At 55.4% G+C, this 82,336-nt stretch carries 65 protein-coding genes, 2 tRNA genes, 1 pseudogene and 1 riboswitch; of the genes and pseudogenes, 26 read left to right on the forward strand and 42 right to left on the reverse strand.

Translation table 11 applies throughout. The features are described 5' to 3' along the window. Nucleotides 1-187 precede the first annotated feature (187 nt). Nucleotides 188-1,063, forward strand: coding sequence for a lysophospholipid acyltransferase family protein (locus tag LKE08_RS17695; RefSeq protein WP_324705572.1), 876 nt, complete (start codon nucleotides 188-190; stop codon nucleotides 1,061-1,063). 419 nt (nucleotides 1,064-1,482) lie between these two features. Next, complete coding sequence (locus LKE08_RS17700) at nucleotides 1,483-1,668, forward strand: hypothetical protein (protein WP_324705573.1); 186 nt, start codon at nucleotides 1,483-1,485, stop codon at nucleotides 1,666-1,668. A 101-nt stretch (nucleotides 1,669-1,769) separates the two neighbouring features. Here LKE08_RS17700 and recF read toward each other — a convergent pair whose 3' ends face one another. Next, nucleotides 1,770-2,918, reverse strand: coding sequence for a DNA replication/repair protein RecF (recF, locus tag LKE08_RS17705; protein ID WP_324705574.1), 1,149 nt, complete (start codon nucleotides 2,916-2,918; stop codon nucleotides 1,770-1,772). Nucleotides 2,919-3,260: 342 nt separating this feature from the next. On the opposite strand from recF, the gene LKE08_RS17710 reads away from it, so the two are divergent. The 4 genes from LKE08_RS17710 to LKE08_RS17725 all read left to right on the forward strand — a co-directional run bounded on the left by LKE08_RS17710 (nucleotide 3,261) and on the right by LKE08_RS17725 (nucleotide 8,775). Then, entirely contained in the window at nucleotides 3,261-4,889 is a 1,629-nt protein-coding gene (locus LKE08_RS17710) for an adenylate/guanylate cyclase domain-containing protein (protein ID WP_324705575.1), read from the forward strand. A gap of 198 nt (nucleotides 4,890-5,087) precedes the next feature. Beyond that, on the forward strand, nucleotides 5,088-8,078 hold the full coding sequence (locus tag LKE08_RS17715) for a plasmid replication protein, CyRepA1 family (protein ID WP_324705576.1): 2,991 nt from the start codon (nucleotides 5,088-5,090) through the stop codon (nucleotides 8,076-8,078). Nucleotides 8,079-8,221: 143 nt separating this feature from the next. Then, nucleotides 8,222-8,416 (forward strand): hypothetical protein, encoded by a 195-nt coding sequence (locus LKE08_RS17720; RefSeq protein WP_324705577.1) that lies wholly within the window; start codon nucleotides 8,222-8,224, stop codon nucleotides 8,414-8,416. A gap of 122 nt (nucleotides 8,417-8,538) precedes the next feature. Next, entirely contained in the window at nucleotides 8,539-8,775 is a 237-nt protein-coding gene (locus LKE08_RS17725) for a hypothetical protein (RefSeq protein WP_324705578.1), read from the forward strand. Here the strand turns inward: LKE08_RS17725 and LKE08_RS17730 are convergent. From LKE08_RS17730 to LKE08_RS17750, 5 genes are all read right to left on the reverse strand, one after another. Beyond that, nucleotides 8,772-9,152: a DUF1636 domain-containing protein gene (locus LKE08_RS17730; RefSeq protein ID WP_324705579.1), complete on the reverse strand. Its 381-nt coding sequence runs from the start codon at nucleotides 9,150-9,152 to the stop codon at nucleotides 8,772-8,774. The genes LKE08_RS17725 and LKE08_RS17730 overlap by 4 nt on opposite strands. Before the next feature lie 14 nt (nucleotides 9,153-9,166). Then, nucleotides 9,167-9,640: a hypothetical protein gene (locus tag LKE08_RS17735; RefSeq protein ID WP_324705580.1), complete on the reverse strand. Its 474-nt coding sequence runs from the start codon at nucleotides 9,638-9,640 to the stop codon at nucleotides 9,167-9,169. 84 nt (nucleotides 9,641-9,724) lie between these two features. Further along, nucleotides 9,725-11,992: a 5-methyltetrahydropteroyltriglutamate--homocysteine S-methyltransferase gene (metE, locus tag LKE08_RS17740; protein WP_324705581.1), complete on the reverse strand. Its 2,268-nt coding sequence runs from the start codon at nucleotides 11,990-11,992 to the stop codon at nucleotides 9,725-9,727. 26 nt (nucleotides 11,993-12,018) lie between these two features. Next, nucleotides 12,019-13,017 (reverse strand): hypothetical protein, encoded by a 999-nt coding sequence (locus tag LKE08_RS17745; RefSeq protein WP_324705582.1) that lies wholly within the window; start codon nucleotides 13,015-13,017, stop codon nucleotides 12,019-12,021. A 455-nt stretch (nucleotides 13,018-13,472) separates the two neighbouring features. After that, nucleotides 13,473-13,618, reverse strand: a riboswitch (cobalamin riboswitch). Between the two features lie 91 nt (nucleotides 13,619-13,709). Continuing rightward, nucleotides 13,710-14,663, reverse strand: a complete 954-nt coding sequence (locus LKE08_RS17750) for an NAD(P)H-dependent oxidoreductase subunit E (protein WP_324705583.1) — start codon at nucleotides 14,661-14,663, stop codon at nucleotides 13,710-13,712. 44 nt (nucleotides 14,664-14,707) lie between these two features. Here LKE08_RS17750 and LKE08_RS17755 point away from each other — a divergent pair, with 44 nt between their 5' ends. From LKE08_RS17755 to LKE08_RS17765, 3 genes are read left to right on the forward strand one after another with little or no spacing between them, the layout of a single operon-like run. Further along, complete coding sequence (locus LKE08_RS17755; protein WP_324705584.1) at nucleotides 14,708-14,932, forward strand: hypothetical protein; 225 nt, start codon at nucleotides 14,708-14,710, stop codon at nucleotides 14,930-14,932. A 40-nt stretch (nucleotides 14,933-14,972) separates the two neighbouring features. After that, the gene (gene ribD / locus LKE08_RS17760) at nucleotides 14,973-16,112 is read left to right on the forward strand and encodes a bifunctional diaminohydroxyphosphoribosylaminopyrimidine deaminase/5-amino-6-(5-phosphoribosylamino)uracil reductase RibD (protein WP_324705585.1); all 1,140 of its coding nucleotides are present in this window, start codon (nucleotides 14,973-14,975) and stop codon (nucleotides 16,110-16,112) included. Then, nucleotides 16,109-16,675 carry a hypothetical protein gene (locus LKE08_RS17765; RefSeq protein WP_324705586.1) on the forward strand — a complete coding sequence of 189 codons (567 nt, stop codon included), beginning with the start codon at nucleotides 16,109-16,111 and terminating at the stop codon, nucleotides 16,673-16,675. The genes ribD and LKE08_RS17765 overlap by 4 nt, the downstream gene beginning before the upstream one ends. 439 nt (nucleotides 16,676-17,114) lie before the next feature. Here the strand turns inward: LKE08_RS17765 and LKE08_RS17770 are convergent, their stop codons facing one another. Both LKE08_RS17770 and LKE08_RS17775 read right to left on the reverse strand, forming a co-directional pair. Then, the gene (locus tag LKE08_RS17770) at nucleotides 17,115-17,927 is read right to left on the reverse strand and encodes a sulfite exporter TauE/SafE family protein (protein WP_324705587.1); all 813 of its coding nucleotides are present in this window, start codon (nucleotides 17,925-17,927) and stop codon (nucleotides 17,115-17,117) included. After that, nucleotides 17,924-18,901, reverse strand: coding sequence for an acetamidase/formamidase family protein (locus LKE08_RS17775; protein ID WP_324705588.1), 978 nt, complete (start codon nucleotides 18,899-18,901; stop codon nucleotides 17,924-17,926). Before LKE08_RS17775 ends, LKE08_RS17770 begins: the two co-directional genes overlap by 4 nt. Before the next feature lie 41 nt (nucleotides 18,902-18,942). On the opposite strand from LKE08_RS17775, the gene LKE08_RS17780 reads away from it, so the two are divergent. Next, nucleotides 18,943-20,382, forward strand: coding sequence for a mechanosensitive ion channel domain-containing protein (locus LKE08_RS17780; protein ID WP_324705589.1), 1,440 nt, complete (start codon nucleotides 18,943-18,945; stop codon nucleotides 20,380-20,382). 150 nt (nucleotides 20,383-20,532) lie between these two features. Here LKE08_RS17780 and LKE08_RS17785 read toward each other — a convergent pair whose 3' ends face one another. Continuing rightward, the gene (locus tag LKE08_RS17785) at nucleotides 20,533-22,314 is read right to left on the reverse strand and encodes a metallophosphoesterase family protein (RefSeq protein WP_324705590.1); all 1,782 of its coding nucleotides are present in this window, start codon (nucleotides 22,312-22,314) and stop codon (nucleotides 20,533-20,535) included. A 319-nt stretch (nucleotides 22,315-22,633) separates the two neighbouring features. On the opposite strand from LKE08_RS17785, the gene LKE08_RS17790 reads away from it, so the two are divergent. After that, nucleotides 22,634-24,457, forward strand: coding sequence for an aspartate kinase (locus tag LKE08_RS17790; RefSeq protein ID WP_324705591.1), 1,824 nt, complete (start codon nucleotides 22,634-22,636; stop codon nucleotides 24,455-24,457). A 194-nt stretch (nucleotides 24,458-24,651) separates the two neighbouring features. Here the strand turns inward: LKE08_RS17790 and LKE08_RS17795 are convergent, their stop codons facing one another. Both LKE08_RS17795 and LKE08_RS17800 read right to left on the reverse strand, forming a co-directional pair. After that, entirely contained in the window at nucleotides 24,652-25,986 is a 1,335-nt protein-coding gene (locus LKE08_RS17795) for a TIGR03279 family radical SAM protein (RefSeq protein WP_324705592.1), read from the reverse strand. 65 nt (nucleotides 25,987-26,051) lie between these two features. Continuing rightward, a complete protein-coding gene (locus LKE08_RS17800; RefSeq protein ID WP_324705593.1) occupies nucleotides 26,052-26,672 on the reverse strand; it encodes a Uma2 family endonuclease in 621 nt (206 codons plus the stop codon). A gap of 270 nt (nucleotides 26,673-26,942) precedes the next feature. On the opposite strand from LKE08_RS17800, the gene LKE08_RS17805 reads away from it, so the two are divergent. Further along, nucleotides 26,943-27,566 (forward strand): ParA family protein, encoded by a 624-nt coding sequence (locus tag LKE08_RS17805; RefSeq protein WP_324705594.1) that lies wholly within the window; start codon nucleotides 26,943-26,945, stop codon nucleotides 27,564-27,566. A 61-nt stretch (nucleotides 27,567-27,627) separates the two neighbouring features. Here LKE08_RS17805 and LKE08_RS17810 read toward each other — a convergent pair whose 3' ends face one another. Beyond that, nucleotides 27,628-28,551: a DMT family transporter gene (locus LKE08_RS17810; RefSeq protein WP_324705595.1), complete on the reverse strand. Its 924-nt coding sequence runs from the start codon at nucleotides 28,549-28,551 to the stop codon at nucleotides 27,628-27,630. A gap of 81 nt (nucleotides 28,552-28,632) precedes the next feature. On the opposite strand from LKE08_RS17810, the gene LKE08_RS17815 reads away from it, so the two are divergent. Further along, on the forward strand, nucleotides 28,633-28,911 hold the full coding sequence (locus LKE08_RS17815) for an SDR family NAD(P)-dependent oxidoreductase (RefSeq protein WP_324705596.1): 279 nt from the start codon (nucleotides 28,633-28,635) through the stop codon (nucleotides 28,909-28,911). Nucleotides 28,912-29,044: 133 nt separating this feature from the next. On the opposite strand, the gene LKE08_RS17820 is transcribed toward LKE08_RS17815, so the two are convergent. Next, the gene (locus LKE08_RS17820; RefSeq protein ID WP_324705597.1) at nucleotides 29,045-29,449 is read right to left on the reverse strand and encodes a DUF2809 domain-containing protein; all 405 of its coding nucleotides are present in this window, start codon (nucleotides 29,447-29,449) and stop codon (nucleotides 29,045-29,047) included. 54 nt (nucleotides 29,450-29,503) lie between these two features. Then, nucleotides 29,504-31,933, reverse strand: a complete 2,430-nt coding sequence (locus LKE08_RS17825; RefSeq protein ID WP_324705633.1) for a glycosyltransferase family 39 protein — start codon at nucleotides 31,931-31,933, stop codon at nucleotides 29,504-29,506. A 179-nt stretch (nucleotides 31,934-32,112) separates the two neighbouring features. On the opposite strand from LKE08_RS17825, the gene LKE08_RS17830 reads away from it, so the two are divergent. Then, nucleotides 32,113-32,185: transfer RNA gene (locus LKE08_RS17830), tRNA-Phe, on the forward strand. Nucleotides 32,186-32,522: 337 nt separating this feature from the next. Here the strand turns inward: LKE08_RS17830 and LKE08_RS17835 are convergent. The 7 genes from LKE08_RS17835 to LKE08_RS17865 form a co-directional block, all read right to left on the reverse strand. Then, nucleotides 32,523-32,595: transfer RNA gene (locus tag LKE08_RS17835), tRNA-Met, on the reverse strand. Nucleotides 32,596-32,725: 130 nt separating this feature from the next. After that, complete coding sequence (locus LKE08_RS17840) at nucleotides 32,726-34,648, reverse strand: peptidoglycan DD-metalloendopeptidase family protein (protein ID WP_375341440.1); 1,923 nt, start codon at nucleotides 34,646-34,648, stop codon at nucleotides 32,726-32,728. Between the two features lie 645 nt (nucleotides 34,649-35,293). Further along, nucleotides 35,294-35,761 carry a tRNA (cytidine(34)-2'-O)-methyltransferase gene (locus LKE08_RS17845; protein ID WP_324705634.1) on the reverse strand — a complete coding sequence of 156 codons (468 nt, stop codon included), beginning with the start codon at nucleotides 35,759-35,761 and terminating at the stop codon, nucleotides 35,294-35,296. Nucleotides 35,762-35,932: 171 nt separating this feature from the next. Next, on the reverse strand, nucleotides 35,933-37,069 hold the full coding sequence (gene gshA, locus LKE08_RS17850; RefSeq protein WP_324705599.1) for a glutamate--cysteine ligase: 1,137 nt from the start codon (nucleotides 37,067-37,069) through the stop codon (nucleotides 35,933-35,935). Between the two features lie 153 nt (nucleotides 37,070-37,222). After that, complete coding sequence (locus LKE08_RS17855) at nucleotides 37,223-38,041, reverse strand: cobyrinic acid a,c-diamide synthase (RefSeq protein WP_324705600.1); 819 nt, start codon at nucleotides 38,039-38,041, stop codon at nucleotides 37,223-37,225. Between the two features lie 148 nt (nucleotides 38,042-38,189). Next, a complete protein-coding gene (locus LKE08_RS17860) occupies nucleotides 38,190-38,750 on the reverse strand; it encodes a DUF4126 domain-containing protein (RefSeq protein WP_324705601.1) in 561 nt (186 codons plus the stop codon). Nucleotides 38,751-38,963: 213 nt separating this feature from the next. Next, complete coding sequence (locus LKE08_RS17865; RefSeq protein WP_324705602.1) at nucleotides 38,964-39,881, reverse strand: histone deacetylase; 918 nt, start codon at nucleotides 39,879-39,881, stop codon at nucleotides 38,964-38,966. Between the two features lie 54 nt (nucleotides 39,882-39,935). Between LKE08_RS17865 and LKE08_RS17870 the strand changes: the two genes are divergently transcribed. Continuing rightward, entirely contained in the window at nucleotides 39,936-40,445 is a 510-nt protein-coding gene (locus tag LKE08_RS17870; RefSeq protein ID WP_324705603.1) for a hypothetical protein, read from the forward strand. Between the two features lie 389 nt (nucleotides 40,446-40,834). Here the strand turns inward: LKE08_RS17870 and LKE08_RS17875 are convergent, their stop codons facing one another. Both LKE08_RS17875 and LKE08_RS17880 read right to left on the reverse strand, forming a co-directional pair. Continuing rightward, a complete protein-coding gene (locus LKE08_RS17875; RefSeq protein ID WP_324705604.1) occupies nucleotides 40,835-41,308 on the reverse strand; it encodes an MEKHLA domain-containing protein in 474 nt (157 codons plus the stop codon). Between the two features lie 111 nt (nucleotides 41,309-41,419). After that, the gene (locus LKE08_RS17880; protein ID WP_324705605.1) at nucleotides 41,420-42,595 is read right to left on the reverse strand and encodes a CapA family protein; all 1,176 of its coding nucleotides are present in this window, start codon (nucleotides 42,593-42,595) and stop codon (nucleotides 41,420-41,422) included. 305 nt (nucleotides 42,596-42,900) lie between these two features. Here LKE08_RS17880 and LKE08_RS17885 point away from each other — a divergent pair, with 305 nt between their 5' ends. Continuing rightward, on the forward strand, nucleotides 42,901-43,806 hold the full coding sequence (locus LKE08_RS17885; protein ID WP_324705606.1) for an alpha/beta fold hydrolase: 906 nt from the start codon (nucleotides 42,901-42,903) through the stop codon (nucleotides 43,804-43,806). Nucleotides 43,807-44,344: 538 nt separating this feature from the next. Then, the gene (locus tag LKE08_RS17890; RefSeq protein ID WP_324705607.1) at nucleotides 44,345-45,469 is read left to right on the forward strand and encodes a THUMP domain-containing protein; all 1,125 of its coding nucleotides are present in this window, start codon (nucleotides 44,345-44,347) and stop codon (nucleotides 45,467-45,469) included. Nucleotides 45,470-45,688: 219 nt separating this feature from the next. Here the strand turns inward: LKE08_RS17890 and hisA are convergent, their stop codons facing one another. The 9 genes from hisA to LKE08_RS17935 all read right to left on the reverse strand — a co-directional run bounded on the left by hisA (nucleotide 45,689) and on the right by LKE08_RS17935 (nucleotide 56,752). Beyond that, nucleotides 45,689-46,462 carry a 1-(5-phosphoribosyl)-5-[(5-phosphoribosylamino)methylideneamino]imidazole-4-carboxamide isomerase gene (gene hisA / locus LKE08_RS17895; protein WP_324705608.1) on the reverse strand — a complete coding sequence of 258 codons (774 nt, stop codon included), beginning with the start codon at nucleotides 46,460-46,462 and terminating at the stop codon, nucleotides 45,689-45,691. A gap of 171 nt (nucleotides 46,463-46,633) precedes the next feature. After that, nucleotides 46,634-49,201 carry a PAS domain S-box protein gene (locus LKE08_RS17900; protein WP_324705609.1) on the reverse strand — a complete coding sequence of 856 codons (2,568 nt, stop codon included), beginning with the start codon at nucleotides 49,199-49,201 and terminating at the stop codon, nucleotides 46,634-46,636. Between the two features lie 94 nt (nucleotides 49,202-49,295). Next, complete coding sequence (locus tag LKE08_RS17905; RefSeq protein ID WP_324705610.1) at nucleotides 49,296-49,988, reverse strand: TIGR02117 family protein; 693 nt, start codon at nucleotides 49,986-49,988, stop codon at nucleotides 49,296-49,298. Between the two features lie 107 nt (nucleotides 49,989-50,095). Next, entirely contained in the window at nucleotides 50,096-50,476 is a 381-nt protein-coding gene (locus LKE08_RS17910) for a hypothetical protein (RefSeq protein ID WP_324705611.1), read from the reverse strand. 263 nt (nucleotides 50,477-50,739) lie between these two features. Beyond that, on the reverse strand, nucleotides 50,740-51,042 hold the full coding sequence (locus LKE08_RS17915; protein ID WP_324705612.1) for a hypothetical protein: 303 nt from the start codon (nucleotides 51,040-51,042) through the stop codon (nucleotides 50,740-50,742). A gap of 375 nt (nucleotides 51,043-51,417) precedes the next feature. Beyond that, on the reverse strand, nucleotides 51,418-52,965 hold the full coding sequence (locus LKE08_RS17920; protein ID WP_324705613.1) for a hypothetical protein: 1,548 nt from the start codon (nucleotides 52,963-52,965) through the stop codon (nucleotides 51,418-51,420). Nucleotides 52,966-53,107: 142 nt separating this feature from the next. Continuing rightward, entirely contained in the window at nucleotides 53,108-54,325 is a 1,218-nt protein-coding gene (locus LKE08_RS17925) for an ABC transporter permease (RefSeq protein WP_324705614.1), read from the reverse strand. Nucleotides 54,326-54,347: 22 nt separating this feature from the next. Continuing rightward, complete coding sequence (locus LKE08_RS17930; protein ID WP_324705615.1) at nucleotides 54,348-55,064, reverse strand: uridine kinase; 717 nt, start codon at nucleotides 55,062-55,064, stop codon at nucleotides 54,348-54,350. A 26-nt stretch (nucleotides 55,065-55,090) separates the two neighbouring features. After that, on the reverse strand, nucleotides 55,091-56,752 hold the full coding sequence (locus LKE08_RS17935; RefSeq protein WP_324705616.1) for an efflux RND transporter periplasmic adaptor subunit: 1,662 nt from the start codon (nucleotides 56,750-56,752) through the stop codon (nucleotides 55,091-55,093). Nucleotides 56,753-57,065: 313 nt separating this feature from the next. Between LKE08_RS17935 and LKE08_RS17940 the strand changes: the two genes are divergently transcribed. The 3 genes from LKE08_RS17940 to LKE08_RS17950 all read left to right on the forward strand — a co-directional run bounded on the left by LKE08_RS17940 (nucleotide 57,066) and on the right by LKE08_RS17950 (nucleotide 58,576). After that, the gene (locus tag LKE08_RS17940; protein WP_324705617.1) at nucleotides 57,066-57,635 is read left to right on the forward strand and encodes a tetratricopeptide repeat protein; all 570 of its coding nucleotides are present in this window, start codon (nucleotides 57,066-57,068) and stop codon (nucleotides 57,633-57,635) included. Nucleotides 57,636-57,891: 256 nt separating this feature from the next. Beyond that, nucleotides 57,892-58,143, forward strand: coding sequence for a UPF0175 family protein (locus LKE08_RS17945; protein WP_324705618.1), 252 nt, complete (start codon nucleotides 57,892-57,894; stop codon nucleotides 58,141-58,143). A 181-nt stretch (nucleotides 58,144-58,324) separates the two neighbouring features. Next, nucleotides 58,325-58,576: a hypothetical protein gene (locus LKE08_RS17950; protein WP_324705619.1), complete on the forward strand. Its 252-nt coding sequence runs from the start codon at nucleotides 58,325-58,327 to the stop codon at nucleotides 58,574-58,576. Here LKE08_RS17950 and LKE08_RS17955 read toward each other — a convergent pair. After that, a complete protein-coding gene (locus LKE08_RS17955; protein ID WP_324705620.1) occupies nucleotides 58,573-58,815 on the reverse strand; it encodes a type II toxin-antitoxin system ParD family antitoxin in 243 nt (80 codons plus the stop codon). The genes LKE08_RS17950 and LKE08_RS17955 overlap by 4 nt on opposite strands. A 327-nt stretch (nucleotides 58,816-59,142) precedes the next feature. On the opposite strand from LKE08_RS17955, the gene LKE08_RS17960 reads away from it, so the two are divergent. Further along, entirely contained in the window at nucleotides 59,143-59,379 is a 237-nt protein-coding gene (locus LKE08_RS17960) for a hypothetical protein (protein WP_324705621.1), read from the forward strand. A gap of 536 nt (nucleotides 59,380-59,915) precedes the next feature. After that, a complete protein-coding gene (era, locus tag LKE08_RS17965) occupies nucleotides 59,916-60,848 on the forward strand; it encodes a GTPase Era (RefSeq protein WP_324705622.1) in 933 nt (310 codons plus the stop codon). A 93-nt stretch (nucleotides 60,849-60,941) separates the two neighbouring features. On the opposite strand, the gene recJ is transcribed toward era, so the two are convergent. The 5 genes from recJ to LKE08_RS17990 all read right to left on the reverse strand — a co-directional run bounded on the left by recJ (nucleotide 60,942) and on the right by LKE08_RS17990 (nucleotide 67,546). After that, on the reverse strand, nucleotides 60,942-63,314 hold the full coding sequence (gene recJ / locus LKE08_RS17970) for a single-stranded-DNA-specific exonuclease RecJ (protein ID WP_324705623.1): 2,373 nt from the start codon (nucleotides 63,312-63,314) through the stop codon (nucleotides 60,942-60,944). A 222-nt stretch (nucleotides 63,315-63,536) separates the two neighbouring features. Beyond that, the gene (gene pstB, locus LKE08_RS17975; protein ID WP_324705635.1) at nucleotides 63,537-64,316 is read right to left on the reverse strand and encodes a phosphate ABC transporter ATP-binding protein PstB; all 780 of its coding nucleotides are present in this window, start codon (nucleotides 64,314-64,316) and stop codon (nucleotides 63,537-63,539) included. 210 nt (nucleotides 64,317-64,526) lie between these two features. Further along, nucleotides 64,527-65,447 carry a phosphate ABC transporter permease PstA gene (pstA, locus tag LKE08_RS17980; RefSeq protein ID WP_324705624.1) on the reverse strand — a complete coding sequence of 307 codons (921 nt, stop codon included), beginning with the start codon at nucleotides 65,445-65,447 and terminating at the stop codon, nucleotides 64,527-64,529. 3 nt (nucleotides 65,448-65,450) lie between these two features. Next, nucleotides 65,451-66,383 (reverse strand): phosphate ABC transporter permease subunit PstC, encoded by a 933-nt coding sequence (gene pstC, locus LKE08_RS17985; protein ID WP_324705625.1) that lies wholly within the window; start codon nucleotides 66,381-66,383, stop codon nucleotides 65,451-65,453. A gap of 191 nt (nucleotides 66,384-66,574) precedes the next feature. Next, complete coding sequence (locus LKE08_RS17990) at nucleotides 66,575-67,546, reverse strand: PstS family phosphate ABC transporter substrate-binding protein (RefSeq protein ID WP_324705626.1); 972 nt, start codon at nucleotides 67,544-67,546, stop codon at nucleotides 66,575-66,577. Between the two features lie 495 nt (nucleotides 67,547-68,041). Here LKE08_RS17990 and LKE08_RS17995 point away from each other — a divergent pair, with 495 nt between their 5' ends. After that, entirely contained in the window at nucleotides 68,042-68,284 is a 243-nt protein-coding gene (locus LKE08_RS17995) for a hypothetical protein (RefSeq protein WP_324705627.1), read from the forward strand. A gap of 241 nt (nucleotides 68,285-68,525) precedes the next feature. On the opposite strand, the gene glyS is transcribed toward LKE08_RS17995, so the two are convergent. After that, nucleotides 68,526-70,673 carry a glycine--tRNA ligase subunit beta gene (glyS, locus tag LKE08_RS18000; protein ID WP_324705628.1) on the reverse strand — a complete coding sequence of 716 codons (2,148 nt, stop codon included), beginning with the start codon at nucleotides 70,671-70,673 and terminating at the stop codon, nucleotides 68,526-68,528. A gap of 262 nt (nucleotides 70,674-70,935) precedes the next feature. After that, entirely contained in the window at nucleotides 70,936-72,015 is a 1,080-nt protein-coding gene (locus tag LKE08_RS18005) for a HEAT repeat domain-containing protein (protein ID WP_324705629.1), read from the reverse strand. A 98-nt stretch (nucleotides 72,016-72,113) separates the two neighbouring features. Between LKE08_RS18005 and LKE08_RS18010 the strand changes: the two genes are divergently transcribed. From LKE08_RS18010 to LKE08_RS18020, 3 genes are all read left to right on the forward strand, one after another. Then, nucleotides 72,114-74,030 (forward strand): DNA/RNA helicase, encoded by a 1,917-nt coding sequence (locus tag LKE08_RS18010; RefSeq protein WP_324705630.1) that lies wholly within the window; start codon nucleotides 72,114-72,116, stop codon nucleotides 74,028-74,030. Beyond that, on the forward strand, nucleotides 73,928-74,860 hold the full coding sequence (locus LKE08_RS18015; protein WP_324705631.1) for a pentapeptide repeat-containing protein: 933 nt from the start codon (nucleotides 73,928-73,930) through the stop codon (nucleotides 74,858-74,860). Before LKE08_RS18010 ends, LKE08_RS18015 begins: the two co-directional genes overlap by 103 nt. Before the next feature lie 259 nt (nucleotides 74,861-75,119). Beyond that, nucleotides 75,120-81,008 (forward strand): PAS domain S-box protein, encoded by a 5,889-nt coding sequence (locus LKE08_RS18020; protein ID WP_324705632.1) that lies wholly within the window; start codon nucleotides 75,120-75,122, stop codon nucleotides 81,006-81,008. An 80-nt stretch (nucleotides 81,009-81,088) separates the two neighbouring features. Here the strand turns inward: LKE08_RS18020 and LKE08_RS18025 are convergent, their stop codons facing one another. Both LKE08_RS18025 and LKE08_RS18030 read right to left on the reverse strand, forming a co-directional pair. Further along, the gene (locus LKE08_RS18025; RefSeq protein ID WP_324705636.1) at nucleotides 81,089-81,379 is read right to left on the reverse strand and encodes a polysaccharide biosynthesis C-terminal domain-containing protein; all 291 of its coding nucleotides are present in this window, start codon (nucleotides 81,377-81,379) and stop codon (nucleotides 81,089-81,091) included. Between the two features lie 75 nt (nucleotides 81,380-81,454). Then, nucleotides 81,455-82,246: pseudogene (locus LKE08_RS18030) on the reverse strand (oligosaccharide flippase family protein); the annotation flags it as partial. Between the last annotated feature and the right edge of the window lie 90 nt (nucleotides 82,247-82,336).

Consider the following 82,336-nt stretch of genomic DNA (forward strand, 5'->3'; position numbering starts at 1 on the left):
CCATAATTCACAAAAGCCCCATCACCTGCGACCCACATAAAAAATCAGAAATCTGCGTCATCTGCGAAATCTGCGGACTTAATTCATATACCTTAACTCTGTTATCGACCCCTTCTCAACAGTTGTCAGAATGAGAAAATCGGAGTATCTTGGCAAAGGTCCGATTTGAGTCCGGGAGCCGACAGCGTTGAATTCGTTAATTGACCCCGATCGCACCTCACCCGACACCACAGATTTAGATGGCTGGTCTTTGGACGGGCGAGATCCAGAATTTATCCGTTCCCTCCAGCCCGTCCTGGGGTGGTTTTACGACAATTACTTTCACGTCCAAACGGACGGGTGGGAGAACGTCCCCGACTCCGGGCGGATGTTGATCGTCGGCTCCCACAATGGCGGGTTAGCCGCGCCGGATACCCATATGTGTATGTACGACTGGGTGCGCCGCTACGGCAGCGATCGCCCCATCTACGGCCTGATGCACCCCACCATTTGGAAAATCTCGTCTTCCGTTGCCCACCCGGCGGTCAAGTGCGGAGCCATTCAAGCCCACCCCCGGATCGCGATCGCGGCCTTGGAGCGGGATTTCCCGGTTCTGGTGTACCCCGGCGGCGGCGAGGACGTTTTCCGCCCCCACGTGATGAGGAATCAGATTTGCTTTGCGGGGCGGCGGGGATTCATCAAACTCGCCCTGCGGACCGGCTCCCCCATCGTCCCGGTGATTTCCTGCGGTGCCCACGACACCCTCATCGTCCTCACCGACTGTTACGAACAGGCGAAATGGTTGCACGAGCGGGGGATGCCCTGGTTGCTCGACCTCGATCCCGAAGTGTTCCCCATTTATTTGGGGCTGCCTTGGGGACTGAGCCTCGGCCCCCTGCCCAATTTTCCCCTGCCGGCGCCCATCCGCACCCGCGTCTGTCCCCCCATCCGGTTCGACCGCTACGGCCGCGACGCCGCCCGCGATCGCGATTACGTCGAGTCCTGTTACCGACAGGTCAAAACCCAGATGCAGCAAGCCCTCGATCGCCTCGTCTCCGCCGTTAGCGCCACTCACTCCGTGTAGGATGTGGGGGCAACCGTCCCCGGTTGCCCGTTAGAGAATGGGAAATCTCTATCTCCGAGAAGATTCAAATCGTTAAATCTTTATTAAAATTCGGAGCCAGTCCGGGCAAGAAAGATGCCAATAAAACTTTACAATTGGGGCTGAAATTCCCTTACAAAAGGCTTTTTACCGATCTGAAATCACCGGATCGCTGCGCTTTCACCCCGGGGATCAACGCCTTACCCCCCGGGAGAGATTGCAACTCCCATCAAATCCTGACATAATTGTTGGGGTGGGAACGCTCAAAATAGAGATCCTATTCTTGACAACCACTATCGGTGACATTTCCCCCGATCATGTTGCCAAACATTAAGTTGTTGCGACAGCCCGGGTGGGGGTAAATTGCCCCGAATTAACATCGTTAAAAAAAAGAATTTAAAATGTCTACCAAACAAATCATTCGCTGCCCCAACTGCGGTTCTCATGCCGAACGGTGTTACGACAATCGACTCATTCACACCCAATGTCACACCTGCGATTATCTCATGGTGACTTGCTCCAACACCGGCAAAGTCGTCGAAGCCTACGCCCCCGGCATTTATGCCCGGGAATTAATTAATCATTAATCATTAATAATTTGCGATGGGCAATTGGGAATTGGCAACCGACAATTGATCGTTATTAATGGTCAGTTCTTCCCGACCCCTTAAAAAGCGAATCGGGACCTTCAATTGTTAATTGTTAATTGTTTTATTTTTCCAGCTTTGACGCTGAGGATTTGACTGTGTTGCAACCACTGGGGATCGAAAGAGCCCAGGTGGGTGGTGGTGATCAGGGTTTGAAATCGTTCTTGGATGGCTTCGAGGAGTTGGTTTTGGCGGTTGGGGTCCAGTTCGGCCAAAACGTCATCCAACAGCAACAGCGGGGGTTCGCCGACGACGGCTTCGATGAGTTCCAGTTCCGCCAACTTGAGGGCCAAAACCAACGTCCGCTGCTGGCCCGCCGAGCCGTATTGGCGGGCCGGGGTTTTGTTGATGGTAAACGCCACATCGTCCCGGTGGGGGCCGACAAGGGTGATCCCCTGGTGCCGTTCGGCGATCGCGCGATCGGCGATTTTTTTCAGAAACTCCTGCCGCACCCGTTCGGGTTGCCAGCGGGAAAATTCAGGGTCCGGAATATCCCGGGAGCAAATATTGGGACAATAAGTAATATCCAGGGTTTCCGTGCTGCCGCTGATGGCGTGGTGCCACTTCCGAGCCAGGGGGACGAGCCGTTCCAAGACGCGATCGCGCCGCCGCACCACCCGGGAGCCCGTCACCGCCAGTTGAGCGTCCCAAACCGCCAACTCTTCCGGGGGCCTTTCCCCGCCCCGTCCCCGCTTCAACAGGGCGTTCCGCTGCTTCAACACCTGATGGTACTGCTGGAGGATGTAAGCGTAGACGGGTTCGAGCTGGATCAGGAGGCGATCGAGCCAATTTCGGCGCTCCTGGGGTCCGCCGCGCACCAATTCCAGATCGAGGCTCGAAAACTGCACCACGTTGAGGATGCTGAGGAAGTCCAGTTGCCGTCTCAGGGTTTGGCCGTTGAGGGCCACCGTCCGGCGACCCCGGCTCCGCAGGGTGAGGGAGAGGTCAAACTGTCCGCTGTCTCGGGCCAGGATCGCCGTCACCTGGGCGATCGCGCCATCGTCCGAAATCAGGTCGCGATCGCGGCTCACCCGGTGAGAGCGGAGGGTGGAGAGCAATTCCACCGCTTCGAGCAGATTCGATTTTCCTTGGGCGTTGTCGCCGACTAAAATGGTCTTGGGAGCATCGAACGCCACGTCTTGAGCTTCGTAGTTGCGAAACTGCCGGAGATGTAGCGTTTTCAGGTACATAGGGAAAGACGAAAAAAAGACCCGACCCCCCATTGTGTCATAAATCAGGGTGTGGGGATAATTGACAATTGACCATTGGCTCCCCCGCTCCTGCCCCCGAGTCCAGAAAAACTGTGCCGTGCTATCTTAGGGGTGACGTTCTGTCGGCACTGAAGGTATGGGAATTCTTGACATCACTTTTGAGGTTTCCGCCCGCCCAAACCCACCTTAAAAACCCGCTCTGGCGATCGATGCCCGAGTCCTTTCATTCTTCGGCAACAGTCCCCAAAACCGTCTCGCCGAGTTGACTCCAAAAAGCGGAAGACTTGAGATTCACTGATTTTCGGCAAACTGCATGAGAACGTGCCATATTTAATCCACGATCCCGATCAATCCCATCCCATCACCTATGAATTGAAGCGCGGTGTAAATACCATCGGGCGCAGTCGGGATAATAGTATCTGTATCACCGACGTGAGTTTGTCGCGCAAACACGCCACGATCGAAGTGACAGGAAACGGGGCAATTCTGACCGATCGCAACAGCAGCAACCACACCTTTGTCAACGACGTGCAAATCCACCGTTCTGAGTTGCAGGATGGGGACATGATCCGTTGCGGGAGGGTGGTGTTTAAATTTACGGTTTCTTCCAACACCTCCAGCAATATCTCGGCGGCAAAGCATTCTCCCGCGGCCGTCGTCACCCAGTTTTCTCCCCAGTCCGAAATCGTCGAAATGCAGGAGTTGCTCGAACCGGATCGGGGGAACCACTCCGTCCTCAACCTCCGCCAGGAAGACATCCACCTGCGGGCGGTGGACAAGCTGAAAATTCTGCTGGATGTCAGCAAACAATTGTCCTCCCCGGAAACGACCGACAAACTCCTCGATAAAATTCTGGATTTGCTGTTTAAAATTATGCGCGTCGATCGCGCCGCAATTTTATTGGTCAATCCCCAGGATGACACCCTCGAACAAAAGGCCGTTCGCTATCGCTCGGACGTTTTAGCCGACGAACATTTTTACAGCAAGCGAATTACCAACACCGTGTTCAAATCGGGCGACGCCATCCTCACTTCCGATGCCCACGTCGATGAGCGGTTCCAGGATTCCGAGTCCATCCTCTGCCAAGCCATCCACGCCTCGATTTGCGTTCCCCTCAAACCCCGGGAAAAAGTGATCGGGGTTTTGTACGTAGATAACTTGTCAATGTCCGACGTTTATTCTAATGAAGATGTCGAGTTTTTGAGTACGTTGGCAGCCCAGGCCGCCATCGCGATCGACAATGCGGAACTGCGCCACAAAATGCAAGAAGAAGCGGTGATGCGGGACAAGCTGGAGCGATTTTTCGCCCCCGCCGTCAGCCGGAAACTGCGGGAAGTCGGGCGGCTGGAAATTATCGAGGCGGAAGTGACGGCCCTATTTTCCGACATCACCCGCTTCACCCAGATGTCTTCCCGCATGGAACCCCGCCAGGTGATTTCCATGCTCAACGAATATTTTAGAGTCATGGTGGAAGACATTGTTTTTCCCTACGAAGGAACCTTGGAAAAATATATCGGAGATGCGTTGGTGGCCGTTTGGGGGGCCCCCTACGCCCGCAATGATGACGTCGATCGCGCCGTCCGCGCCGCCATCGATATGCAGTGGGCTGTCCGCCGCATGAACCAACGCTGGATGATGGAGTATTCGGAACCGCTGCAAATTCACATCGGCTTGAATACCGGACAGGTGGCGGCGGGAAATATCGGTTCCGACACCCTGATTCAATACGCCCACATCGGCGACACCATGAATGTCGCCAGCCGCATTTGCAGCGCCGCCAAAGCCGAAGAAATTATGATTTCTCAAAGTACCTACGACCGATTGAGCGATCGCAGTTTGCCCCTGGAAAAACTGCCCCCCGTCCGGGTGAAGGGAAAAGATGAACCTTTGCAACTCTACCGCCTGCACTGGGAAGAGGTGCACACGACGAAATTAACAATTAACAATTAATAATTGACAAGCGAGAGTGTTTCAGATTTGATCGGAAAAATCGCTTTCTTTCCTCCCCCTCTCCCTCCGCCTCCTCCGCCTCCCCAGCGCAATTTTTCGGGGGAGGCGACCCCACATCTGGGGGGCGGGTGCAAAATTGGTTCGCACAAACGGCACATCTGGCGTTATCTTGGTAAACCCCGTGTTGATGGAGACGCCGTGAATCACTTGATCGAATGGAACGCGAGCTGCGTTGACGAACAGCTCACCCGACTCAACGTCATTCCCCTGGAGGGCGATCGCCCCCTGGATTATCTGCTGTACGCCGATAGCCTCCCCCGCCGCAATGACGGCCGGGTGTGCGATCGCATCCTCAACCGCTACAGCCACGTCAATCAGGGGGGTTGGTGGTGTTCCGGGGTGAATGTTTTGACCGGACACGAGGATCTCTGGGGCTGTTTTAAACCCGCTGACCCCCGCATCAGCCGCGATCGCAACAAACCGATCAAATACGAACATCCCCCCCAAACCCCCACGGGAATCTTCGCCCTGCGGGTATCTGAGGACATCTGGAGGGCGATCGCGGGCCGCCACGGGTTGAGTCTTTCCCCGGAAGACATTCAAAGCGATCGCCCGGATTTGGGGTTCTGGGAGTGGGTTGTCAACCATCCCGAAGTCCCCCTGTGCGTCACGGAAGGGGCGAAAAAGGCCGGAGCCCTGCTGAGTGCCGGATACGCCGCCATCGCCCTGGCCGGCATCCACGGCGGTTATCGCACCCCCCGGGATGGCTGGGGCAACCGGACGGGCAAATCCCGTTTAATTCCCGAATTGCAGAAATTGGCGGTTCCCGGACGGGAAATGTGCATTATCTTCGATCGCGATACCAAACCCGCCACCGTCAAAGCCGTCGATGGGGCGATCGCTCAGATGGGCTCCCTCCTGAACCGGGCCGGATGTGCGGTCAAGGTAGCCACCTGGAATCCCAGTTTGGGCAAAGGGGTGGACGACCTGATCGCCAACTGCGGGGTATCGGCTTTAGAACAAGCCTACCAAAGCGCCCTCCCCTGGTCAAACTGGCGGGCGATGTCCTATTCCCGCCTGACCCACCCCGCCGATATCCACATCGAAAGCCGCTATCTCCCCGATGACCTGACGATTCCCGAAACCGCCCAGTTGGTGGGCATCAAATCCCCCAAGGGGACGGGAAAAACCCGTTTCTTGGAGGCGATCGTCAGACGGGCCCGCGATCGCTCTCAACGGGTGCTGGTGGTGGGCCACCGCGTCCGGTTGGTGGAGTCCCTGTGTCGGCGGTTCGGTTTAACTTACATGAAATCAGATGTCGGAACGGTGATTTCTCCCGGCGAGGGATATGGGTTGTGCATCGACTCCCTGCACCCCGGATCGGCGGTCCGCTTCGACCCCGATCGCTGGTCCGACGGTTTGGTTATTTTCGACGAAGTGGAACAGGTGTTTTGGCACGGGTTGAACTCCGAAACCTGCCAGAAATCGCGGGTGGCGATCCTGCGATCGCTCAAAACCCTGATCCAAAATGTACTGGGAGGAACCGGCCGGGTGGTGGTCGCCGACGCCGATCTCAGCGATACCGCGATCGACTATATCAAAGCATTATCGGGGGTTCCCCTGACACCGTTTATTGTCGAAAACCACTGGAAGCCCGAAGCAGAGGACGCCTGGACGGTCCGTCACTACGAAGGTCACACCCCTAAACAACTGGTCAAGGATTTGGAACGCCACATCGCCGCCGGGGGGCGTCCGTTCGTCTGCCTGTCCGCCCAAAAGTTGGCGAGTCAGTGGGGGACTCGCACCCTGGAAACCTATCTGAACGCCCAATTTCCCGATCGCAAAATTCTCCGTATCGACTCGGAATCTTTGGCCGACTCCACCCATCCCGCCCGGGGTTGCATGGATCGCCCAGAGGAGGTTTTGGGAGATTACGATATCGTTTTGGCTTCCCCTTGCATCGAAACGGGGGTCAGTATCGATTTGCGGGGACATTTTACCTCAGTTTGGGGCATCGCCCAGGGCATCCAGGCGGAAAACTCCGTCCGTCAGGCCTTGGGGCGGGTGCGGGAGAATCTGCCCCGTTATCTGTGGGTGGCTTCCCACGGGTTTAATCAGGTGGGGAATGGGGCGCTGTCCGTCGCCTCCCTGTTGACTTGTGGAAATCGCCTGACGCGGTTGAATGTGCGTTTGTTGCAGCAGTCGGATTTCGAGGGTTTGGACGATTTGGAAGTGGGGTTTCAGGCCGAGTCCCTGCTGTGTTGGGGGAAAATGGCGGTGCGGTTCAATGCGGGGATGATCCGCTACCGGGAGTCGGTGTTGGCGGGATTGGCTGCGGAGGGCCACCGATTGGCGGCGGTGTCTCCCACCGGGGAGGAAGGGGACTTGCAGGGGGCGGCGAAACCGAGTTTGGGGGAACTGATTGCGGCGGTGCGCGATCGCAACTATCGGAAGGACTGTTGGGCGATCGCATTGGCCCGGGAGATCGGCGATCGCGAATACCAGCTTTTGCAAAAACAGATGCTGAAAACCCCGGGTGAACGGCGGGAATTGCGAAAATTTGAGCTACAGTTGCGTTACGGCGTTTCGGTGACGGCGGATCTGGTGATGAAAGACGATCGCGGCTGGTACGACCAGTTGCGACTGCACTATTTTCTCACGGTCGGGCGCCCGTTTTTGGCGGGTCGGGATGCCGCGATCGCCCGCCAGTTGTTGGATCGGGGCGGGGGGGGTCTGTTTAGCCCGGATTTTAACCGATCGCAGTTGGGGGCGATCGTGGGAACGATGGAGTTATTGGGGATTCCGGTTTTGTTGCGGGATGAACGTCGGGAGTTGAAAAATATTGATCCCGATCTACAGAAGATGGCGACGATGGCATTGAGCGATCGCGCCGGGATCAAGTCGATTACGGGGATCGGGTTGGCGGCGCGATCGACGCCGATTATGGTTTTGCGGCGATTTCTGGATCAAATTGGCTATGGGTTGAAGTGCGATCGCTTGGAAAGTTACCGGAAAAAGCGATATCGCGTTTACCATCTCGTTACCCCCGATGACGGCCGGGAGGGGGTATTCCAACAGTGGTTGCAGTGGGAAGGGCAGTGTCCGGGGCGACGAACGGCGGACGGGGAAGCGGCGGCGAGTTCTGCGGCGGCGGAGTCCGAATACACCCAGCTCCGGTTGTCAGTGTAGGGGAGATCCGGAAGTCGCGGCGAGGATGAACGAAAAACACGCTTGGCTGGCCCTCCCCGCCGCCCCCCCCCTCGCGCCCCCCCGAACGCCACGGGGACTGGTACATTTGGAAAATCGAAAATATCTGGCTCGTCGCCCGCCCCTTGGGCGATCGCGTCGAATTGCAAACCCCCGTTTCCGACAAATACGAAGATTACCAAGCCCTGGTCGCCCACGGCGTCAAAACCGCCTGGATTACCGATGTTGCCCAACTCGAAGACTATCCCACCCTGGCGAAGTTGAAAAAGGGACTGGACCGGACGAAAATTGATGATCGGGGCTGGAATACCGATTTGTAAGGGGGGAGTAAGGGGGGAGCCATTGTGGCAACGCGAGAAATTTGTACGGGGACTTTGAATTAGAAAGTGTACCTCATTGACTTGAAAATTACTGTATTAATTGTTAATTGTTAATTATTGGGATGAACGTACCGAACCCCTCCGAACCCCCAGACCGCGATCGCCGGATGATGCGACACTCTCTGGACCTAGCCCGCCGCGGCCTGGGCAAAACCGCCCCCAATCCCCTGGTGGCCGGACGGGGCGAGGAGGTGATTGCCCCGGCTACCGCCCTTCGTGCGATCGGCTTTGCCGATGCCCTTCGCGCCATCGCGCACCGATCGCACCATACTGTTCTCGTCGAACTCACGTTCATTTAATTCCTCGGCAATGGAGGGAGAATAAACGCCGTGGCTTGACGAATGCTGGAAGCGCGTTCGACCTGGGGGACTTTTCCATCCGGACGGGCAACATATTGCTGACAAAACTCCGACAATTCCGCCGCCGAGTCGGTGGGGGAAAGGTTGCTGAATATGAATGTCAGCTTACCCGGTGCCGCCAGGGTTGTATTGCAGGAACGGCCGCAAGCCGCCATGCACCGCACGGGTTGCAGGTGAATGGCATCGGACAAGTTTTTTGCCTCCAATTCCCCTTCCAGGCGATCGATTAAATGCTGTCCGCCGGACAAACCGTCCCGGCTGTTTTCAGTCTCAGAAAATCGGCAGAGGGAACAGACAAATAAAGTGGCTTTTTCCATGATTGTATCACTCCTTAGCAGATCAGGTCAATTTGAAAAATTTTCATCTGGGAGAGGTCGGCATCTGAGATATAAAATTCCTCCCAGCACTTGCAGACCATCTCGTAGCCTTTTGGGGGCGCGATCGGCAGATTTCGCAGGTAGAGAAACGTCACCATCTGCCCGGATTCTAACAGCAAAATCGCGTCGGTTTCGGGATTGTAAACATCGATCGCCTGCAAAATGTGAGAATTGATGTGGTGGTGCTGGAGGATCGCCGTGTCGGGGACGACCAGCCAAGCATTCAAAAAAGGTGCCATGCGCGATCGCGGCACATAATTCGCCCGAAACGTTTCCCCCGTCATTCCCAAACGGGGATGGTTGAGGCTGCACACTACGGCTCCCTGCTCTCCAGCTAGATAGCCGACCCAGGCGTTATAACCGATGATCAAAAGATTGGTTTCCACGAAGGCTTGTCGCCAGTTTTCTCGGAATTCAGATATTGTCATTTTAATTTCTTTTCGATCTGCTTTCGAGTCTCGACGGGTGGGGCAGTTCCCACGGGAATCCTGCCCCAGTTGCGGACGATGAAATTAGGAATCTTGAGACGGTGAATCCGTCTCAGATGACAATTCTTGGCGGAGAATTCGGGTCGCTTCCACCATATTTTTCAAAGCCGGAATCACTTCTTCCCAGTGGCGAGTTTTCAACCCGCAATCGGGATTCACCCAAATTTGCTCCGTGGGGAGGTTGGCGATGCCAGATTTCAACTGTTGCACCACCTGCTCAGTCGGGGGAACTATGGGAGAATGAACGTCGTAAACTCCGTTGCCAATTTGATGGGAATAGCCCGCTTCCGTCACCTCTTTTAACGTGCGGTTATTGCTGCGACTATTTTCGATGGAAATCACGTCCGCATCCAGATTCTCGATGTCGCGGATAATGTCGCCAAATTCGCTATAGCACATATGGGTGTGAACCTGGGTTTGGGGTCGGGCGATCGCCGTTGACAGGCGAAAAGCATCCACCGCCCAGGTCAGATACTCGCTCCAGCGTTCCGTCTTCAGGGGCAATCCTTCCCGCAGGGCGGGTTCGTCCACCTGGACGATCTGGGCCCCCGCAGCTTCCAAATCGGCCACTTCTTCCCGCAACGCCAGGGCGATCTGAAACGCCTGATCCCGCCGGGAAATATCGGCGCGGGGGAAGGACCAGTTGATGATTGTCACCGGCCCGGTGAGCATCCCCTTCATCGGCTTTTCAGTCAGGGATTGGGCGACTTTGTATTCCCGCACGGTCATCGGGTGGGGGCGCGAGACATCCCCGTAAATGATGGGGGGACGCACGCAGCGGCTGCCGTAACTTTGCACCCAGCCATGCACGGTGAAGGCGAACCCTTCGAGTTGCTGCCCGAAATATTCCACCATGTCGGTGCGCTCGAATTCCCCGTGTACCAGGACATCCAGCCCGATCGCCTCCTGGATTTTGATGCACTCGGCGATCTGGGCGTCGATCGCGGCCCGGTACTCGGTTTCGCTCAACTCGCCCCGCTTGTACTTCACCCGCAGTTGTCGCACCTCCTGGGTTTGGGGAAATGAGCCGATGGTGGTGGTGGGCAGGGGGGGCAGTTGCACCTGTTTGGACAGTCGCAGGGAATAGGAGGGCGATCGCTGAAAATCAGATTCTGTCAGGCTATTCAATTGTTCCCACACACCAGAATTGATGGGGTTGAATTCCTCGAAAATCGCCCACAGTTTTTGAGAATCGTTCAAGTGACGGTGGCGGGCGTCGTCCTCGGCAAGAGAACGGGCCAAAAGTGCCACTTCATCCAGCTTTTGTTCGGCAAAGCTGAGGACATTTCGCAGGGGTTCGGGCAGTTCCTTTTCCAGAGCTGCATCGTAGGGGACAAATTGCAGGGATGCCGAGGGGTGCAAGCTGAAATTCGACGTGACACTTTGAATGGTTTCCAAGGTGGAAAGGGTCGTTTCCAACCGCAATTTCCAAATGTTGCGGGCATCGACAATTCCCACCCCCAGGCGTTTGTCTGCCGGGAAACCGTGCTGTTTGAGCCAATCCAAATTCCGCCCCCTGGTGAAGTCGAGGCTGATGGCAGAAACCGGCAGTTGCGTCACCCAGGAATAGGTGGTTCCCAAGTCGTCGAAATAAGTGACCAAGTGAATGGGCAATCCCACGGCAGCGAAGGCGGCGTAGGTGGAGGCGGTGGCGGTTTTGAAGGTTTCCGCATCTCCGAACACCAGGGCGGGTTCGTGGATTTGAACTTCGGAAACCCCCGCGTTTTTCAGTTCTTCGAGTAAGGTGACATAGCGATCGCGCAGTTGGCCGACGGCATCATCGAAGCCGAGATCCACGCGACTCAAACGCAGCAGGGTCAGCGGCCCCAACACGATCGGCACGGCGCGATCGCCGAGTACGGTTTGGGCGCGTTCCACGGTCGCTAAAAAGTCGCTGAAGTCTTGGGTGTGCAGGGTTCCGTCCAGTTCCGGGACGAGGTAGTGATAGTTGGTGTCGAACCACTTGGTCATCTCCAGGGCCGGAATCCCGTCTTTGCCCCGGGCCATCGCAAAGTAGCGATCGATGCCGGATAAGTGGCGGAAGCGATCGGGAATGATGCCCAGCCGCACGCTCCAATCTAACACCAGGTCGTAGAGGCTGCCGTCGCCGATGCCGATGCGATCGATTCCGGCTTCCAACTGGGTTTTCCAGTTCGAGGTTTCCACTTCCCGCAGGATTTGCAGCAGGGTTTCCTCGTCGGATTTTCCGCCCCAAAAGGCTTCCAGGGCTTTTTTAACTTCCCGTTTTTTTCCGATCCGGGGATAGCCCAAGGTTTCTGTTTGAATCGTCACGGTCAATTTCTCCTAATTTAATAACGTCAAAGTTGGCAATAAAAAACTGGGTGGAATTTCCACCTTCTGGAACCGGGTTCAAAGTCACTCTCAAATCGGGCAAAGTTTACCCCGTCGCTGGAAACGTCCACATAGGCGAGTTCGCCGAAGATGCCGCCCCGGTTATTGAAGCCATTTTCAAACACGGCAAAATCGGCTCCGGCACCATTGCGAATTCCCGAATCGAAGGAAAAGGTAATTTCACCCGGAGGTATTCCGGCATCGATTCGATCGCTGTCAAGATCGCCGAGGGAGACGATGTTGACCGACTCGCCTGTAACCGGCCCCAGGGCGTTTTCTGGGGTTTGCCATCGGGCTTCGACACCGGGGGCGGGCTGATAATTTTCCACTCCGGTTGCCCAGCCGACAAAAATCGGGTTGAGGGTATTGTTGGGGGTGACTTTTCCCGCCCCGTCGGAGCCCGTAAATCCGGGGATAGCCGAATCAATTTTTCCGGGATCTTCGGTCGATCCGGAATAGATTTCCAGCGGTTCGATCGCGGTGGTGAAATTGCTGAAGGATAAATCGTCGGCGTCGATACCGGGCAAAATTGCCAGAAAATGGCCGGTGAGCAAATCACTGATAATGGTGCTGTCGGCCAATTCTTCCCGGCCTTGACTGACGAATAGTTCTCCGAAGTTCAGACCGGGTTCCAGGGTGATGACATCTTCACCGGGGGTAAAGTCGGCGATGGTGTCGGCATCGGATTCCGAACGCCCTCCCGTCGTCACGGTGGCACTCCGGCGTCCGATGACAAATCGGTCTTGCCCCGCACCGCCCGTTAAGGTATCACTGCCCAAGTCTCCATAGAGAACGTCATTGCCGAAGTCGCCGGAAATGATGTCATTTCCACTGCCTCCGTGCAGAATATCATTGCCTCCAAGGCCTGCGATCGAGTCGTTACCCTGATTTCCTTTGATAGTGTCCGATTCCTGGGAACCGACAAGCGTATCGTTTGCCGCCGTCCCGATGATGAGATTGCTCATGTTTGGTCTTTGTTGATCTGAATTTTTTTTCAGCACGAAATCACCCCACGAGCCGATCAATATGACTCGTCAGGAAGTCACCCGTATTGTGACCGCAGCAAATGTCAGACTGGCATCACACCAACCCGCATTTTTGGCGATTAATTAAAAGTGCGATACTCGCCCCATCAACCTATCTACAGCCCTGTGAAAGCATTGGAAAAATATCTAGCCCCCAAACCCCCAATTCTGGGGGCTCTGAGCCGACAAATTTCACGAATCATTTCACACTGCTATAGGCTATCGCTACACTGTCACGGATCGCACCCGAGTTTTGTCTTTCAATTCTCAGGCTCAAAGTCTCCCCCGTCGGGTTCGTAGAAAATTGGCGCGGGAGTTTCGTCGAGGACTCGCCCCTTAGATTTGGATTTTGAACAGACTGAATGGACCATCATCCGTACCTCGCAGATGTTGCAGAACATGGACTTTCCATCGGCGGGCATCCTGACTTGGAGGTGCGAAACCTCCTTCACAGTTGCGGGACAGCGGCAGATTCTCACTGCACTTTCCCCGTTTCCTCTGGCGGCTGATCCCCGCCAGAACCGATAGTTCTGCCTAGCATACCACAAAAATGCGCGATCGGTCAGTTTGAAAAATAGGGAGTAGAATCTTCGATCGCCCCTCCGTCCCTGTACCCTACTCGCGGCGCCATATCAACCTTGGGCATCGACAGGCGGATAGAGATGGCGGGTGACTTTTTTACCGCCGATCAGGTGTTCTCGGACAATTTCCCCGGCCACTTCTGGGGTGACGCGGGTGTACCAAGTGCGATCGCCGGAGTAGAATACTACCGGGCCGAGTTTGCACACTTCCAAACAACCGGCACTCATTACTGTCACATCGGCTTCGGTTTCTTCCACTGCTTTTTGAAGGGCATCATAAATCGGTTGCCATCGGCGAGAAGGATAGCAGCGACTCGACCGACACACGGAAATATAAGGACGTTTAAGAGGGTTGCGATCGTAGGGGATGGGGCGATCGCCCAACACATAAATCTGGCGTAATTCTTCGTACAAACTCAGCTTTTTAGACAGGGTGGCGGTGTAGGTGCGCCAGAGACAGAAATTGTACCCGATCGCGATCGCTCCACCCCAAATAATTGGCTTCACGAACAGCCGCAAAACGAGCGTCGGCTCCATAAAATGCCCATCGCTGATGAAAAAATAGGCGAATAAAATCAGTCCTTGATAGAGGAGAAACCCCCCCACCAGGGCGATCGCGCTCCACAGCCCATGTCCGACCCAGGTGGACTGGCTGAAGGGGGGTCGCCAACTCGCCAACAGTACCACCAATAGCGTTCCGACACCCATCAGCGCCCCCCAGGTGAAGGCAACACCCGTGAGGGGATACCCGCGCCATCCGAAGCCGATCGCCTGGTTGATCAACCAAATTGCCCCGGCAACTGCGATCGCCCTCTGGCGGGTCAACATCACCCCGCTCATGGCCGCAAACGCCACCAGGGGGACGTGGGGATAGATGGCGTTACTGGCCGCACCGACGGCTAACAGGGAAAAGGGGATCGGGCGACCGTCGGCGAGCGATCGCCAGGCTCGGACAAAGCTCTGGGTCTGGATGTGCACCTTTTGATAGATCCTCACTCGTTGCATCTCGATCTTACAGCAGTGTCGCGATCGGCCCGAATCGCCCTATATTGGCGGATGAAACCCATCCCGTCCCAGCCCGCACCGCCCCCCAGAATTCAAGTAACGGGGAACGGCGCAGCCTCGCCGACTGGCCGGTTCTGGAGAGTCCCTATATCAATTTGGCGGTCTACGATGGCATCCTGAAGGTGAACAATCCCCTCGTCGGCGCTTGGCAGTTGCAAACCACCCTGCGGGGGCCCCACTGGACCGTCTCGAACCCCGTCGCCCGATAATTAATAATTAATAATTAACAATTAATAATTAATTATTAAGATGACCCAAACGAATCTTCCCGATTTCCCAGACCGCGATCGCCGGATGATGCGGCACTCTCTGGACCTGGCCCGCCGCGGCCTGGGCAAAACCGCCCCCAATCCCCTGGTGGGCTGTGTCATTGTCGATGAAGATGAAATCGTCGGCGAGGGATTTCACCCCGGCGCCGGACAACCCCACGCCGAAGTCTTCGCCCTCCGGGAGGCCGGAGAACGGGCCCGGGGCGCGACGGTTTACGTCAACCTGGAACCCTGCAACCATTACGGGCGCACCCCCCCCTGTACGGAGGCTCTGATCGAGGCGGGAGTCGCCAAGGTGGTGGCGGGGATGGTCGATCCCAATCCCCTGGTGGCCGGACGCGGCATCGAACGGCTGCGGGGGGCGGGTATCGAGGTGGTGGCGGGGGTGGAAGAGGAGGACTGCCGACAACTCAACGAGGCTTTCATCCACCGGATTCTGCACCGCGAGCCCTTCGGCATCCTCAAATACGCCATGACCTTGGATGGTAAAATCGCGACCGATACGGGACACAGCGCTTGGGTGACGGGGCCGGACGCCCGCCGGGAAGTGCACCGCCTGCGGGTCGCCTGCGATGCGGTGGTGGTGGGGGGAAATACGGTGCGGCGGGATAATCCTCATTTAACTACCCACGGCCAGGGGGAACCGAATCCCCTGCGGGCGGTGATGAGTCGGACTTTGGATTTGCCGTGGGAGGCGCGGCTGTGGGACACTTCGGAAGCCCCCACGGTGGTGTTTGCCGAGGCGGGACGCCGTCCGGATTTTCGGGCGCACCTGGAGAAACAGGGGGTAGAGGTGGTGGAGTTTTCGCCGCTCACCCCCGCCCAAGTTATGGCATATTTCTATGAGCGTCAATTTTTGTCGGTCTTGTGGGAATGCGGGGGGCGGTTGGCCGCCGAAGCGATCGCCCGGGGCGCGGTTCACAAAATTTGGGCGTTTATTGCCCCTAAAATTATTGGTGGACGGACGGCACCTTCCCCCGTCGGGGATTTGGGCCTGACCCGGATGACTGAGGCCCTAGCCTTGGAACGGGTGACGCTGCGATCGCTCGGCCCGGATTACCTGATCGAGGGCTATTTGGGCGATCGCGGCGGCTCGAACATCGACCTTGAGATGCCATGAACGAGGTTATTATTTACAGCTTGATGGTCAGCAGCCTGGGCTTGGAAGCCGTTCTGGCGGGAAGCTGGATCTGCGCCACACAAGCCGAAGCGGAACGAGAACAGGAAGAGGAGGAGGACATTTTGACCCGCTACGATTCGGAAAATCCCCAGACGAAGACCGCGCGATCGTCTCAACCCAACGGCCATTCCCCCAGTAACCCGGAGTGGGAATATAAAATTGTCCGCGCCCAGCGGGACTTATTTCGCAACCCGAAGATTTTCGAGCAACTGTGCAAAGAAGAGGCGATCGCGGGTTGGGTGATGGTGGAAAAACTCGACGATCGCCGGGTGCGGTTCCGCCGCCCGACGGACTCTCAATTGCCCTCGGAAACCCCTCCCCCCATCGACCCCTACCGCTGTTCTTACGGCTCCGGTTTCGACCCCACCGCTTGGCTGGCGGGGTTCGCGTTTTTGGTGGCGATCGTCCTCCCGGCCTATTTGGGATACGCTTTGGTTTCGAGTACCCTCAACCGCATCCCCCAGGATGTGCCGCGGCTTCCCCCAATGGAAGAGAGGGAGTAGGGAATAGGGAGTAGGGAGTCGGGAAATTTTTTGATTCCCTATTTTCTTTTCTTACTCTGAAATAGGGGGTTGATAATAGCTGAGATTTGAGTGATTTTAAGTCCACAGATTACGCAGATTACGCAGATTTTAGTTGATTTTATTCACCGATTATACAGATAACACAGATTTGGGTTCGTTGTGGGGTGCGTTCCCCGTGATCTATTATTGCTTAAATTAATGGGTAATATAGCAACGATCGCTGGCGTGGTAACACGCCGGGAATGATCAATCTCTCGACTCCCTACTCCCTTTTATAGTAACCCACCATTTCCTTTTTACAGTTAATCTCTCTGTGTCCTCTGTGCCTCTGTGGTTAATTTAAAAGAACAAGAATAAAATCGGCTACAACATCAGGCATTTTCAACGATCGCTCCTCCTCACCGGCAAGATGCCCGTGCTACATGGTTCCCCACGCCCTCCAGAACACATAAACTGATAGCAACGCCAGCAAGGTTCGGAATGCCAAACTGACGACGCGATCGGGTAGTTTGGGTAAAAATCGGGTGCTGATTTGGGCGCCCACCAAACCTCCCAAACCCAGGAGAATTCCGGGAATCCAGAGGACGTTTCCCCGCAAAGCGTGCCCGAAACAGGCGGAAATGGCGGTAATGACAATCACGCCGAGGCTGGTTTGGATCGCGACTTTTATCGTTTCTCCCAATAGTAAAATTTGCAGGGGCACCATGATCACGCCGCCGCCGACGCCGAACAATCCGGCGAGGAGTCCGGCGAGACTGCCGGTTACAATGCGGGCGAAAGTTGGGTTCATCGAATTGGTTTCGGGGGCGATATCCTCGTTTTGTTCTTCCCGGAGTCGCCGTTTGGCGGTGACTTGTTTGCGGACTTGTACCAAATAGATATTTAGCAGCAGCAAACATCCGAAAGCGACCAATAGCCAAAAGGCGGGTAATAAGTCGGCGAAATAGGCGCCGATTTGGGCGGTGATGAGGGCGGGAAATCCGATGCCGAGAACCCGATCCGGGCTGAGGACGCCCATCCGCCAGTTTTGGACGCTGCCGGAAATGGCGGTGATGACGATCGATAAAGTGCTGGTGGCGACGGATTGGATGGGGGTGTTGCCGAGGGTTAAAAGCAGGGGCACGAGGACGGTTCCCCCGCCAATTCCCAAAAATCCGGCGAGGATTCCCGCGAAGAGTCCGGCGCCGGCGAGGATGAGGAGTTGGAGGGGGGAAAATAAGTCGAAATTCATCGGTTGGGGAGGAGTTGAAATGTGTCGGGAAGCATGGATTTGGCGATCGCACCGTGGACGCCTTTTTGGGGGCTATTGACGACCTGGGTGATGCGGAAATCGACCGCTAAAGAACAGAGGACGTAGGCATCTTCTGGGGTGATATTGAGCGATCGCTCCAAAAGGGCGATCGTCCCGTTCAAAGCGGACTCGAAGGCTTCGTCCAGCGTCTCGCCGAAACCCATCGTGATGATATCAGTTGACGTTTCTGCTAGGGGTGCGTCCAGGGTCCAATTTTTGTGCAAAATCAGTTGGATTGTCCCGTTCATGGAGGTTTCGATCGCCGTCGTGTTCACCTCCCCGGCCCCCTGGGCGGCGTGTCCGTCCCCGATGGAAAATAGGGCACCGGGGACGAAAACGGGGAGGAAAATGCGGGAACCGGGTTGCAATTCCGGGTTGTCAATATTGCCGCCGTAGATGCCGGGGGGGATGGAGGAGCGATCGCGTTCTGCGGTGGCCACGCCCAAAATGCCGAAAAAGGGGCGGAGGGGGATTTCGACGCCGCTTCCGGGGGGAAATTCGGTGACGTTGCGGTTAAGATCGAGGTCGATAAACCGCAGTTTGGGGTCGGAAAATCGCTCCGGCAGGGCGCCCCAGCCGGTCCGGATGGCGTTGAAGCCGACGGCGAGGCGGGGGGAAATGGACTCCAGGCGGACTTCCAAAACGTCTCCGGGTTGGGCGGTTTCGACGACAATCGGCCCGGTGAGGAGGTGGGGCCCGGGTCCGACGATGCGATCGCGGGACAGGGTTTGGCACAGTTGCACGAATTCTGGCGTCAGGAACCCTTCCGGGGCACCATCATAGAGATAATATCCGGTGTAGGTTTCGACCTCGATGCGATCGCCGGATTTGACGGACAGGGCGGGTGGGAGGCGATCGGAAAAGCCCCCCAAATGGGTGGTGGCGGCGGTGGCCTTCAGGCGGTGGTTGACCATATCTCTGGCGATCGAAAAAACGTAATTATTTTATTGCTAACATGGACGCGATTCAAAATATTATACAGCTTTTGTGGGATGCGTTCACCCAGCCGATCCGGATCGGCGAAATGTCCATTTCCGTGCAACTGATTGTCACGCTCTTTTTCGCCTTTATCGCGTTCGTTTTCATTTCCAATTTTTTGAGCAATTTGCTCCGGGATAAAATTTTGGTCAAGTTGAAATTTGACGAGGGGTCCCGGGAGGCGATCGCGACCATTTTCCGCTATTTTACCATCACCGTCGGCTGTCTGCTCATCCCCCAGGCGGTGGGACTCGATATGAGGTCTTTCAGCTTCCTCGCCGGCGGTTTGGGCATCGGGTTGGGGTTCGGATTTCAAGGGCTCGCCCAAAACTTTGTCAGCGGCCTAATTTTACTCCTCGAACGCCCCGTCAAAGTCGGAGATTATATCGAACTGGACAACTTGGAAGGAACCATCCGCAAAATTTCCATTCGTTCCACAATTATCGTCACCAATGATGGTATCTCAATTATTGTCCCCAATCAAATTTTGGTCAACAATAAAATTATCAACTGGAGTCACGGAAATATCGTCAGCCGTATCCACATCCCCGTCCGCGTCGCCTACGGCAGCGACCCCGTTTTGGTGACGGAAGTTTTGCTGTCTGCCGCCCGCCAAGAGTCGCGGGTTCTCTCTCATCCCAAACCCCAAGTTTGGCTGACAGATTTCGGCGAAAACTCCGTCAATTTCGACCTGTTGGTTTGGATCGATTTGCCCAAAGCCAGACTGCCGATTCAGAGTTCATTAAATTATATCGTCCAAAATAAATTATATCAGAATAACATCAACATTCCCGTCGCCCAGCGGGATTTGTGGATCAGAAATATCGACCAACTCAGACAGACCTTTTATCCCCATTCATCTCCCCAGCCGCCCCCAATTGAATCGGGCGAAATTGACAATCAAAATCTGACCTTGCAATCCCTATTGCGAAAAGTCCTATATTTTCAAGGATTCACCGATTTGGAATTGTTGGGATTGATCGAGATGGGATACCGGGAAGCCGTCCCCCCCCATCAATTTATTTTCCACGAGGGCGATCGCGGAGATGCCTTTCATATTATCTTATCAGGTACGGTGGAAATTTTGGCGGAGACGGCGAACAAACACATCCGCGACCTGACGGCGGGCGATTTTTTCGGGGAGTTGGCATTAATCATGGGAATCCCCCGGACGGCGGCAGTCCGAACCAAAGAAACCACCATTTTATTTGTGGTGAGTCGCGATGTCTTCCAGCGGTTTTTGAGTAGTTATCCGTCGCTGTCGGATCAAATTGCCGAGAAGTTGGCGGAACGGAAAGAGGAGTTGGTGCAGCGGCAGAAAATGTTGAGAGAAATGGGTATTTTGGGAGATGAAGATTTGGAACAAAATCCTTTGATTTGGATCAAAAAGCGGATGAAAGCCTTGTTTGGTATTTGACGGGGTAAGATCCCCCATTATCCCCCTTAAAAAGGGGGACTTTGAATGGCAATGGCTCCCCCTTATCTCCCCCCTTACAAAGGGGGGTAGGGGGGGATGGGGGCGGGGGGGGATCTCCACTTGGATTGAGGATCGAAAAATGCCATCTGATTATTTGAGGGCGAATTCGTCGAATTTTATGACTTGACTTTTGGGTTTGCGCGTGTCAAAATAGTAGCTGCTGACGGTTCCATTTTCGGTATCTAAAATACTGAAAACGGTGATATCGTTGCTGGCGATATAGGGCTGGGGTTTCCCATCTTCTCCGAGGAACGGATACAGGGTTGGCGTGACGGGTTCGAGTCCGTTTGGATCGCCCGATGCGGTGTAGGTTTCGGTGAAGGCGGGGGGGACAAAACGGCGTTTTTCGCCCAGAAATGCACCGTAACTATTTCCCACATTGGAAGATTCTAAAAAATTGATGCCGTTGCCGCCGACGAAGCGATTCCAGAGGTGGGAATGTCCGTAATAAACCAGTTGGACGCCCGCATTTTCTAAAAGAGGAATGATATCCCGGATCAGATAATCTTGGTTTTTGGGATATTCGTAGCGAATCATGGTGAGATTGCCGGAATTATCGCTTTCTTTGATTTGTACCGGATTGGTGTAGGCGGGAACGATATTATCCCCGAGGCTGTGAGGGGGATGGTGGAACATCACCACTTTATATTTTGCTTGTTGAAATTCCGGGCTTTGCAATTCTTGTTGCAGCCAGCGATACTGTTCGCTTCCCTCCGAAATCGGTTCAAAAATATGCTGTCCGTAACCCCAATTTTCCGGGCGGTTAAAATCGGCTTCCCGTTCCCGATACCGTCCCCTCGCGTCTGCATCCAAGCGGGGAACCCGCCAAATGTTCGTGGCATATAAAACGACTAAGCGAACATCCCCGAATGTGACGGCATAGTAATTTTTATCGCGGTTGGGGAGGCTGAATATTTCGTCGTAAGTGTCGGAGTTGAAGGAGTTATTTTTTATCCATTCGGCTTTGATTTTCGGGTTGTTTTGAGGGTTGATGGTTTCCGCATTTTGTTGATAAAGCTGTTCGGCTGCGAAGCGGGGATAGGCATCGTTGAACTGGGCGTTCAAATCTTTTTCGGTCGAAAATCTTCCCATAATTTCGTGATTTCCGATCGCGGGAAATAACGGCGCATTTTGAATCAACTGCCCGCCCCGATAGGTCGTCTTCGTGCCATTTTTTTTCAATACATAACTCGCCTTCCCTTGCAAGCCGGGAAAGAACGCGCCGCCCCGGTTATCGTCGAACCACTCCGAGGCGCGATCGGGAAAATCGACCAAATCTCCGGCGATAAAAACCGCGTCGATATCCGCAGTTTCCGCCACCTTTTGCAGGTTTGCGGCGGTCATCGGTTTGAGTTGGTGGTCGGAGGTGAGGAGTATTTTTAAGGGCGTTGTCGGCGGCGGTGTCGGCGCCAGGGTAAAGACTTCGCTGCCAACAGTGATATCATTATTTTTGATACTATTCACCCGGTAAGGAACGCGCACCCCCGGAGTCAGTCCGGTAATTTCCGCCTCGTGGCGCCAGACCGATCGCGGCGTGGGTTTGCTGTAAACTGAATTGCCATCGGTTTGATTTCCCACCCGAGATTTTTGGTCTTCCCGAGTCCGACTCAACTGGGTGGTAGAAGCGATCGCCACCCGTTCCAAATCCGATCCATAATGAACCGTATGTCTGACACCCGGAAACTCGGTAAACCAAACCACCCGCACCGAATTTTCGGTGGGAAACTGCAAAAACGGGTCGCTGAGAAGTCGGGGTCGATACACCTGAGAAATCATAATCAAAATCGCGATAACAACAAACAGCAACACCCCAAAAATCCACAGGTTGCGGGGGGAACCGGGAGAGGTGCGATCGCCAGTCGGAACCAACATCGGTGTCACAGGATAAGGGAGTAGGGAATAGGGAATAGGGAGTAGGGGGAGTGGATGATCGATCTCCTCCATTATTCTAAATCCGCGGCGGAACGAAAAGATAATTTTCCCGTCAGGAGGGGAGAGGGCGAATGCCATTCGCCCCTACAATCCCCAAATCCAATTAAATTTTAAAATTCTCATAATCTGTGAAATCTGTGAAATCTGCGGATCATTCCCCACTCCATCCGATAAAATACGGGGGATGTCGCCCCGCCGGTTCCCCGATATGGGGCAGGGCTTCCGGTTTGTTGTCCATTCTCCCCAGTTTCAAATTGCTATGCTGATTGTCCAAAAATACGGTGGTACATCTGTCGGGTCCGTCGATCGCATTCAGACGGTGGCCCGCCGCGTCGCCAAAACAGCCCGAGATCATTCCGTGGTGGTCGTCGTCTCGGCGATGGGAAAAACGACGGACGGGTTGGTGAAAATGGCCGAGGAAATTTCCGGCAACCCCTCCCGCCGCGAAATGGATATGCTACTCTCGACCGGGGAACAGGTGACGATCGCCCTGATGAGTATGGCCCTGCAGGAATTGGGACAGCCGGCCCTTTCCATGACCGGCGCCCAGGTGGGCATCGTCACCGAAGCCGAACACACCCGGGCCCGCATTTTGCACATCCAAACCGAACGGATGGAACGCCACCTGAACGAGGGCAAAGTCATTGTGGTGGCGGGGTTCCAGGGGATCAGCGATCGCGAACAGTTAGAAATCACCACCCTGGGACGCGGGGGCTCCGACACCTCGGCGGTGGCCCTGGCGGCGGCCCTGGGGGCTGACCAGTGCGAAATTTACACCGACGTCCCCGGCATTTTGACCACGGACCCCCGCATCGTCCCCAAAGCCAAATTGATGGATGAGATCACCTGCGACGAAATGCTGGAGTTGGCGAGTTTGGGGGCGAAAGTCCTGCACCCCCGGGCGGTGGAAATTGCCCGCAACTACGGCATTCCCCTGGTGGTGCGATCGAGTTGGACCGACGACCCGGGCACCCGCGTCACCTCCCCCAAACCGGAACCGCGACCCCTGGAGGGGTTGGAATTGGTGCGTCCGGTGGACGGGGTGGAATTCGACGCGGACCAGGCGGCGGTGTCCATGCTGCGAATTCCCGATCGCCCCGGCATCGCGGCCCGGTTGTTCGGCGGCATCGCCCTCCAGAAATTGAATGTGGATTTAATTATCCAGTCCATCCACGAAGCCAATATTAACGACATCACGTTTACCGTGACGCAAAATTGCTACAACCGGGCGATCGCCGTCGCCGACGCGATTTTGCCCACCCTCGGCCGCAACGACGACCCCGAGTTGGGAGAACCGGAAGTCCGCGGCTACGAGGCCCCCATCGCCAAAGTCAGTATCGTGGGGGCGGGGATGATCGGGCGTCCGAAGGTGGCGTCGCAGATGTTCCGCACCCTGGCGGAGGCGGGGATCAACATCCAAATGATTTCGACATCTGAAGTCAAAGTCAGTTGTGTTATCGACGCGGCGGATTGCGATCGCGCTGTGGAGGCCCTGTGTGGGGCGTTCGATGTCAGACAGCGATCGCCCGAAACCGCCGAAGCCGCGGACCGGTCGGACTCTCCCCCCGTCCGCGGCGTCGCCCTCGACCGCAACCAGGCCCGCTTGGCCATCCGCTACGTCCCCGATCGCCCGGGGATGGCGGCCACGCTGTTCGCCCTTCTGGCCGACAGCAATATCAGCGTTGACATGATCATCCAGTCCCAGCGATGCCAGCAAATCGACGGCATCCTCACCCGCGACATCGCCTTCACCGTCTCCCAGGCGGACGCGGCGGAGGCCCAAAAGGTGCTCGAAGCTGCGATCGCCACTTGGGAATGTGGGGAATTGTTCGTCAATCCGGCGATCGCCAAAGTCAGTGCTGTCGGCGCCGGGATGGTGGACAGTCCGGGCGTCGCGGCGCGGATGTTCGAGGCTTTGGCGGCGGAAAATATCAACATCTCCATGATCGCCACTTCGGAAATTAAAATCAGTTGTGTGGTCGATGAAAAAGATGCCGTGAAAGCCCTCCAGGTGGTCCACGAAGCCTTCGGTTTGTCGGGCGATGAGGCCGTGATTATCCCCTCTCCGGCGACCGTTTCTTAGGCTTTTTGCCCTCACCCCCGACCCCTCTCCCAAAACTGGGAGATTGGCCCTCACCCCCGACCCCTCTCCCAATTCTGGGAGAGGGGAGAAATTTGGTTTTAACAAGGGGATGGAACCCCTATTCCCTATTCCCTATTCCCTATTCCCTATTCCCTATTCCCTATTCCCTATTCCCTATTACCTGCGCGAAGCGCTCAATTTCCGCAGGCGATCGCGATCAATTCTTCGGCCCCCGTCACCGGGATTATTTTGGTTTGCAATATCTCCGCCACCTCCGCCACGGTGCGATCGTCCAAAAAGCGGGTATCCCCGGCTTTCAACATCAGGGAGGGCAACAACACTCCGTCCCCCAAATCTCGCCCTTTCAATCCCGCGATCAAATCCTCTCCCGTCAGCAGTCCCGTCACCGTGATTTCCTGCCCCCAATAATCGCTCGCCAACGCCACCATTTCCACCGTCAACCCTTCCACTTCATTCAATTTGTCGATAATCGGTTGGAACGCCACTTCCACCGCATTTCCGACAATCCAAGTCCAACGGCGGGGAGTCGATAACCGTTCAATTTTCATCGCCTCGAAAGTCGTTTCAAACTCCCGCAAAAACTTGCGAATCGAGCCCACGCCGTTGCCAATTTGGGGATAATCTTCGTAGTGGGATTCCGGTGGCAATTCCCGGCGGGCGATCAAAAACCACTCGTCCGCCAGCCAGACGCAGGTTGAACCCAACTGGTGCAGAAATTTATCTTGTAAATCCTGGACTTGACGGATAACTTCTCGGGCTTTTTCCGGCGTCACCGGCACCAACTCGTCATCCGGGGGACGGAACCGCGTTAACCCCACCGGAACCACCGCCACCGACGCGACGGCGGGGATTTCTCCCTTGTGAAATTCCGCCAAATCCAGTATCGTCCGTTCCAGGTGGGCGCCATCATTAATTCCCGGACAAACCACAACCTGGGCGTGAATTTGCAGGCGGTTTTCCCGGAACCATTTCAACTGGTCTAAAATCTGTCCGGCGCGATTATTTTTGAGTAAATGATTTCTGACTTCCGGTTCCGTCGCGTGTACGGAGACATACAGGGGAGACAGCCGCATCTGGGCGATGCGATCCCACTCTTTTTGAGATAAATTGGTTAAGGTTAAATAAGAACCGTATAAAAAGCTGAGGCGGTAGTCGTCATCTTTTAAGTAGAGTGTCTCCCGTTTTCCCGGCGGTTGCTGATCGATGAAGCAAAACGGACAGCGGTTGTTGCACTGTATCAACCCGTCAAAGAGTGCCGTTTCAAACTCCAAACCCAAGTCGTCGTCGTAGTCTTTTTCCAGTTCGACGTGGTGGGTTTTTCCCTTGCCATCGATCACTTCCAGTTCCAGGATTTCATCGGCACAGAGAAATTGGTAGTCGATCAGATCCCGGGGGCGGGTTCCGTTGATCGACACGATCGCATCCCCCGGTTCAAACCCCACCTCGGCGGCGATGGAGTCCGGGAGGACGTTGGTGATTCGGGCGGGACGGATGGAAGAAACGCTCATAGAAGATAGTTTAATTGAATCCCTTCAAAAAGTCAAGGTTTTTGGGAATCATCGAGGGTTGAATTTTATTCGTTGACTCCGACTTGAAAGATTTTTTCGGCTGTCAAAGCGGACGGTTGATTGAATTGCGATAGGAGGGGAGATGCGATCGCGCTATCTCCTTTAAAAATTGCCTCTTCGTAGAGTCCGGTTGAGAGGGTAAAGACGGTAACTTGTTGTTGCATCGGATCGATAATCCAATATTCATCGATGCCTCGGGCTTGGTATTGCGATCGCTTGTAACGGTAATCGCGATCCTCATTTTCCCGCCCCGGACTCACCACTTCTACAACGAACTGCGGCGGCGGCATTTCGAGGGTTACGAGAGAACGGCTGGCGCCCTGCATCGCCTGGGCGAGTTCTTCCGATAAGACGGTTAAATCGGGAAGGCGCACCGTTGCCCGACTTCCCATCATGGCGATTTCTATCCCGATTCTCAACCGATAAAATGGGATTCCAAGTTGGATAAAATAGGCAAACAGAAAAGAAGCAATGCGTTGGTTGAGATCGCTTTCACTCGGCATAAACAGAAGTCTCCCATCTTCTAATTCATAACGGGCATCGGTTCCATCATCAAAATTGAGAAACTCCTCCAAGGACATGATGTCCGAGGGGGTTTCAGTGGGGGCACTGAGTACAGTTGTCATGGCTGTCGGTTCTCCGATTCGTCCTCAGATTGTCGGACTCGGAAACGGGGGGCGATCGCCCGCCTTCGGTTCTAGTCCGATCGATGGATATATTATAGACGATAAAAAATCAATTGTCGCAGATTTTGTATTGTATAAAGTGAGAGTCGGGTTTTTGTTGGGGCGCGATCGCATCCCGCCCTCGTCGAAGGATTTTCGGCTCCGATCCTATGATCCGATCGCGCGATGAACTATACTGTTATTTCACTGTGAGTTATCCCAGCAGATCAAATGCCCAAAATTCTCGCGATCGCCAATGGAAAGGGTGGAGTCGGCAAAACGACAACCGCCGTCAATCTGGCTGCCATTCTTTCCACTCATTTCTCAACCCTGTTGGTGGATACCGATCCCCAAGGTTCTGCCAGTTGGTGGGTTGAGCGGGGAGAGATGCCCTTCGATCTGTCTTCGGAAACCGATCCGGCGGTTTTGAAACAGTTGAAAAAGGTTCGAGAGGTGGAATTAATTGTGGTGGACACGCCCCCCGCTTTGCAATCGAGTGCTCTCGAAGCGGTGGTGCAGGTTGCCGATTATTTGATCGTCCCGAGTCAACCCGCCCCGATGGATTTGGTGGCGTTGATGGCGACGGTGAGGGAGGCGATCGCACCGTTAAATATCGAGTATCAAGTGTTGCTCACCAAAGTCGATCCCCGCAGCGTGGGGGACGCTTACGAAGCCCAGCGATCGCTCCGGGAGGCGGGAATTCCGGTTTTTGAAAACTTCATTCGCGGCTACAAAGCCCACGAACGCTGTCCCTTGGAAGGGGTTCCAATTGTCAACGCCAGAAGCAAAAATGCCCGGGAAGCCGCTTCGGATTATCGGCGGGTTGTGGGGGAATTATTGAGGTATTTGCGTTGATTTTTTTTAAATTAGAATAGTTGCAGGGCGAATGCCGGGGCAGGGCGAATGCCATTCGCCCCTACAAGTCACCTGTATTATTCTTGCCGACGGTTGCGATCGCCACCCCGACGATCATAACAATCGCACCCAATAAAACGGGAATCGCCGGGATTTCTCCGAATAGAAAATAGGCGAAAATACTCGCGCCGACGGGTTCGAGTAAAATGGCGAGTGTCACCAATGTCGGTGAGGTGCGGTTGACAGCCCAGTTGAAGCTGGTATGTCCGATCAGTTGGGGCAGAATTGCCATCAAGATCAAGTAAACATAAACAATATTTGGATAACCCGTATAACCCACCCCAAATAGAAACGGAAGGGGTAGTAAAACGAGTGCCGCCACGGTATAGGCGATCGCCGCATAGCCGCCAATTTTTAAGCCCCGCTGCTGGGCTTCCCGTCCCAACATCAGATAAAATGCGACCGCCCAGGCGCCGATCAACGCCAAACTATTTCCCAAAATCGGATGGCTGGAAATATCCGCCGACGCGCCCTCCCCCAAGCCGATGATGAGGCCCCCGGAAAGGGCGATCGCGATGCCGAAAAGCGTCAATTTTGAGGGTTTTTCCCGCAGCCAAAACCACGCCAAAATCGCCACCCAAATGGGGCTGGTGGTGACGATGGTTGTCGAGGCGGCGATGGAGGTGTAAGATAGGGAAGTGATCCAGGTGGCGAAGTGAAAAGCCAGACAGATTCCCGCCCCCACCCCATGGAGAACCGCGCCCGGTTGGAGCGATCGCCAAGCAATATTCCGCCAGGTAGATGCCAACAATAGGGCGGCGATAGATAATCGAGAAGCGGAGATCACCAAACTGAATCCCACCCCCCGCATACCCGCCGCGTCGATCGCCAAGCGGACAAAAATCGAACCCGTCGAGATGGCGAAAACTCCGACACAAACCACAATTGCCACCGCCCAAGGGGGAGATTGAGTTGAAATTTTCATGGGGATTCTTTATACTGTAAGTTGATGATTATTGACTTCAGTTTCGCAATTTTTAACGTTGTGGTTTAAATCAAACTTATTATGACGAAAACCGTTTTAATTACCGGCGCATCCCAAGGAACCGGTCGGGCGACGGCGCTGTTATTTGCCCGCAAAGGCTATGATATCGTACTGACGGCGCGAAATGTCGATCGCTTGGCAAAAGTGGCGAATGAAGTGCGATCGCTCGGCGTTTCCGCCCTGGCAATGGGGACGGACGTGGGCAATCCCAGCCGGGTGGAATATCTGGTGCAAAAAGCCCTGGAATTTTACGGCAATATTGACGTTTTGGTGAACAACGCCGGCATCTGTCTGAGGTAGTTGTCGGGCCGACGAGTTTGGCGACGGAAGCCTATCGTTTATTTCCCCAGTTGGTCGAATTTGCGATGATCAATTTTCAAGGTTCTCGATAAGAATTAACCACAGAGACACGGAGGACACAGAGAGGGTTTGATTAGGTCTCGGATTTGTGAGTCCAGACTTTCTTTTTGGCGAGGATTAATAGCCACGCCGCCAAGACACAGCCGATGATATAATAGACAAAATCCCACCAGGAGAATGTGGTGCCCAGCAGCAATCTGCCGACGATGTGCGATCGCATCATTGCCAAAATGGGGGGATTCCACAGTTGCAGGATTTCTAAAATAGAGGTGATGATAAACACCCAAACTGCCGTCCAGATGGGGGATAGGTGGGGCCAGATTAATACTGCCAGCCACACCCAAAACATTTCGTAAAGTACCCCGCCGAGGGAGTTGTTGAACCAGTCATCCAGGGGCCCGCGATAAAATTTACTCGCGAATCCGAGGGGGACGATAATGATGATGGCGATAAAAATTACCAGTTGATAGCGTTTCATTGTCGCGTAAAATAAGCTTCTAGCTGGTTACAGGCAGGATGCCTGTGCTACCGATTATAAGGATAGCCGATTTAATGCTTGTAAATCTTGGCGGGCTCGGAAGATGCGACCTCGGAGGAGGTTGGCGGTGCCCCGCAATACCAAAAATTCCGGTTGATTCGGACTCAATTCTAAGGCGGGTTTGAGGGCGGTTTCCGCTGCCTCGGGATCGAAATTATACAGGTGGACGAAGGCGAGATAGGCGTGGGCGAAGGGATTCTCGGGATCGAGAGTTTTCACCCGTTCCAAAGCCGCGATCGCACTTTCTACATCCTGCCGCAAAACGGCGGACAATGCCAACCCGTAAGCCCAGTTTAAATTGTCCGGTTCTCGGGTCAAACGATATTCTAAGGTTTTTTGGGCTTGAATTGTATAATCTTGGATGGGGTCGTATTGGTTGATACGGCCGATTTCATCGAAGATTAATTCCAACCCTTCGATGCCTTCGGGAAGGTAGAGGGCGAGTTGCCGCAGTTGGGTGACTAAATCCAGTTCCGGGGCGGGCGAGGGAGCCGCGGCGGGGTCGATTTCCAGCGTCACGGGGGGGGAGGCGATCGCGTAATTTTCCCCCGTTTCCTGGTTCAAATAGGTGGCTTCCAGGCGATAAATTCCGGGAGCCGCATCGGGCGGGGGAAGCATCGCCATCCGTTCGACAACTTGAAATCCCCCTTCTGTCTCGCCAAAATGCAGGCGTCCGGAGGCGATCGCGCGATCGTGTATCCATCGCGAACCCTGGCCGTCCGTCCACGTCAACACGACCAAACCGGACTCCAATTCCTCTTTTGAACCCGACCAATAATAGCTGACGGGAACGGGAACCCCCGGGGGCGTTTTTTCGGGAAGGATAACTGCATCTAATTTGACTTTCGGCGATATTTCCGATGCGGGAAGGGGGGAAACTTCCACCGGGGCGGGGGTGCAGCGATACAGGTCGAACCTGCTGCCGTCGGGCAACGGCCAGGATTTTTGCAGTTGAAAAGGGGGGCCGTTGACGATCGCGCTCACCATCATGGCTTGGGCTTCGCCGATGCGATCGACCGAACCCTGAGCGCCCGTTTTTGTAATAAACCAACACAGCGATCGCGCGTCCTGGGGAACCCGTTCGACCGCCGTCCCCACCTGCCGCCCGTAGATTTGAAAATCTTGCAGTGCGCCGTAATAATTGATATTATGTTGGTTGAGATTCGGAGTGGAAGGAAGCACGCCGATATTGTTTTCTAAATGGGGTTCGGCCGCCAAAACTTCCGCGATCGCTTCTTGGTGGGGCCAGTGGATGTTAATTTGGGCGTGGCGGGTATTTCCCGGACTCAGCCAACTTCGCAACGTCTGCCCCGGAACGCCCCCGAACGGCCACAGCGTCAGCAGCATCAACCCCACCGCCACGGCGACGGTCCCCCAGCGAACCGTCGCCCCCCACCGTCTCGGCCACAACGTCAGTCCCCAAGCTAAAAATATCGACAAGATCGGCAGCAGGGGGAAGCCGTAGCGGAAGTCTTTATTGGGGTTGAGGGAACAGATAAAATAGCCGCCAATTAAATAGACAAATAACCAGGTGAGGGCGGATTTTTTCGGGTGGAGGGGAAGGGATTGTTTCCGAATGAAATAGAGTGAAAATCCGACGATGGGAACCAATAATAGCGGCCAGGAAACGTGCAGGGGCAGGAGTTTGAAATAATAGGTCCAGGCGTCGGGGCTGGTGAGGGACGGGTCGCCCTCCGCGATCGCGGAATCTACCGTCGCCCGCTTTCCGGAGGTCAGCATTAACAGCCAGTTGGCTTTCGCCCAGGGGCCGAAAATTAAGACGGATACAAATAGGCCAATCGCCAGTTGAAATAGCCGCCGCCAATCCCGCCGTTTGAGAAGGCCAATTGTCAGCCACAGGAGGGGGACGAACAGGAAAAATAGGGCCGTCTGTTTGACCAATATTGCCAGTCCGAAAAACAGCCCGAACGCGATCGCCCAAAGCCATTGCGATCGCGGTTTTTCCGCCTCCTTCCACATCGTCAAACCGCCAAAACTGAGGGCGACCATTGCCGTGAGGGGATAGTCGAGGAGATACCCGAGGCGATATTGGTACAGGGCCGGCATCAACAGGCACAGTCCCGCTGCCCACAACCCGACCCGGCGATCGAACAATCGGGCCGCGATCGCGTAGACTGACCCCAGCAGTATCGCACTGAACAGTAAATGTACCAAATTGGCACTCTCGGGGCCGGTTCCGAACAGGTTTTGAAACGGGACGCTGAGGAGGTAAGTCAGGGGGGGGACTTTGGGGGAAAGGGTCCAGAGATGGGTCCACCAGTCCCCGGACAGCCATCGGGGGTCCTGCAGGGCTCGCCAATAGGTGAGGCTTCCGGTGAGGTAGTCGGCGGGGTCCCAGGCGGGGACGGAGCGATCGCGGGCGAACCAAATGCGATCGCCGATCGCCCCCAGCAGCCAAATGATGCCGAGGGCGATCGTCGGGTTCCATCTGTTCTCGGGTCGGGCGATGGGACTGGCCTCCTGATGCGATCGGACTTCTCAAATGCTACGATAGTCGGGGTTTGAGCGTCCAGCAAAAAATATTTTTCTGGGGGGTTGACAAATCGAAGCTTCGTTGATACGATAGATAATCGTGGAAATAAGCCGGGATAGCTCAGTCGGTAGAGCAGAGGACTGAAAATCCTCGTGTCGGCGGTTCAAGTCCGCCTCCTGGCATCTTTTTTAATTCCTTATCCTGGAATGATTACAGCGCTTGACTCAAAGCTCTATAGCCACTTACGAAATACGGGTAACGGGTACAGGGTGATACACTTTTGCCCCTACCCCGGGCTTGAGCTCATATTTCTTTTCTCGATGCATGGAAAAACCATGCATGGTGGTTCAGAATACGCGATCGCCTTGTCTCCTATCCCAGGTCAGATCAGGTGATTCGATCGAACAGTAGGGAAGGGCGGCGATCGCCCCTTATTTTTTGGCTACATCCCCCCTCCACCGGGACAAAAGACTTCGGTTGTACGCTGAAAGTCTTGTAGAACAAGGGTTTAATGTTAAATGGCTCTGGCGGGATTTGAACCTGCGACCTTGGGCTTATGAGTCCCCTGCTCTAACCACTGAGCTACAGAGCCACGTTTGTCAACAGTTTTTAAATATAGCACGATCGCAAAAAATCATGCAAGCGATCGCGGCAAAAAAATTTCGGGAGGGGAACGGAAGCGGGAGAAAGTCCCCCGTCCGTCCCCGACAAGCCCTGCGGGCTTATTCTCGGGGCAAGAGCGCCATCGGGTTGACGGCCCCTTGTCCGGAGGGGTGAATCTCGAAGTGCAGGTGGGGTCCGGTGCTGCGCCCGGTGCTCCCCATCTCCGCAATTTGCTGTCCCTGGGTCACTTTTTGACCTTTGTTGACCAGAATGCGGTGGTTGTGGGCGTAGAGGGTCAGGCTGCCGTCGGGGTGCTCCAACTCCACCAGGTTCCCGTAACCGCCGCTGTTCCAACCGGCGTAGGTGACGACTCCGGGGGCTGCCGCCACGATGGGAGTCCCGATGGGACCGGCGATGTCAATTCCCCGGTGCATCCGCCCCCAGCGCCAGCCGTAGCCCGAGGTCAAAATGCCTTCGGACGGCCAGATGTAGCCGTTGAAGCGCATCGATCCCCCCGGCAGGTAAGTATCCGGACCGGGAAGGGGGGGCAAATGGGGGGAGACGATACGACCGAGGGCCGGATTTTGCAGGGGGTCGTAGGCATCGGCGCCGAGGGGAGCCGTGGCGAGCACCGCATCCCGATCCTCATCGCCCTCCGGGCGGCGGGCGACTTCCCGGGGTTCCGGCGCACTCGCCTGCCCGTTCTCCGCGTCTTTTCGGGGGTCGTAGGCGTTCGGGTTGAATTCGGGATTGATGCGGTGGGGAGGGAGTTCGGGGGATGGGGCGGCGACGATTTGAGCGGGTTCTTCGATCGCGCCTTCCGGGTCTTGAGAGAGACTGACGGCCTGGTACGAATAGGTGCGATCAAATTGTTCGGCGCGGTACTCCGCCCGCAGTCGCTCGATTTCGGATCTCAGGCGATCGGTGTAGAGCTTCGTGGTGGGTCGATTGTCAAGAGATGCCAACTTGCGGGGGGCCGCATCGGACTCGCGGGAGGATAAATCTTTGGACTCGCCCGCCTGCGGATCTTTGGCAGAGTCGGGAGAGATGGGGGTGAAGTCTTTTCCGAGTTGGGCCAGGCGATCGCTGCCGGTGTCGAAGGAACCGCCGGCTAAATTCAATTTGAGTCCGACGGGCTTGTTCAAATTCCCCTGAATTTCGGACGGAATCACGGAGGGGATCACGGTCTGACTCAACCGAGACCGCACGGAGAACCCGCCCAAATCGCTCTCGGAGTCGCCCGAGGAGGGGAGGCGGGACACCGTTTTTTCCCCGTCGAGTTGGAGGCCCTCCCACTTCTGAGTATCGGCCCGAGCGCCCTCTTTTTGGCGGTCTAAATAATTGCTCAGGCGTTTGGGAATCTTGAGTTCTTGGTTGACCTTGATGAAGTTCGGGTCGGTCAGATTGTTAGCCTTGAGAATTTCGGTCACTGCCACCCCGTGGGTGCGGGCGATGCGATCGAGGGTGTCCCCCGAACCCACCTGATAGACCACGGAAACGGACGGGTTGAGATCGGAGTCGATCACCAACGGCCCCGGCACTCTCGGCTCCGAATCCGGTACCGTTTGAACGGGGCTCGCGCCGACTTCTGCTTCTTCGGTGCGATCACTCGCCGCCGAATGGGAATCGAAGGAGAAAGATTTGTCTTCAGATTTTGACACAGACGGCTCCGGGACAATAACAGTCCCCGGGTTCGCCGGCTCGTCAACCTCGATCTCGGTTTCCCCGCCCTCCGTGGCCACGGAGGGTGGCGTTTCGTCCGCCCGGGACATCGGCCCGGCGTTGGATTCCGTCAGGTTTCTCAAAATTGACGGTTGCCAATCCGAACTCTCCGACAGCGAGTTTTCCGTTTCGCTGCCGGCGACGTCGCCGGAAATGGGCGGCGTCGCTCGGGTCGGATCGAGGGTTGTCGGTTCAGTGGCCGCACTACCCCCTTCGGGAAACAGAAGACCTGATGCAATCGCCAAACCCAAGAAGGCGGCAGAGGTTTTCACCTTGCTTGTGCCCGGGACTGTGACCTGTTGTGAAGTTTCCACATTCATATGAGTATTGACGGGACCCGTGACAACAGGTTGATCGTTGTGTGGAACTGTTCCTTTCAAAGAACGACCTCCTATGGAGAAGCGCTTAAGACTGTCCTTGAACCACTCAAGGAACTTGAATCAGTGAGATAAATCACGCTGATGTGCGATCTAAATCACTGACAGCAATGTTGCTTACGTCAGATTACCTTGGTTTTCTCTTTTCGACAAGCTATCCGAACAGATTGCCGACAAAGGGCTTCAGATCGACTTTTGAGAATTGTCGGATTTCTCCCCCGCGATCGCTTTGAGATCGCCTCTGGAAAAGGCAGATGGCAACCGTTCGATCCCGATGAGACTCTACACCAAATCCCTCAAAAAACACAACTCGCCCGCAACCGGACGGCGCCGAGAGTCGCGGGTTCCTTCGGGGACTCGAACCGGTGGTTCCGAGGGGCGATCGCCCGACCGGTCAACCGTTCACCCCACTCAAACGCCGCGAAAAATCACCCCTTGTCAGATGACTAAAATCTATCACTGTCCGATGGCCCGCCCATCCGGGTATTTATAAAAAAAAGTTATAGCGCCAGCTCGTGGGGGTGGGGAGTCGGGGAATGCTAATTCATTGTCAATGGTCAATGGTCAATGGTCAATTCTTGTCACCTCCTAATTTTCATCAAGATACCCGAGCTGTCTGCGGGCCTCGAACAGGCCCACTGCCGCGCTGACCGAGAGGTTGAGGCTGCGGACTTTCCCCGCGACCATCGGGATGTAGAGCGTCGCATCGCAAATGTCGAGAACCTCCGGGGGGAGTCCGGCGGTTTCGCTGCCGAACAGCAGCCAGTCGTCGTCCCGAAACTGGAAGCGGGCGTAGTTGTGTTTTCCCCGGGTGCTGAATCCGAGCCACCGCCCCCCCCGTTGCCGGTGGGCGGTTTGAAACTCTCGCAGTTGGGGATGGTACTTGAGGGGGACGTTGGGCCAGTAGTCGAGCCCGGCCCGTTTCAGGTAGCGATCGCTGATTTCAAACCCCAACGGACCGACTAGGTGCAGTTCCGTCTGGGTCGCGGCGCAGGTGCGGGCGATGTTGCCGGTATTTTGGGGGATTTGGGGGTGGATGAGGACGAGTTGGGGCATGGTCGATCGCGATCGCGGGCTGGTTCGGAACCCGGGAGACATCAATCCGGGCACATCGGTTCCATTGTTTCCGGAATTTCCCCGGCCGGCCTGTAGATTTATAGTTTTTCTTTATCTTTTGAACGGAAAACCAAGCATAAGATATATTGATAGGTTCTTTGCACCGACCCGTCAGCCCGCCAGGAGCTGGCAAATCTTATCTTCGAGATCCCGTTCTTGGCGGTTCGTCTGTGCGATCGCCTCCCGGAGAATTTGTCGGACATCCGCCCCCGCCTCCCGCTGCCGCAACCACTGTTGCGCCGTGTTCCCCTCCCGCAGAATCTTTTTCAGGGGGGACAGGAAACAGCTAAACCCGAGCCGTTTCGCCACGGGCCAGACCTCTTCGTACAGCTCCTCGACCCAGTCCCGGGCGACGATGCTGCTGCCATCTTTCCAGTGTTTGAGTTCGGCGTCGAGGCTCCGGGCTGCAACCGCTTCCTCGTTGGCGTCCGTCAGGGCCACCAGGTCTTCCGGGGCGGCGCTCAGGAGAAGGGGATCTAAACCGGGCGTTTCCATCATCTGCCACAGCCGCGCTTCCAGCAGAGCGGTGACCCCCAGCAGGGCGATCGGATTCACGATTAGGTCACAAATTCTCAACTCCAAACGGTTGAGGCTGTAGGGACGGCGATCGCCGTTGGGCCGCACCGAACACCACAGGTGGCGGACATTTTTCATCGTCCCCGCCTCCAACTGTTCCTCGGTCCAGCGGATGTAGTGGGCGTGGCTCTCGAACAGGGGGACGTGGGGGGGAGTCTTGGGGAACAGGTGCCAGCGGGTGGAGTGGTAGCCCGTCGCCTCCCCGTCCAAAAAGGGCGAAGACGCGCTCAGGGCCAAGTACAGCGGCGCCTCCACCCGCACCAGCCGCACGGCCCGCATCAGTTCTTCGGGGTCTTCGATGCCGATATTGATGTGGATGCTGGCCGTCACCACGGTCGTACCGTAGGTTTCCTCAATGTAGGCGTGGTAGGGGTTGTTCGGGTCAGACCGGTAGAAGCGCTGGCTGTCCCCCAGGGATAACGTGCTCCCCGGTACGATCGTGTAGTCTCCGAGTTGTTTTAAATATTTTCGCAAATTTTGGCGGGGCCGCAGCAGGGCGCACAGGGAGCGATCGTAGCTGCAAATCGGCGCCGTGATATATTCCACGTTGCGACTGTCCGGCTCTCGGACGAAGCCATCGAGATGTTTGACGATCCGATCCGAGAAGCCGACAATCTCACCTGCCGGTGTGCCGGTATACATTTCAACTTCAAAGCCTTTTGGCAGTAGCACGTCGGCCCCTCACGCTCAGGTTTCATTAGACTGGACATCGAAGATCTCGGCGCCGTCGGGGATTTTGATTCGACCCCGCCGCGATCGCCCGTCGGCCCGCCGCTTTTCCGGGGTTCCCCGGCTCGACTTCATCGCCGGTCAACAGCCGAGACTTCAGCCAGATCCTAGCACAGATCCGGATTCCCACGGAAAAATACTCTCGGGTTCGGAGGCATTAAAGATATAGTCATAATCGAATTCGAGGGCGTGGATGTGGCGGGTGACGGAAAAGCCGCAGTGGACGATGCGATCGCTGGTAAACGTCGCCATAATTAAAGCCAAAAGTTTTTGGGGGCCGATGTCCGGCTGTTGGACGTAGTAATCCCGTTTGGCGAAGAACACTTTTTCATCTTTGGGGACGATCAGTCCGTTGATGCGGTGGGCGTGTTGGATCGGTTTGATATATTTTTTGATGAATTCATCCTGACTTTTTTGCAGGCGGGACAGGCGCTCGTGTTGCAGCCAACTCATCTTAAAGATCAGTTTGATGAGTTCAAATCCGACGATGTAATTGAACACCCGATCTTTCTCGTCGGGACTCAAAACCAACTTCAGAGCCGACTCCAAATAGATGTCGGGCTGGCAGCGGGCATCTTGGGCGGAGTGGATGTAGAATTGCCGGATATATTTTCTCAGCACCGCTTCGGTGAGGGGGGTCGATATTTTGAACCATTTGAAATAGCGCCGAATTCGATTGATAGAATCGATATCTTCGAGCAATTTGGAAACGAGACCGTCGGCGGTGTAATCATCTAAAAATTCAGCCTGTTTTTCCGGCGGTGAGGCGCAAATAATGTAGCAGAGAGACAGGACGTAGCGCCGCTGATTCCAAGGCAAGCTTTCCGCCCAATGTTGCACTTCCGGGGGAAGCTGTTCAAACAAAACATTATTTTTGAGGGGAGTTAAAAGATCGGCACTCGGCTCGGGTTGCATGGCAAGTTTCTGGAACTGAAGTCCTACGGTTTATTTTAGCTTACCGGCATTATAGTGGGTCGCCCCGACCCGTCAAATGTCGCGGGATTGACAGTTTGATGGCCGGGGCGCGATCGCCGTCCGGAATTCCGTCAAATTCCGATCCATTTCACGAATCCTTCCAGCGACGGCGGACAATTTTCCGAAGGGCCAAAATTAGCACGATCGCAGCGACAATTCCCCCCAGAATCGGCAGGGAAATCGCCAAAACCGATAAAATCACCGCGGCCAACAACTCCATCGTGGACAGCAGGGGATTGGCCAGACCCCCCGTCGCCATCGTCGAGGCGACCCGGGTGATGCCGGTCAAAATCTCGATGATGCCGGCCGTGACGCCGCCCAAAATAATCGATATCGCCCACATCCACTGGGGGTCCATCGGGGGCAGAAATGCGGCGACCATCAGGCTGGCGATCGCGATCGCTGCCGGGGTTTCCAGGACGTCGAGGGTGTTGTCGAGGCCGGGGATGAAGTACACGAAGGCTTCGACCGCCAGGGCCGCCCCCGTCGCTATCAACCCCATTTCGGTTCCCAAAATTGCCAGGTTCGGGGGCAGTTCAAATGAGCCGTAGATGGCCGCCGTACTCAAAATCAGGGGCGGGACGAAAACCCGAAACCCGCAGGCCGCACTCAGGCCGATCGCACAAAGAATTCCTAACCAATGGCTCATAACAAATTACGCGCAGCAGAAGGGCGACAAATCGGGAACGAAAACAATACAGAAGGCTGGGAAGACCAAATGTCTCGTGCCGATTTCCCGGGGGATGATCCCATTCAACCACCGGGGTTCGCACCGCGCCTCCGACTCTCGGTTGAAAAAAAACTCCTCACACCACCCTTGTTTGCATACACCATCGGTTGACTGCCTCTCATTTTACTACCATCAGAGCCGGTACTGACAGTAAACTTCCGAGGCGGCGCGGTGCAGGAGAGAGTGGCGGTAAACCAGGGATTCCATGTCGTCGCAGTAGCCGCCGCCGATGATTCCGGCCACGGGATACCCCATGCCGACGCACGTTGATAACACCTGCATTTCCCGGCGCCACAACCCCGAGTCGGTGAGGGCGAGTTTTCCCAGGCGGTCGTCGATGTGGGGATCGACCCCTGCATCATAGATCACCAGGTCGGGGCGGAATTCCGCAAGCAAATCCGGTAAATATTCGGCCAGGGTTTGCAAATATTCGTCGTCTTCCATCCCCACGGGCAGGGGGACGTCGCGATCGCCGCTCTGTTTTCTGGCGGGGAAGTTCCCCTGACAGTGCAGGTCGAAGGTGAACACGTTGGGCTCGTCTTGGAAAATCACCGCCGTCGCGTCCCCCTGGTGGACGTCGAGATCGACGATCAGGATTTTTTCGGCCAGCCCCAGATGCCGCACCACCTTCGCCGCGATCGCGATATCGTTGAAAATGCAAAATCCCGACCCGTACCCCGGGAAGGCGTGGTGGGTGCCCCCCGCCGTGTTGCAGGCCAACCCCTTTGACAGGGCCAATTTCGCCGTCAAGATCGCCCCCCCCACCGCGATGCGGGTCCGGTTCGCCAACGCCGGAGTCCAGGGGAGGCCGATGCGCCGCTGGGCCTTCGGGTCCAGGGTTCCCCCGCAGTAGGCCTGGACATAATCGGGGTGGTGGACGAGTTCGATCCACTCGTCGGGGGGGAGTTCCGGTTGGTGAAGTTGCGATCGCACGATGACTCGTTCCCGGAGTAACATCTCGCAGAGTAACCCGAACTTTTGCATCGGGAAACGGTGGCCGGGGGGGAGGGGGGCGACGTAATCGGGATGAAAAATAATCGGTAAATCCATCGGGCAGCCGTGAAGTTAAATTAGAAGTTAATGGGAAAACGCGAGGGAGTCAACATGGATCAAACAACGGTTTGGCAGTATGGTAGCAACAACCCGGACAATGCCGACAACCTGGAGGCGATCCGGGAGTGGTGGGGCAATCTCAAGGGAATTAAGGTGGACTGGCAGCAGCGGTTGTTGCCCCAAGATGCCAACCCCCACCAGTTAAATTGGGAACCCCAGAAGTTCGACGAAACCTTCGCGATCGTCAACCCGGAAATGCGGGGAATTACGCTCTATTGGTACAAGCCGGACAGTACCGACGAACGCAACATGACCCCCGCCAAGTTGGAACTCGACACCCGCCACCAGCAGCTTTATATTTACCCCCAATCTCAACAGCAAGTGGTGGTTCGAGTTACCATCCCGGAGGTGCGGTACGAGACGGTGGAAATTCACGATCCCCATATGGCGGTGGGCAAGAATGGTCTGCTGTTGTTGTTCCGGGATAAGGAGCAATTGGTGGATATTAAGATAACGCTTTCCCCCGAAAAGTTGCAGCAGTTGAAAGAAAAGTTGCTGTGATGAGAGACCGATGATCCCCCTAAATCCCCCTTAAAAAGGGGGACTTTATCATTTGCTAATTCACCTCGCCAACTTGACACTGGCTATGGTGGGGGGCAAAAGTCAACGGAAAGTGCAACAGCTTTTACCGTTTGAGTTGGCCGGATCATATCAAATCCGGTTATCCCCTCCTCAACCTCCCCAATCATCGACCGATGATTTGATCGGGTTGGGACCCCTGGCTTGCGCCCTCGGGGAATTGATTCCCAAGCGGTTTTGATATCCAACCCGTTTTGTTCCGATCATTCAATCGGATTGGATAACAGTTGGAAGATTTCACCACAGAGGCACGGAGGACACGGAGACATTGTTCGTATTTCACAAAATTTTTTACCGTTATATTTTTTAATTTAATCGATTTTTTCCCATTGGGAGAATGTGGCAGCTTGTCCGCAATAGTTTTCGCGATCGCCAAACAGATTCCAGACGATAAAATCGGAAATGAGAAACCGCTGCCCCGTCCGCGAAATGCGGATGCCTTTCCCTTGTTTGATATATCCATTTTCTGTGACTGTTTTGAGGAGTTGCAAGCGTTCTTCTTGATCCATCGGCGGGGCGGAATATCGGGAGGGCATTTGGGTCAATTCTTCCCAACTCACTTCCCACAATTCCATCGCTTTCCGGTTCCCGTAATTATAAATGGGGTCGGCTTCCGTGCCGTGACAAAAGACGGGATGGGGGGCTTCAAATAATGCCTTCGCCATTTCTTCCGGCGTTCCGGTTATTTCCAGTAAGGGTTTCCCCATCCAGTGTTGGAAGTTGTCGATAATGAGTTTGCTGTTGAGGATGACGCTTTCTTGTTTCCAGGGCTGAATTTCGTTCATATTAAATCAATAGATAGCGATGAGAAAAAGAGTGTAGAGTCCGGGGCGTTGTCGGGGCGCAAGGCTGGCGCCCTGATTTTACTATAGCATAGCGAAAGAGTACGATCGCGGTCAATATTTCAACTGTTGAATATTCGCATATCCGCCGCGAACTGCCTCGCCGACACCGCTTTGCCAGGTGGCACTATCCACCACTGTCCAGGTGAAATTCGCCGGCAACTGAGTCGGCGCGATCGCACCCTCGAAAGAGGCATGAACCCCGTCCAAGGCGATGGGAATCACCTGGATTTGTCGCAGTTGCAATGTCTTTAAATCGAACAAAACCCGCGCGATCGCCTGTTCCGGCCTGGGTTTCAAATAGGGGTGGATGAAATTCCCCAAACTCTCGAACAGCACCCCCCGCTTTCCCGAAAGGGACTCCACAATTTGCACCGCCTCCCACTTGTGGGAGCCGTGTCCGAAGACGATATCGCCCTCAAACTCGCGGATAAATTGTCGCCCCGTTTCGACCAGTATTTTCTGGGTTTCTTCGTTCCAACTGTGGATGGAAAGAATCCGCAGATCCGCATCGGCATCCCGGAGCGATCGCATCACCGTTTCTCTGTCGGAAATACAGGCGACGTAGGTGCAATCCCCGCCCCCCACATACCAACTCGCGAACGCCACCCGCACCCGCCGCTTCCCGACTTTTATCGTTTTGATGTAGGCGTTTTTTTCAGACCCCACACCGTGCCAAGCCCAGCGAATTTTCAACCGCAATCCCAACCGTTCCAAATGCCGCGCCGACATCAGCGCCCCGTCCATCCCCTCGCCGACGATACAATCGCGGATGTGATTATTCGCCAAACCAATTAAATTGAATCCCCGCCGATAAGCCGCTAACAAATTGTCGGGATGGGAGACGAACGCATAGACATTTTCCTGCTTCGGTTTCCAGAATTCGCTGCATTCGGTTCCCACCGTCGTTTCCCAGTTGATAAACGAGAGGTCGCCGCGATAGGATTTCCCCGTCGGATCGAAGCGATCCAACGCCTTGCCAAAATCCGCTTCCACCCCTTCCGGATAGTAATTCGCCGGCAGCATTTCAGTCAATGGCAAAGGTTGCTGGTGGGAAACCGCCATCCCCGTATCGCCCACCCCCCGCACGTCCAAAAATTCCGGCGCCGAAGTGCGATCGAGCGGCACCGCTTCTGCGGCCGATTTCGCCGGACTGCCGAAGGCGACGATCGCCCCCAATACAACATTTAAAAATATCCTCAGTTTTCTGAATTTATCGTTTTTATCCATTTTCTTACCTTGACTGATCTAGAAACCGGGTTTCTCAGAAGATCTCGAATCTCAACCCGAGTGCCGGGTAGAAACCCGGTTTCTTCCCCCCCACCGATCGCTCTAGAAACCGGGTTTCTCAGAAGATCTCGAATCTCAACCCGAGTGCCGGGTAGAAACCCGGTTTCTTCCTCCCCACCGATAACTCTAGAAATCGGGTTTCTCAGAGAAACTGCAATTTCCCCCCCGAGTGGCCGGTAGAAACCCGGTTTCTTCCCGCAAAGCGCTATATGATCGTAAAAGATAGTTTACAAAAGTTCATTAAGATGACGGCGACCCAATCCTCTCCGAGTATTTCCCGCGATTTCGAGTTCGAGTCCTGGACGTGGCGCGATCGCGCGATCCGCTACACCGTCCGGGGAACCGGCCGGCCCCTGATTTTGATCCACGGCTTCGGCGCCTCCATCGGCCACTGGCGGCACAATATCCCCGTTTTGGCCGAGGGGGGATACCGGGTGTTTGCCCTGGATTTGCTGGGGTTCGGGGCCTCTGAAAAACCCGCCGTCGATTACAGTTTGGACCTGTGGGAAGAACTGCTGCGGGACTTCTGGGCCGAACACATCGGCGAACCGGCGGTCTTTGTCGGCAACTCCATCGGGGCCCTGCTGAGTCTGATGGTGGCGGTGGACCACCCGGAGATCTGCCGTGGGGCGGTTTTGTTGAATTGTGCCGGGGGACTCAACCACCGTCCGGAGGAGTTGAATTTTCCCCTGCGGGTGATTATGGGGACCTTTACCAAGTTGGTGAGCTCTCCGGCGATCGGACCGTTCGTGTTCAACCAAGTCCGCCAGAAACGTCGCATCCGCAACACCCTGCGCCAAGTTTACGGCAACCGGGAGGCGGTGACGGATGAATTGGTCGATTTGCTCTACGAACCTTCCAACGACGCGGGAGCGCAGCAGGTGTTCGCGTCGATTTTGACGGCCCCGGCCGGCCCCCATCCGTCGGAACTTCTGCCCCGCCTGGAGCGTCCTTTATTAGTAATCTGGGGAGAGGATGACCCCTGGACTCCCATCAAGGGCGCCCAGATTTATCGGGATTTGGCGGCAACCGGCGCCCCCGTCGAGTTTGTTTCCATTCCCAAAACGGGCCACTGTCCCCACGACGAACGGCCAACCGTGGTGAACCCGCTGATTTTGAATTGGTTGAGAACGATTGACACGTCGGTGTGAGGCGCGGACGGTGACTCAGAGGTGGGTCTCACCCCCCGATCGCCCCGGAAATGGACCCGAGCAAATGTCTCATTCGTCGGTGTGTGGAGAGGGTTAAATATCACTGGATTTTTAAGGGTTTTCGGCGATCGGAAGAATTTTTTTCTTCAAAAGTGTTGACAAACTGATGGGGGGTTGGCTAGAGTTACTAGCGTGTGAGGAGCGAACCAGCGAGGGCACCGAGACGAAACACGGCCAGTCGTCGGTGTCCTTTCTGAAAAAAAGGAAAATAATGTCTCTGTTTAATACGTGTCATTCCTGTGTGTGGTGTGAGGATGATATCTGGCGGTCAGATGTTCTGGCCGCTTTAGTTGTTGCAACTTCCATAAACTCAAATTGATGGATTTGGGACGTTTCGGTTTGGGCGCGACGATCGCCCCGGGGCGAGTTCAATTGCACAGAAAAGGACAAAAAACGATTAATTTAATGTTTATTTTACAATTGGGCCGGAATTTTTGCACCGAGAAGTTGTCCGGTTCGAGCCCGGAAGTTTAGTCAAATGTCTGAGTATTTTGCAACCGTGGCTCGCGGGTTGGAACCGATGGCGGCAAAGGAGTTAAAACGGCTGGGGGCGGCCGGGGTTGAAGCGGAGTTTGCCGGGGTCAATTTTAGCGGCGATCGCGCCCTACTTTATCGGGTTAATTTGTGGGCGAGAACGATTTTTCGCGTCCTGGTTCCGATCGCCAAATTCCCCTGTCCGGATGCCGATCGCCTCTATCGAGAAGTGCAGAAAATTGATTGGGAACAGTACCTTCACCCCGACCAAACTTTGGCCGTTCACTGCACGGGAAGCAATACGAAGCTCAACCATACCCACTTTACCGCCTTGCAGGTCAAAAATGCGATCGTGGACCGGCAGCGGCGACAATTTGGGCGACGATCAACAGTAGATCTCAGCGATCCGGACTTGCAAATTAACCTCCATATCCACCGCGATCGGGGCATTCTCAGCCTCGACAGTTCCGGGACCAGTCTCCACCGCCGGGGATACCGCCCCGCCGTCGGGAAAGCCCCCCTGAAGGAAAGTTTGGCGGCGGCGTTGTTGGAGTTTGCGGAGTGGGACTGCGATCGCCCGTTTTTGGACCCCTTGTGCGGTTCGGGAACGTTGCCTTTGGAGGCGAGTTTGAAGGCGTTGAACGTCGCCCCCGGACTGTTTCGGGACAGCTTCGGGTTCATGAAATGGCCGGATTTCGATGCGTCGCTGTGGCAACAGATCCGCCGGGATGCGGAGGATAGCCGACGCGAAGAATTGGGGGTTTCAATTGTGGGGTGCGATCGAGATCCGGAGGTACTCGCCCAAGCCGAGTATAACGCCCGACAGTGCGGGGTGGGCGATCGCCTGCAGTTGGTGCGATCGGAATTGTCGGAGGTGGAACCCCCGGCGGATGGAGGGATCATTGTTTGCAACCCCCCCTACGGCGAACGGTTGGGAAATGTCGAGGAGTTGGGGGAATTATATCAGCTTTTGGGGGATCTTCTCAAGCAGCGGTTTAAGGGCTGGACGGCATATATTTTTACGGGAAATAAGGAACTCTCGAAGCGGATCGGTTTGAGGACGTCGAAACGCATTCCTCTGTACAATGGGGCGCTGCCTTGTACGCTATTGAAATATGAATTATATTGACCCCCCCCAGCCCCCATCCCCCCCAGCCCCCCTTTGAAAGGGGGGAGAATTTCCCTTTCCCAGTCTCCCTTTCTAAGGGGATTTTTGACGATTGATATCAGATCCGGTTATTTACCCGCCCCCCCTCATCCCCCCCAGCCCCCCTTGGTAAGGGGGGAGAATTTCCCTTTCCCAGTCTCCCTTTCTAAGGGGATTTTTGAAGATAAAATTTAACCGCGATCAAGCGAATGTGGAATTGCCAAAATCCGGGGGAACGTCTTGCCAACGTCCCTGGCCGATCGCCTGAATTGCCTCTTTTAAAATCACGTCTCCAGTGTACAGTGCCCGACCGACAATTACACCCGTAACGCCGAGGGGTTCCAATGCCAATAACCCCAACAAATCGGTAATGGAACTGACGCCGCCCGAAGCGATTATCGGAATTGAGACGATTTCCGCCACTTCTCGCAGGGCGTCTTTGTTGGGGCCTTGCAGGGTCCCGTCCCGGTGGATGTCGGTGTAGATAATGGCCGCGACGCCCAACTGTGCCATCCGGTGGGCGAGATCGGTGGCTTCCACCTCGGAGGTTTCCAGCCATCCCTTGGTGGCAACTTTGCCGTTGCGGGCGTCGATACCCACGGCGATGCGTCCGGGAAACTCCCGGCACAATTCGGCGACTAATTGGGGATTTTCCACGGCCACCGTCCCCAAAATGGCCCGTTCCACGCCCAAATCGAACAGGGCGGCGACGGTTTCGCGCGATCGCAGTCCGCCCCCCACCTGCACCGGAACCTCCACGGCCCGGGCGATCGCGCCGATCGCCTCGTGGTTGGTGGGTTCCCCCCGCTTGGCCCCGTCGAGATCGACCAAGTGGAGGCGGGTGGCACCCTGGGCGACCCACTCGCGGGCCACGGCGACGGGATCTTCGTTGAAAGTCTCGGAGCGATCGTAGTCTCCCTGGTACAGACGCACGCAGCGCCCCTCCAACAGGTCGATCGCGGGTATTACGTTCATGGATAATTCGGGCAGATAAACGACAGCAATTATAGCGCTACGCGGAGGAGGCGACCGGAGGCGGAGGAGGCGGAGGAGGCAGGGGGGGCAGGGGAGAATCTAAAATCTAAAATCTAAAATCTAAAATCTAAAATTCCCGACTCCCGACTCCCGACTCCCGACTCCCACCCTTCAACGACTTTGCCGGATGGGAATTTCGATCCGAAACTCCGAACCCTTGCCCTTCTCGGAGGTGCAGTCCAACTCTCCCTTGTGGCGATCGACGATAATTTGGTAGCTGACGGACAATCCCAATCCGGTTCCCATCCCCACCGGTTTGGTGGTGAAAAAGGGGTCGAAAATGCGCGATCGCACCTCTTGAGTCATCCCTTCTCCGTTGTCCGCGATGCGGATCACCGCCCGATTGTCGTCCGCGATCGCCGTGGTAATCGTAATTTGCGGGGGTTGGTGAGTCCCTTCGTCCCCCAAACATTGTAAGGCGTCGATCGCGTTGCTGATGATGTTAAAAAACACCTGGTTGAGCTGTCCCGGATAGCATTCGATTTTGGGCAGATCGCCGTAATTTTTGGCGATCGCAATTTCCGGGCCGCCGGGGGACAGTTGCAGGCGGCCGTTGAGAATCGTCAGGCTGCTGTCGAGTCCTTGGTGGATGTCCGCCTCTTTCATTTCCGCCTCGTTCAGGCGGGAAAAATTCTTCAAGGACTGGACGATAGCTTGGATGCGTCTCGCCCCCGTCTCGACGGAATTCATCAATTGGGGCAGGTCGTAGGTCAAGAAATCCAGGTCGATTTCCTCGATCAATTTCTCGATTTCCGGCGATTGTGCGTTGTGTTTCTGATAGGTTTCGATCAACAACAGCAGGTCGCCGACATATCCCCGCAGGTGGGCGACATTCCCCAAAATAAACCCGACAGGGTTGTTGACTTCGTGGGCGACTCCGGCAACGAGTTGCCCCAGGCCGGACATTTTCTCGCTCTGAATTAATTGCGTTTGGGCGCGTTTGAGTTCTTGCAGGGTGCTCTCGAGTTCTCGGGTTTTTTGTTGCAGGTGAGTTTCGGCCCGTTTGAGTTCGGTGACGTCCATGATCGTCCCGAACAGTCCGACGACCGGACCGCCCCCGTCCCGTACCGCTTTCACCTTGATGTGGACGTGGCGGGGGGGGTCGCAGGAAAGTCGCGCCTCCACCTCCGCCGGGGTTCCATCCGTGACCGTCTTCCCGAGGGCGGTCTGAATCCGATCGCGGTCGTCGGGGTGGTAATATTCCAGGGATTCGGGGATGCCGGGGGGACCCCAATCGCGATCGCGGTTGAAAATCCGGAAGACCTCGTCGGACCAGATAATCGTGTTGTTGCAGGCATCGTATTCCCAATTACCGATATGGGCTAATTCTTGGGCTTCCTTGAGGGCCTGGGTGGTGCGCTGCAGGGCCGCTTCGGCTTGTTTGCGATCAGTGATGTCGGTGTGAGATGCGATCGCCCCGATCACGTTGCCCTCACCGTCTTTAATGGCATTGGCCCGCAGGAGAATTTGTTGGCGGCGATCGTTTTTGGAGCGCTGTTCGACTTCGCCGATCCAACTCTCTCCCCGGTTGAGGGCGGCAAAGATTTCGGGTACGATGGTGGGGTCGATGAAGGTGGCGGGTATGCCTCCAAATTCGTTGAATTCTTCCGCCGTTTCGCAATCGAACATCCGCGAAAATGCCGGATTTTGATAAAAGTGATGGCCTTGGGCGTCGGCGATGCCGATGGCGTCGCTGGAACATTCGACCGCCTGCTTGTACAGCATCAACGTGGCTTCGATCTGCTTGCGTTCCGTCACGTCGCGGCAGATGCACACCATCCCCGCCTCCGTCAGCGTCAGGGACACCTCTTGCATGAAGGACGTACCGTCCCGGCGTCGGCTCTGGACTTCCCCCTGCCACTGACGTTCGGCTTGGATCTGGGGAACGATGTCCCGCTCCATGCGTTCGATCTCCTCCGGTTCGTAGAGTTCCCGCCAGGTTTTCCCCAGCAGTTCCCCGGGTTCGGAATAGCCGAACATTTTCAGATAGGCGCGGTTCACATAGGTGAATTCCTGCTGGTGATTTTGAATGGCAATGCCGTCGCTGCTGCCTTCGATCGCCGCGAGCCGCTGTTGCAGCAATTCCGCCGTCTGCAGGCGGTCGCCGATGTCCTCGAACAGTCCGAGTACCCCCACCACGTTGCCGTGGCGGTCGTGGAGGGGGATTTTGCTGGTTTCGACGATCCGCACTTCCCCCGTCGGCAGGTGTCGCGTGCCCCGGACGCGGAGTTTGGGGCGTTGGCTGGCGATCACCTGGCGATCGCCGGCCCGGTATTCTTCGGCTTCTTCCTTCGTCCAGGATAAATCGTCGTCGGTTTTTCCCACGATTTCCCGAGGGTGGTGCACTCCCGCGGCGAGGGCGAACAGGCGGTTGCATCCCAGATAGACTGAGTTGCAATCTTTCCAAAAAATCGCCTGGGGGACGTGATCCATCACCAACTCTAGCAGGCGGTGGGAGTCTTCCGGGGACGAGTTTTCCCGGTGGGATAATTGCGTTCTCAGGTTTTGGTTTTCCCGTTGCAGCGACGCGACAGAATGGCGCAATTCTTGCAATTCCCGTTGGAGGGATGCGATCGGTTCTTCCGATCGCAAATCGTAGGGTTCGGAACCGACCCTCGATGAATTCTGGGTCCCGATCGCATATCGATTAAATTTTGACCCGCTTTCAGCTTCAACCATTCCATCCTCGCTCGTTCGATATTTTGCTCTCACTCCAAACCACCCTCGACACCGTTCCGCCTTCCCGCCGACTCCGGGAAATTGAGTTGATTAATTATACTCTGTCGCACTCGCAGCTACTTCTCGCCTGCCACAAAATGGAGGCGGGGAGGGTGGGCCACATCGGCGTCCGCACTTGCGCCGACCGCAGCGCCTCCGCCGTCCAAGTATTGCAATTTCGGGCGATCGAATACCGATCTTCCGCTTCATAAAAACTGTCCCTTACTCCGTAGCCCGGGCGGATTTTGATCGGTTCTCCACCGGCATCCGTCGCGAAGGAATTTTTCAGAATTTTGACCAATTGTAAATAATTTTTTCGACTGATTTTGATGCAGTTGGATTCGGCCCGGTCGGGCAGGGTTTCGTATCCCTGCACCCGCATCACCGAAGCCGTGGGACTCAGCAACGCCCGCAGGGCGACGGTCGGCTTCAAGTCCGCCAGGGTCGGGGCTTGTAGGTACACCTGGCGATCGCCCCACCCCAGGGCGAGATATCGATAATCGGCGTCGGGATTGCGCCCGATTTCCGCCAAATTGAGAAACTGATTCCAATCGAAAACCGACGTTTTGACCGGCACAAAAATATCGGTGTGAAATGGGTTGGCACTCAGGTAAATGGCGATCGCGCAGTCGTTTTGATCCGCGCTCCGCCACGGCCGGGGCAGCAGCGCCCCCCCCAACAAGGCGACGAATAGAGAAAGAAAGCCGATCCCCCCCCAACGTAGTATCCAGAGTAATTTAGATTTCATTGGTTCGGAAAATTTGAGCCGCACCCCTGTGTTTTGAATATACAAGAAAAGGGGCGCGAATTTTTCACGCCCCAATTGTCGAATGCTATGATTGGGTTAAATTGAGATTATTTGATCGCGATCGCTTCCCGTTCTTCTGAAGCTTCTGCTTCCACGGGTGCAGTTTCGACCGCCGCTTCATCCCCGAGGTCGAAGTCGCCGCCGGGGGCTTCCGGATGCTCCCCACCGCCAACCGTGCGACGGCGGGCATAAAACACGCCGCCCGCCACTGCCAACCCGGCCGCACCGGCGCCGAACCGGGCGATGCGGAGATCGGATTTGAGGGGTTTGATTTGACTCCAGAACGAGCCCTCGGAGGTCGTAGAAGTGAAGTCAACTCCCTTGTTTTTGCTGCTGAACAGACAGGGGCCGGCGGCGGCGGGGGCGGTGCTGAAAACGGTTCCGCCGGCGATCGCCAGAACAGATGCCAGTGCTGCAAATTGTTTCATGGTTATCGGTGGTAATATGAGTGCTTTGGAAAGATTGGTTACTCATGTTAGCACCGTTTTGAAATTTTGGAATGTATCCGATCCGGCAAATTGCCATTTTCGCCGACTCGAATTCCCCCGGAAACCCCGTTCAGAAGGATTTCCCGGTCGCCCCGAGGTCGAGATCTGGCCATCGGCTTTCGGCAACCCTTGAGAGCCCGTCGTCGGGAGGGTTCGGGATTTTCAACGCCGCTCCGAACCGTCCGGGCGACGGCCACACCGTCTCAACTGGCGGCAACTCGCGGAGCTGCACACACCAACCGGATCAGCGACAGGGAAACGGCGTCGGCGATCAGTTCTTGCAGCATCCGGCCCACTTGTCGGGTTTGTTCCTTGTAGCCTTCTTTCAGAGCCGTGTCGCACCCCGGTGGCAAAAATTGTTGGACTCGAGCCAGGGCTTGATTTCTGTCGATGGAACTGACGGTCGCTTTGGGTAGGGTCGCCAGTTGGCGATCAAGTTCCTGGATGACGAGAAGATCCAGATTCTGATACTCAAACCATACGGTTTCCAAAGAAGACATATTCATGAGGACACTCTGTAAATCTAGAAAGCACGCACACTCGATTGCTCGATTTGTCTTTAGGGGAGAGTCCGCCGGTTTATGCATCTCCAATCAAAAGGCCGTCACTTCAGTCCATTTGCACCCGGATTCAAGATGTATCAGAAACAACAAAAACTCCTCTCGCCAAAACGTTCCTCTATATGTGCGACACCGATTCCCCTACCTTTAATTTTTTCTGCTCTGAAACGGGAAGTCAACAGTGGATTTACTGAAAAATGAAGGTCGCGATCGGGTAATGACCCAAAATCACTCCGTAATTTTACGGAGCGATCGCCGTCATCGCATCCAACCGTCGGGGCGAATTGCAAATTGCCCCGACCGCAAAGGGCAATAATTACCCTAAATCTGACAGAAATTTGCGGATTCTCTCTGGGGTTCCTCAAATGGGGAGACTGCCTGGGGATTCGCTTCCGCCTCGGCTGATCTTTTCGGAAACTCTCCCTTTTGATAGGCGGCAATTTGTTCGGGCGTCAGCAAGTCCATAAAATCGGCTAATTCGCCGTAGGTGATGCACCGGACTTCCGGCTGTCCGCAAACCGACTCCGCGAACCGGAACATCGCATTCCAATAGGCCCCGTTATTCCAGGCGGAAAAGTGGTGGCCGATGTGGACGGGGGCGCGATTGCCCTCGTCGTTGGCCTTGAAATAGTTCATGTAGGTCTGATAGGTGTCCTCCTCGTAGAATTTTGCATTGGCAGAATTGGGTCGGGCTTTCGAGTGGGCGTAATAAAAATTGTAGTCCATCGACAGGACATTTTTGCCACTTTTTGCCGTCCTCAAACTCGCCAGCGGAAAATTCCAAACCCCATTTTGCTTTTGGGGCCAGTAGTCGGCTTGGGCGACCTGGCTGGTATCGTAGCGAAATCCCTTCTTTTGCAGGGTTTTGTACAATCCCGATCCTCGCCCCAATTCCGGTGCGCGAAAGCCTTCAATTGCGGCGCGATCGAAGGCGAGAGAACCGTCCAAATTGTTGATTTTGTAGGAATCAAAAATCAAGCGATCGAAAGCGTCAAATTCTTTCGTCCAGTCCGCCTCGCTCCAGCGACTGCCGTCGAAGTGTCCGACGGCGTGGGAGGCGATTTCGTGACCCTCTTGATAGGCAAAATTGAGTTGATCTAACCGCTGTTTGACTTCCTCGGTTGTCCCTCCCCAGCCGATCGCGGATCGTCCGACTCCCTTGCCGGCTGGAGCGTCGTAAAGTTGGCGATCGCCATCGTTGATAAAATAAACCGCGCTGATAAAATAGGTGAACCGCAGGGGTATCCCTTTCGCCTCCATTTCTTTGGCGAAATTCCGCGATTTATTCCAGGCGTCGAGCGATCGCGATCCGTCAAAAGCCAACAACACGAATTGCGGCGGACGGCCTTCGGGAAGGTCAATTAACCCTTCATCCCGCATCAGACCGAATAAAAACTGCGAATTCCAGCGATTTGAATGGCAGGAAGTCCCCCCACCCCGTTTTTGACAGGCGGCGATCAACGTCTCGGGAAACGGCCCCAGGGCGTTTTTTCCTTCCACGCAGTAACTCGCGATGCGGTTGAAGCGGGCACCGTCGGGACATCGACCTGTTCCGTAGGCGTTTAAAAATAAATCCTCGGACCAGCGATCGGACCGGCAAGCCGAACCGCCGCCCCAGTCGAGGCACTTTTGAACCATTTTTTCGGTGAACGGTCCCAAAGCCGTCCGGCCGTCCGAACAGAAATAGCCACCCCCGTCGTTGACCGATTTTCGTTCAAATTGGACGGGTGTGGCGATCGCCTCCTGAGATGTTCCGAAAACGGTCTGTTTCGAGGTTGCGGCGCGATCGCCCCAATTTCCACAGCCGGAAAGCAAGAGTAAAGACCCCAATCCCAGCAAACTGCGGGACAACAATTGTATCGATTTCACGTCCTAAATTTTGTCGCTAAAAGGAACGCACCGTTTATATCACAATTTTTAGCGCAAATATAGTTTGAATCCGGAAAATTTCGGTAACAACTGGCGATCGGGGGAGGGACGAAATTGTTTTTCCGTTATCCTTCCCCAAGTCCTAATTGCTGCGGAGGGCAACGATCGGATCGAGTTTGGCGGCGCGTCGGGCGGGCACGACTCCGAAAAATAATCCGATACCCCCGGAAACGCCCACCGCTACCGCGATCGCAGCCGTCGAAATTCCGGCTTCCAAAGGCGTCAGCATCCCCACAATTAACACGCCACTAATTCCCAATCCGGTGCCGATCGCGCCCCCCGCTGCGGCTAGGATCACCGCTTCGATCATGAACTGAATTAAAATGTCATTTTGGGACGCACCAATTGCTTTCCTTAAACCGATTTCTTGGGTTCTTTCGGTGACGGAAACCAGCATGATATTCATGATGCCAATTCCGCCAACTAATAAGGAAATCGAAGCCGTCGCCGCCAGCATCAATGTCAGGGCTCCGGTAATTTGTCCGAGGGTGTTCATCAGGTCTTTTTGGTTGCGGACAGTAAAATCATCTTCGTCGGTAATTTTGTGCCGCAGCCGCAGGAGATTTTCGATTTGAAATTGTGCCGCCCGCATCTGATCTTCATTTTGAATCGAAACGGAAATAAACGTCACTTGCAAGCCGTAGGGTGAGGTGCGTCCGACGATGCGGTTGGCGACGGTGGTGATGGGGACGAAGGCGTTCATATCTTGGTTGCTGCCGAATGTCGATCCCTTCGGCTGCATGACTCCGATCACTTGTAATGTGATGTCTTTGAGTCGGACTTGTTTGCCGATGGGATCTTCATTTCCGAACAGTTGTTCGGCGATTTCAGAACCCAGGGCGACAACCTGTTCGTTGCGTTTGATATCCAAGTCGGTGATAAACCGCCCCCGGGCGACATCGAAGTTCCGAACTCGCAAATATTCGGGGGTAGTTCCGATCAGAGAAGCGGTGGCATTTTTACTCCGATAAGACATCAATTCGCTGGCATTCAAGGAGGGTGCTACAGCCTCGACGGAGGGGACTTGTTCCGCGATCGCTTCCGCATCTTCCCAAATTAAATTTTGGGGCGGATAGACGGGCTGGCGTTGCGCCTCTGGGCTTCCCGGGACGATAAATAGGACGTTGGGACCGAGAGAATTAACCTGATTGTTGACAAAACTTTGCGCCCCTTCCCCGATGCCGATCATGGCGATGACGGAGGCATTTCCGATGATGATTCCCAGCATCGTCAGGCTGCTTCGCATCTTGTTGGCAAGCAGCGTTGTGGACGACATTTTTATGCTTTCAAATATATTCATTATTTGTTGTTTTTTTCAAGGGTTATTTGTAGCGCTTTACCGCCCGGTGGGGCTGAAGCCCAACAACGAGATTTTCGTTCAATTTTGGATAGTCTTTAAATTCGGTTATTTCCGGATCGTTGTTGACGATCGCACCCGCCAGACGTTTCGGATCGTCCCGTTGAAAATGGATGATTTGGGCGGGGAAAAATACGGTGCGGTAAGCATCGATTATCTCTCGCTCCGACAAGCCTTCCTGATTTCTGGATAACGCCCGTTTCAGGGCAGTTTGAAAACCGCAGTCGATCCAGATTGAAAAGTCGTAATTATTTATGAATTTTTGCTGTATCAGATAAATCGCCTCCAGTACAATCACATCCACATTTTTAAATTGATAAAGGTGTCGGCGATAGGCGGTGTCCGTCTCCTCTAAAAAGTCGGTTTCAAGGCGGATCGATCGCCCATCGCGCAATGGCAAAACGAGTTGGGAAAACATCTCCTCGAAACGGAAAGCATTTTGATAGAAATGTTCGCCGGGATTGTCAGAATTGAACCGCCGTTCGGGAAGGTTCAGCCAGCCGTCTCCGTGGATGGCGATCGCATTCATCCCCGCCGCCTTCAAACCCTCGATAATCTTAGCCGTGAGGTAGCCTTTCCCGCAGCCGTCGATGCCGCTGAGGGCGACCAAAATACTGCGCCTTTTGGGAGTGCGATCGCGGATTGGCAAAATCGAATTGATACTATCGCGAATATCGGACATTTTCCGTTATGCTGAAATCGGTTAATTTATTTGACGATCTCTTCCAAACTCTGCCCTTCTGGCAACTCGATAAACACGCGATCGCCCGTCGTAATTCCCTCCAAAATTTGGATCTCATTTCCGATCTGCGATCCCAGGGTCACGGGGTAAAATTCCGGTTCCCCGTTCTCGTCGGGAAGCAGCACCCCCGTCTCTCCTTTATTGGTGACGATCGCCACCGTCGGAACCACCAGGGCATTGTCGAGGGTGTCCCCCACAAACCGCAAATTCACGTTCATTCCCGACTGCAATTGATCCTGTCCCGTCTGGATATCGATGCGGACTTGGAACAGGGTCACGTCCCGCTCTTTCACCGCTTCCGGCGCGATCAAATGCACTCGCCCTTCAAACACTTGATCCGGGTACGCATCCGCCACAATTTCCACTTTTTGATCGGGTCGAAGTTGGGAAATATCCGCCTCGGGAATTTTCGCCAAAACTTCCAAATCCTTCGCCAAGGCGACAATCGAAGTCGAGGTCGCCGACGTCGCGTCCGATGCCGAAGTAGCAGGGGTAACAAAGGCCCCCTCCACCGCATAGCGCTGGGTGATAATGCCGGCGAACGGGGCGCGGATGTTGCTATCTTCCACCTGCACCTGATAGAAGCGAACCTGGCCTTCCGCCTCCCGGACATCCGCCTCGGCGGCGGCGATATCTTCGGGGCGAGTTCCGTTCAACAGTTCGTCCAACTGGCTGCGGGCCTCCGCCACATCCGCCTCGGCCTGGGCGATCGCTTCCGGGCGGGTGCCGTTTTCCAATTTTCGCAAATTCTGGCGTTCCTGTTCCACGGCGGCTTCCAACTGGTCGATCTGCGATCGCCGATTTTCCCGCAACTGTTCGATTCGCTGTTCCGCCTCGTCCTGCAGGGCTTCCAGGCGACGGCGATCGCGCCGATACTGGTCCAGGGCATCCTCGGAGATCGCCCCCTGAGCCCTCAAACTTTCGTATCGCCGAACCCGTTCCTCGGCCAATTCCAACTCGGCCAAATTCGCCTCCAGTCGCGCCTGGGCCTGTTCGATCTCGTTCTGAAAACTCCCGGTTCGGGCGTCCGACAGGCGACTTTCCGCCTCTTCCAGTCGCGCCCGGGCTCCGGCGACTTCCTCCCGGCGGGTTCCGGCTTCCAACTCGTCCAGACGCGCCCGCATCCGATCCAACCGTGCCCGCGCCGCCGCAATTTCCTCGGGACGGCTTCCGGCTTGCAATTTATCTAAATTGGCTTCGGCCCGCTGCAACCGGGCTTCGGCTTGGCGGAGTTGGGCTTCGATTTCATTGCTTTCCATCCTGGCGATGACCTGGCCCGCCGCCACGCGATCGCCCTGTTCGACGTATAATTCCTGTAGGCGACCCTGGGTTTTCGGGCTCAGGTTGACCCGCCGCACGGGCTGCACCACGCCACTGGCCGAGATCCGCACGGTCAGGTCCTTCGCCTCCACCGGAACCGTCAGGGTTTCCACGGTTTCGAGTTGGCCGGAGTTGCGATTGAAGACCTGATACCCGACGACGGGCAGGGCCACGACTCCGGCAGCGATCGCGGCGACGGCCCAAGTTTTCGGTCGGCGCAGGGGCGATCGTTTCGGTGTATCGGCTGTAAAATCGTGTTTGACGGCGCCGTTCGGCGATTCCGTCTCCCCTTTGGGACCCGTTAACATATCGATTGCTCCATTCACGTTGCGGACGCGATCGCGATTTTTGCCACAACTTGACTCGTCCGCTATCTATCAATTTTACCTAAATCATCGCGAGAAAACGGGTCGAACAACACACCAAACCCCCCGGCGGATTCCCGAACGATCCGGAACGAGGATACAATCCAGTCGGGTGGGCTAGGCGCGGCCGTAATCTTTCGGAACAACCCACAACATTTCATCGGCCCCGTAACCCACCATAAAAATTCAAAATTCAAAATTCAAAATTCAAACAACTATTGAGGCGGTGTTGAAATTTCATTAACGCACCCTACTGGTGCGACTCGGACGCCACACGGAAGCGATCGCCTTTTACAAACAATCTCTGGAAATCGCACGGGACATCGGCGACAGACGGGGGGAAGCCTATTCTTTAAACAATTTGGGCAACGCTTACTATTCCCTCGGACGCCACACGGAAGCGATCGCCTTTTACGAACAATCTCTGGAAATCTTTCGGGACATCGGCGACAGACGGGGGGAAGCCTATTCTTTAAACAATTTGGGCGAAGCCTATGATGGTTTAGAAGACTATCAACAAGCTCTTTCTTTCTATCAACAAGCCTTAACCATCGCCGATGAGATTCAATCCTCACTGAGACAAGCCGAAATCTGGTATAACTTCGGCAAAACCCTCACCAAATGCGATCGTATTCCCGACGCCCTTGGTGCCTACCGCAACGCCCGCCAATTGTATCAACAACTGCAACTCGAACACAAAATCGAAGAGTGCGACGTCGCCATCCAACAATTGGAAACGCCGCCGCCGTCGCCTCTCACCCCCTGGCAAAAACTCCGCCAGTTGTACCGCCGTTTCGTGCAATTCATCCGCAATTTATTCAGTTAAAAGATTTCTTGCCCTCACCCCCGGCCCCTCTCCCAATTTTGGGAGAGGGGAGAAAAGCCGGGTTTTTGAGTTAGAAACCGGGTTTCTTTGGAAGATTTGGATGGGGATGGAGAGATGTCGTAGAAACCCGGTTTCTAGAGTTGTCGGTGGGATGATGCGATCGCTTTCTATTCCCTATATTCCGCGAGGGTATCATCCGCCATATCCCCAAGACCATGATAAAATAGTCAAATGAAGCGATCGCTCTTAAAAAACCATGTACACGACAATTCCCGTCGAAATCCCAACCAGTGCATTTTCAGCCCTGCGGAAGAATCCCGATGAATTTGTCCGAGAAATGCGAATTGCGGCGGCCGTCAAATGGTACGAACTCGGGGACATCTCTCAAGCCAAAGCCTCCGAAATTGCCGGGTTAAGTCGCGGCGAGTTTATCAATGCTTTGTCCCGCTACAAAGTTGACTTCATGCAGTATACAGAAGCCGAATTAATGGAAGAGTTGGAAATCTAACGTCGCCCCGGACAATTTTTCACTCGCCCTCACCCCCGGCCCCTCTCCCAACTTTGGGAGAGGGGAGAAAAGCGATAACCTGATGTTGGGTTTCATTCCTGTTCAACCCCACCGACCAACTGGATGTGATATAATTTTGGGTTGAAACTATAATTGATTCGAGTCAAGTTTAAGGGAAAAAATGCTAGTTAGTGTTCAAGGAATTTACCGAAATGGACGGATCGATTTAATCGAAAACCCCAATAATATGCCGGAAGGAACTCGTGTAATTGTCACGTTTGTCGAGTCGAGTGAAATTGACTTAGCATCTCAAGGAATTGACCGCACACAAGCCGAATTTCTCCGCGCCAGTTTGGCGACGTTCTCAGAGGACTGGGATAGCCCTGAAATGACCATTTATGACAACTATGACGCAGCCAAAGCCAACAGTTAACCGGGGAGAAGTCGGGCAAAAACTTCCTCTCCATCTGTCACCTGCCCTCGGGAAATTTGCTCCGTCCCCACTGCAATTTTTTGACGGAGTTCGGACAAACGCATCTCATCCCGTTGGCGATTCTGTTCTTTCAGCAGTTCCAAAGCCGCCGCGATCGCATCTTCTGCCGTTTGATACTTTCCCATTTGAACGAGGGACTGAATAAACTGCTCTTGTTCCGCCTGTAAAGTAATGTTCATCGTTTCCAATTCCCAGAATACCCTTTCAGCTATTATAGCAAAAAATATGATTAATAGTGTTTAATTCCAGTGTAGAAAATCGCTGTTTACCCGATAGCCACTCGCCCTCACCCCCGGCCCCTCTCCCAATTTTGGGAGAGGGGAGCCAATTCTTCTCTTGTTCCCCCCAAAATTGGGGGGCTAGGGGGGCTTCTGTGACTCGCCCTCACCCCCAGCCCCTCTCCCAATTTTGGGAGAGGGGAGAAAAGCCGGGTTTCTAGAGTCGTCGGTGGGATGGTGCGATCGCTTTTGCTATATAATGGTAGTGGATGTTTTAAATTGATGGTTATGGAAGCTGTAGAAGCCATTGCAATTGTCGATGCCCAAGGTAACTTGCAACTCGAACAACCCTTGAACTTGGCGGCAGAAAGTCGCGTCCGGGTGATTATCCTTTTAGAAAACGATCCCGATGACGAACCAAAATCCATCGTATTAGAGAGCTTGAAACAGGGTTGGCAAGAAGCCAAGGCGGGTCAAACCTTACCCCTTTCTGCTCTGTGGGATGAGGATGAGGAAAATGAGTGAAGATCGGTCAGTGTTTCAGATCGAACTATCACCAACGTTTGTCCGCAGAGTCCGAATCCTTCAGAAGCGATATCGGAATATTCGACGGGATATTGAGCCAGCGATCGAGCAACTTCAAGGCGGTCAAATTCTCGGGGAACAGATTCCAGGGGTTGGCTCGGCAGTATTCAAACTTCGGATCAGAAATCGGGATATACAAAAAGGAAAAAGTGGAGGATATCGACTGATATATTACCTCAAAAAAAGAGACAAAAATAATCCTGTTAACCATATATTCTAAATCCGAACAAACAGACATTACAGCAAAAGAAATTCGAGAAATTATATCGGAATAACCAAGCCACTCGCCCTCACCCCCAGCCCCTCTCCCAACTTTGGGAGAGGGGAGCAAAGCCGGGTTTTTGAGTAAGAAACCGGGTTTCTTTGAACGGTTCGGCTGGGGATGGAGAGATGTCGTAGAAACCCGGTTTCTAGAGTAGTCGGAGTGAGTCCCGCGTGATAACATAAAAGATCTACACCCGACACCCCAATTCATTATGGACTCATCTTTTGCCGTCACCATCCCCACCGCCCCGGAGGGTTACAAGTCCGGGTTCGTGGGGATTATCGGGCGCCCGAATGTCGGAAAATCCACCCTGATGAATCAGTTGGTGGGACAGAAAATCGCGATCACTTCCCCCGTCGCCCAGACGACGCGGAATCGACTGCGGGGCATTTTGACGACGCCGGACGCCCAAATTATTTTCGTCGATACGCCGGGGATTCACAAGCCCCACCACCAACTGGGAAAGGTTTTGGTTCAGAATGCTAAAGCGGCGATCGCATCGGTGGACGTGCTGCTGTTCGTGGTGGACGGTTCGGTGATGTCCGGCGGGGGCGATCGCTACATCGTGGAGTTGTTGGAAAATGCGGAAGTTCCGGTTATTTTGGGCTTGAATAAAGTTGACCAACGACCGACGGATTCGGGGGCGATAGAAGACAGTTATCGCCCCTTTGCGGAAGCCAATCATTGGGCGATCGCCAAGTTTTCTGCCCTGACGGGGGAGGGCGTGGAAGCCCTACAAAATCTGTTAATTGAAAAGCTCGATTGCGGCCCCTATTATTACCCGCCGGATCTGGTGACGGATCAGCCGGAACGGTTTATCATGGGAGAATTGATCCGGGAACAGATCCTCCTACAAACGCGGGAAGAGGTGCCCCATTCGGTGGCGATCGCGATCGATAAAGTCGTCGAAGAACCGACAATAACCCGCATTCTCGCCACCGTCAACGTCGAACGCCCCTCCCAAAAAGGGATTATTATCGGCAAGGGCGGACAGATGTTGAAAAACATTGGAAGTGCCGCCCGCCAGCAGATTCAAAAGTTGGTCGCCGGGAAGGTTTATTTGGAGTTATTCGTCCGGGTTCAACCGAAATGGCGGCAGTCCCGAACTCAGTTGGCGGAGTTGGGTTATCAGGTGGAAGAATAGTTCACCACTCCAGGCACAGAGGACTGGTCGAAACTATGGCTTTTCGACAATAATATCTGTAATGATATAATCCTCTGAAGAGGATTTGTGCTGTTAGCTTGGGAATTGATTCCCAAGCGGGTTTTCTTCTTCACCCAACAAAATCGTCTGATGGGCGATCGCACAAATGGTATTCAGAGAAACATTGCAGAAATATTGCTGTCTGAATTGTTCTTCTCGAATGGTGGAAAAAAATAAGTCCAACAAAGCCGATAATTCGGGATGGGAAGCGTCCGCGATCGCTCCCTTATCCGCCCGAATCAAAAACTGCCGTTTCGCCTCCCCATCCGTTTGATATTCGACCTGAAATCCCAGACATTTTAGACAATCGAACCCCCGCTTTAATGATACGTCTCCGATCTTCAACTTTGCCAGTAATTTTTGCCGGGTGACAGGTTGATGTGTCCGACTCAAATATTTGGCGATACCCACCAATGTTTCCCACACCTCAACCGGGGAGGGATTCGGGGGGTTAGAATAGGCGATCGCCAGTTTTTTACCCTGATTGAACGCCCGCCGAAACCAAATCCGCATTTCGTCCCAACTGGTCGGGCATTTTTTCAAAATCAGCGGTTTTTTGCCATTCTCTAAATCGAGAATATCTCGATTTTCGTTATTTCTTAAATCCATGATTTCATCAATTTGAATCGGTTCGGGAGTCGTTTCCGTCGCCCCAACTGCCGATCGCACCGCCACCAGTCGCGCCTCATACTGCTTTTGATGAGCATTGAAATCCAATTCCGCTATCACATCACAGCGGCCCCGGGGCAATTCATACTCGTAATGACCCCACCAAACCCCCGGAAACCCCGATTCACAAGACTCATCAAATAACTTAAAAGTTGTTTTAATATAGCGAACCTTCCGACCTCGAAGATCGGTTTGATTCTTGTTTTTAATATCGCCAAACCAGCAATTTTTGATTAGGAACTTTGGCACCGGATTTCCTATGCCGCAGGGTTCGAGTAATTTCAACTCTTGAAATAGATCATAGCCCAACTCGGAAACGGTACAGACAAAATCGGCGGTCATCACGGGTTCGAGGGACAGCAGCCCCCCCATCCGTTCACCCAGGAGGCGATCGATTCCTTCCGCAAATAACGGGATATTTTCCACCGGAAGACTCAACCCCGCCGCGTAGGGATGACCCCCAAATCGGTGCAATAAAGGGGCTTGGCTGCGAACCAATTCATACAGGTCGATATTATGAACCGAACGGGCAGAACCCCGTCCTAGTCCGGTTTCCGCTGCCCCCTCGGTACTCAATAAAATCGTGGGGCGTCCGTATTCCTGGGCAATTTGCCCCGCCACCAGTCCCAGCACCCCCACGGGCCATTGGGGATCGCTGAGGACGATCGCGTGAGTCGTTGATAAATCCAATTTCTGCAATTTTTTCTGCACATCCCAGAGGACATCTCGCTGCAACTCCTTGCGGCGGGTGTTGGCAAGTTCCGTTTCCAACGCCAATTGATGACACCGCTTTTCGTCCCGGCTGGTTAGTAATTCAACACAAAAACTGGCGTCGCCGTGGATGCGACTGACGGCATTAATTCGCGGCCCGATACCGAAGGAAATATCCGTGGGGCGATCGCCACTTCCCTTGCAAAATTTCAGCAGTTTTGCCACTCCCGGACGGGTGGGGGTTTTCAGTTGTTTTTGCAGGTGTTGAATCCCCAATTGTGCCAAATAGCGACAGTCCCCCCGAAGTTCCACCAAATCGGCGATCAACCCGATCGCCACCAGATCCAACAACGCCGACAACGGACGCCGGGGCACCTCCGGCAACTCAAAATATAACGCCTCCACCAACTTGTAAGCCACCGCCACCCCGGACAGGTAATAGAGGGGATGATCGGCGGGCAAATTGCGGGGATTAATGATGGCAGCGACGGGGGGACGAGTGTCGGGTAAGCTGTGGTGATCGGTGACGATGACATCAATTCCCAGGCGGTTTGCGAGTTCCAATTCCGCCAAATTGGTGCTGCCGGTGTCGCAGGTGACGATCAACGTGCACCCCCCCTCCGCCAAGGCTTCGATGCCCTTGGCGTGGAGTCCGTGGGAGTCGGTGAAGCGGTTGGGGATGGTGTAGGAAAGGGACTCGCCAAAAAACTCTCCCAAACCGTCCCACAAAACGGAAGTTGCCGTGATGCCGTCGGCGTCGAAATCTCCCCAAATGGCGACTTTTTCGAGGCGATCGCGGGCCGAAATTAAACGGGCGATCGCACGTTCCATTTCCGCCCCAAATTCCAAGGGACTCGCCGGTTGATAGCACTCCGTCTGCAAAAATCCCGCCAATTTTTCGGGGGTGGAAATTCCCCGTTCCAGCAGCAGTTGGGCGAGGTGATATCCGGACACCTGCGGGGCATGGCGTCGGATTTCGGGAATCAGCCAATCGGGTAATTCTAGGGAGGGACGAACCTGCCACATTGGGAGTCACGCAAACGTCATATTAACCTAATATAACAGAAAATCGCGATCACTCGAAACGAAAATTAGAAACCGGGTTTCTCATACAATCTCCAGTGAGAAAGAAAAAACCTTCATAGGAACCCGGTTTCTTCCCCACACCCGAGTCTAGAAACCGGGTTTATACTTACATTTTGGGTTGGGAAGGACGCACCCTCATAGAAACCCGGTTTCTTTTCTTGACTACCCGATTCGCCCGTTCAAATAATCCTCCATTCTCTTATTAGACGGATTGGTAAAAACCTCCGATGTCGATCCAAATTCCAGCAATTCACCCAGATACATGAACGCCGTATAATCCGAAAAACGCGCCGCCTGCTGCATACTGTGGGTGACGATCAAAATCGTGACGTGCTGTTTCAAGTCACTCATCAAACCCTCAATACTTGATGTTGCGATCGGATCGAGGGCAGAAGTCGGTTCATCAAATAGAATAATTTCCGGATTTCCCACTAACGCCCGGGCGATGCACAACCGCTGCTGCTGCCCCCCCGAAAGGTTGTAGGCTTGATCGTGAAGGCGATCTTTCACCTCATCCCACAACGCCGCCTCTCGCAAAGCCTGTTCGATTTTTTCATCGATCGCACTCCGTTTTTTCACCCCCCGCAACCGCAACCCATAGGCAACATTTTCATACACCGATTTCGGAAACGGATTCGGCTTTTGAAACACCATACTGATCCGCATCCGCACTTCGATGGGGTCGATCGCCTTTCCCAAAATATCAATTGAATCCAGTAAAATTTCCCCCTCGTAGCGATTTCCCGGATAGAGGTCGTGCATCCGGTTGAAGCACCGCAGCAGCGTCGTTTTGCCGCAGCCGGACGGCCCGATCAACGCCGTAACTCGCTTTTCCGGGACGACCAAATTGATATTTTTTAGGGCGTGAAAAGAATCATAGTAGAAGTTGAGATTTCTGACTTCTGCCTTGGCTATTTGGAGTGCGATCGCTTTATCTTTCATCTTGTAAAAATCGAAAGTCAATTCAAGTTATTTAACCCAACTCCCCCCTTACCAAGGGTTCTTTAACCCAACTCCCCCCTTACCAAGGGGGGCTGGGGGGGATTCTTCCGGAACATCGGATATCGATCTTTAACCCAACTCCCCCCTTCTCAAGGGTTCTTTAACCCAACTCCCCCCTTCTTAAGGGGGGCTGGGGGGGATCTCAAAAAATCACCATTTCACCCCCCGACGAAACTGATAGCGGATGTAAATCGCCACCCCATTCATCAAAATCGTCATCCCCACCAAAACCGTCCCCGCCGCCGCCGCGTTGGCGTGAAATTCCGGGTTCGGACGGGACACCCAATTGAACATTTGAATCGGCATCACCGTAAACGGTTCTCGCAACCAATCGAAGGTAAAAAAGGGAAATTCATTGGTAAAAGGAGACTCCGGTAAAAAGGCGATAAACGTCAGGGCGCCAATCGTAATCACCGGGGCTGTTTCTCCGATCGCCCGCGACAAACCGATGATAACGCCCGTCAAAATACTCCCGAACGAGTAGGGTAAAATATGATCCCAAATCATCTGCCACCGACTCGCCCCCAAGGCATAAGCCGCCTCCCGCAAGTGACTGGGAATGGCGCGAAGTGCCTCCCGAGTCGTCACGATAACCACCGGCAAAATCAGCAGCGCCAGCGTCAGCCCCGCCGATAAAATACTGCGCCCCAAATCCAACTGATAGACAAACAAACCGAGGGCAAGTAATCCGTAAATAATCGACGGAACCCCCGCCAAGTTGGTGACATTGATTTCGATGATATCGGCGATCCAGTTTTTGCGGGAATATTCTTCTAAATAAATACCCGCAGCGATGCCGAGGGGAACCGCAGCAAACGCCGTCACCAGCATCACCAAGGTCGTCCCCACCCAGGCTGATAAAATCCCGGCTTGTTCCGGTTTACGGCTGGGAAAAGAGGTGAAAAATTCCGGCGTGAGACGGGGTGCGCCTTCGATCGCCATTTGCAGCGTCAATCCCAACAAAACTAATATGGCGACGAAAATCACCATCAGCCCGACGATCATAAAGATGAGGTCGAACATTTTTCGCCGGGAAATGTCGGCGCGAATCGTTTCCAAACTTTCTGGCATTTTTTAGTAAATTTCTCGATAGTGTTTGGCGAGGAAATGCCCGATAATATTGAGGCAAAGGGTTATCAAAACCAGGGTCAAACCGGCTGCGAAAATCGTCCGATATTCCAGGGTTCCGTGGGGTAAATCGCCCAAACTAACTTGGACGATGTAGGCGGTAATTGTGGCAGCTTGTTCCGTGGGATTCCAGGTCAATTTCGGTTGCAAACCCGCCGCGATCGCCACGATCATCGTCTCTCCAACCGCCCGAGAAGCGCCTAAAATGTAGGCGGCGCTGATGCCGGAAATCGCGGCCGGAAACACCACCCGCAGTGATGTTTGTAGGCGAGTCGCCCCCATCGAATAGGAACCCTCCCGCAGTTCCACGGGAACCGATCGCATCGCATCTTCACTCACCGAACTGATGAAGGGCAGGATCATCAACCCCATCACCAACCCCGCCGACAGCATATTAAATCCCGGCAATTCGGGATAGACTTGCTGGAGTAAAGGCGTCACGAATAGCAGGGCAAAATAGCCGTAAACCACCGTCGGAATGGCTGCTAACAATTCCAGACAGGGTTTGATGACTTCCCGCAGGCGAAGGGGGGCAAATTCGCTCAAATAAATCGCCGCGATCGTCCCGAAGGGGATCGCCACCGACAGGGCGACAACCGTTGTCACCATCGTCCCCGAAACGAGGGGCAAAATCCCGTATTGCGGATCGCCGAAGAGGGGAGTCCACTCCGTCGCCGTCAAAAATTCAAAGATCGAAACTTCTTGAAAAAAGAGCACCGACTCTTCGATCAAAATAAACAGGATCGCGATCGTCGTGGCGACGGAAGAAAACGCCGCCAAAAATAACACCGCCTCGATCGCCCATTCCCGCACATTGCGAATCAATTTCGGATCGACTTTAAAAGATTTTTGAGTCGGTTTCAGGGTTTCCTTAACCATCAGATCTCAGCGCTGGGTTCCATCTCGTCAATTGATACAGAAAGAGCGATTAGGAAAATTGAGATCTAATCGCTCTCAATTTTATGGCAGGCAACAGGCAATAAGGTGAAAAAACTCCCACTGTCTGAGTTTCAGAGTTTTTCGATCTCCTCAGTATCCTGGCGACTGCTACCCAACTATCTCAATCAAAACTATAGTCCAGCCCGCAGGGGAACGCGACCGGTCTGACCTTTTTGGAACCGCTCCATCGCCATTTTGTAGTCGGCTGCGGGGAGGGGAACGTAGGCAACTTCACGGACATATTTGGGAGCATTATTGAGGTAGTATTCTACGAACGCCTTCACTTCCGGACGCTGGGCTGCTTTGGTGCTGACGTAGATGTAAATCGGCCGGGACAAGGGCTTGTAAGTGCCGTTGTTCACCGTTTGCGGGGAGGGTGCAACGCCGTCAATTTTAACGGATTTTATCCGGCCTTTATTCGCGTCGTAGTAGGCGTAACCGAAGTAACCCAAGGCGTTCTTATTGCGGGCGACCCCTTGGACTAAAACGTTGTCATCTTCGCTGGGGGTGTAGTCCGTGCGGCTGCTGTTGTTGTCCCCCAGAATTTCTTCGTTGAAATAGTCGAAGGTTCCGGAGTCCGCACCCGGGCCGAACAACGTAAATTGTTCGTTGGGCCAACTCGAACGGATGTCGCTCCATTTGGTGACATTTCCCTGGGATGATGCCTGCCACATTTTCTTGAGTTCAGCGGGACTCATGTTGTCCGCCCAGGTGTTTTGGGGGTTGACAACCACGGTGATGGCATCGTAGGCGACTGGTAATTCGATATAGCTAATTCCCGCCGCTTTGCACTGTTCCTGTTCCGAAGGTTTGATGGGTCGGGAGGCATCGGAAATGTCCGTTTCACCCGCGCAGAATTTCTTGAAACCGCCGCCGGTTCCGGAAATTCCCACGGTGACGCGAACCGAGCCATTTTGGGCTTTTTGGAATTCCTCCGCGACGGCTTCGGTGATGGGATATACCGTGCTGGAACCGTCGATTTTAATGGTGGAAGAACTTTGCGATCGCAGCGTGGGCACTGCCACGGAAAGGGCGGTTGCGACCAGAGCCGAAACCCCGGCCCAAGCCCAGCGGTTGGTAAACTGCATTCCTTTTAACAGCATAAGTCTAAATGTGGCTTAACCCTTGGTTATGATGTGGATTGCCTATCAGCTTAGGCCAGACATATCAAATCCAATTTAAGAACGGTTTAAAAGAAAGTTAACTAATCGCCATCTAATCAATCGCAACCATCAGCGTCGCCAATCTGACTCCCGGCGATCGCCCCATCCCGGAGGGCACAGCCGCATACCCCCGGCACTTGCTCCCTACATTAATAGCAGTTGTCTATCCGCTGCGATATGGTTCGATCCCCCATTATCCCCCTTAACAAGGGGGACTTGAACTCGATCTTTGTATCTCACTGACTTGAAAATTGCTGTAAGTCCGAGTTCCCCTGTGTCAGTTGGCGAACCCGCACACCCTCCCCCGCCGGAGAATGCCACCCATCCGATTTCTCGAAAGCTTCCGGGGAACCAGTTGCGAAACTTGCAGGGGATGGCAACGAAATCCCTCGACGGACCCGTACTTTAAACATATCCCCTACCGGAGCCGACATCATGGAACTCACCCTCACCGGATTCTTGCCCTCCCTGATCGCGATCGCCGTTTCCTTTCTGGCAGTTATCGTCTACACTTCTACCCAGGAAGAACTGATCAAACTCGTCATGGCGATCGTCGCCGCCGTCGGCCTGGTGTTGAGTCTCACCTTGGCTCACTGGATCGTGCTCTCCGGCCTGATTCTCCTCGTCCTCAAAGGCTGGAAGCTGTTTCCCAAAGAACTCCTCGCCTCCGATAACTAGAAACCGGGTTTCTAATACAATCTCCGGTCAGGAACGAAAAACCCTCATAGAAACCCGGTTTCTTCCTCCCCACCCGAGTCTAGAAACCGGGTTTCTATTTAGATCTAGATGGGAAAACGAAAGTCCTCCTAGAAACCCGGTTTCTTCCCCCCACGCGATCGCTCTAGAAACCCGGTTTCTATTTACATCTGGGTGGGGAACGAAAAACCCTCCTAGAAACCCGGTTTCTTCCCCACACCAATCAACTCTTGACGATCGCGCCAAAATCTGCTAAAACTCGGGCGTGATTTCGCAACAAACCCAGCAGGTTGAGGCGGTTGCGTTGCACCTTCAGATCCGAGTCCATCACCAGAACGCTGTCCGGCCCGTCGAAAAAGGCACCGACGGTGGGGGCGATTTCCGCCAAAGCCTCCACCAACTGCCGATAGTTGCGGGTTTCTCGGGCGGCTTGGGTTTTGGGAACTAAGGCTTCGAGCCCCTCGAAAAATGCCTGTTCCGAGGATTTGTCGAATAGGGACGGATTGACGACCGCGTGGGGTTTGAGTTGGGCGGTATCTAACTCCCCCTGTTTGGCGAGGCGGGTGGAACGGTTGACGGTTTCGTAAATAGTATCCAACGTGCCGTCGTCGCGAATTTCCTGCAAGAATAAAGCGCGATCGCGGACATCCAACAAGTCCTTCAATGCCCGTTCCGTGTATTCGAGATCTTCGTCGCCCAAAACGGCGTTTACCAGGTCGTAATCGATGCCTTTTTCGTCCTGCAAAAGGGTGCGAATCCGCTGCAAGAAGAACTCGTCCACATGATGCACCAGACCCAACATTGCATTGGGATTATTGTTGACAAAATCCGTCGTCAACTCCTGGATAATTTGATATAAATTCAGGGGCAGGTCGGCATCCCAAATGATGTTGACCACCGCATTCGCCGCCCGCCGCAGCGCGAAGGGATCGGAAGAACCGGTGGGCAGCATTCCCAAACCGAAAATACTCACCAGGGTATCGAGTTTGTCGGCCAAAGCGACAATTTGACTGACGATATTTCCCGGCAGACGATCGCTCGCCCCCCTGGGCAAATAATGTTCGACAATGGCGGTGGCGACGGGTTCCGGTTCCCCCCCCGCGATCGCGTATTTTTCCCCCATTATTCCTTCCAATTCGGGGAATTCGTACACCATCTGAGTCACCAGATCCGCCTTGCACAACAGGGCGGCGCGTTTGATGTGGGCGCGTTCCGGTTCGCCGACTTGAAGCTGTCCGGCGATGCGATCGGCGTTGGCGACGATGCGATTCACCTTATCCCGCACCGATCCCAAATCTTCCTGGAACGTGACATTTTCCAGTTCCGGGAGATAGCTTTCCAGGGTTTTTTTCAAATCGGTTTTGTAGAAAAATTCCCCGTCCGCCAGCCGCGCCCGGATCACCCGCTCGTTACCGGCGGCGATGATTTGAGACTTGGCGGGATCGCCGTTGGAAATGGTGATAAAATTGGCTTTCAGCGCCGGTTTGGAACCGCTTTCCAACACGGGAAAATAGCGCTGGTGCGTCACCATCACGGTTTTGCTGACTTCCGGCGGCAGCACCAAAAATTCGGGGTCGAACGTCCCCACCACGGCCGTCGGCCACTCGACCAAATTGACGACTTCATCGAGGAGATCTGCGGGAATTTCCGCCTCGCCGCCGACGCTTTTCGCCGCCGTTTTCACCCCTTTCACGATCGCACTCTGGCGCCGTTCGGGATCGACTTCCACGAAAGCACTGCGGAGACATTCGATATAATCTGTGGCAGTAGGAATGGAAACCGGGTCGGGGTGCAGGATTCGGTGTCCCTCCGAGACGCGATCGCTCGTTATCGTTTCCGAACCGTTGGCGATCGTCAGGGGCAACACTTCACCGTCCAGCAACGCCACCAGCCAGCGGATCGGACGGGGAAACCGCAGGTCCCCATCTCCCCACCGCATGAACCGTTTCCCCTCCAGCTTGTCGATCCACTGGGGGACTAATTCGGTCAAAATTTCCGCCGTGGGGCGCCCGGGAATGTGTTTGAGGACGAAGACAAAATCGCCCTTTTTGGTGGGGCGGACCTCGAGATCTTCCAAATTGACGTCTTGTTTTCTGGCGAACCCCTCGGCGGCTTTGGTGGGTTTGCCGTCCTTGAAGGCGGCGGAGGCGGGGGGGCCCTTGATTTCCTCTTGGCGATCGGGCTGTTTGTCCGGGAGTCCCGCGATCGCGATCGCCAGCCGTCGGGGTGTGGCGTAGACGTTCACCAACTCGCAGGTGAGGTACTGTTCCGACAGGGTGGCGGGGACGAGGGCCTGCCACTGGGCGATCGCGCTTCCGACAAAGGTGGCGGGCAGTTCTTCTGTACCGACTTCGAGTAAAAAGCTAGGCATGGGAGACGATCCAGGTTGGGCAGACTTCAGACAAATTATTACTCTACCACAGGATTGGAGTGCGGGGAAGAATTGATAATTGATAATTGACCGCGGACAATCGATCGTTTAATTTTCCTTTCCCGACTCCCGCACCCGACTCACCACAAGATCATATACCCGTCCCATTTTTATCGAAACACATTTTCTCTGCATTTCCTCACCATCCCAATATTTGGATTCCCCAAAATTTGCCGCATTTTACATTATAAAAAAAATTCCGTCACCGCTGGGGCGGATCGTTCGTTGACATCGGCAAAGGCCGCATCCGACTCAACTTGTCCGCCGCCCAGCGAGCCGTCTCCCGCACCTCCGGCTCCGGATCGTCGATCGCCCGCTGTAAAATTTGGCTGGTCTGGTACATCAGATCGTAAATTCGCGTCAGATCCCGGATCGCATTCTGCCGCACTTCCGGGTTTTCATCCTGTAGCGAGAAGATCAGCGCCCGACTCATCGGCTTGAGAGTCCGCGTGCCGATTTCCGACAGGGACCCCAAAATCATGCTCCGCTGCTTCGAGTCCGACGTGAACAGCAAATTCACCAAGGGCTCGATCGCCCGCGAGTCCCCATCTTGGGCTAATTCCCAGATCGCCTTGCTGCGGCTGGCCGGGTCGGGATATTGTAGCTGTAAAATCAGTTGCTCGACCCGATCCGGGATCGGCTGGGGGGGAGGGGGCTGGGGTGTGATAGGTGCGCTGTCGCCGATAGGTGCGCTGTCGCCGATAGGTGCGCTGTCTCGGATAGGTGCGCTGTCGCGGATCGCGGGTTGGGGTCGCTCCGCCGCTTCGGGAGGCGGAACCCGGACATTTCGGGTGCCATTTTTTTCGGCTTCGGGATGGGGTTCCTCGGCCGGAATTTGCAGGAGGGGGGCAGTTTCAGGTTCCTCGTCCGGCTCGGAGGGAAACGGGTTGGCGGCGGGTGGAGGATCTGGGGACAGAGAAATGAGAGGTTCGTCGGGCGCGACTTCTTCAGTTTCCTCGCCTTCTTCTTCCTCCAAGTGGGGGGGGTGCAGGAGTCGCATCAGGATGAAGACAGCCCCGGCGGTGACGATGATCCCTCCGATCGCCAAAAGAAACAGCGCTTTGGGAAACCGGGACGGGGGTTTTTCTTCGGCCGGTTCGGAATCGTCCTGGGCTAAAAGTAAGACATCCGGAGGGGTCGGGGCGATGTCGGGCGATCGCCATTCTACCATCGGGGAGGCTTCCCGCAACGGGGGAAGCGCCACACTTCGGCCCGGGCTGGCGGAGAGTCCCAGTCCGGTCAAACTCGTCAATAGCAATAAAGTCAGGCGATCGGGAGCCATGAAACTCAAGTGGGGTGATAACGGAGGGCAAGGTGACAGAATTGGGTCGCCCATTTCATTCGGTCTGCTCCATCCTAACTGCTCTTTCCTCTGTTAGAGTGAAATCCGAACGTCAACCGACAAGATGCACCGACGATCGCATCAATGGCGAATCTTTGACTCTTCAATCCTATCAGTCAATGGGCTTAAGTTCGGCGGGGACACCGCAAAAGTTTATCGCCGCCGAAATGGTGGGCGACGCCGGAGAAGCGGGGGAACGGCGGGTTTGGGACGGAATCTGCGCGGCCTTCGCCGATCGCGACTGTCTGGCCTATTGGCGCTATCCGATTTTCTCAACAGTGGGGGACTTCCGCAAAGAACCCGACGTGCTGATCGCCGACACCCAATTGGGTTTGGTCGCCATCGAGGTCAAATCCGTCGCCATCGACCAGATCCGGGGCATTTCCGGCCACTGGTGGGAGTTTTGCCACTTTTATACCGCCCGCGGCAACCCCTATCAACAGGCCGAAACCCATTTGTTCGCCCTGTTGGACTACTGCGATCGCGAAACGACTCTCAAGGGCAACGTCCCGAGTCGCGCTTTGGTGGCGCTACCGAAAATCGCCCGGGCCCAATGGCGCGATCGCGGGTTCGACCGCCTCCCGAGTTCTCCCCCCATCCTATTTGCCGACGATCTCGACGATCCCCATACCATTCTCCGGCAAATCGAAGCGATCCCCTCCCTCACCCCCGGCCGGCCGCTCTCGGGCGATCGCTGGAAACAGTTGCTCGGCGTCATCGGCGGGACATCCCTATTTCGCCCCCCCAGTCGTCGCTTTTTTGTGAATCCAGAAACCCCCACCCGAGGCGCGATCGTCGCCCGAATGCGGGAACATTTAGCCAAATTTGACCTCGAACAGGAACACCTCGCCAAACGCATCCCCCCCGGGCCGCAGCGGATTCGGGGGGTAGCCGGGTCGGGCAAGACGGTGCTGCTGTGCCAAAAAGCCGCCCATATGCACCTCAAACACCCCGATTGGACGATCGCCCTGGTATTTTTCAGCCGTACCCTCCGCGATCCCATCATTGACCATTTAGACCGCTGGCTGCGACGGTTCAGTTGCGATCGCGTCCAATACGACCCCGACTCGCCCAATTTAAGAGTATTCCACGCCTGGGGGAGCCGCGACCAACCCGGACTCTACCGGCTCCTGTGCGAAACGGCCGGGGTGCGATCGTTGAGTGCCGACGAAGCCGGAGGCCAAACGCCCCAGGACAACCTCGCCCGCGCCTGCTCCCACTTGCTGCAAACCGCCCCGGTTCCCGATATCTTCGACGCCCTCCTGATCGACGAAGCCCAGGATCTCGTCGCCGACGAAGCCCTCAAATTCCGGGACAAACAGCCCTTTTTCTGGATGGCCTACCAATCCCTACGCCCCGTTTCCCAGCGGGATCGCCGCCTGATTTGGGCCTACGACGAACTGCAAGCCCTGCAGTGCCTCACCGTCCCCACGGCGGACGAACTGTTTGGAGACGAGTTGGGACAGATGGTGGCGGGTTTTTATCCCGACGGACTCCCGAAAACCATTGTCCTGCGCCGGGGCTACCGCACCCCCGCTCCGGTCCTCACCGTCGCCCATGCGATCGCATTCGGACTGCTGCACCGGGGGGGAGCCCTCACCCAGATCCGCTCCCCTGGGGATTGGCGATCCTTGGGTTATGATGTGAAAACCGATGTTACCTCTTCTCAAACTCCCTTTCGTCCCGGCCAACAGGTGACGATCGCGCCGCACCCCCCCCCCAACCAGACCCCCCCCATCCCCTGCCGCAATGGTGGGAACGCTCTGCGATCGAATTTGAAACCTATGCCTCGCGATCGGAGGAACTCGCGGCCCTGGCCGATCGCCTCGTTTACAATCTCAGGGTCGATGGGTTGCGCCCCAGCCGGGAACTGCTCGTCATTATTTTGGGGACGGGTTCCGCCGCCGGGCAGTTGGAAGCGCAAGTCGCCCATTTTCTCATCGGGCAAGGTCTAGATATTTTCATTCCCGGCCAGCCCGAGTGCAACTGCTTGCCGCGGGAACGCCGGACACCCCGGAGCGATCGCTTTTGGTGCGAAGGCGGCATCACCCTCTCCCGCATCCACCAAGCCAAAGGCCAGGAAGCCGATCTGGTGTATCTGGTGGGCCTCGATCGCTTGGCGGCTTCTGTGGAGAGCGTCACCGTGCGCCATCAGTTATTTATCGCTCTAACCCGCACCCGGGGCTGGGTTCGCCTGAGCGGCATCGGCAACTTCCCCTTTTACGGCGAACTGTGGCGCACGATCCGACATCGAGATTCCCTGACATTTCGGGTGGGATCGTTTCCCGGACGTCAGATCGGCTTGAATGCGGCGGACGAATTGCGGCGGCGATACGGGCGGGGACACCGCAACTTTCGGGGGATCGACTTGGCCGGGGCGCAACTGGCCGGACACTGCCTCCGCGACGCGAATCTGGTGGCGGCGAACTTGCAAGGGGCGGATTTGACAGCGGCGAATTTGGACGACGCCCGACTGGCGGCGGCCAATTTGAGCCGCGCCACCCTCGACCGGGCCAAGCTGCGAAAAGCGAGTCTGGCGGGGGCGATCTTGTCCGGGGCGACCCTGGCGGGGGCCGATTTGAGCCGCGCCGACCTCCGGGATGCGGACCTGCGGCGGGCCGACCTGACGGATGCCATTTTGAGGGGTTCCCAGATAATGGGAGCGGACTTGAGTCATGCTAATCTAAAAGGAGCGAATCTTCTGGATGCTGATTTGAGCGAAACCGGGCTGATTGGAACCCATCTCAAAACCGCCGTCATGCCCGACGGCGAAATTCACCCCTAAACCGTTCACACCCCACGGGACTCTGCCTTTCCACTCTCAAGTCTAGATGATATGGGAGTCGCTTAATCCGTCAATTCCGACTGTCGCGATCGCCGCCAAACCCCGATTTTAACCCTCGAATTGACCACGGTGCCGACCTTCAAAGCGGACGGACGATGTGTGACAATCGACGGTCGCCTCGAATGGGATTCGATCCCCAATTTGAATTGGATTTAATCAACGAAAAGCAACGCAGATGAGCGGAAATATCAGGGTTGAAATGCTTCATACCGATTTCAGCATGGGGAGGGTGAACCGGAGCAACATGGAAGCCCCCGAGGACAGATTGGAACTGCCCGGTTATCAGATTCTCGATTTGATTTACGACGGGTCGAGAACGTTAGTTTACCGGGGAATTCGGCTGCGCGATCGCCGACCCGTGGCGATCAAATGTCTGCGCGATCGCTACCCCACCGCCGCCGACCTCGACAAGTTTCGCCGCCAATACACGATCGCCCGCTCCCTCGACATACCGGGGATCGTCGATGTCCTCGGCTTGGAACCCCACGGCAACGGGCTGGCCCTGGTCATGGCCGACGACGGCTCCGGGTCCCTGGCCCAATTCCTGCGCGATCGCCCCCTCGACCTGCCCACCTTTTTCACCGTCGCCCGACAAATCGTTCAGATCCTCGAAGACCTGCACCGCCACCGCATCGTCCACCGCGATATCAAACCCCAAAATCTCCTCATCGACCCCGGCACCCTTTCGATCAAATTAATTGATTTCAGCATTTCGATTCAGTTATCGGACGGGGATGTTGTCGCCCTCAATGCCGCCCCGGCCCTGGAAGGGACGCCCGCCTACATCGCCCCGGAACAGACCGGACGCACCAACCGGCGCGTCGATACCCGCACCGACTTCTATTCCCTGGGCGTGACATTTTATCAACTGCTGACCGGACGCCTCCCCTTTGAATCCGCCGACCCGATGGAGTTGGTCCATGCCCACCTCGCCCAGATGCCCCCGCCGCCCCGGCAACTCAACCCCGAGATCCCCCCACCCCTCGGCGACCTGATCCTGAAATTGATGGCTAAAAACCCCGAAGATCGCTATCAGAGAGCCCGGGAAATTCGGGTCGATCTCGATCGCCTCCGACGGTTGACCCGAACCCCCGATGCCGGACTTTCCCAACCGAACCTGATCGCCCTCCCCCTGGCCCTTGGAACTCGCATCTACGGGCGCGATCGCGAATTGCGGCAGCTCAAAGCCCTCCTGCCCAAAGCCCGGGAGCGATCGCGTCTTGGCGTGGTGGCAGGCGTTTCCGGGATCGGCAAAACTGCCTTGATTCGAGAGCTGACCCGCACCGTTCTCGCCGACGGGGGCACCTGCGCGGGGAGCCAATTTGAAGCCGGCTCCAATTCTCCCCCCCTCGGCCCCTGGCGGCACGTCTGGCGCCAACTCCATCCAGCCACTTCCCCATCCGAACCGGAGCCGTCTCCCGGGCTGTTGGGGGAACAGATCGGGCGGGCGCTGCAACGGGCCTGGGAGATGGACCGCACCCGGCCCGCGATCGTGTTCCTCGACGACATCCAGCGGGCTGACCCCGAGTCCCTGCACCTGTTGCGGGTTGTGTTGGAGCGCGTCCCCCGGGGCTTGTTGGTGCTGTTGGCGCTCCAGGATGACGAGGTGGAACCGGGCCATCCGGCGCCGGCCCTGCGGTTGGATTTGCGAGCCGACCGCGTTCCCACCCACACCTTCCACCTGTCCCCCCTGGATTTGGGGACCCTCGACACCTGGATCGCCGACCTCTTCGGCGAGTCCGCCGACGCCGCCCCCGGGGAGATCGCCCCCCTCACCAAACAAGTCCACCTGCAAACGGGGGGCAACCCCCTGGCGGTGACGCGCCTGCTGAGTGTCTGCGCGGAGTTGGGGATCGTCCGCTCCGAACCCGGGGGCGGTTGGACTGGCGACCTGGACCGGGTGCGATCGCTCTCCGTGGAGTTGGGGGGACACGAAGCCCTCGCCCCCCGGATGCAGGCCGCGATCGCTAACCAACTGCGACGGCTCACTCCCGCCGCCCAAATGGCCTTGCAACGGGCCGCCGGTTTGGGAACCCCATGGAAACTTGACATTTTGTCAAAAATATGCTATATGCCCGAGGCGGAAATGGAAGCGATCCTCGACGAAGCGATCGCCGCCAACTTGATCGGTTTGTGCCCGGGGGAAAATTCCCCCGAACCCGCCTATCGGTTCCTGCACGACCGCATCCGGGCCGCCGCCTACGACCTGATCCCCCCGGAACGGCGGGCCGCCATCCACTTGGAAATCGGGCGCCAACTCGACACCGGGAAGGGAGGGGGAGGGGGACGGGACATCTTCGCTGTCGTCAACCAATTGAATTTGGGGATCGGATTGATTTCGGAACCGTCGGAACGCGATCGCCTGGCCCGACTCAACCTGATCGCCGGACGGCAGGCCGCGGCCGCCGAAGCCCACACCACCGCCATCGGACACCTGATGATCGGCATGGGTCTGTTGGGAGAAAATGGTTGGGCGCGACAGTACGACCTCGCCCTGGCCCTGTACGGCGAAGGGGTGCGGGTAGCCTACCGGACCGGAGACGGGGAACAGATGGCACGATGGCGCGATCGCATCCTGGCCAATGCCCGCACCCCGGCCGATGAGCTCGCCGTCTGGGAAGTCCGAGTGCAAACCGAACTCGCCGCCGACCCCGACCGGGCGATCGAAACCGCCCTCGACCTCTGCCGCTCCCTCGGCTTCGACCTGCCCCGCCACCCCGCCCCGGAGCGGCTCCAAGACCCCCGAAAACGCCTGGAAATCCATTTCAGCGATGGGGACATCGCCCCGACAGGTGAAAACCGGGCCGTCTCGCGCCTGCTGTCCCTGATTTGGCGGGCGACTCTGGAGCGGGCCCCCGAACTGTCCCGGCTCATCGCCCAGGAACTGGTCGGTGGGTTGGCGCCGGAGGATTGTCGCGCCTTCGCCTACGCCGCCGCCGGCTTCCTGTCGGCCCGGGACGGCGACCTCGATCGCGCCGAAATCTGCGTCCGGCGGGGACTGGAATGGCTCCCCCGGCTGACCTTCGAGCCCGTGCGGGATCTGACCCTGAAACTGATCCACGAGGGGATTCGACCCCGTATCGAGCCCCTCGACGAATTGCGGGAGTCCTTTCCGTGGGGATGGCGGTCGAGTCGGCTGGCGTACCTGGCCGGGGACGAACTCGGCGAACTCGGTTCCTCCGAAATTGTTCGCATTTTCCAAGGTCAGGTTGACCGAGAAACGGAGCCGCGGCGGGAGGAAAGGGAATCGCCCTTCGATGGGGTTCTCGATCGCCTGATGGTCTGCTATTTGTTCGGGGAGGATACCGAGGCATTCCGCCACGCCGAAGCCGCGATCGCCCGCCAAAATGGCGCGATTTCTGCCTTCTCATCCGCCCTATTTTATGCCTACGATTCCCTGGCGCGGCTGGCGATGTATCCGCGAGTTGAAGTGTCCCGGAAACCGGAAATTCTGCGTCGGGTCGGGGAAAATCAGGAGATTCTCAAACGGTGGGGCGATCGCGTGCCGGAGAATTATCGCCATCTATTCGAGTTGGTGGAAGCGGAGCGGTATCGCATTTTGGGCGATCGCTTGGCGGCGATGGAAGCCTACGATTTGGTGGCGAAAATTGCCCGCCAATATCGCCACCGCCGGGAGGAAGGGGTGGCGAACGAACGGGCTGCGTTATTTTATTTGGATTGGGGGCGGGATAAAATTGCCCGCACCTATCTGATCGAGGCCTATTACAGTTACGCCCGCTGGGGGGCGACGGCAAAAATTCGCCAGTTGGAAACGCTTTATCCCAAGCTGCTGGCGCCGATTTTATCCCGCAGCGATCGCTCTCCCCAGGGGGCGACCGAAACGATCATTTCCGACAGTACGGGGGCAGACGTCCTGGATTTATCGACGACGATTCGCGCTTCCCAGGCTCTCTCCGGGGAAATTGACCTGAAGAAATTGTTGACCCAATTGATGCGGGTGCTTTTGGAGACGGCGGGGGCGCAAAAATGCTGCATTATTTTGGCAAATTCGACTTCGGGAATGGCGCGGGCCGAACACTTGGCGATCGAAGGAATTGCCGTGTGTGAGAATTGCGGCGACGGGGAAAAAGCGACCGTCCGGGTGTTGTCGGTTTTGGAGTCGATCGACTTCGCCGCCAGCGAAGATTTATCCCGGGCGATCGTGCGGGCGGCGATCGCGACGGGACAACCCGCCATTTTGGCCAATGCCAGCCGGGAACTCCGGGAGCAAAAAGAGGCTTATTTGCAACTCAAAAAAGTGCTTTCTGTGCTGTGTATGCCGATCCGTAACCGGGGCAAGTTGGTGGGGATTTTATATTTGGAAAATAACTTGACTTCTGGTGCCTTTACCCCCGAACGGTTGGAAATTTTAAATGTTTTGTTTTCCCAGGCTGCCATCTCCATTCGCAACGCCCAACTGTACTCGAAGATCCGGGAAGGGGAAGCGCGGATGACCCAGTTTTTGGAAGGGATGCCCGTCGGGGTAGCCGTAGTGAATGCGGGGGGGAACATTCAATATGTGAACCAAAAGGCGAAACAGTTGCTTGACCGGGATTTGCAACCCGGAGGATTTTGTTTGGAACTCGCCGGAATGTTGCAAATGCACTGTAATTTTACCTCCGAAACATCTCCGTCGGTTCAGTCTTTAAATGGGGAACGGGCGACCACCTACACCTTGGAGATCGAACTGGACGATCGCACGATTCCCGTCGAAAGTTGGGTGACTCCCCACTACGACGGGCGGGGAAATTTGGTTTATGCCATTATCGCGTTTCAAGATATCACCGAACGGCAAAACCGGGAAATCGCCCTCCGAGAAGCGGAGGAACGGTATCGGAGTATTTTTGAAAATGCCCTGGACGGTTTATTTCAAACCAGCCCGGAGGGTAAATTTTTGAGGGCAAATCCCGCGATCGCCCGCATTTTGGGCTACGATTCCCCGGCGGATTTGATTCAAAATATCGACAATATTTCCGGGCAAGTTTACGTCGATCCCGGCGACCGCAAAAATTTTGAGACCTCGATCCTAGAACGGGGGGAAGTCTCCAATTTTGAATGTCAAGTTTATCGAAAAGACGGCGAAAAAATCTGGGTCGCAGAAACGGCGCGAGCCGTCCGAGACGAGGGGGGAAATTTGCTCTATTACGAAGGGTTTTTGGAGGAAATTACAGAACGCAAGAAAGCCGAGGCGGAACGGTTGAAATTGCTGGATGAACTGTCCCAACTCAACCGAAATTTGGACAAAGCCCTGGACGCGGAATTTGAACTCACCGACGCGGCGGGGCGGTTCGTCCCCCACGAATTTCTGTCCTGTTTGGGCTACGAAAGTTTGGTGGAAGTTCAGTTGGGGACAGCCGTGCAAAAAGAAATGTCGATTCTCTTTTCCGATATCCGGGATTTTACCAGTTTGTCTGAGGGGATGACGCCGGAAGATAGCTTCAAGTTTATCAATGCCTTTTTCAGCCGCATGGAACCGGCAATTTTGGAGAATTACGGATTTATCGACAAATATATCGGCGACGCCATCATGGCATTATTCGGCGAAAAACCTGACCACGCCGTTCAAGCCGCCATCTCGATGCTGAGGCACTTGGGCGAGTACAATTTGACCCGCAGCCGGCCCGGACGGCGGCCGATTCGCGTCGGTATCGGCATCCACACCGGCAATTTGATGCTGGGGACGGTGGGGGGTCGAAATCGGATGGACAGCACGGTGATCGGAGATGCGGTGAATTTGGCTTCTCGCATCGAAAGTTTGACCAAAAATTACGGGATTTCTTTATTGATTACGCACCAGACGTTGATGGGGTTGGACGACCCCAATGACTATGGGTTTCGGATCGTCGATCGCGTGCGGGTGAAAGGAAAAACCGACGCCGTGACGGTGTACGAAATCTTCGACCCCGACCCGCCGGAATTGAAACTGAAAAAGTTGGAAACTAAAGTGCTATTCGAGCATTCTTTATTCCTGTACTATCTCAACCGCTATTTGGAAGCCAAACAGGGATTTCAGGATTGTCTGTGCCAAAATCCCGGCGATCGCGTGGCGAGGATTTATCTGAATCGCTGCTGGGAACAGATGCGTTGATGAGGCGGAGGGAATCGGGAATGGGTGATTTTTCATTTTTCATTTTTCATTTTCCCCACACCCCAGCGCCCCGGACCCTATCAAGACGATTTGGGTTTCCAAAATGCGAAAATAATCGAGGGGTAAATATCCAAATAGCGCACCACCAAAATGTGGAGGACGACGTTCCAAATCGCCATGCAGGTGGCGGTGGCGATCGCGGCGCCGAGGATGCCCAAAAACGGGATCGCGATCGCGTTCAAAATCAAATTAGCCAGGGCGCTGCATCCGAAAATGAAGGCGGACTGATCCTGGTGTCCGGTCAACACCATCAAGTATCCCACCGATCCGCTCCCCACATTCACCAACTGCCCCAAAATCAACACCGTCATCGGCCACCGTCCGGCGACGAACTCCGGCCCGAACAGCCCCAGAATGGCCGGGGCGAACCCGATCAGGGCGATCGCCAAAATTAAAGAGGGCCAGAAAATCCAGTGAGCCACCGTCGCCACCAAAGATTGTAACCCGCCGCGATCGCTCTGGGTGTAGAGGGTGGCAAAAGCCGGAGCCGCCACGGTATTGACCGCTTGGAGGACGAAACTCGACCAGAGGGCGGTTTTGGCGGCGACGCTGTAGATCCCGACGGCCTCCGGCCCGACCATCGAGCCGAGCATGAGAATGTCGGTTGGGTTGAGGACGATCAAAAACACCCCCTGCAACAGCAGCGGCAGGGCGACTCGCAGCCACTCCCGGAGGCGGTAAACGGGGGGTGCGGGGGGAAATTCTCCCACGAACGTCCGCCGCAGCCAGACCAGTTGGACGCCGATCGCGATCGCCAGGGTGAGGAGGGAGAGTTGCTCGACGGCGACGGCGGTGAGGGGGACCCCCGCGGCGGCGAGCCCCAACGTCCCGACCGCCACCAGAAACGGCCACAGGAGGCGGAAGGGGACGTAGGCGAGGGCGACCTTTTGGACGGCCCGGGCCATTTCCGATTGCAGTTGGGCGATCGCGAACAGCGGCACCATCCACACCCCGACTTGCAGGGGGACGGAATCGATCCAAGTGTCGGCATCGAATCTCCCCAAAGTCACCGCCACCAGCAGGGAGATCGACACCCCGACACCCGTGCAGAGCCGCCAACTGCCCCGAATCAACCCCGCCAGGTGTCCCCACTGCCCCGTCACCCGATATTGGGAGATCAACCGCAAAACCGCCGTCGGGAAACCCAACTGGGCGAGAACGGAGAGCAACAGGGTGAAGGCGAGGACGAACTCTTGACTTCTCCCCGGTCTAAAGACGCGGGGATTCTTAAGCCGTCCAAAACTGAACTCTTAAAGGCATAGTCAATG

Source organism: Lyngbya sp. CCY1209 (assembly GCF_035615495.1).
Lineage (GTDB): Bacteria > Cyanobacteriota > Cyanobacteriia > Cyanobacteriales > Microcoleaceae > Limnospira.

Excerpts from the sequence above, each read along its gene's own strand:
- LKE08_RS17700 (WP_324705573.1), top strand. The coding sequence starts at position 1,483 with ATGTCTACCAAACAAATCATTCGCTGCCCCAACTGCGGTTCTCATGCC.
- recF (WP_324705574.1), bottom strand. The coding sequence starts at position 2,918 with ATGTACCTGAAAACGCTACATCTCCGGCAGTTTCGCAACTACGAAGCT.
- LKE08_RS17725 (WP_324705578.1), top strand. The coding sequence starts at position 8,539 with ATGAACGTACCGAACCCCTCCGAACCCCCAGACCGCGATCGCCGGATG.
- LKE08_RS17730 (WP_324705579.1), bottom strand. The coding sequence starts at position 9,152 with ATGGAAAAAGCCACTTTATTTGTCTGTTCCCTCTGCCGATTTTCTGAG.
- LKE08_RS17735 (WP_324705580.1), bottom strand. The coding sequence starts at position 9,640 with ATGACAATATCTGAATTCCGAGAAAACTGGCGACAAGCCTTCGTGGAA.
- LKE08_RS17745 (WP_324705582.1), bottom strand. The coding sequence starts at position 13,017 with ATGAGCAATCTCATCATCGGGACGGCGGCAAACGATACGCTTGTCGGT.
- LKE08_RS17750 (WP_324705583.1), bottom strand. The coding sequence starts at position 14,663 with ATGCAACGAGTGAGGATCTATCAAAAGGTGCACATCCAGACCCAGAGC.
- ribD (WP_324705585.1), top strand. The coding sequence starts at position 14,973 with ATGACCCAAACGAATCTTCCCGATTTCCCAGACCGCGATCGCCGGATG.
- LKE08_RS17765 (WP_324705586.1), top strand. The coding sequence starts at position 16,109 with ATGAACGAGGTTATTATTTACAGCTTGATGGTCAGCAGCCTGGGCTTG.
- LKE08_RS17770 (WP_324705587.1), bottom strand. The coding sequence starts at position 17,927 with ATGAATTTCGACTTATTTTCCCCCCTCCAACTCCTCATCCTCGCCGGC.
- LKE08_RS17775 (WP_324705588.1), bottom strand. The coding sequence starts at position 18,901 with ATGGTCAACCACCGCCTGAAGGCCACCGCCGCCACCACCCATTTGGGG.
- LKE08_RS17780 (WP_324705589.1), top strand. The coding sequence starts at position 18,943 with ATGGACGCGATTCAAAATATTATACAGCTTTTGTGGGATGCGTTCACC.
- LKE08_RS17785 (WP_324705590.1), bottom strand. The coding sequence starts at position 22,314 with ATGTTGGTTCCGACTGGCGATCGCACCTCTCCCGGTTCCCCCCGCAAC.
- LKE08_RS17790 (WP_324705591.1), top strand. The coding sequence starts at position 22,634 with ATGCTGATTGTCCAAAAATACGGTGGTACATCTGTCGGGTCCGTCGAT.
- LKE08_RS17795 (WP_324705592.1), bottom strand. The coding sequence starts at position 25,986 with ATGAGCGTTTCTTCCATCCGTCCCGCCCGAATCACCAACGTCCTCCCG.
- LKE08_RS17800 (WP_324705593.1), bottom strand. The coding sequence starts at position 26,672 with ATGACAACTGTACTCAGTGCCCCCACTGAAACCCCCTCGGACATCATG.
- LKE08_RS17805 (WP_324705594.1), top strand. The coding sequence starts at position 26,943 with ATGCCCAAAATTCTCGCGATCGCCAATGGAAAGGGTGGAGTCGGCAAA.
- LKE08_RS17810 (WP_324705595.1), bottom strand. The coding sequence starts at position 28,551 with ATGAAAATTTCAACTCAATCTCCCCCTTGGGCGGTGGCAATTGTGGTT.
- LKE08_RS17815 (WP_324705596.1), top strand. The coding sequence starts at position 28,633 with ATGACGAAAACCGTTTTAATTACCGGCGCATCCCAAGGAACCGGTCGG.
- LKE08_RS17820 (WP_324705597.1), bottom strand. The coding sequence starts at position 29,449 with ATGAAACGCTATCAACTGGTAATTTTTATCGCCATCATCATTATCGTC.
- LKE08_RS17840 (WP_375341440.1), bottom strand. The coding sequence starts at position 34,648 with ATGAATGTGGAAACTTCACAACAGGTCACAGTCCCGGGCACAAGCAAG.
- LKE08_RS17845 (WP_324705634.1), bottom strand. The coding sequence starts at position 35,761 with ATGCCCCAACTCGTCCTCATCCACCCCCAAATCCCCCAAAATACCGGC.
- LKE08_RS17855 (WP_324705600.1), bottom strand. The coding sequence starts at position 38,041 with ATGCAACCCGAGCCGAGTGCCGATCTTTTAACTCCCCTCAAAAATAAT.
- LKE08_RS17860 (WP_324705601.1), bottom strand. The coding sequence starts at position 38,750 with ATGAGCCATTGGTTAGGAATTCTTTGTGCGATCGGCCTGAGTGCGGCC.
- LKE08_RS17865 (WP_324705602.1), bottom strand. The coding sequence starts at position 39,881 with ATGGATTTACCGATTATTTTTCATCCCGATTACGTCGCCCCCCTCCCC.
- LKE08_RS17870 (WP_324705603.1), top strand. The coding sequence starts at position 39,936 with ATGGATCAAACAACGGTTTGGCAGTATGGTAGCAACAACCCGGACAAT.
- LKE08_RS17875 (WP_324705604.1), bottom strand. The coding sequence starts at position 41,308 with ATGAACGAAATTCAGCCCTGGAAACAAGAAAGCGTCATCCTCAACAGC.
- LKE08_RS17880 (WP_324705605.1), bottom strand. The coding sequence starts at position 42,595 with ATGGATAAAAACGATAAATTCAGAAAACTGAGGATATTTTTAAATGTT.
- LKE08_RS17885 (WP_324705606.1), top strand. The coding sequence starts at position 42,901 with ATGACGGCGACCCAATCCTCTCCGAGTATTTCCCGCGATTTCGAGTTC.
- LKE08_RS17890 (WP_324705607.1), top strand. The coding sequence starts at position 44,345 with ATGTCTGAGTATTTTGCAACCGTGGCTCGCGGGTTGGAACCGATGGCG.
- hisA (WP_324705608.1), bottom strand. The coding sequence starts at position 46,462 with ATGAACGTAATACCCGCGATCGACCTGTTGGAGGGGCGCTGCGTGCGT.
- LKE08_RS17900 (WP_324705609.1), bottom strand. The coding sequence starts at position 49,201 with ATGGTTGAAGCTGAAAGCGGGTCAAAATTTAATCGATATGCGATCGGG.
- LKE08_RS17905 (WP_324705610.1), bottom strand. The coding sequence starts at position 49,988 with ATGAAATCTAAATTACTCTGGATACTACGTTGGGGGGGGATCGGCTTT.
- LKE08_RS17910 (WP_324705611.1), bottom strand. The coding sequence starts at position 50,476 with ATGAAACAATTTGCAGCACTGGCATCTGTTCTGGCGATCGCCGGCGGA.
- LKE08_RS17915 (WP_324705612.1), bottom strand. The coding sequence starts at position 51,042 with ATGAATATGTCTTCTTTGGAAACCGTATGGTTTGAGTATCAGAATCTG.
- LKE08_RS17925 (WP_324705614.1), bottom strand. The coding sequence starts at position 54,325 with ATGAATATATTTGAAAGCATAAAAATGTCGTCCACAACGCTGCTTGCC.
- LKE08_RS17930 (WP_324705615.1), bottom strand. The coding sequence starts at position 55,064 with ATGTCCGATATTCGCGATAGTATCAATTCGATTTTGCCAATCCGCGAT.
- LKE08_RS17935 (WP_324705616.1), bottom strand. The coding sequence starts at position 56,752 with ATGTTAACGGGTCCCAAAGGGGAGACGGAATCGCCGAACGGCGCCGTC.
- LKE08_RS17945 (WP_324705618.1), top strand. The coding sequence starts at position 57,892 with ATGTACACGACAATTCCCGTCGAAATCCCAACCAGTGCATTTTCAGCC.
- LKE08_RS17950 (WP_324705619.1), top strand. The coding sequence starts at position 58,325 with ATGCTAGTTAGTGTTCAAGGAATTTACCGAAATGGACGGATCGATTTA.
- LKE08_RS17955 (WP_324705620.1), bottom strand. The coding sequence starts at position 58,815 with ATGAACATTACTTTACAGGCGGAACAAGAGCAGTTTATTCAGTCCCTC.
- LKE08_RS17960 (WP_324705621.1), top strand. The coding sequence starts at position 59,143 with ATGGAAGCTGTAGAAGCCATTGCAATTGTCGATGCCCAAGGTAACTTG.
- era (WP_324705622.1), top strand. The coding sequence starts at position 59,916 with ATGGACTCATCTTTTGCCGTCACCATCCCCACCGCCCCGGAGGGTTAC.
- recJ (WP_324705623.1), bottom strand. The coding sequence starts at position 63,314 with ATGTGGCAGGTTCGTCCCTCCCTAGAATTACCCGATTGGCTGATTCCC.
- pstB (WP_324705635.1), bottom strand. The coding sequence starts at position 64,316 with ATGAAAGATAAAGCGATCGCACTCCAAATAGCCAAGGCAGAAGTCAGA.
- pstA (WP_324705624.1), bottom strand. The coding sequence starts at position 65,447 with ATGCCAGAAAGTTTGGAAACGATTCGCGCCGACATTTCCCGGCGAAAA.
- pstC (WP_324705625.1), bottom strand. The coding sequence starts at position 66,383 with ATGGTTAAGGAAACCCTGAAACCGACTCAAAAATCTTTTAAAGTCGAT.
- LKE08_RS17990 (WP_324705626.1), bottom strand. The coding sequence starts at position 67,546 with ATGCTGTTAAAAGGAATGCAGTTTACCAACCGCTGGGCTTGGGCCGGG.
- LKE08_RS17995 (WP_324705627.1), top strand. The coding sequence starts at position 68,042 with ATGGAACTCACCCTCACCGGATTCTTGCCCTCCCTGATCGCGATCGCC.
- glyS (WP_324705628.1), bottom strand. The coding sequence starts at position 70,673 with ATGCCTAGCTTTTTACTCGAAGTCGGTACAGAAGAACTGCCCGCCACC.
- LKE08_RS18005 (WP_324705629.1), bottom strand. The coding sequence starts at position 72,015 with ATGGCTCCCGATCGCCTGACTTTATTGCTATTGACGAGTTTGACCGGA.
- LKE08_RS18020 (WP_324705632.1), top strand. The coding sequence starts at position 75,120 with ATGCTTCATACCGATTTCAGCATGGGGAGGGTGAACCGGAGCAACATG.
- LKE08_RS18025 (WP_324705636.1), bottom strand. The coding sequence starts at position 81,379 with ATGACGGTGTTGATTTTGGGGCAGTTGGTGAATGTGGGGAGCGGATCG.